This window comes from Arthrobacter livingstonensis, assembly GCF_003219815.1.
Classification (GTDB): domain Bacteria; phylum Actinomycetota; class Actinomycetes; order Actinomycetales; family Micrococcaceae; genus Specibacter; species Specibacter livingstonensis.
In genome coordinates this window covers 77245-192587 of sequence record NZ_QJVD01000002.1, presented here as the reverse complement: position 1 = coordinate 192587, position 115343 = coordinate 77245, and the positions used below count along the sequence as shown (strand labels likewise).

At 66.9% G+C, this 115343-nt stretch carries 102 protein-coding genes, 2 tRNA genes and 1 riboswitch (2 of these 105 only partly in view); of the genes, 61 read left to right on the top strand and 43 right to left on the bottom strand.

The genetic code is table 11. From position 1 onward, the window contains the following. A protein-coding gene (locus tag CVV68_RS02885) for an NAD-dependent epimerase/dehydratase family protein (protein WP_110499500.1) crosses the window boundary here: on the bottom strand, positions 1 to 220 show its start. 710 nt of this gene lie to the left of the window's left edge; 220 of the gene's 930 nt are visible here — the first part of the coding sequence; its start codon is at positions 218 to 220; its stop codon lies beyond the left edge, outside the window. A gap of 143 nt (positions 221 to 363) precedes the next feature. Between CVV68_RS02885 and CVV68_RS02880 the strand changes: the two genes are divergently transcribed. Then, complete coding sequence (locus tag CVV68_RS02880; RefSeq protein ID WP_110499499.1) at positions 364 to 1065, top strand: TetR/AcrR family transcriptional regulator; 702 nt, start codon at positions 364 to 366, stop codon at positions 1063 to 1065. 77 nt (positions 1066 to 1142) lie between these two features. Here the strand turns inward: CVV68_RS02880 and thiE are convergent, their stop codons facing one another. Continuing rightward, complete coding sequence (thiE, locus tag CVV68_RS02875) at positions 1143 to 1823, bottom strand: thiamine phosphate synthase (protein ID WP_110499498.1); 681 nt, start codon at positions 1821 to 1823, stop codon at positions 1143 to 1145. A 14-nt stretch (positions 1824 to 1837) separates the two neighbouring features. Further along, positions 1838 to 1963: riboswitch (TPP riboswitch) on the top strand. Between thiE and thiO the strand changes: the two genes are divergently transcribed. The 4 genes from thiO (at position 1957) to CVV68_RS02855 (ending at position 5007) form a co-directional block, all read left to right on the top strand. Next, a complete protein-coding gene (gene thiO, locus CVV68_RS02870; protein WP_110499497.1) occupies positions 1957 to 3228 on the top strand; it encodes a glycine oxidase ThiO in 1272 nt (423 codons plus the stop codon). It overlaps the preceding riboswitch by 7 nt. Beyond that, positions 3225 to 3464: a sulfur carrier protein ThiS gene (gene thiS / locus CVV68_RS02865; protein WP_110499496.1), complete on the top strand. Its 240-nt coding sequence runs from the start codon at positions 3225 to 3227 to the stop codon at positions 3462 to 3464. Before thiO ends, thiS begins: the two co-directional genes overlap by 4 nt. A gap of 52 nt (positions 3465 to 3516) precedes the next feature. Further along, on the top strand, positions 3517 to 4326 hold the full coding sequence (locus CVV68_RS02860; RefSeq protein WP_110499495.1) for a thiazole synthase: 810 nt from the start codon (positions 3517 to 3519) through the stop codon (positions 4324 to 4326). 24 nt (positions 4327 to 4350) lie between these two features. Continuing rightward, the gene (locus CVV68_RS02855; protein WP_110499494.1) at positions 4351 to 5007 is read left to right on the top strand and encodes a VOC family protein; all 657 of its coding nucleotides are present in this window, start codon (positions 4351 to 4353) and stop codon (positions 5005 to 5007) included. Between the two features lie 165 nt (positions 5008 to 5172). On the opposite strand, the gene CVV68_RS02850 is transcribed toward CVV68_RS02855, so the two are convergent. From CVV68_RS02850 to CVV68_RS02840, 3 genes are read right to left on the bottom strand one after another with little or no spacing between them, the layout of a single operon-like run. Then, a complete protein-coding gene (locus CVV68_RS02850; protein ID WP_110499493.1) occupies positions 5173 to 5478 on the bottom strand; it encodes a hypothetical protein in 306 nt (101 codons plus the stop codon). Between the two features lie 45 nt (positions 5479 to 5523). Beyond that, the gene (locus CVV68_RS02845) at positions 5524 to 5748 is read right to left on the bottom strand and encodes a DUF3107 domain-containing protein (protein WP_110499492.1); all 225 of its coding nucleotides are present in this window, start codon (positions 5746 to 5748) and stop codon (positions 5524 to 5526) included. 46 nt (positions 5749 to 5794) lie between these two features. Continuing rightward, positions 5795 to 6448, bottom strand: coding sequence for a TetR/AcrR family transcriptional regulator (locus CVV68_RS02840; protein ID WP_110499491.1), 654 nt, complete (start codon positions 6446 to 6448; stop codon positions 5795 to 5797). 111 nt (positions 6449 to 6559) lie between these two features. On the opposite strand from CVV68_RS02840, the gene moeB reads away from it, so the two are divergent. The 3 genes from moeB to CVV68_RS02825 are packed head-to-tail and all read left to right on the top strand — an operon-like array spanning position 6560 to position 9372. After that, positions 6560 to 7753 (top strand): molybdopterin-synthase adenylyltransferase MoeB, encoded by a 1194-nt coding sequence (gene moeB / locus CVV68_RS02835; protein ID WP_110499490.1) that lies wholly within the window; start codon positions 6560 to 6562, stop codon positions 7751 to 7753. Then, positions 7722 to 8342, top strand: a complete 621-nt coding sequence (locus tag CVV68_RS02830; RefSeq protein WP_245933296.1) for a GNAT family N-acetyltransferase — start codon at positions 7722 to 7724, stop codon at positions 8340 to 8342. Before moeB ends, CVV68_RS02830 begins: the two co-directional genes overlap by 32 nt. Before the next feature lie 43 nt (positions 8343 to 8385). Next, positions 8386 to 9372: an SDR family NAD(P)-dependent oxidoreductase gene (locus CVV68_RS02825; RefSeq protein ID WP_110499488.1), complete on the top strand. Its 987-nt coding sequence runs from the start codon at positions 8386 to 8388 to the stop codon at positions 9370 to 9372. Positions 9373 to 9453: 81 nt separating this feature from the next. On the opposite strand, the gene CVV68_RS02820 is transcribed toward CVV68_RS02825, so the two are convergent. Next, positions 9454 to 10779 carry a glutamyl-tRNA reductase gene (locus CVV68_RS02820; protein WP_110499487.1) on the bottom strand — a complete coding sequence of 442 codons (1326 nt, stop codon included), beginning with the start codon at positions 10777 to 10779 and terminating at the stop codon, positions 9454 to 9456. Positions 10780 to 10942: 163 nt separating this feature from the next. Between CVV68_RS02820 and hemE the strand changes: the two genes are divergently transcribed. From hemE to CVV68_RS02770, 10 genes are all read left to right on the top strand, one after another. Beyond that, positions 10943 to 12004 carry a uroporphyrinogen decarboxylase gene (gene hemE, locus CVV68_RS02815; protein ID WP_110499486.1) on the top strand — a complete coding sequence of 354 codons (1062 nt, stop codon included), beginning with the start codon at positions 10943 to 10945 and terminating at the stop codon, positions 12002 to 12004. 19 nt (positions 12005 to 12023) lie between these two features. Then, a complete protein-coding gene (gene hemG, locus CVV68_RS02810; RefSeq protein ID WP_110499485.1) occupies positions 12024 to 13574 on the top strand; it encodes a protoporphyrinogen oxidase in 1551 nt (516 codons plus the stop codon). A gap of 74 nt (positions 13575 to 13648) precedes the next feature. Further along, complete coding sequence (gene hemQ / locus CVV68_RS02805) at positions 13649 to 14359, top strand: hydrogen peroxide-dependent heme synthase (protein ID WP_110499484.1); 711 nt, start codon at positions 13649 to 13651, stop codon at positions 14357 to 14359. Then, positions 14356 to 15537, top strand: a complete 1182-nt coding sequence (locus CVV68_RS02800) for a ferrochelatase (protein ID WP_110499483.1) — start codon at positions 14356 to 14358, stop codon at positions 15535 to 15537. The genes hemQ and CVV68_RS02800 overlap by 4 nt, the downstream gene beginning before the upstream one ends. Positions 15538 to 15548: 11 nt before the next feature. Beyond that, entirely contained in the window at positions 15549 to 16532 is a 984-nt protein-coding gene (hemC, locus tag CVV68_RS02795) for a hydroxymethylbilane synthase (RefSeq protein WP_110499636.1), read from the top strand. Continuing rightward, positions 16529 to 17626: a uroporphyrinogen-III synthase gene (locus CVV68_RS02790; RefSeq protein ID WP_245933295.1), complete on the top strand. Its 1098-nt coding sequence runs from the start codon at positions 16529 to 16531 to the stop codon at positions 17624 to 17626. The genes hemC and CVV68_RS02790 overlap by 4 nt, the downstream gene beginning before the upstream one ends. Continuing rightward, positions 17623 to 18630 carry a porphobilinogen synthase gene (hemB, locus tag CVV68_RS02785; protein ID WP_110499482.1) on the top strand — a complete coding sequence of 336 codons (1008 nt, stop codon included), beginning with the start codon at positions 17623 to 17625 and terminating at the stop codon, positions 18628 to 18630. Before CVV68_RS02790 ends, hemB begins: the two co-directional genes overlap by 4 nt. Before the next feature lie 38 nt (positions 18631 to 18668). Beyond that, positions 18669 to 19988 (top strand): glutamate-1-semialdehyde 2,1-aminomutase, encoded by a 1320-nt coding sequence (gene hemL, locus CVV68_RS02780; protein WP_110499481.1) that lies wholly within the window; start codon positions 18669 to 18671, stop codon positions 19986 to 19988. 119 nt (positions 19989 to 20107) lie between these two features. Beyond that, positions 20108 to 21310 carry a glycoside hydrolase family 3 N-terminal domain-containing protein gene (locus CVV68_RS02775; RefSeq protein WP_245933294.1) on the top strand — a complete coding sequence of 401 codons (1203 nt, stop codon included), beginning with the start codon at positions 20108 to 20110 and terminating at the stop codon, positions 21308 to 21310. A gap of 98 nt (positions 21311 to 21408) precedes the next feature. Next, positions 21409 to 21957, top strand: coding sequence for an MOSC domain-containing protein (locus CVV68_RS02770; RefSeq protein WP_110499480.1), 549 nt, complete (start codon positions 21409 to 21411; stop codon positions 21955 to 21957). A gap of 83 nt (positions 21958 to 22040) precedes the next feature. On the opposite strand, the gene CVV68_RS02765 is transcribed toward CVV68_RS02770, so the two are convergent. The 4 genes from CVV68_RS02765 to CVV68_RS02750 form a co-directional block, all read right to left on the bottom strand. Continuing rightward, positions 22041 to 22778, bottom strand: coding sequence for an amino acid ABC transporter ATP-binding protein (locus CVV68_RS02765; protein ID WP_110499479.1), 738 nt, complete (start codon positions 22776 to 22778; stop codon positions 22041 to 22043). Continuing rightward, positions 22775 to 23539, bottom strand: a complete 765-nt coding sequence (locus tag CVV68_RS02760) for an amino acid ABC transporter permease (protein WP_110499478.1) — start codon at positions 23537 to 23539, stop codon at positions 22775 to 22777. Before CVV68_RS02760 ends, CVV68_RS02765 begins: the two co-directional genes overlap by 4 nt. A 3-nt stretch (positions 23540 to 23542) precedes the next feature. Then, the gene (locus tag CVV68_RS02755; RefSeq protein WP_110499477.1) at positions 23543 to 24481 is read right to left on the bottom strand and encodes a substrate-binding periplasmic protein; all 939 of its coding nucleotides are present in this window, start codon (positions 24479 to 24481) and stop codon (positions 23543 to 23545) included. A 377-nt stretch (positions 24482 to 24858) separates the two neighbouring features. Next, on the bottom strand, positions 24859 to 25545 hold the full coding sequence (locus CVV68_RS02750) for a 3'-5' exonuclease (protein ID WP_110499476.1): 687 nt from the start codon (positions 25543 to 25545) through the stop codon (positions 24859 to 24861). 84 nt (positions 25546 to 25629) lie between these two features. Here CVV68_RS02750 and CVV68_RS02745 point away from each other — a divergent pair, with 84 nt between their 5' ends. Genes CVV68_RS02745 through CVV68_RS02735 form a run of 3 tightly spaced genes read left to right on the top strand, consistent with a single transcriptional unit; the run spans position 25630 to position 32962 of the window. Beyond that, a complete protein-coding gene (locus CVV68_RS02745) occupies positions 25630 to 26070 on the top strand; it encodes an MGMT family protein (RefSeq protein ID WP_110499475.1) in 441 nt (146 codons plus the stop codon). Beyond that, on the top strand, positions 26067 to 29468 hold the full coding sequence (locus CVV68_RS02740) for an ATP-dependent helicase (RefSeq protein WP_110499474.1): 3402 nt from the start codon (positions 26067 to 26069) through the stop codon (positions 29466 to 29468). Before CVV68_RS02745 ends, CVV68_RS02740 begins: the two co-directional genes overlap by 4 nt. Next, complete coding sequence (locus CVV68_RS02735) at positions 29465 to 32962, top strand: ATP-dependent helicase (protein WP_110499473.1); 3498 nt, start codon at positions 29465 to 29467, stop codon at positions 32960 to 32962. The genes CVV68_RS02740 and CVV68_RS02735 overlap by 4 nt, the downstream gene beginning before the upstream one ends. 50 nt (positions 32963 to 33012) lie before the next feature. Here CVV68_RS02735 and CVV68_RS23080 read toward each other — a convergent pair whose 3' ends face one another. Then, complete coding sequence (locus tag CVV68_RS23080) at positions 33013 to 33501, bottom strand: hypothetical protein (protein WP_146238811.1); 489 nt, start codon at positions 33499 to 33501, stop codon at positions 33013 to 33015. 94 nt (positions 33502 to 33595) lie between these two features. Further along, entirely contained in the window at positions 33596 to 35029 is a 1434-nt protein-coding gene (locus tag CVV68_RS02725) for a phosphotransferase (protein ID WP_110499471.1), read from the bottom strand. 156 nt (positions 35030 to 35185) lie between these two features. Here CVV68_RS02725 and nudC point away from each other — a divergent pair, with 156 nt between their 5' ends. Both nudC and CVV68_RS02715 read left to right on the top strand, forming a co-directional pair. Next, positions 35186 to 36205, top strand: a complete 1020-nt coding sequence (gene nudC / locus CVV68_RS02720; RefSeq protein WP_110499470.1) for an NAD(+) diphosphatase — start codon at positions 35186 to 35188, stop codon at positions 36203 to 36205. After that, on the top strand, positions 36202 to 38349 hold the full coding sequence (locus CVV68_RS02715) for an ATP-dependent DNA helicase UvrD2 (protein ID WP_245933293.1): 2148 nt from the start codon (positions 36202 to 36204) through the stop codon (positions 38347 to 38349). The genes nudC and CVV68_RS02715 overlap by 4 nt, the downstream gene beginning before the upstream one ends. Here CVV68_RS02715 and CVV68_RS02710 read toward each other — a convergent pair. Beyond that, the gene (locus CVV68_RS02710) at positions 38310 to 39404 is read right to left on the bottom strand and encodes a TOMM precursor leader peptide-binding protein (RefSeq protein ID WP_170133065.1); all 1095 of its coding nucleotides are present in this window, start codon (positions 39402 to 39404) and stop codon (positions 38310 to 38312) included. The two genes, CVV68_RS02715 and CVV68_RS02710, sit on opposite strands and share 40 nt — an antisense overlap. A gap of 169 nt (positions 39405 to 39573) precedes the next feature. Between CVV68_RS02710 and CVV68_RS02705 the strand changes: the two genes are divergently transcribed. Then, positions 39574 to 40428 (top strand): M48 metallopeptidase family protein, encoded by an 855-nt coding sequence (locus CVV68_RS02705; RefSeq protein WP_245933292.1) that lies wholly within the window; start codon positions 39574 to 39576, stop codon positions 40426 to 40428. Between the two features lie 137 nt (positions 40429 to 40565). On the opposite strand, the gene CVV68_RS02700 is transcribed toward CVV68_RS02705, so the two are convergent. Further along, positions 40566 to 42059 carry a zinc-dependent metalloprotease gene (locus CVV68_RS02700; protein ID WP_110499467.1) on the bottom strand — a complete coding sequence of 498 codons (1494 nt, stop codon included), beginning with the start codon at positions 42057 to 42059 and terminating at the stop codon, positions 40566 to 40568. Between the two features lie 261 nt (positions 42060 to 42320). Here CVV68_RS02700 and CVV68_RS02695 point away from each other — a divergent pair, with 261 nt between their 5' ends. The 3 genes from CVV68_RS02695 to CVV68_RS02685 all read left to right on the top strand — a co-directional run bounded on the left by CVV68_RS02695 (position 42321) and on the right by CVV68_RS02685 (position 46984). Then, complete coding sequence (locus CVV68_RS02695) at positions 42321 to 43427, top strand: YlbL family protein (protein WP_245933291.1); 1107 nt, start codon at positions 42321 to 42323, stop codon at positions 43425 to 43427. Positions 43428 to 43551: 124 nt separating this feature from the next. Then, positions 43552 to 46560 carry a UPF0182 family membrane protein gene (locus CVV68_RS02690; RefSeq protein WP_110499465.1) on the top strand — a complete coding sequence of 1003 codons (3009 nt, stop codon included), beginning with the start codon at positions 43552 to 43554 and terminating at the stop codon, positions 46558 to 46560. Positions 46561 to 46907: 347 nt separating this feature from the next. Then, positions 46908 to 46984, top strand: a tRNA-Met gene (locus CVV68_RS02685). 56 nt (positions 46985 to 47040) lie between these two features. Here CVV68_RS02685 and CVV68_RS02680 read toward each other — a convergent pair. Continuing rightward, a complete protein-coding gene (locus tag CVV68_RS02680) occupies positions 47041 to 47886 on the bottom strand; it encodes an SLC13 family permease (protein WP_110499464.1) in 846 nt (281 codons plus the stop codon). A 316-nt stretch (positions 47887 to 48202) separates the two neighbouring features. Here CVV68_RS02680 and CVV68_RS02675 point away from each other — a divergent pair, with 316 nt between their 5' ends. Continuing rightward, entirely contained in the window at positions 48203 to 48580 is a 378-nt protein-coding gene (locus tag CVV68_RS02675) for a PLDc N-terminal domain-containing protein (protein ID WP_110499463.1), read from the top strand. A gap of 54 nt (positions 48581 to 48634) precedes the next feature. After that, entirely contained in the window at positions 48635 to 50089 is a 1455-nt protein-coding gene (cls, locus tag CVV68_RS02670; protein WP_110499462.1) for a cardiolipin synthase, read from the top strand. Between the two features lie 147 nt (positions 50090 to 50236). Here the strand turns inward: cls and CVV68_RS02665 are convergent, their stop codons facing one another. Further along, positions 50237 to 51250, bottom strand: a complete 1014-nt coding sequence (locus CVV68_RS02665) for an AI-2E family transporter (protein WP_211320700.1) — start codon at positions 51248 to 51250, stop codon at positions 50237 to 50239. Positions 51251 to 51502: 252 nt separating this feature from the next. On the opposite strand from CVV68_RS02665, the gene CVV68_RS02660 reads away from it, so the two are divergent. Further along, a complete protein-coding gene (locus CVV68_RS02660) occupies positions 51503 to 52360 on the top strand; it encodes an SDR family oxidoreductase (protein WP_245933290.1) in 858 nt (285 codons plus the stop codon). Here the strand turns inward: CVV68_RS02660 and CVV68_RS02655 are convergent. Both CVV68_RS02655 and CVV68_RS02650 read right to left on the bottom strand, forming a co-directional pair. Continuing rightward, positions 52332 to 53066: a TetR/AcrR family transcriptional regulator gene (locus CVV68_RS02655; RefSeq protein WP_211320699.1), complete on the bottom strand. Its 735-nt coding sequence runs from the start codon at positions 53064 to 53066 to the stop codon at positions 52332 to 52334. The genes CVV68_RS02660 and CVV68_RS02655 overlap by 29 nt on opposite strands. Further along, a complete protein-coding gene (locus CVV68_RS02650) occupies positions 53030 to 53896 on the bottom strand; it encodes an enoyl-CoA hydratase-related protein (RefSeq protein ID WP_110499630.1) in 867 nt (288 codons plus the stop codon). Before CVV68_RS02650 ends, CVV68_RS02655 begins: the two co-directional genes overlap by 37 nt. Positions 53897 to 53966: 70 nt before the next feature. On the opposite strand from CVV68_RS02650, the gene CVV68_RS02645 reads away from it, so the two are divergent. From CVV68_RS02645 to CVV68_RS02615, 8 genes are all read left to right on the top strand, one after another. Further along, complete coding sequence (locus CVV68_RS02645; protein WP_110499460.1) at positions 53967 to 55124, top strand: acyl-CoA dehydrogenase family protein; 1158 nt, start codon at positions 53967 to 53969, stop codon at positions 55122 to 55124. A gap of 144 nt (positions 55125 to 55268) precedes the next feature. Continuing rightward, on the top strand, positions 55269 to 56492 hold the full coding sequence (locus CVV68_RS02640) for an acetyl-CoA C-acetyltransferase (protein WP_110499459.1): 1224 nt from the start codon (positions 55269 to 55271) through the stop codon (positions 56490 to 56492). Between the two features lie 2 nt (positions 56493 to 56494). After that, a complete protein-coding gene (locus CVV68_RS02635; protein WP_211320698.1) occupies positions 56495 to 58654 on the top strand; it encodes a 3-hydroxyacyl-CoA dehydrogenase NAD-binding domain-containing protein in 2160 nt (719 codons plus the stop codon). Next, a complete protein-coding gene (locus tag CVV68_RS02630; RefSeq protein ID WP_110499457.1) occupies positions 58654 to 59643 on the top strand; it encodes a crotonase/enoyl-CoA hydratase family protein in 990 nt (329 codons plus the stop codon). The genes CVV68_RS02635 and CVV68_RS02630 overlap by 1 nt, the downstream gene beginning before the upstream one ends. 76 nt (positions 59644 to 59719) lie before the next feature. Further along, positions 59720 to 60406 (top strand): AMP-binding protein, encoded by a 687-nt coding sequence (locus CVV68_RS24555; RefSeq protein WP_211320697.1) that lies wholly within the window; start codon positions 59720 to 59722, stop codon positions 60404 to 60406. Then, on the top strand, positions 60343 to 61251 hold the full coding sequence (locus CVV68_RS24550) for an AMP-binding protein (RefSeq protein WP_211320696.1): 909 nt from the start codon (positions 60343 to 60345) through the stop codon (positions 61249 to 61251). The genes CVV68_RS24555 and CVV68_RS24550 overlap by 64 nt, the downstream gene beginning before the upstream one ends. A gap of 60 nt (positions 61252 to 61311) precedes the next feature. Further along, a complete protein-coding gene (locus CVV68_RS02620) occupies positions 61312 to 62430 on the top strand; it encodes a CaiB/BaiF CoA transferase family protein (protein ID WP_170133063.1) in 1119 nt (372 codons plus the stop codon). Further along, positions 62427 to 63455, top strand: a complete 1029-nt coding sequence (locus CVV68_RS02615; protein WP_110499456.1) for an MBL fold metallo-hydrolase — start codon at positions 62427 to 62429, stop codon at positions 63453 to 63455. Before CVV68_RS02620 ends, CVV68_RS02615 begins: the two co-directional genes overlap by 4 nt. 327 nt (positions 63456 to 63782) lie before the next feature. Here CVV68_RS02615 and CVV68_RS02610 read toward each other — a convergent pair whose 3' ends face one another. After that, positions 63783 to 64319 (bottom strand): MarR family winged helix-turn-helix transcriptional regulator, encoded by a 537-nt coding sequence (locus tag CVV68_RS02610; protein ID WP_110499455.1) that lies wholly within the window; start codon positions 64317 to 64319, stop codon positions 63783 to 63785. Positions 64320 to 64461: 142 nt separating this feature from the next. Between CVV68_RS02610 and CVV68_RS02605 the strand changes: the two genes are divergently transcribed. The 8 genes from CVV68_RS02605 to CVV68_RS02570 all read left to right on the top strand — a co-directional run bounded on the left by CVV68_RS02605 (position 64462) and on the right by CVV68_RS02570 (position 71842). Continuing rightward, complete coding sequence (locus CVV68_RS02605) at positions 64462 to 65229, top strand: electron transfer flavoprotein subunit beta/FixA family protein (RefSeq protein ID WP_110499454.1); 768 nt, start codon at positions 64462 to 64464, stop codon at positions 65227 to 65229. Positions 65230 to 65241: 12 nt separating this feature from the next. Continuing rightward, complete coding sequence (locus CVV68_RS02600; protein WP_110499453.1) at positions 65242 to 66207, top strand: electron transfer flavoprotein subunit alpha/FixB family protein; 966 nt, start codon at positions 65242 to 65244, stop codon at positions 66205 to 66207. Positions 66208 to 66341: 134 nt separating this feature from the next. Continuing rightward, the gene (locus tag CVV68_RS02595; protein WP_110499452.1) at positions 66342 to 67268 is read left to right on the top strand and encodes a cytochrome b/b6 domain-containing protein; all 927 of its coding nucleotides are present in this window, start codon (positions 66342 to 66344) and stop codon (positions 67266 to 67268) included. 74 nt (positions 67269 to 67342) lie between these two features. Then, positions 67343 to 68479: an acyl-CoA dehydrogenase family protein gene (locus tag CVV68_RS02590; RefSeq protein WP_110499451.1), complete on the top strand. Its 1137-nt coding sequence runs from the start codon at positions 67343 to 67345 to the stop codon at positions 68477 to 68479. Between the two features lie 33 nt (positions 68480 to 68512). Continuing rightward, positions 68513 to 69580 (top strand): enoyl-CoA hydratase/isomerase family protein, encoded by a 1068-nt coding sequence (locus CVV68_RS02585; RefSeq protein ID WP_245933289.1) that lies wholly within the window; start codon positions 68513 to 68515, stop codon positions 69578 to 69580. Then, positions 69577 to 70569 carry a 3-hydroxyisobutyrate dehydrogenase gene (gene mmsB, locus CVV68_RS02580; RefSeq protein WP_281268262.1) on the top strand — a complete coding sequence of 331 codons (993 nt, stop codon included), beginning with the start codon at positions 69577 to 69579 and terminating at the stop codon, positions 70567 to 70569. Before CVV68_RS02585 ends, mmsB begins: the two co-directional genes overlap by 4 nt. Positions 70570 to 70624: 55 nt before the next feature. Continuing rightward, positions 70625 to 71401, top strand: coding sequence for an enoyl-CoA hydratase (locus tag CVV68_RS02575; protein ID WP_110499449.1), 777 nt, complete (start codon positions 70625 to 70627; stop codon positions 71399 to 71401). A 364-nt stretch (positions 71402 to 71765) separates the two neighbouring features. After that, a tRNA-Met gene (locus tag CVV68_RS02570) sits at positions 71766 to 71842 on the top strand. Between the two features lie 130 nt (positions 71843 to 71972). Here CVV68_RS02570 and CVV68_RS02565 read toward each other — a convergent pair. The 7 genes from CVV68_RS02565 to CVV68_RS02535 form a co-directional block, all read right to left on the bottom strand. Beyond that, positions 71973 to 73124, bottom strand: coding sequence for a sulfate/molybdate ABC transporter ATP-binding protein (locus CVV68_RS02565; protein ID WP_110499448.1), 1152 nt, complete (start codon positions 73122 to 73124; stop codon positions 71973 to 71975). Beyond that, on the bottom strand, positions 73121 to 73969 hold the full coding sequence (locus CVV68_RS02560; RefSeq protein WP_110499447.1) for an ABC transporter permease: 849 nt from the start codon (positions 73967 to 73969) through the stop codon (positions 73121 to 73123). The genes CVV68_RS02565 and CVV68_RS02560 overlap by 4 nt, the downstream gene beginning before the upstream one ends. After that, positions 73947 to 74750 (bottom strand): molybdate ABC transporter substrate-binding protein, encoded by an 804-nt coding sequence (gene modA, locus CVV68_RS02555; RefSeq protein WP_110499446.1) that lies wholly within the window; start codon positions 74748 to 74750, stop codon positions 73947 to 73949. Before modA ends, CVV68_RS02560 begins: the two co-directional genes overlap by 23 nt. Further along, positions 74747 to 75154 carry a TOBE domain-containing protein gene (locus CVV68_RS02550; RefSeq protein WP_110499445.1) on the bottom strand — a complete coding sequence of 136 codons (408 nt, stop codon included), beginning with the start codon at positions 75152 to 75154 and terminating at the stop codon, positions 74747 to 74749. The genes modA and CVV68_RS02550 overlap by 4 nt, the downstream gene beginning before the upstream one ends. Positions 75155 to 75439: 285 nt before the next feature. Next, complete coding sequence (locus CVV68_RS02545; RefSeq protein ID WP_110499627.1) at positions 75440 to 76423, bottom strand: NAD-dependent epimerase/dehydratase family protein; 984 nt, start codon at positions 76421 to 76423, stop codon at positions 75440 to 75442. Positions 76424 to 76491: 68 nt separating this feature from the next. Then, positions 76492 to 77463: an aldo/keto reductase gene (locus CVV68_RS02540; protein ID WP_110499444.1), complete on the bottom strand. Its 972-nt coding sequence runs from the start codon at positions 77461 to 77463 to the stop codon at positions 76492 to 76494. A 2-nt stretch (positions 77464 to 77465) separates the two neighbouring features. Next, positions 77466 to 78341, bottom strand: coding sequence for a helix-turn-helix transcriptional regulator (locus tag CVV68_RS02535; protein ID WP_110499443.1), 876 nt, complete (start codon positions 78339 to 78341; stop codon positions 77466 to 77468). Positions 78342 to 78505: 164 nt separating this feature from the next. Between CVV68_RS02535 and CVV68_RS02530 the strand changes: the two genes are divergently transcribed. Beyond that, on the top strand, positions 78506 to 79363 hold the full coding sequence (locus tag CVV68_RS02530; RefSeq protein WP_110499442.1) for an aldo/keto reductase: 858 nt from the start codon (positions 78506 to 78508) through the stop codon (positions 79361 to 79363). Between the two features lie 147 nt (positions 79364 to 79510). On the opposite strand, the gene CVV68_RS02525 is transcribed toward CVV68_RS02530, so the two are convergent. After that, on the bottom strand, positions 79511 to 80290 hold the full coding sequence (locus CVV68_RS02525; protein ID WP_110499441.1) for a PspA/IM30 family protein: 780 nt from the start codon (positions 80288 to 80290) through the stop codon (positions 79511 to 79513). Positions 80291 to 80439: 149 nt separating this feature from the next. Next, complete coding sequence (locus CVV68_RS02520; RefSeq protein ID WP_110499440.1) at positions 80440 to 82521, bottom strand: TPM domain-containing protein; 2082 nt, start codon at positions 82519 to 82521, stop codon at positions 80440 to 80442. Between the two features lie 293 nt (positions 82522 to 82814). Here CVV68_RS02520 and CVV68_RS02515 point away from each other — a divergent pair, with 293 nt between their 5' ends. Beyond that, entirely contained in the window at positions 82815 to 84707 is a 1893-nt protein-coding gene (locus CVV68_RS02515; RefSeq protein WP_245933288.1) for a S1C family serine protease, read from the top strand. Positions 84708 to 84887: 180 nt separating this feature from the next. On the opposite strand, the gene CVV68_RS02510 is transcribed toward CVV68_RS02515, so the two are convergent. Both CVV68_RS02510 and CVV68_RS02505 read right to left on the bottom strand, forming a co-directional pair. Continuing rightward, the gene (locus CVV68_RS02510; protein WP_110499625.1) at positions 84888 to 86243 is read right to left on the bottom strand and encodes an FtsX-like permease family protein; all 1356 of its coding nucleotides are present in this window, start codon (positions 86241 to 86243) and stop codon (positions 84888 to 84890) included. Between the two features lie 5 nt (positions 86244 to 86248). Beyond that, entirely contained in the window at positions 86249 to 86989 is a 741-nt protein-coding gene (locus CVV68_RS02505) for an ABC transporter ATP-binding protein (protein ID WP_110499439.1), read from the bottom strand. A 246-nt stretch (positions 86990 to 87235) separates the two neighbouring features. Between CVV68_RS02505 and CVV68_RS02500 the strand changes: the two genes are divergently transcribed. Further along, positions 87236 to 88042 carry an electron transfer flavoprotein subunit beta/FixA family protein gene (locus CVV68_RS02500; protein ID WP_438502606.1) on the top strand — a complete coding sequence of 269 codons (807 nt, stop codon included), beginning with the start codon at positions 87236 to 87238 and terminating at the stop codon, positions 88040 to 88042. A gap of 9 nt (positions 88043 to 88051) precedes the next feature. Continuing rightward, a complete protein-coding gene (locus CVV68_RS02495; protein ID WP_110499437.1) occupies positions 88052 to 89020 on the top strand; it encodes an electron transfer flavoprotein subunit alpha/FixB family protein in 969 nt (322 codons plus the stop codon). 26 nt (positions 89021 to 89046) lie between these two features. Here CVV68_RS02495 and CVV68_RS02490 read toward each other — a convergent pair whose 3' ends face one another. From CVV68_RS02490 to CVV68_RS02480, 3 genes are read right to left on the bottom strand one after another with little or no spacing between them, the layout of a single operon-like run. Further along, the gene (locus tag CVV68_RS02490) at positions 89047 to 89850 is read right to left on the bottom strand and encodes a class I SAM-dependent methyltransferase (RefSeq protein WP_110499436.1); all 804 of its coding nucleotides are present in this window, start codon (positions 89848 to 89850) and stop codon (positions 89047 to 89049) included. 52 nt (positions 89851 to 89902) lie between these two features. Continuing rightward, positions 89903 to 90376 (bottom strand): tRNA (cytidine(34)-2'-O)-methyltransferase, encoded by a 474-nt coding sequence (locus CVV68_RS02485; protein ID WP_110499435.1) that lies wholly within the window; start codon positions 90374 to 90376, stop codon positions 89903 to 89905. Between the two features lie 17 nt (positions 90377 to 90393). Continuing rightward, positions 90394 to 91404: a J domain-containing protein gene (locus CVV68_RS02480; protein WP_110499434.1), complete on the bottom strand. Its 1011-nt coding sequence runs from the start codon at positions 91402 to 91404 to the stop codon at positions 90394 to 90396. Between the two features lie 119 nt (positions 91405 to 91523). On the opposite strand from CVV68_RS02480, the gene CVV68_RS02475 reads away from it, so the two are divergent. Then, positions 91524 to 92255, top strand: coding sequence for a hypothetical protein (locus CVV68_RS02475; RefSeq protein ID WP_146238810.1), 732 nt, complete (start codon positions 91524 to 91526; stop codon positions 92253 to 92255). 10 nt (positions 92256 to 92265) lie between these two features. Here the strand turns inward: CVV68_RS02475 and CVV68_RS02470 are convergent, their stop codons facing one another. The 4 genes from CVV68_RS02470 to folE are packed head-to-tail and all read right to left on the bottom strand — an operon-like array spanning position 92266 to position 95967. Then, the gene (locus tag CVV68_RS02470) at positions 92266 to 93033 is read right to left on the bottom strand and encodes a pyrimidine reductase family protein (RefSeq protein WP_110499432.1); all 768 of its coding nucleotides are present in this window, start codon (positions 93031 to 93033) and stop codon (positions 92266 to 92268) included. A 44-nt stretch (positions 93034 to 93077) separates the two neighbouring features. After that, positions 93078 to 94043, bottom strand: a complete 966-nt coding sequence (gene folP / locus CVV68_RS02465; protein WP_245933287.1) for a dihydropteroate synthase — start codon at positions 94041 to 94043, stop codon at positions 93078 to 93080. Positions 94044 to 94051: 8 nt separating this feature from the next. Beyond that, a complete protein-coding gene (locus tag CVV68_RS02460) occupies positions 94052 to 95305 on the bottom strand; it encodes an NAD(P)/FAD-dependent oxidoreductase (RefSeq protein ID WP_245933286.1) in 1254 nt (417 codons plus the stop codon). Between the two features lie 56 nt (positions 95306 to 95361). Then, positions 95362 to 95967 (bottom strand): GTP cyclohydrolase I, encoded by a 606-nt coding sequence (folE, locus tag CVV68_RS02455; protein WP_110499429.1) that lies wholly within the window; start codon positions 95965 to 95967, stop codon positions 95362 to 95364. 113 nt (positions 95968 to 96080) lie between these two features. Between folE and CVV68_RS02450 the strand changes: the two genes are divergently transcribed. Then, positions 96081 to 96767: a helix-turn-helix transcriptional regulator gene (locus CVV68_RS02450; protein ID WP_110499428.1), complete on the top strand. Its 687-nt coding sequence runs from the start codon at positions 96081 to 96083 to the stop codon at positions 96765 to 96767. A gap of 240 nt (positions 96768 to 97007) precedes the next feature. On the opposite strand, the gene CVV68_RS02445 is transcribed toward CVV68_RS02450, so the two are convergent. Next, on the bottom strand, positions 97008 to 98504 hold the full coding sequence (locus CVV68_RS02445; RefSeq protein ID WP_110499427.1) for a S8 family peptidase: 1497 nt from the start codon (positions 98502 to 98504) through the stop codon (positions 97008 to 97010). A gap of 156 nt (positions 98505 to 98660) precedes the next feature. On the opposite strand from CVV68_RS02445, the gene CVV68_RS02440 reads away from it, so the two are divergent. From CVV68_RS02440 to CVV68_RS02400, 9 genes are all read left to right on the top strand, one after another. Next, positions 98661 to 99881, top strand: coding sequence for a cysteine desulfurase family protein (locus CVV68_RS02440; protein ID WP_110499426.1), 1221 nt, complete (start codon positions 98661 to 98663; stop codon positions 99879 to 99881). Between the two features lie 232 nt (positions 99882 to 100113). Next, complete coding sequence (gene mnmA / locus CVV68_RS02435) at positions 100114 to 101253, top strand: tRNA 2-thiouridine(34) synthase MnmA (protein ID WP_110499425.1); 1140 nt, start codon at positions 100114 to 100116, stop codon at positions 101251 to 101253. 298 nt (positions 101254 to 101551) lie between these two features. Continuing rightward, a complete protein-coding gene (locus tag CVV68_RS02430; RefSeq protein ID WP_110499424.1) occupies positions 101552 to 102169 on the top strand; it encodes a TIGR03086 family metal-binding protein in 618 nt (205 codons plus the stop codon). Between the two features lie 136 nt (positions 102170 to 102305). Further along, the gene (locus tag CVV68_RS02425; RefSeq protein WP_110499423.1) at positions 102306 to 103949 is read left to right on the top strand and encodes an ABC transporter substrate-binding protein; all 1644 of its coding nucleotides are present in this window, start codon (positions 102306 to 102308) and stop codon (positions 103947 to 103949) included. Between the two features lie 123 nt (positions 103950 to 104072). Further along, positions 104073 to 105155, top strand: a complete 1083-nt coding sequence (locus tag CVV68_RS02420; protein WP_245933309.1) for an ABC transporter permease — start codon at positions 104073 to 104075, stop codon at positions 105153 to 105155. Between the two features lie 3 nt (positions 105156 to 105158). Beyond that, the gene (locus CVV68_RS02415) at positions 105159 to 106115 is read left to right on the top strand and encodes an ABC transporter permease (protein WP_110499421.1); all 957 of its coding nucleotides are present in this window, start codon (positions 105159 to 105161) and stop codon (positions 106113 to 106115) included. After that, positions 106112 to 107821 carry a dipeptide ABC transporter ATP-binding protein gene (locus tag CVV68_RS02410; RefSeq protein WP_110499420.1) on the top strand — a complete coding sequence of 570 codons (1710 nt, stop codon included), beginning with the start codon at positions 106112 to 106114 and terminating at the stop codon, positions 107819 to 107821. Before CVV68_RS02415 ends, CVV68_RS02410 begins: the two co-directional genes overlap by 4 nt. 82 nt (positions 107822 to 107903) lie before the next feature. Beyond that, the gene (locus CVV68_RS02405; RefSeq protein WP_110499419.1) at positions 107904 to 108380 is read left to right on the top strand and encodes a chorismate mutase; all 477 of its coding nucleotides are present in this window, start codon (positions 107904 to 107906) and stop codon (positions 108378 to 108380) included. A gap of 41 nt (positions 108381 to 108421) precedes the next feature. Beyond that, entirely contained in the window at positions 108422 to 109513 is a 1092-nt protein-coding gene (locus CVV68_RS02400) for a uroporphyrinogen decarboxylase/cobalamine-independent methonine synthase family protein (RefSeq protein ID WP_245933285.1), read from the top strand. A 453-nt stretch (positions 109514 to 109966) separates the two neighbouring features. On the opposite strand, the gene CVV68_RS02395 is transcribed toward CVV68_RS02400, so the two are convergent. The 5 genes in view from CVV68_RS02395 to CVV68_RS02375 are tightly spaced (at most 16 nt apart) and all read right to left on the bottom strand, a layout consistent with a single transcriptional unit that may run on beyond the window. Beyond that, positions 109967 to 111259, bottom strand: a complete 1293-nt coding sequence (locus tag CVV68_RS02395; protein ID WP_110499418.1) for a DUF58 domain-containing protein — start codon at positions 111257 to 111259, stop codon at positions 109967 to 109969. A gap of 16 nt (positions 111260 to 111275) precedes the next feature. After that, positions 111276 to 112322, bottom strand: coding sequence for an AAA family ATPase (locus CVV68_RS02390; protein ID WP_110499417.1), 1047 nt, complete (start codon positions 112320 to 112322; stop codon positions 111276 to 111278). After that, positions 112319 to 113575, bottom strand: coding sequence for a DUF4350 domain-containing protein (locus CVV68_RS02385; RefSeq protein ID WP_110499416.1), 1257 nt, complete (start codon positions 113573 to 113575; stop codon positions 112319 to 112321). Before CVV68_RS02385 ends, CVV68_RS02390 begins: the two co-directional genes overlap by 4 nt. After that, complete coding sequence (locus CVV68_RS02380) at positions 113572 to 114273, bottom strand: DUF4129 domain-containing protein (protein ID WP_110499415.1); 702 nt, start codon at positions 114271 to 114273, stop codon at positions 113572 to 113574. The genes CVV68_RS02385 and CVV68_RS02380 overlap by 4 nt, the downstream gene beginning before the upstream one ends. 15 nt (positions 114274 to 114288) lie before the next feature. Next, on the bottom strand, positions 114289 to 115343 hold the 3' portion of the coding sequence (locus CVV68_RS02375; protein ID WP_170133062.1) for a DUF7847 domain-containing protein. Its footprint extends 271 nt past the window's final position; 1055 of the gene's 1326 nt are visible here — the last part of the coding sequence; its start codon lies off the right edge, out of view; it ends in the stop codon at positions 114289 to 114291.

Below are 115343 nucleotides of genomic sequence, written 5' to 3'. Positions count from 1 at the left end.
TGGAACCGTGAATGCAGTGGAACACGGCATCGGCGTCCGCCATGGCCGCCCGAAAAGCCTCCGGCTGGCTGGCGTCCACGCGGCGGCATTCGATCAGTTCATGCTCTGGGCCGGATCCCGATCGGGTGAGGATCCTGACCCGGTGCCCGGCGTCGGCAAGCTGGGTGGCAACCGTCCAGCCCACCGGCCCCGCGCCGGTGACGATTTTGACGTTGTTCATGGTGATTTCCGTTCCTTGTGACAATGACCAGGCCAATTTGAGAGCAATGCTCTCTGCGTCAAGTGTGGAACTGTGGGGTGCTTAAGTCAAGAGCAGTGCTCACTAAAGTTGACGTCGCTCTCGGATTGCCCGAGACTCAAGGAATGACGCAAACACCCAGGGAGCGCGCCAGGGCGCAAACCATGCAGGAGATCATCCGCATTGGGCGCGGCCACCTGGCCGTTCATGGGGCCGCGGGGTTGTCGCTGCGAGCAGTCGCGCGGGACTTGGGCGTGGTCTCCTCGGCCGTCTACCGGTACGTGAAAAACCGCGATGAACTGCTGACCTTGTTGGTGGTGGATGGCTATAACGCGCTGGGGGATGCCGTGGACCGGGCCGTGGAGGCGGTTCCCGTGGACGACTTACCCGCGCAATTCCGGGCTCTGGGCCGGGCTGTGCGGACCTGGGCGCTGGCTGAGCCCGCCCGCTATGGCCTGCTTTTTGGCTCACCTGTGCCGGGGTATCAGGCGCCGGCGGAACAGACCACGGGACCCGGAACCAGGATGATCGGCCAGCTGGTGGGGATCTTTGCAGCTGCGCGCAAGGCTGGGACCCTGAAGGAGGATGGGATGGGCAGCGTCCCCGCAGGCTCGGGGTTGTCGGCGGACTTCGAGTCCATCCGCAACGAAATGGACCTGACGTTGCCTGACGGCGTCCTGGCCCGCGGCGTCCTGGTCTGGGCGGCGCTGTTTGGTGCCGTGAATTTCGAGGTGTTTGGGCAGTACGGCGCCTCAACGTTCAGCGACGCGGGCGCCCTTTTCGAGGTGCAGCTGGACGTCCTTGCAGGGGTTGCCGGACTGGCCTAAGCCGGCGGCGTGCCAGGCCGGCGGCGGCGTGTGAAATTTCATACGCCCCCGTCAGCCTGGCAAGCCGTCGCCCGCCGCTACCCCAGCGAGGGAAGGCGGGAGAGCAATTCCCGGGCGGCCGCCGTCGGATCTTCGGCATCGGTGACGGCCCGTACCACCACAATCCGGGACGCTCCTGCGGCCACCACCGCATCCACATTGGACAAATCCACCCCGCCGATGGCGAACCACGGCGTGGTTGTTCCCAGCGAGGCGGCATGTTCCACGAGTTCAAGCCCGACGGCGGCTCGGCCCGGTTTGGTGGGCGTTGCCCAGAGCGGCCCAACGCAAAAGTAATCGGCCAAGGGATCCGCAGCGGCCGCCGCAGCCTGCGCCGGGTCGTGGCTGGAGAGCCCGAGGGCCACGGACGGCCCCACCAGGGACCGCGCGGCCGGCAGCGGCAGGTCCTTTTGGCCTACGTGAAACACGGGCGCGCCGCTCAGCTGGGCGATGTCCGCGCGGTCGTTCACGGCCCACAGCTTGCCGAATTCCTCCGCCACGTTCCGCAGCACGGCCAGCAGAATAAGTTCCTCCGCGGCTTCCAGCGATTTGTCGCGCAGCTGGATGATGTCCACCCCGCCGGCGTACGCAGCCCGCAAAAAATCGGCAAAATCGCCGCGTTCCCTGCGGGCATCGGTGCACACGTACAGCCGCGCATCGCCAATGGACGGGGCGGGTGCAATGGTCGTGGCGTCATGGGTGACGGAAGGCAGGCTCATGTCTCATAGACTAGTTCAGTACCGCGGGAGCCAGACAAGCTGGCTGAGAGGGCGCACGCATGTGCCGACCGAAAGGCGCCCCACCGGGCGTGGAACCTGATCCGGCTCATACCGGCGTAGGGAAGGAGACACAATGGCACGCACCGTGCCCACATCAAACACCGTGCCCACTTCAAATACTGTGCCGGAAACCATCACCACCGACGTGGCCGTCATCGGCGGCGGGATCGTGGGCCTGGGCATCGCCTGGGAGGCCCAGTGCAGCGGCCGCGACGTCACCGTCATCGATCCCGCGCCGGCCACCGGCGCCACCTTTGCAGCGGCCGGCATGCTGGCCCCGGTCAGTGAACTCCACTACCAGGAAGAGGACCTCCTGGAGCTGACGCTGGCCTCCGCGGCGCGCTGGCCGGAATTCGTCGCCCCGCTCATTGCGGCCGGCCATGCCGACACCGGATTCCGAACGACGCCGACCCTCGTGCTGGGTGCCGACGCCGCGGACCGCGCGGCGCTGGCCGATCTCCGGGAAGTCCAGCTCAGGCATGGGCTCGACGTGGAGCAGCTCACCATCCGCCAGGCCCGCGCCGCCGAGCCGCTGGTGGGCCCGTACATTTCCTGCGCCTACCGCATTGCCCAGGACCACCAGGTGGACCCGCGCGGCGTCGCAACCGCCATCCGCGTCCAGCTCAACTTAGTGTCGGCGGAGCGGGGGCGGCTGCGCGAGGAGCAGACGTCCATCCGCCGCAACGCCGTCCGCCTGCTTCACGCGGACCCGGGCAACACGCACTCCCGGGTGACCGGCGTCGTCCTGGCGGACGGGCGGGAAGTGCACGCCCGCGAGGTGGTGGTGGCCAACGGACTCGGTGCCCCGCAGCTGGCCGGGCTGCCTGAAGGACTGGTGCTGCCTGTCCGCCCAGTCTTCGGCGACATCCTGCGCCTGCGCGTCCCCGGCCATTTGCAGCCGCTGGCCACCGCCACCCTCCGCGGCCTGGTGCGTGGGGTGCCCGTCTACATCGTGCCCCGCAACGACAACACCGTGGTCATCGGCGCCACCAGCCGCGAGGATGGTTCCGGTGGCGTCAGCGCCGGGGGAGTGCACCAGCTGCTGCGCGACGCCCAGGTGCTGGTACCCGCCGTCGCCGAACTTGAGCTGATTGAAACAACGGCCCGCGCGCGCCCCGGCACCCCGGACAACGCCCCGCTGCTGGGCCGGGTTGCGGACGGCGCCGGGCGCGACATTCCCGGACTCATCATCGCCACCGGCTTCTTCCGCCACGGCGTGCTGCTGACCGCCATCGCCGCCCACACCACCCGCCAATTGCTCGGCGACATCACGGACCTGGCCTGGGAACGCTTCCGGCCGGACAGGTTTTCACCGGCACTCAACCCCCGCAAGGAGACACCATGAGCACCATCCGACTCAACGGCGCCGCCGCGCCCCTGGCAGCCGGCACCACCGTCGCCGATCTTGTCACGGCCGTGACCGGGCGCGCCATCCTCGCCACGGGACAGCCCGCGGACGGCGGCCGCATCGGCGTAGCCGTGGCCCGCAATGCGGACATCGTGCCGCGCAGCCAGTGGTCGCTGACCGCGGTTGAAACCGACGACGACGTCGAGATCGTCACCGCTGTCCAGGGCGGATAGGCCCCGTCCGCGTCAACCACAACCCCAAGATTCCTGCAGAGAGTGAAACACCATGACTGAAACCATTACCACCACCGATGCTCTGGTCATTGACGGCGTGGCCCTCGGCTCCCGGCTGATCATGGGCACCGGCGGGGCACCCAGCCTGGACGGACTCGGGGCTGCCCTGGTGGCCTCAGGCACCGAGCTGACCACCGTGGCCATGCGCAGATACGCCGCGGGCAATGGTGGCGGCGGCGGAGACGCCGGCACCAGCCTTTTTGGACTCCTGCTGGAGAACAACATCCGCGTCCTGCCCAACACGGCCGGCTGCTTCACCGCCCGCGAGGCCGTCATGACTGCGGAACTGGCCCGGGAAGCACTGGAAACCGACTGGGTGAAGCTGGAAGTCATCGCCGACGAACACACCCTGTTGCCGGACGCCGTCGAACTCGTTGAGGCCACCGAACAGCTGGTAAACCGCGGCTTCAAGGTGTTCGCCTACACCAACGACGACCCGGTCCTGGCGCTGCGCCTGGAGCAGCTGGGCGCCGCCGCCGTCATGCCGCTGGGCGCCCCGATCGGCACCGGGCTGGGCATCCTGAACCCGCACAACATCGAACTGATCGTCTCCCGGGCGGGTGTCCCCGTGGTGCTCGACGCCGGGATCGGCACCGCCTCCGACGCCGCCCTGGCCATGGAGCTGGGCTGCGACGCCGTGCTGCTGGCCACCGCCGTTACGCGCGCACAGGATCCGGTGCGCATGGCGGAGGCCTTCAAACACGCCGTGATCGGTGGCAGACTGGCAGCACAAGCGGGACGCATTCCCAAGCGGGCGCATGCCTTGGCTTCGTCGGCCATGGAGGGGCGCCCGGACCTGTAAACCGGCAACTCGAAGGAGCCTTCCATGGCTGCGAAAGATGTTTTGACCAGGGACCAAATCAACGCGGAACTGGCGGCGCTGCCGGACTGGAGGTTCCGTCTGGGCGGGCTGGCGGCGGCACTGAAGTGCCCGACGTCGGCCGCGGCCCTGGATTTGTTTGCCGCCATTGGGGCGCTGGCGCAGGAAGCCAACCACCATCCCGACGTGGACTGGCGCTACGACACCTTGTTCGTGACGCTGACCTCGCACGACGCCGGCTCCAAGGTGACGGCGCGGGACGCGGCCCTGGCGAAAGCCATCTCCACGGCGGCACGGGAGGTCGGGGCCGTGGCACATCCGGAGCTGCTGCGGTCTGTTGAAATTGCCCTGGATTCCGCCGATTTTGCGGCCGTGGCGCCCGTCTGGGCGGCAGCGCTGGGGTACAAGGCGGGGGAGTCGGATGATTTGCGGGACCCCTCGGGCCGGCTGCCGACGCTGTGGTTCCAGCAAACGGAGACTCCCAACGCCAACCGCTTCCACTTTGACATCCATGTCCCCGCCAGCGAGGCGCAGGGCGTGCTCGCGGAACTGGCAGCCGCCGGGGCGACGCTGGACCGCTCGAGCGAACCGGCATTTGTGATCGCCACCGACCCGCAGGGCAACAAGCTGTGCATCTGCACCGAGGAAGGGCGGGATGCCTAAAACCCGTTGCGCCTGCGCTGGACCCGCCACGGGTTTGGCGCAGGAGCAACCGGGCGCAGAATTGGCCACCGGTCCTGCGCATGGTTAAAGTCCAGCGGTGCGCCACTTCGTCAAGTGGCGCACCGCTGAGGGCCAACCGTGCGCAGGCGCGGACAGGAATCCGGACTAATGCATGGCCAGAATCTGATTAGTCCGCTCAATCTGGCGGGCGTGCCGGGTGCGGCCGACGAAACCGGCCACCGCCCAGGCCACCGCGCCGCCCACCGCCATGGACAGGATCCACGGGATCCACGCCGTGGCGGGAGAGTTGTTCAGGCCGACAGCCATCGTGACCATCCAAACCACCAGGGACGCGGCCACGGCAGCGCCGGCGGGAAGAAGCGCCCCGAAGGTTGACCGGTACTTGTCCACGCCCCACGCAATGGCGCCAAAGCCACCGGCCGTCAACGCGACAATGACCAATGCGACCATGAAATTTCCTCTCCCCGTGCTGTCCGAATGGTTCGTGCCTGCTCCTTAGAGCGCGCCGAACCCCACCCGGCGGGCTTCTTCGGCGCCCAGTTCAACGTATCCCAGGGCACTGCCGGGAACAATGATGATGCGGCCCTTCTCATCCTTGAGCCGCAGCTCGGTTCCCTTGGCCAGTGCCTCGGAAACCTGCGTGGCGATGTCGTCCGCAGCCTGGTCCGTCTCAAGGACGATTTCGCGGGCGATGTTCTGGATGCCGATCTTGATTTCCACAGGTGTCTCCTCGGTGCAAAAGTCCAAAATACAAGTACAAGCAACTCTATGCGGCGGGGCCGTGTGATTCCTTGGGAAAACGGCTAATTCCGCGCCAAGCTAAACGGTACACAAGATCGCTGGCCACCTCGAGGTCCAGATCGCCGTTCGCCTCCAGCCAGTAGCGGGCACTGACCTGGGCCATGCCGGCCAGTGCCCGTCCCAGCAGGGTGGCCTCCAACTGGCCCAGCATGGTGTCTTCGGCAATGACGGCACCCAGGGCGTCGGCAAACTCCGAGTTGAACTTCTCCAGGCGCAGGGCCACGTCGTGGTCGTTGACCAGGTCGGATTCAAAAACGAGCCGGTACGCCTGGTCGTCGTTGGCCACAAACTGGAAGTACGCCTTCATGGTGGCCTGCACGCGCAGCTTGTTGTCCGTGGTGGAGTTCAGGGCGGCCAGCAGCATTTGTGTCAGTTTGGCCAGGTGGCTGTCCAGCAGGGCAACGTACAGTTCCCGCTTGCTCGGAAAATGCTGGTACAGCACGGGCTTGCTGACCTTGGCGGCTTCGGCGATTTCATCCATCGCGGCACCGTGGTAACCGTTGGTCACGAACACTTCAAGGGCGGAGACCAGCAACTGGGCCCGGCGCTCGTCGCGTGGCAGGCGGGCCAGAGGGGCACGGCGTGGGGATCCTTCCCCGGTACGGGATTCCGAAGTCATGGTGCGTGCCTTTCACTCAAGTCCGGCCATTGTTGCCTCACGGCCGTGGCTAGTGTCATTGTACCCGGCGGTAATAACCCAAACGCCGCAGGCCGGGCTAGATTGTTAACCATGGTTTCCCTGATCGCGCCCCTGGCCACTCAACGCCCGCAGCAGCTGCCTGCCCTGGTGGAGCCGGGACCGCCCATGGGCGCCGAGGAGCTGGAGCGGTATTCCCGCCACGCGCTGATCCCCGAGATCGGGCTGGAGGGACAGCGGCGGCTGCGCAACGCCAAGGTCCTGGTCATTGGTGCCGGCGGCCTGGGCTCCCCGGCGCTGTTGTATTTGGCCGCCGCCGGTGTGGGCACGCTGGGCATCATCGACGACGACACAGTGGAACTGAGCAACCTCCAGCGCCAGGTGATCCACGGGGTGGCGGACATCGGCCGCACCAAGCTGGAGTCCGCCCGGGATTCCATCGTGGCCATCAATCCGGGCGTCAAGGTCGTGTTGCACCAGCTCCGGCTGGACTCCTCCAACGCGCTGGAGCTGTTCAGCGGCTACGACGTCATCCTGGACGGCGCTGACAACTTTTCGACCCGCTACCTGGTCAATGACGCGGCCGCCATGTTGGGAAAGCCGTACGTGTGGGGTTCCATCCTCCGCTTTGACGGACAGGTCAGCGTGTTCTGGGACAAGTTTGGCCCCAACTACCGCGACCTCTACCCGGAACCGCCAGCCCCCGGCACCGTACCGTCCTGTGCCGAGGGCGGAGTTTTTGGCATGCTGTGTGCGTCCATTGGCGCCATGATGGTCACCGAGGCGGTCAAGCTCATCACCGGAATCGGCCAGACGCTGCTGGGAAGGCTGTTGATCTTCGATGCCCTGTCCTCCCGCTGGCGCGAAATCCGCATCGCCAGGGACCCGGAGGCGGCGCCCATCACCGAGCTGATCGACTATGACTTTTTCTGCGGCATCGTCCCGCCCGCTGATCCCGCGCACGACGCCGGTCTCATCACCGTGCCCCAACTCGCCACCCGGCTGGTGAACCGGGAGCGCGGGGCGGAGGACTTTGTGCTGGTGGACGTGCGCGAACCGGTGGAATTTGAGATCTCCCGGATCCCCGGTTCCGTGCTCATTCCGCTCGCCGGCATCAAGGACGGCTCGGCCCTGGCGCAGATTCCCCGGGACGTGCCGCTGGTGCTGCACTGCAAGTCCGGTGGCCGCTCGGCCCAGGCGCTGGCGAGCCTGCAGGCGGCAGGCTATGCCGACGTCGTCCATCTGGAGGGCGGGATTGACGCCTGGAACAGGCTGGACGGCCGCTAGCGCCGCCATGTTTGCCCGGAAGCCAACACTGCAAGGGACCCGCTGTGTCCTGCGGCCGTTCAGCCCCGAGGACCTCCCCGCCCTGGGTGGCATTCTTGCCGATCCCGAGGTGCTCCGGCTGACGGGAAGCGTGCACAGCAGTGCCGCGGCCGCCGCTGCATCCCCGGTGCTGGACGCGGCCACCCGGGAGTGGTACTTGAGCCGGAACGCCCGGACGGACCGGTTGGACCTGGCGATCGTTGATGCTGCGGGCGGCGAATGCGTGGGCGAGGTGGTGCTGAACGAACTCCGTGGCGACGACTCCTGCAACTTCCGCATCCTGGTGGGGCCGCGCGGGCGCGGGCGGGGCATCGGCAGCGAAGCGACCCGGATGATGCTCGATTACGCCTTCTCCGCCACCACTCTCAACCGGATTGAGCTGGAGGTCTTCGGCTTCAACCCGCGGGCGCGCCACGTGTATGGGAAGGCCGGGTTCGTCCTGGAAGGGTGGAAGCGGGCCGCGTTGAAATTTGATGGAAGGTACGTGGACTCCGCCATGATGGCGGTCCTGCGCGGGGATTGGGACGCCATTCACGGCCCGCAGGTGTAAATTTCCTCTAAGGGAACAACCACCCACCATCGAGGGATGCATCATGGCCCGCCAGGCACAGCAACACACACCGCAGCAGCCCATCACATCCGGGTTCGGGCACGGCACCACCGCCGCGCAGGTCCTTGAGGGCGCGGACCTGTCCGGCTGCGAGGCCATCGTCACCGGCGGCTATTCCGGCCTGGGCCTGGAAACCGTGCGGGCGCTGGTCGGGGCCGGAGTGCGGGTGACCGTTCCGGCACGCCGGCCCGACCATGCCGGGGAAGTCCTGGCGGCGGCCGGGCTCGGCGCGGTGAACGTCCAGGCGATGGACCTGGGCGAGCTCGGCAGTGTCCGGGCCTTTGCCCGGGCCTACCTCGAGTCAGGGCGGGGGCTGGACATTCTCATCAACAACGCTGCCATCATGGCCTGCCCGGAAACCAGGGTCGGTCCCGGCTGGGAGGCCCAGTTCGCCACAAACCACCTGGGCCATTTCACGCTGGCCAACGAGCTCTGGCCCGTCCTGGCCGACGGCGGTGCCCGCGTGGTTGCACTCTCATCCACCGGGCACAAGCTCTCCGGCATCCACTTCGAGGACCTCCAGTTCACCGCCGGCTACGACAAATGGCAGGCCTACGGCCAGGCCAAAACAGCCGACAGCCTCTTCGCCGTCGAACTCGACCGGCGGGGCCGGGACCACGGGGTGCGTGCCTTCGCTGTCCATCCCGGCGGCATCATGACCGAGCTGCAAAGGCACCTGCCGCGTGAGGAAATGGTCGCCGCCGGCTGGATGGATGGCTCCGGCACGGTTCGTGAAGGCTTCAAGACGCCGGAACAGGGAGCGGCAACCTCGGTGTGGGCGGCAACATCCCCGCAGCTGGACGGCATGGGTGGCGTGTACTGCGAGGACTGCGACATCGCCCTGCCCACCGACGCGTCGTCGCCACTGGCCCGCTTTGCCGGCGTGGATGCGCATGCGGTCGATCCAGAAAGTGCCGCCAGGCTGTGGGATGTCTCCGCCGAGCTGACGGGGGCCAACGCCTTCGCCTAGGCTGGCCGGCGCGGGCTGGCGGGTCTTGCGACGTGGGCGCTCGGTTGAGGCTGCGCGGCCGTCAGGGGACCGGCGGTTGGCTTAAGCGGTGGCTTCCCGGCCGCCGGCTGCATCTGCGCCCAGCTTCGATTCGGCAACGGCACCCAGCGCGGCCGGTTCCACCTTGAGTCCGTAGAGGGCATCGAGTGCGGCCAGGTAGCTCCCGGCGTCGCCCGCGGCAGCCAGTTCCTTGGCACGGACAGTGGGCACGTGCAGCAGCTGCTTGACCATGCGCCGCATGGCAAACTCCACCTCGGCGGTGGCCGCCGTGCAGCCGTGCTGCTGGCGGATCTTGGCAATCTCGTCATCGAGCACCGCCATGGTGTGCCGTCGCAGGGCGACGATGGCGTGGTCCAGGGAGCGGGCGTTCTGGGCCTGCTCAAAGTTCAGTGCGGCGTCGGCCACCAGCGTTGCGGCCTCCACGAGAGTGGCGGACTGCTCAGCGGGCGCCGCCTGGCGCACCGTTTCCAGCGTCAGCAGGTCCACGCCCGGGAGGTCGGCAATGTCGGGGGCAAAGTCGTGGGTCAGTGCCAGGTCAATGACCGTCAGCTGGCCGGAGCCGGCGTGGCGCAGCTGTGCAATGTCCGCTGCGGCGACCTGGCGGTCCGTCCCGCTGCAGCCCACCAGAAGCTGTGCGCGGGCCAGCGCCTGCGGCAGGCTCTCCCCGCTCAGCGCCGTCCCGCCGCGGGAGGCAACGAAGGTCTCTGCGCGGCCGGAGGAGGAGTACACGCTGATGTCCGTGCAGCCGCGCTGGGCCAGCTGCGCCATGGCGGCGCCGGCATAGGCGCCCGTGCCAAACAGCACTGCCGTCTTTCCGGCCAGGGAGGGAACGTCCTGCAGTTCGGCTGCCAGGTCCAGCGCCACGGACACAATGGACATGCCCCGGCGTCCCAGTGCGGTCTGAGCACCAACATACTTGGCGGTTTTGGAGGCGGCCTGGAACAAGCGGACCAGGGCAGGTGTGCTGACTCCGGCTTCCTGGGCCGAGCTCAGGGCGCGGCGCACCTGTCCGGCAATTTCACGTTCCCCCACCACCGCCGATTCCAGCCCGGTGCTGACGGCGAAAAGGTGGCGGGGAACCGCCGGGCCCTGCTGGGTTGCCAGGGCGTTGGAGACCTGGGGTTCGGTGAGCCCGGTGCGGGCGCTGACGGCGGCAACAATGCTGCTGCGGGCGGATTCAACTTCCTCCGCGGTGCGTGCCTGGGCATAAAGCTCGTAGCGGTTGCAGGTGGCCAAGGTGACCATGCCCACCACGTCATTGTCGCCGGCCACGACGTCGGCACTGACCTCGGCCGCGCCGGCGCTGAGGCGGGCCACGGTTTCGAGGTCAAGGTTTGAGTGCGAGGCAACTAAGGAAAAGAGAACCACAATTCCTCAATGGTAGACCTTTAACAACGGGACTTAGGGACATGTTGGCCCCATTCGTCAGCAAAGCCCTGTGATGCTCCTTACCGCCGCTTTCCTTTCCGCCCCCTATACGGCGACAAGTTGTGCACGAAGGACTCACGGATTCCCTCTGTAGGGTGGTGCCATGACACTGAGCCCAAGCCACCCCCTGATGGATGGCCGCACCGCCAATTCCCCGCTGATCACCGCCTATCGCGGCGGCAAGCCTGGCCGCCGGCCCGTCTGGTTCATGCGCCAGGCCGGACGCTCCCTGCCCGAATACCGCGAACTGCGCGTGGGCACCACCATGCTTGAGTCCTGCCTCAAGCCGGCCATGGCAGCCGAAATCACCCTGCAGCCCGTGCGCCGCCACGACGTGGACGCCGCCATCTTTTTCTCCGACATCGTCATCCCGCTGAAGCTGGCCGGCGTCGGCGTGGACATTGTCCCCGGAGTCGGCCCCGTGCTGGACCACCCCGTCCGCACCGCCGAGGACGTGGCCAACCTTCCGGAGCTGACGGACGAGTCCCTTGACCCCATCCGCGAGGCCGTTGCATTGACGGTGCAGGAGCTGGGCAGCACCCCGCTCATCGGCTTCGCCGGCGCACCGTTCACCGTGGCCGCCTACATGGTGGAGGGCCGCCCTTCCCGTGACCACCTGGGCCCGCGCACCATGATGCACGCCGACCCCGACGTCTGGGCCGCCCTCATGAACTGGGCTGCGGACGCCTCCGGCAGGTTCCTGCGCGCCCAGGTCGAGGCCGGCGCCAGCGCCGCCCAGCTGTTCGATTCCTGGGCAGGGTCGCTGGGACTGGACGACTACACCGAACACGTGGCCCCGGCATCGTCCCGTGCGCTGGACCACGTCCGGGACCTGGGCGTGCCGCTGATCCACTTCGGCACCGGCACCTCGGAGCTGCTCGGCGCCATGCTGAATGTGGGCGTGGACGTCATGGGGGTGGACTACCGGCTGCCGCTGGACGAGGCGAACCGCCGGCTCGGCGGGCGCGTGCCGCTGCAGGGCAACATCGACCCCGCACTGCTGAGCGCCCCGTGGTCCGTGCTGGAGGCACACGTCAGGGACGTCATTGCCGCCGGCGCCTCGGCCCCCGCGCACGTGCTGAACCTGGGCCACGGCGTGCCCCCGGACACCGACCCGGCCGTGCTGACCCGCGTGGTTGAATTGATTCACTCGATCGAACCGTAAGGTTACGGCAAGGAGAGCCATGGACCAGAACAAGCACTCCCCGCGGGCCCACCGTACGCCCACGGTCCCCGCCGCCAAGCGCGCCGCGGTGGTGGGTGGCGGAATTTCCGGACTACTCGCGGCCATGGACCTCCAGGCTGCCGGCTGGCAGGTGGGCGTGTACGACGCCGCTGCCTCCTGGGGCGGCTGCGTGGGCGTTCATGAGGTGGCCGGGGTGGTGCTGGACAGCGGGGCTGAATCGTTCGCCACGCGAAGCACCGCAGTGGCGGACCTTGCCGCGGAACTGGGCTTGGGGGAGCGGATAGTGGCCCCGGACCCCGCCGGTGCCTGGGTCTGGCTGCCGGAAGGGCCCGTGCCGCTGCCGAGGACAGGCATTCTGGGCATCCCCTCGGACCTGCACGCCCCGGAGGTGCGCGAGGCGCTGGGCGCCTCCGGCGTCCTGCGCGCCGCCCTCGATGCAAAAATGCCCGTGTCAGTGGGCACCACCGAGGCGCAATGCAGCCTGGCCGAGCTGGTCCGCGCCCGCATGGGCAGACGTGTCCTGGAACGGCTGGTGGCGCCCGTGGTGGCCGGTGTGCACTCCGCGGACCCGGAGGTCCTGGACGTGGACATGGTGGCGCCCGGGCTGCGGGCCGGCATCCGCGAACACGGGTCCCTGGCCGCCGCGGTGGCCGCGCAGCGCTCCGCCAAGGGGCAGTCCGGCAGCAAGCCGGGATCCGCCGTGGGCGGGCTGTCCGGCGGCATGCATACCCTGGCCGCCGCCCTCGTGGCACGCCTGCGGGAGACGGGCGCGGCGCTGCACGCGGGGCACGCCGTCACCGCCATCCATCGCACGCCTGTTGCTGCGCGGGGCGGCGGCCGGGACGACGCCGGAGCACCCTCCCGCTGGACCGTCGACTGGGTGGCCGGTGCGGACTCCGGCAGCGAAAGCGTGGACCTGCTGGTGGTGGCCACCGACGGCCCCACCGCCGTGAAACTCCTGACCCCGGAATTGCCCGAACTGCTGCCCTTTGCCCCGGCGCCCGGACCGGACATCCGCCTGGTGACGCTGGTGGTCGACGTGCCCGAACTTGATTCCAAGCCGCGCGGCACGGGCGTTCTGGTGGCCCCGCAGGTCGAGGGCATCACGGCCAAGGCACTTACCCACGCCACGGCCAAATGGGAGTGGCTGGCCGATTCCACCGGGCCCGGCACCCACGTCCTTCGGCTTTCCTACGGCCGCGCCGGCGTTGCCGCGGCGGACGCCGTCCGCCTGACCCCCCGGCCCGTGAAGGATGAGGACCTGGTGGCCACGGCGCTTGCCGACGCCACAAAACTGCTGGGCGTGGCCGTCACGGAGGCCGACGTCCTGGGTGCAGACATTGTCCGATGGAAGGGCGCACTGCCGTTTGCCGCCGTCGGGCACCAGGCCAAGATGGCGCATATCCATGCCCTGGCCCAAAAGCACCACGGGCTGGTGCTGACGGGCGGCTGGATGTCCGGCAACGGGTTGGCCGCAGTGGTGGCCGGCACCCGCCGGCAGCTCCGCGCCGTCGTGGATGCGGCGGCGGACGGCCTGCCGCAAAGGTGACGTTGCCCACTTTCTACGCCGTGTAGAGAACTTGGGTTTCATCTTTCCGCGCCCTTGGGTGCAAACTTGAACCCATGAGCCACACTTTCGCGGAATCTGTCACTAAAACTTCCGAGCCGGCCGACGCCGAGGCCACACCGTTCACACTGTGGACCGTGTTCAAGCGCACCGGGTCCTTTGCCGGCGGCGCCGAAGCGGTTGCCGCCTTTGAGGAGCTGACGGCCTCACTTGCCGCCGAGAACATCACGCTGCGCGGGGCCTACGACGTCTCCGCCATGCGCAACGACGCCGACATCATGGTCTGGCTGGTGGGCGCCAAGCCCGAAGGCCTGCAGCAGGCCGTGCGCAGCATCCGCCGGCTGGAGCTCTTTGCGGCCAGCGAGATCTCCTGGTCCGCCATGGGCGTGCACCGCGAGGCCGAATTCGCCAAGAGCCACGCGCCGTCCTACATGGGACCCAACGCCCCCAAGGGCTGGGTCTGCGTCTACCCATTCGTCCGGTCCTACGACTGGTACATCCTGCCGGCCGAGGACCGCTCCCGCATGCTCCGCGACCACGGCATGCTCGGCCGCGATTTCCCCGGTGTCCTCGCCAACACGGTATCGGCTTTCGCGCTCGGCGACTGGGAGTGGCTGCTGGGCCTGGAAGCCGACGACCTCACCGACCTGGTCGACATGATGCGCCACCTGCGCTCCACCGACGCGCGCCTCCACGTGCGTGAGGAAATTCCGTTCTACACAGGGCGCCGGATCAGCGCCGCCGAGGTTGCAGAGGTTCTCCGATGAGCGCCATTTTCGGCGCACCCACAGCCGAACCGCAGCACTACGACGCAATCCTGCTTGCCTCCTTCGGCGGTCCTGAAGGCCAGGAAGACGTCATCCCGTTCCTGCGCAATGTCACCCGCGGCCGCGGCATCCCGGACGAGCGTCTGGAGGAAGTCAGCCACCATTACCGCGCCAACGGCGGCATCAGCCCTATCAACGCCCAAAACCGGGCGCTGAAGGCGGCTCTGGAGGTGGAACTTGCCGCGCGCAACATCAATCTTCCCGTGCTGTGGGGCAACCGCAACTGGAACCCTTACATCCCCGAAGTCCTCCAATCCGCCTACGACGCCGGCCACCGCCGCCTGCTCATGCTCACCACCAGTGCCTACTCCTGTTACTCAAGCTGCCGCCAGTACCGCGAGGACATCGGCATGGCCCTGACGGAAACGGGCCTGGACGGCAAGCTGGCTGTGGATAAGATCCGCCAGTACTTCGACCACCCCGGCTTTGTGGAGCCGTTCATCGAAGGTACTGCCGCGTCCCTGGCCCAGGTCCGCGCCGACCTTGCCGCAGCAGGCACCCCGGATGCCCCCGTTCACATCCTCTTCGCCACTCATTCCATCCCGATGCGAGACGCCGAGGCAGCCGGCAGCTCGGAATACGAGCTGCGGGAATTCGCCGAAGGGTCCGCCTACGTGGCCCAGCACCTGGCCAATGCGGAGGCCATCATGGCGAGGGTCGATCCCGGGCAGGACTGGTCGCTGGTCTACCAGTCGCGCTCCGGCGCCCCTCACGTGCCCTGGCTGGAACCGGACATCAACGACGCGATCAACGAGCTGGCCGCGAACGGCACCAAGGGCGTTGTGGTGGTCCCGCTGGGGTTCGTCAGCGACCACATGGAAGTCCTATGGGACCTGGACACCGAGGCCAGGGAAACCTCCCGGGAACTGGGCCTGGCCTTTGACCGTGCGCCCACCCCGTCAACACACCGCAAGTTCGTCACCGGGCTGGTGGATCTGATCTGCGAACGGACCGTTGAAAACAACGTGGCCGAACGGCCCGCCATGACGAAGCTGGGTCCCTGGTACGACGTCTGCAACACCGGCTGCTGCGCCAACTTCCGCGGCGAGAAGCCTGCCATCGCCGAGGTGGGGCGCACCGTGGGAGTGGTGTCCGCAGGAAGTGGCTCCCGACCTTGATGGCTGAAACGATGGTTACAGTGAAAATTGGCACCCGCGGCAGCAAGCTGGCCCTGAGCCAGACCGGACAGATTACCGGCGTCCTCACCGGCGTCGGCGGATTTGAGGCGGAGATTATTCGCGTCAAGACCGACGGGGACGTCCTCACCGGCCCGCTGTCCCAGATGGGCGGCACCGGCGTATTTGCAGCAGCGCTGCGCGCGGCCGTGCTGGACGGCCGCGTGGACGTGGCCGTCCATTCGCTCAAGGACCTGCCCACGGCCGCCGTCCCGGGCCTGTCCCTGGCCGCAGTGCCGGTTCGGGCCGACTCCCGCGACGCACTGTGCTCGCGCGACTCGCTGTTACTGGCGCAGCTGCCTGAAGGCGCGTCCGTGGGAACCGGCTCGCCGCGCCGCGCCGCGCAGCTTCTGGCCGCGCGGCCCGACCTGTCCATCGTGGACATCCGCGGCAATGTCGACACCCGGCTCGGCCGCGTGGCAGGACTGCCCGGCAACGCTGCGGCCGATGTGGTGCCCGGCAGGACGGGCGACCTGGACGCCGTCGTCCTGGCCGCGGCCGGTCTGTCCCGCATTGGCCGCCTGGACACAGTCACCGAGTACCTGGAAGCGGACGTCATGCTCCCGGCACCCGGCCAGGGCGCCCTCGCGCTGGAATGCCGCACGGCGGACGCCGGACCCACGGGGGTCCTGGGCCAGGCGCTCGCCGCCGTGGACGACGCCGACACCCGTCTTTCCATCACCGCCGAACGGGCACTGCTGGCCCGTCTGGAAGCCGGTTGCAGCGCGCCGGTCGGTGCGTTCGCGTTCCGCAAGGGTTCCCTGCTGTATCTGGAAGCCGTGGTCTGCTCGCTCGACGGCGTCCGCTCGCTCCGCCTGAAGAAGGCCACCGACGGGCTGACCTCCGTTGGTGCCACCCTGCTGGGCATCGAACTGGCCGAGGAACTGCTCGCCGGCGGAGCCGCAGACCTGGCAGATCTCTCCGGCTCGGCGAAGTGACATCTGCGGGCGGGCCGCGCCAGTCGGGCAGCGGCCGGCGAAGGGTCCGGCATTCCCTCGGCGACTTTCCGACGGTCGGCCGCGGGCGGCTTCCCGTCTCCCTGACGTCGCCTACGGAAACACCGGACCCGCCGCCGGTCGAGCGCGCCGACGAGCCGACCTCGGGAATTTCGAAGAGCTCGACCACCGGCGCCGACCTGCTCGCAGGGCTTCGCGTGGCCGTTACCCGGAGTGTGGACCGGGCCGGCGCCTTGCTTTCCGCTCTGGCAGCCGACGGGGCGGAGCCGGTGCTGGTGCCCGTCATCGACTTTGAGGTTGCAGATAATGACGCCTTGGGCGCCTCCCTCCGCCGCCTCGCCGCGGGGAACTACCGCTGGCTCGTGATCAGCTCCATCACCACGGTCCGCGCGCTCAAGCAATGGTGCGGGTCCGCCGGGATTTCGCTGGCCGCACTCATTCCCGCGGCTACGAAAGTCGCCACGATTGGCCCCACATCCGTCGCCGTTCTGGAAGCCGAAGGCGTCCGCGTGGACCTGGCCCCCGCCGACGCGCAGTCGGCGGCCGGCCTTGTCGGGCTGTGGCCTTCCTTCACGGCGGACGACGGCGGCAACGCGCGCGTCCTGTTGCCGCAATCGAACCTGGCCGAACCCACGCTGGCCCGCGGACTGGAGGAAAAGGGCTGGGACACGGAAGCCGTCACCGCCTACCAAACCGTCGACTACCCGGCGGAACCGGCCAGGCGCCTGACCGCCATGCTGGCCCATGCAACTCCCGAGCCGCTCCCACTGCCCGATCACCAAGGCAGCTACCCCCTGCTGACGCCGGCCCAGGCGGCGGGGGAGGTACGGACTGGGGCGATCAACGCCGTCGTGCTTGCCTCGGGGAGCGCGGCACGCAGGGTGGCCGAAACCATGGGGCCGCTGCCGGAATCCTGCCTGGTCATTGCGATCGGGCAACCCACGCGGGCTGAGGCCGAACGGCTGGGCCTGCGCGTCGCCGCAACCGCGGCGCACCCCACGCCTGACGGGATTGTGGCAGCCCTGGCCGGAGCCGTGCAAACATCCAAACCAAGTAACACAGGAGACAAAAAGTGAGCTTCCCCCAGCACCGCCCCCGCCGGCTGCGCACCACCACCGCAATGCGGCGGATGGTTGCCGAGCACCGGGTGGCGCCGGCGGACCTGATCCTGCCCGTGTTCATCCGCGAGGACCTCAGCGAGCCCAGGCCCATCACGTCCATGCCGGGTGTGGTGCAGCATACGACGGCGTCCCTGGTCGCCGCCGCGCGCGAGGCCGTGGAGCTCGGGCTGGGCGGCATCATGCTGTTCGGCATCCCTGCCGTGCGCGACGCCGTGGGGTCCGCCGGGCTGGACCCCTTTGGGGTGCTGAACAAGGCCATCCGCGACGTGCGGGCCAATGTGGGCGACGAGCTGGTGGTGATGAGCGACCTCTGCCTGGACGAGTTCACTGACCACGGCCACTGCGGTGTGCTGGACGCCCACGGCCAGGTGGACAATGATGCAACGCTGGCCGTTTACGCCAAGATGGCGGTGGCACAGGCCGCCGCCGGAACGCACGTGGTGGCTCCGTCGGGCATGATGGACGGCCAGGTGGCCGTGATCCGCGAGGCCCTGGACGCCGCCGGATTCGCCGACGTGTCAGTGCTGGCCTATGCCGCCAAGTACGCGTCCGCGTTCTACGGCCCGTTCCGCGAAGCCGTGGATTCACAGCTCGACGGCGACCGCCGCACGTACCAAATGGATCCGGGCAACCGCCGCGAGGCCCTGCACGAGGTGGAACTGGACCTGGCCGAAGGCGCCGACATCGTCATGGTCAAGCCAGCCATGAGCTACCTGGACATCCTCGCCGACGTGGCCGCGATGTCCCCCGTACCCGTGGCCGCCTACCAAATCTCCGGAGAATACGCCATGATTGAGGCCGCCGCCGCGAACGGCTGGATCAACCGCCGTGCCGCCATCGAGGAGTCCGTGCTCAGCATCAAGCGGGCCGGCGCCACCATGATTTTGACGTACTGGGCGGCCGAGCTGGCCGGCTGGATCCGCGATAACCAGGTAGCTCCCTCTGTCAGGCCGCATTAGCCCGTCCGGTCCGGCACCACTTACCCGAAGGAATTTCCATGACGAGTTCGCAGGAACTTTTTGACCGCGCCAAGACCCTCATGCCGGGCGGGGTGAACTCGCCCGTGCGCGCCTTTGGCTCCGTGGGCGGCACCCCCCGTTTCATGGTGAACGCCAAGGGCGCCTACCTGAGCGATGCCGACGGCCGCGACTATGTGGACCTCGTCTGCTCCTGGGGGCCTGCACTGCTGGGCCACGCACACCCCGACGTGCTCGCGGCCGTGCACGCCGCCGTCGACCACGGCCTGAGCTTTGGCGCCTCCACCCCGGCCGAAAGCGAACTGGCCGCCCTCGTGCAGGGGCGCGTGTCCGGCGTCGAACGCCTGCGCATGGTCTCCACCGGCACGGAGGCGACCATGACGGCGGTGCGCCTGGCCCGCGGATTCACCGGGCGGGATCTGATCATCAAGTTCGCCGGCTGTTACCACGGCCACCTCGATTCCCTGCTGGCCGCCGCCGGATCCGGCCTGGCCACCCTGGCCCTGCCCGGTTCCGCCGGCGTCACGGCTGCCACGGCAGCCGAGACCCTGGTGCTGCCGTACAACGACCTTGCCGCCGTCGAGGCCGCCTTTGCCGCCCACGGGGACAGGATTGCCGCCGTCATCACGGAGGCCGCGCCCGCCAACATGGGTGTTGTCACCCCCGGCGACGGCTTCAACGCGGGCCTGTCCCGCATCACTTCGGAGCACGGCGCGCTGCTGATCCTGGACGAGGTCCTCACCGGCTTCCGGGTTGGGGCGGCTGGTTACTGGGGCCTGACCGGCGGCTCGGCTGTCGGAACTGAGCGCTGGACCCCGGACCTGTTCACCTTCGGCAAGGTCATCGGAGGGGGACTGCCGACGGCGGCACTTGGCGGCCGTGCGGAAGTCATGGACTATTTGGCACCCCTTGGGCCCGTGTACCAGGCTGGAACCTTGTCCGGAAACCCGGTGGCCATGGCCGCGGGCGTGGCCACCCTGACCGCGGCGACCGCTTCCGTGTATGCCGCCGTGGACGCCCGTTCGCTGGAACTGTCCACCGCCCTGACCGGCGCTCTGTCTGCCGAGGGCGTGGACCACTCCGTCCAGCGCGCCGGGAGCTTGTTCTCCGTGGCGTTTGGCACCTCCGCGCACGGTGTCCAAAACTACGACGACGCCCAGGCGCAGGAAGTGTTCCGCTACGCCCCGTTCTTCCACTCCATGCTGGACTCCGGCGTGTACCTGCCCCCGAGCGTGTTCGAGGCATGGTTCCTCTCCGCCGCGCACGACGACGCCGCCATGAACCGCATCTTTGACGCGCTGCCCGCGGCCGCCAAGGCGGCGGCTTCCGCCACGGCCTAGCACCGCGCCAAGAGTGTGTTGCAGTCGTTGGACCAAACCATGCCGAAAATGCCACTTTTGGTCCAACAACTGCAACACAGATTTTTATGGTAGTAAATCAGGGCGCAGGAGTAGAATTTTTGGCTATACATTCCCTGAGCAAAGCCGCGTGGGCCATGCGCCAGCACTTGCATATCCGCCACTTGAAGTCCATTGCCATGCTCGCCGCGCTTCTGGCCGCGGCACCCCTGATAGGTGCCGCCCCGGCGTCAGCACCGGCGTCAGTGCCGGCGGCGCTGGGGTGGTCCACGCCGGCGCAGCACCTGGCCCACATGACGCTCCAGCAGCGGGTGGGGCAGCTGTTCATGGCCGCCGCGGGGGCCACCGGTGCGGGCACGGCGACAATGAACGTCCTGCACTGGGACCATGTCGGCAACGTTTATTTGGCGGGGCGCAGCTCTGCCGGGATCAACGCCACGGCCGCGGTCGTGCGGCAAATGACCAATACGGTCTCCGCGGCCACCACCGACAACGAATACCTCTCGGTGGCGACGGACCAGGAAGGCGGTTACGTTCAGGTGCTGAGCGGACCGGGTTTCTCCACGATTCCCACGGGATTGTCACAGGGGACGCAGACGGCAGCCACCTTGACGGCTAACGCCAAGAACTGGGGGAACCAGCTGCGCTGGGCCGGAATCAAAGTGGACCTGGCCCCCGTGCTTGACACCGTGACGCAAGCATTTGCTCCATACAATGCACCGATCGGCTACTACCAACGCGAGTACGGGTACACGCCGGCCGCCGTCTCAGCGAAGGGCAACGCGTTTCTGGCCGGCATCAAGGCGGGCTACGTCATGCCGACGGCCAAGCACTTCCCCGGTCTGGGGAGGGTCACGGGAAACACCGACGTGACATCGAATGTCCATGACACGCAAACCACCATCAACGACCCCAACCTGCTGCCGTTCCGAACGGCGATCGACAACGGGGCCAGGTGGGTCATGGTCTCCAGCGCCTACTATGACAGGATCGACGCGCGGCCCGGCAAGCTGGGAGCATTCTCCAATGTCGTCATGGGCACCATGCTCCGAAGCAATGCGCATTTCACCGGCATCATCATCTCCGACGATCTGTGCAACGCCGCGCAGCTGTCACAGTGGAGCTGGGCGGTCCGGGCCGAAAACTTTGTCAACGCCGGCGGTACCATGGTCTTGTGTGGCAATGCCAATGCGATCCCGTACATGTACAACGGCATCCTGCAACTTGCCCAGCAGCGCCCCGACTTCCTGGCGAAGGTCAACGCCGCCGTGCTGACCATACTCACCGTCAAGCATGGCCAGTAGGGGGGTCCGGCCGCGGCGCCCCGGATTCCGTCCGCCGGCGACCCGCCTGGGACCCGCCTGGGACCCGCCAAGGGTGCGGAACTGCTTAGACTGGAACAATGACCAACAAGGCGGCCGTAGTGGCGGTGCACCGGGAATCGGACCACCGCTTCAGCAAGGGTACGGCAGATTCCATTGAACTGCTCCAAGGCCTCGGCGTTTCCGGAGACGCCCATCTGGGGGCCACCGTGCAGCACCGTTCCCGGGTGCGTGCCGATCCCACCCAGGCAAACCTGCGCCAGGTCCACCTGATGCACCAGGAGCTCTTTGACGCCCTGGCGGCCAAGGGGTTCACCGTGGCTCCGGGGTCATTGGGAGAGAACGTGACCACAGTAGGGCTTGACCTGCTGGCGCTGCCGCGCGGCACCCGCCTGCACCTTGGCCGGGACGCCGTGGTGGAGGTGACGGGATTGCGCAATCCCTGCAGCCAGATTGAGGATTTCCAGCGCGGCTTGCTCAAGGAGATGGTGGGCTATGACGACGCCGGCACCCTGGTTCGGCGGGCAGGCGTCATGGGCGTGGTCCACCGGGGCGGCACCATCCGCCCCGGTGACCGCATCGACGTCGTGCTCCCAGAAGAGCCTCACGAGCCGCTGGACAAGGTTTAAGCTACGACTGTGTTGCACTTGTTGGACGAAATCGCGCTCAGCAAGCGCTTTCCGGTCCAACAAGTGCAACACAGTTGAGAGGGCTAGAGGACGTCGGAGAGGAAGCCCTTCAGCCGGTCCGTCTTCGGGGCGCTGAAGAGTTCATCCGGTGATCCGGTTTCCACCACCACGCCACCGTCCATGAACGTGACGGTGTCCGAGACGTTGCGTGAGAAGCCCATCTCGTGGGTCACCACCACCATGGTCATGCCGCCCTTGGACAGGTCCGTCATGAGCGACAGGACGCCCTTGACGAGCTCCGGGTCCAGGGCCGAGGTGGCCTCGTCAAAGAACATGACCTCCGGCTCCATGGCCAGCGCCCGGGCGATCGCCACGCGCTGCTGCTGTCCGCCGGAAAGGTTGCCCGGGCGGGCGTCGGCCTTCTGCTTCAGGCCCACCATGTCCAGCTGCTCCAGGGCCTTGGCACGGGCCTGGTCCTTGGGCATCTTGCGCAGCTTGTTCAGCGACAGCGACACATTGTCCACCACGGACTTGTGAGGGAACAGGTTGAACTGCTGAAACACCATGCCAATGCGACGCCGGAGCTCGTCCGGGTTGTCCGCCAGGACCGAGCGGCCGTCCAGCAGGATGTCGCCCTGGTCGGGTTCGATCAGCCGGTTCATGACGCGCAGCAGCGTTGACTTGCCCGAGCCCGAGGGGCCAATCACGGAGGCCGTGGTGCCCTGCGGGACGTGCAGGTCGATGCCACGCAGCACCTTGTTGGAGCCGAAGGCCAGGTGGATGTTCTTGGCGGTCAGGGAACCTGACTTGAATTCACTCATGTCTGGGCGCCCTTTCCAACGACACCGGCTACGTCATCGGGTTCAATCCTGGCCCGCTTTCCTTCACGCATGCGCTTGTCCATGAAGTTCACCACGTGGGTTAGCGGGATGGTCAGGATCAGGTACAAAACTCCGGCAGCGACCAGAGGCGACAGGTTGCCGGTGTTGGCCGCCGCATCGTTGCCAATGCGGAAGATCTCGCGCTGGCTGGAGAGCAGTCCCAGCAGGTAGATCAGGGACGAATCCTTGATCAGTGCAATCAACTGGTTCACCAGGGCCGGCAGCACGCGCCGGATGCCCTGCGGGATGACTACCAGGACCATGGAGGACGTGTAGCTGAATCCCAGTGCCCGGGAAGCCTCCAGCTGCCCCTTGTCAACGCTTTGAATGCCGGAGCGGAAGATCTCGCCAATGTAGGCCCCGGCCATCAAGGTCAGCGCCGCGATCCCCAGGGGGAACGGGTTGGTGCTGCCGGTCAGGAGTCTGATGACCGGGCCAAAACCGAGGCCAATCAACAGGATGGTCAGGATGGCCGGCAGGCCACGGAAGACGTCCGTGTAAATGCGGGCAATCCACCGGGGGACAGCGTTCCGTGAGATCCCCATGACGGCAAGGACCAGTCCGAGGATGCAGCCAAGGATGCCTGAGGAAACGGCCAGGATCAGGGTGTTCGGCAAACCGACTGTGAGCATCTGGGGGATGACTTCCCCCATGGCCTGCCAGTCGAAAAACGTTTTAAGGAGCTGCTGGAGTACGTCCATAGGTTAGCCCTTCGGAACCTTGACGGCCTTGGATCCCGGCGACCAGGTCGCGGGGGTCTTGCGGTCCGGGTACCACTGCTTGGTCAGCTTGGACCAGGTGCCGTCGGCGATCACGGCGTCAAGGGCGGAGTTCAACGCATCGGTCAGCGGCTTGTTGCTGGAGTTCACGGCATAGGCCGTGAAGTTCTGCGTGTTGACCACGGACTCGACGATGGCGGTGCCGTCCCCCGGCTTGACCTGGCCGGTGGCCTGCTGGGACGGGGCAACCCAGGCGTCAACCTGGCCGTTCTTCAGATTGGCGTAGGCGGTGTTGTAGTCCGCGAAGCGGACCGGTTCCATCTTCAGGGTGTTGGTGACGTAGTCATCCTGCACGGTGCCCTGGACGACGGCGATGCGTGTGCCGGCCTTCAGGTCCTTGAAGCCCTTGATGGCCGAATCGGTCTTGGCCACGACAGCCATGTAGCCAAAGTCATAACCGTTGGTGAAGCCGACCGTCTTGCGGCGGGCGTCCGTCGTGGAGATCGAGGAGGAGCCGACGTCGAACTGCTTGTTGGCAACCTGGGACAGCAGGGCGGCGAAGTCGGTGGACTTGAACACAACCTTCAGGCCCAGCTTTGCACCCATGGCGCGCAGCAGCTCGTTGTCATACCCGGTGAACTTGCCGGTCTTGTCAATGAAGATGTTCGGCGGGGCGTCGGAAAGCGTGCCAACCGTGATGGTGCCGGGGGTGATCAGGCCCAGTGCCGACTTGTCGATCTTGTCAAGGGCGGTGACGTCCTTGGTGGTGTACTTGTCCAGTGACTGCTGGTCGCTGCCGGCCAGTGCGTCGGTGGACTTTCCGGAGCTGGTGGCGCCGGTGCCGCCGCCGCAGGCGGCCAGCGAGAACGCCAGCGCAACCGCTACGGGCACTGTGGTAAGCCACTTCAGGGCTGTTTTCTTCATCAGGCGTTCACTTTCATGTCAGGTGCCCAGCAGCGAAGAGGATGACGGCTGGGTTTCACGGGCGCGGGGAACCCTGGGTGGACTCACAAGCGTGGCCTAGCAGAGTTCAACCCGCGGAACTAAATTATGTCATCCGCGCCGGAGATGTGGCGGGTACGAACAAATGCTTCACAAATGTGCAATTCATGGAAGAAATGATGGATCATGACGGCTGGCAGCCGGGCGCAGCCCCTTTGGAACCGGTCCCACCCCGCAGGACCGGCGCAGCCGGACGCCCGGCAAGGCCGGTAATTCCCTGTGTGATTTGGCCCATGCCGGGGTGGCGCATGCTGGACTTCCCCATGCTGGACTTCCCGTGCGGGGGTGGCCGTGCCTCCCTATGGCAGCACGGGCCAGTCACCCTCAATGACGGCGACGGGGTCCTTCACGCGGCGCAGGTATTGCTGAAAGTCCGCAGCCTGCTCGCGGGCCCACCCCACCTGGGCTGCGTGGAGTTCGGCCAGGTCCAGCCGCAGGGCGCTGTATTTGGCGGCCAGGGCGTCGGCCAGCCGCAGCGTCGCCTCGGCATCGGCCGCGGAGGTGTGGGCGTCGTCGAGCGAGATGCCGTACTCCTCGCAGAGGGCCACCAGTGTGCGGCTGCCCTTGCGGAACCTGTCCACATGCTTGTTGCAGATGAAGGGATCGATGACCGGGGCGGGCGTGATCGCGTCCAAGCTGTAACGGCGGGCCTCGTTGGCCAGGACGGTGAAGTCGTAGCTGGCGTTGAAGGCGATGACGGGGATGTTGTTCCGGAAGAGCGTGGCAAGGACTGCGCCGATCTCCGCTGTGACTTCATCAACCGGCCGGCCGTTTGCGCGGGCGTGGGCCGTGCTGATGCCGTGGATGGCCGCTGCTTCCTCGGGGATCTCGACGCCGGGGTCCGCCAGCCACTCATGGGTGTCCGCCACGGCGCCGGTCTCGTCAACCATGACGATGGACGCCGTCACGATCCGCGCCTCCCGCGGGTCCTTGCCGGTGGTTTCCAAGTCAAACGCGGCCCTGGGGTGCATGTTCCAGCTAGTCATGCCCCAACGCTACCTTCTGCCACCGACACTTCGGTGCCGGCCGGCCGGGCTGCGGGGCAGGCTGTGGAGAACTACGCTTGGACCATGCGTGCTGAGTATGTGGAAGCGGTCCTGGACGTGGTGGAGCTCATTCCGGCGGGACGGGTCCTCTCCTATGGCGACATTGCCGCCCTGCTGGAGAGCGGCGGCCCCCGGCAGGTGGGTGCCGTCATGTCCCACCACGGCTCGGCCGTAACGTGGTGGCGGGTGATCCGCGCCGGCGGCCAGCCCCCGCTGTGCCATGACGCCGGCGCCCTGGTGCATTACCGCGAGGAGGAAACCGGGCTCCGCGGCGAGACGGGCGGGGAGCACCCCTCGTGGCGGGTCGACATGGCCGCGGCCCGCTGGAACCCGACCGAGGCCGATTTTGACCTCGTCGACGCGATTGCCGCGCGGCTGCACACCGCGGAGGAGCCGCCGTCGGACACTGCGGCCGACGTGCCTGCCCATGAAATGTCGGAGCCCCATGGTGGACTGGGGGCATGAGTTCACCCGCCCAGTTCCACCTGCCCCGCCTGACCCTGGTGGCGCCCACGGCGTCGCTGCAGCCGGCACCCGTCCTAAGCCCGGACCAGCAGCCGGTGGTTGGCCTCGCCCCAGGTTCGGGCCCAGTATTGGTTTGGGGGGCACCGGGCACGGGCAAGTCGACCGTCTTGGTGGAGGCGGCTGTCAAACGGATGGAGCACGACGCCGTTGATCCGGCAGGTGCCCTCCTTCTGGCCCCGTCGCGGCTGGCTGCGGCGCGGCTTCGCAATGCCTTTAGCGCCCGGCTCACCCGAAGCCTGAGCACGTCCCCGGCCCGGACCTGGTCCTCCTACGCGTTTGACCTGCTGCGCCGGGCCAAGGTCGAGGGGCGCATGCCGCACATTGACGGCCCTCCGCGCCTGATGAGCGGACCCGAGCAGGACCTGATCATTAAGGAACTGCTGGCGGGGCACCGGATGGGGCTGGGCACGGCGCCGCAGTGGCCGGCCGAACTGGCTGATGCCCTGGACACGCGTGGCTTCCGGCAGGAAATCCGCCAGCTCTTCGACCGGGTCATTGAATACGACGTTGCCCCGGAGGAGCTGGAAGGGCTGGGCCGCGAGAACGGCAGGCCGGACTGGATTGCCGCCGCGTCCCTCTACGCCGAATACCGGGACGTGGTGGACTGGGGCAAGTCCGGTTCCTTTGACCCGGCAGGGATCATCACGGCGGCGGCCACGCTGCTACGCAAGGACGCGGAGTTCCTGGCCCGGGAACGGGCCCGGCTGCAGGTGATCCTCGTCGACGACATCCAGGAAGCAAACCGTTCCGTCCACGACCTCCTGGCACTGGTGGGGCGCGGCAAGGACATTGTGGTCACGGCCTCCCCGGACACCGTGGTGCAGGGTTTCCGCGGTGCCCGGCCGGATTTGGTGGGAACCCTGCGGGACTCGCTGGGCAGCGACAACGCGCCGGTGACGGAATTCACGCTGTCCACCTCGCACCGGATGACGCCGGAACTCGCCGGGGCGTGGTCCGCCGTGGCGGAACGGATCTCCCAGGCCCGCGGCGGCCAGCGGGCACGCGTGCTGGCCTGGCCCGAAGCCGCGGGTGTCCCCGGAGCTGCCGGAACACCCGGGGTGCCCGGAGCCCCCGGGGCGCCGGGCAGGGAAGTACAAGAGGCCACGGGCACTCGCGCGCCCGAAGCCCCCGGCAACGTGGAGCCCAAGGCACCGGCCGGCAGACCGGCCGGCGGACCGGCGTCGGACTCCAGGGCTGGGGGCGGGGTCAGCGTGCACGTGGTGGCGTCCGAGGTCCACGAGCTCCGGCTGGTGGCCGAGCGAATCCTGCACCTGCAGCACCTGGCCGGGTACGGTCTGGGCGAGATCGCCGTGATTGTGCGGACGGGCTCTGCGCTGGCCGGTCTGCAGCGGTACCTGAGCGGGCTGGGCATTCCCGTCAAGGTGCCCGTGGCGGAAAATCCCGTCCGCGACGAGCCGGCCGTGCGGCCGCTGCTGGAGGCGTTCCGTGTGGCGCTTGACCCTGACGTGCTCGATGCGGAGCTGGCGGTGTCCCTGCTGACGTCGCGCCTGGGCCGGTCCACGGCGCTGCACCTGCGCCGGCTCCGTCAGGCGCTGCGCCAGCAGGAGCTTGGCGCAGGCGGCGGGCGCGCCAGCGACGAGCTGCTGGTCGAGGCGCTCGCGAACCCCGAAATGCTGGCACCGCTGGGCTGGGAGGCGCAGAACGCTGGCCGGATCGCGGCCATGCTGGCAGCTGGAAAGGCAGCAGTGGCGGAACAAGGCGCCAATGCCGAGACCGTGTTGTGGGCGCTGTGGGAGGCCTCGGACTGCTCGGGCACCTGGGAAACCCAGGCACTGCGCGGCGGGCCCACGGGCATCCGGGCGGATCGCGACCTGGACGCCGTCATGGCCCTGTTCCAGACCGCCGAGAGGTACGTGGACCAGCTGCCCGGCTCCACCCCGCGGCAGTTCCTGGAGTACCTGCTCAGCCAGGAGCTGCCCATGGACACGCTGGCGGCACGGGCGCAGCGTGCCGACGCCGTGGAGATCCTGACGCCGGCCAGCGCGGCAGGACGGGAGTGGCCAGTGGTGATTGTGGCCGGGCTGCAGGAAGGCGTGTGGCCCAATACCCGCCTGCGCGGAGAACTGCTGGGCAGCCAGTTCCTGGTGGACGTGCTGGAGCGCGGTTCGCTGGCGGCCCGGCAGATTGACCCGGCCACGCGTCTGCGCGACGTCCGCTACGACGAACTCCGCAGCTTTGCCGCGGCCATCTCCCGGGCCGGCCGGCAGCTGATCCTCACCGGCGCGTCCGGCCATGACCTGCAGCCGTCGCAGTTTCTGGACCTGGCGGCGCCTTATGTTCCGGTGACCGATTCCGGCGGCGAATCGCAGTACCCCGTCCGCCCCGTGGAACAGGTTCCCCGGCCCATGACGCTGCGCTCGCTCGTGGCGGAGCTGCGCCAGGAATCGGAGATGCATGCCGATCCCGAGGCGGCACGGATGCTGGCCGTGCTGGCCTCCGAGTCGGTTCCCGGCGCCGCACCGACCGAATGGTGGGGACTGCTGCCGCTGAGCACCGACGCGCCCATTGTGGCCGACGGCGAACCCGTAACGGTCTCGCCGTCGAAGGTGGAGGCCGTGCTGAAGTCGCCGCTGAACTGGTTTGTGAAGGCCGCCGGGGGAGAGGCCACCACGGACTTTGCCCGCAGCCTGGGCACGCTCATCCACTCCATCGCCGAGCACATCCCGGACGGTGCGGGGCACGAATACCTTGAGCAGCTGGAACGGCGCTGGCCCTCGCTGGGCATGGGCGAGAGCTGGGAGGCGGAAAAGGATTACGAACGCGCCCAGGAGATGTTGCGAAAGATGGCCCAGTACGTTGTTGACGCACGCCAGCAGGGCCGGACCCTGCTCGGCGTCGAACTGGATTTTGACGTGGAAATCCCGGCCGGGGACCGCGTGGCGCGGCTTCGCGGCCAGGTGGACCGGCTGGAGGCGGATGCCCACGGCAACCTGGTGGTGGTGGACCTGAAAACCGGCCGGGTCAAGCCCAGCAAGGCAGAAATTGCCACGCACCTCCAGCTGGGCGCCTACCAGGCGGCCGTGCTGGCCGGCGCCTTCCGGGACGAAGCTGCCGCGGCAGGAATCCCCCAACCGCTGCCCGGCGGCGCCGCGCTGCTGCCGCTCGGTGACGCCACCAAGTCGGTCAAGACCCAGGACCAGCCCGCCCTTGTGGCGGGAGCCGAAGACTGGGCCACGCCCGAAGTCCTCCGCGCGGCCCACCTCATGGCGCAGGCCGCGTTCCCGGCCCGCCACGGCGCCGACTGGACCGAACGCAGCGGCTGCCCGCTGCCCACCATCTGCCCGCTGTGCCGTGAAGGAAAGCAGGTCACCGAATGAGCGCGCCCACCACCACCTTGGACACCTTGCTGAGCCCCCATGAACTGGCGGAACTCCTGGGCCAGTTCCCGCCCACGGACGAACAAGCCGCCATCATCTGCTCCCCGCTGGAGCCCCTGCTCGTCATTGCCGGCGCCGGCTCGGGCAAGACCACCACCATGGCGGACCGCGTGGTGTGGCTGGTGGCCAACGGGCTGGTCCGGCCGGAGGAGATCCTGGGCGTTACCTTTACCCGCAAGGCCGCCGGCGAGCTGGCCTCCCGCATCCGGGGCCAGCTGGCCAAGCTCGGCACCCTGGCCCGCTCCGGCGAGGTGCAGCTGGCCCCGGCCGCGGCGGCCCGGGACGCGCTGGACCCCAAGGTCTCCACCTACCATTCCTACGCCAGCGGCATAGTCACCGACTACGGCCTGCGCCTGGGCATTGAACGGGACGCCGTGGTGCTAGGCGCCGCAGAGGCCTGGCAGCTGGCCAGCGCCGTGGTCGAGGCGCACGACGGCGGCCACCAGCACTTCACGGCAGCAAAGTCCACGCTCATCCAGTCCGTCATGGACCTGGCTGGCGAATGCGCCGAACACCTGCAGGACCCGTTGCACGTGCGCGCCGAACTGGATGCCTGGGTGGCCGGCTTTGAGGACCTGCCGTACCTTGCCGAGACCGCGAAGCCGCGCACCTTGGCTGCCGAGAAGCTGCTGGACGTGCTGCGCACCCGCGGCACCGTGGTGGACCTGGTCCAGCGCTACGCCGGGGCCAAGCGCCGCCGCAACGCACTGGACTACGGCGACCTGGTGGCGCTCGCGGCCCGAATTGCACAGGAGGTCCCGCACGCCGGGGAGATGGAGCGCCAGCGCTTCAAGGTGGTGCTGCTGGACGAGTTTCAGGACACCTCCCACGCCCAGCTGCAGCTCTTCGCCAAACTCTTTGGCGGCGGCCATCCCGTCACGGCCGTGGGCGACCCCCACCAGTCCATCTATGGCTTCCGCGGCGCCTCCGCCGGCCAGCTGTTCCGTTTCCCCGAGATTTTCCCCAAGCACGACGGCCGTTGGGCCTCGACAGCCGAACTCACCATTGCGTGGCGCAACTCCGCGCACATCCTGCAGGCAGCCAACGTCATGTCCGCCGAGCTCACGGCGGCGCAGGAGCGTAAGGCCAACGCGAAGCTGGCGGCCGGGCTGAGCGCTGCAGAGCGGGCGGAGGCCGGCCCGCGCGTGGTGGTGTCGCCGCTGCGGGAAAAGCCCAACGCGCCGGACGGGGAGGTGGTGCTGGCCCGCTTTGACACGGAACTCGAAGAGGCCGAGGCGATTGCGGCGGAAATTCTGGACCGAAAGGGCGATTTCACGTCCCGCCGTGGCGTGCAGGGCGCCATGACGGTGTCCGTGCTCTGCCGCCGTCGTGCACAGTTTGGCACCTTCCAATCGGTCTTTGACGCCCACGGCATCCCATACGAGATCGTCGGCCTGGGCGGGCTGCTGTCCACGCCGGAGATCGTGGACCTGGTGGCCACCCTGCGGGTGATCGCCGACCCCGGGCGCTCGGATGCACTCATGCGGCTGCTGACCGGCGCCCGGTGGCGGATTGGGCCGGCCGACCTGATGGCCTTTGCCGACTGGTCCCGTTACCTGGCCAGGCGCAGGGAATGGGCGGCGAAGAACCGGGTTGCTTTTGATGATGCAGTGCTTGGCGCCGACGGGCCGTCGGATGGCGGCCCGGCGGGTGGTTTGGCGGCCGGGGACGCGCCGGCGCCGGAGGACGAGCGAGTGGTGACCTCCGACGTCGTCGATTCCGCGTCCCTGGTGGAGGCGCTGGACTACCTGGGCCCGGAGTTCTGGCCCGAGGGCGCCCGGCCGTTGACGGACACGGCCCGCCTGCGGCTGCTGGCCCTGCGCGACGAGCTGCGCGTGCTGCGGACCTTTGTAGGCGACGACCTCAGCAACCTGATCGGCGTGGTGGAGCGGACCATGCTGCTGGACATCGAGCTGGCCGCGAAGCCAGGTTCGAGCATCCACCACGCACGGCGCAACCTCGACGCCTTCGCCGATGCTGCCGCCACCTTCATGCAGGCCGCCGAACGTGTGGACCTGACGGCGTTTTTGGCGTGGCTGGAGACGGCGGAGTCGGAAGAGGGCGGCCTGGAAATAGCCGCCGTGGAGGCCAACCCCGACGCCGTCCAGCTGCTCACCGTCCACGCGTCCAAGGGGCTGGAATGGGACGTGGTGTTCGTGCCCGGAATGAACACCGGGGCGTTCCCCAGCGCCAAGGCAGACCGGTGGACCACGGGCGCCAAGTCGCTGCCCTGGCCGCTGCGCGGCGACCGCGAGGACCTCCCGGTGTGGGACACGAACGTACCTGATGTGAAGACGCTGCTGGACCACGAGAAACTGTTCGCCGATGACGTGAAGCTCCACGCCGAGGAGGAGGAACGCAGGCTGGCCTATGTCGCGTTCACCCGGGCCCGCGACTTTTTGATGTGCAGTTCCACGGTGTGGGGGAGTGCCAAGGCACCGCTGGAACCGTCGCTGTTCCTTTCCGAACTTCTGCCGCTCTCCTCCGGGGTCACCCAAAGTGCACGCCAGGGGCCGTGGTCCGAAAACCCTGGGGACGGGGCCGAGAACCCCGTCAACGCCGGGGAGGAAACGGCGGATTGGCCCTACGATCCGCTCAACGGGCCCGTCATCGTCGGCCGCACCGGGGTTGCCGCCCGGGCGGGCCGGCGTGAGCACGTGGAGTCGTCCGCCTCCGCCGTCCTCGCCGCCGCCGTTGAGGGGGCAGAGCGACGCGCCACGGGTGCCGCGGTGCCGGGGACGCCGGAGTTCCTGGCGGTCAATCCCCGCTGGGGCACGGAAACCGCAGTGCTGCTCGCGCAGGAAAAAGTGGAGTCGGACCAGCTGCGGGTGGAGCTGCCGCCGCACATTTCCGCCTCCCGCCTCGTGGCGCTGGGCGAGGACGCCGAGAAGGTCACCCGCGCCATGCGTCGTCCCGTGCCGACCAAGCCGGGCATGGCTGCCCGCAAGGGCACCGCGTTCCACGCCTGGATCGAGGAGTTCTTTGGCAGCACCGGCCAACTGGACCTGGACGAGGTTCCCGGCGCCGACGCCTATGTTGACGAGGCCTACGGGCTGGCGGACATGCAGGAGACGTTCAAGAACTCGACCTGGGCCAACCGGACCCCGGCGGAACTGGAGGTGCCCATCGAAACCCGGGTGGCCGACGTCGTGGTCCGCGGGCGAATAGACGCGATCTTCCGCGACGAGGATGGCGGCTGGGACCTGATCGATTGGAAGACCGGCAAGGTCCCGTCCAAGGCGCAGCTGGCGGTGCGCGGCGTGCAGCTGGCCGTGTACCGGCTGGCCTGGTCCCGGCTCAAGGATGTCCCGCTGGAGCAGGTGCGGGCAGCGTTTTACTACGTAGGCCAGGACAAGTTGATCCGTCCCGTGGACCTGGCCGGCAGGGAGGAACTTGAAGCGATCGTCACTGGAGCGTACACGCGCGCTGATTGAGCGCGGCGACTGAGCCGTTTCCCGGTGATCGAGCCTGGCGATCAAGCACGCTACTTCGTAGAGTAGACAGTCGCCCAGAGCGTGGCGTTGGCGGCGACATCAACTTTGACCGTGCTGTCCTTGGCAGAGTTGGCCACCGGGTAGGCGATTGAACTCCCACCGGACAGGGAGCAGCCGCTGCTGCCCCAGCCCGGCGTTCCGTCTTGGACGATGTTGACCTTCCAATCACCCGTCCCGCTGCAGAGCACTGTGGTGCCCAGCTTTTTATGGCCCTTGGGGAGGGGGCCAATGGAAATTGTTGCCGGTCCTGTGCCGCTGTACTGCTTCAGTACCGTTCCACGGGTGGGGGAGCCCTCCACCGAAGCCTTTTGGACTTCGAAAATGATGGCCTCATTCGGGGCCGCCCCGCCCGAGGGTGAGATTTCAGCCGTACGCGGGGCCTGGCTGGGCGCAGGCGCGGGGCTTGTGCAGCCAGCAAGTGTTAGGGCGGCAATAAGGATCGTGCCGATGATGGCCGGTGCGCGTCGAGTTATCCCCATGGTGCCCACTCTACGCAGGCACGGTCGTGAAACCGGGCATCCACGGTTGCTGTTTCGCCCCGGAAATCCGGCGCGAAACAGCAACTGTTGATACCTAGTTTTTAGGCTTCGCCTTCAGCGGAATGACTTTCATGGCCGTCGTATCGACGTCCTCGCCGGAGCCGGCCGCGTCGTCATCGGACTCCGCTTCGGCGGCACCCTCCGCTTCGACGGCGGACGGGGCACCGGCGTCGTCCGCCTTTGTCCCGGAGGTCGCGGCAGGCCCGGCCCCCCTCCCCAGCTGGTCCTTCACCGCTGTGGGCCCGGGCTTGGCCGCCAGCGCCGGCTCGACCACCGAAACGGGCTTGGACACAGGAGCGGGTCCGACCACCTGAATGGTCCCCGTGGCGGCCGTGTCAGGACCGTCCGCCGGGGGCACTATCTTGGTCTCGCCGCCCAGCGGCTCCCGCTGCTCGCGATCTCCCAGCGGGTCCCTCGCCGCTTCGGGCCCGGGATTGGCCGCCGGAGCGGGCCCGACCACCGGAATGGTTCCCGTGGCGGCGGCATCTGGCCCGGCCGCCGAAGAATTCTCGGCCGCGGGCTCGGCTGGCGGCGCGGGCTCGGTGCTGATGGGCTGGCCGCCGTGGGCATCGATGTCCGCCTTCAAGGTGGCCAGCATGCCTTCGGCATCGGAGACCATGCGGGCGGAATCCGCGGCGAAGCCCTTGACGAGCCACTGGGCCAGCGCAAATTCGGCGCTCAGGGCCGCACGGCGCAGCAGGTGCGGGTCCGGGGTCTCGTGGCGCGCAGCAGCGTAGGCCTGCATGACGGTGTCCACGAACTTGGGGTCGTTGATGGCCACCAGCCAGGCAAAGTCGTCGGCCGGGTCGCCCACCCGCAGGTCGGTCCAGCCCATGACGGCAGTAACCCGGGGGCCGTCCAGCAGAATGTTGTCCTCGTGCAAGTCGCCGTGGACCACCGAGGCATTGAAGCGCCACAGGGCCACATCCTCCATGGCATGCTCCCAGCGGCGCAGCAGCGACGGCGGAATTTTTCCCGTGGTGGCGGCCTGGTCCAGTTCGTTGAGCTTGCGCTGGCGGAACTCGTTGGCGGTGTAGCTGGGCAGGTCGGCGTTGGTGACCAGTTCCTGTGGCAGATCGTGGATGGCGGCAATTGCGGCCCCGATTTCCAGGGCCAGGGCCGCGCCCCCCGCGGACAGCTCCTCCACGGATTCTGCCTTGCCGGCAATGTGCGAATAAACAAAGGTGATCAACTCGCCCTGCCGCACGGTCCCGGCCACGGTGGGCAGCAGGAACGGCAACTCGGCCCGGATGCCGGGGGCGAAGGCGCGCAGGACCTCGCGCTCGGTCTCCAGCCGGGCACTGGCCTCAACGTGCTTGGGGGAGCGCACCCGCCACCGCCGGTTTTCCGAGTCCACCAGCAGCGCGGAGCTAAAATCGGCTGCATCGTCGGGTTCGGGCCCAAACGCGGTGACGTTGAGTCCGGGCACGGCGGCGCTGGCAATGGCGGCCAGTTCGATTGCAGTCATTCGTCTCACACCTCCACCGTAGAGCGCCAAGCTGGCAAGTGTCTGCGCCTGCGGCGGCGAGTCGCGAGATGTCGCATGCGTTGCGCGCGTCACGCACTGTCCACAGATCCACCCGGTGGAATGTAAAAACCGTGCAGGACTGCGTACGGTAGAACCATGATTCAAGCTTTGCCGTCCCCCGCAGCCGTGCTCGACCGAGACTGTGAACAACGCAGTGAAAACGGGTTCCTGGACAATGTGCAGGGCAGCCCGGGTCACCGCATCGTGCTTTTCCGGGGCGGCCGTGCGCTGGTTCGCGACGGCGGCCTGGCCTTCCTTGACCCCGCGGAGGCCGCCGGCCACCTGCCTCCCGGTACGGTGACCGTGTACCTTGGCAAGACAATTGGTGTAATCCACTCCACGCTTCCCGCCGGCACCGACATTGTCCTAAAGGTGTTGGCGGACGATGCCGGCGACCTACCCTGGGTGCCCGGCGGCACCTTTTTCTCCGGGTTCCGGGACGTGGGGGAGGCGTTGGCTGACGCCGACACGGCAATTTTCGTCGAGGCTCAGGCAGTCGCGAATTGGCACATGAGCCACCGCTTCTGCCCCCGCTGCGGTGCCCCCACCATCCCGGAACATGCCGGTTGGATGCGCCGCTGCACCGCCGACGGTTCCGAACACTTCCCGCGCACCGACCCCGCCGCGATCGTCGCCGTCGTCGGGGCGGACGACAGGATTCTGCTGGCCAGTAATTTCGCCTGGGAAGCCAACAGGTACTCCACCGTGGCTGGATTTGTCGAGGCCGGCGAAAGCGCCGAGCAAGGCGCCGTGCGCGAAATCGCCGAGGAGGTGGGTGTCCACCTGCACACCACGCACTACCTCGGTTCGCAGGCCTGGCCGTTCCCGCGGTCGTTCATGCTCGGCTTTGTTGCCTACACCGACGACATTGCGGCAGTCCCTGACGGGACCGAGGTCCGCGAGGCGCGCTGGTTCAGCCGCAACGAGCTGCAGGCCGCCGTGCTCAGCGGCGAAGCCATCATCTCGAGCCGCGTTTCCATTGCCCGGGCTCTCATTGAACACTGGTACGGCGGAACCATCCTGGAGCCTGGCGACGTTGCGGACAAAAGCATCACTGACCCTGCCGGGACCGGCGCCGCCCCCTCCGGCCATGCCACCTCGGGCGGCAGGGAATGAGCTACGATCCCAGCCAGGTGGGTCTGCCCGTGATGGATGAGCGCACTGCCGAGGAACGCATCCTGGCCGGCCTCGACGAGGAACAGCGCACCGTGGCCACCACGCTGGCCGGACCGCTGTGTGTCCTGGCCGGCGCCGGCACCGGCAAGACCCGGGCCATTACGCACCGGATTGCGTACGGCGTGCACACCGGTGTCTACAATCCCAACCGCCTGCTGGCCGTGACGTTCACGGCCCGGGCAGCTGCGGAAATGCGCACCCGGCTGCGCGACCTGGGCGTCGGAACGGTGCAGGCCCGCACCTTCCACGCCGCCGCATTGCGCCAGCTGCAGTATTTCTGGCCGCACGCCGTCGGCGGCCAGCTTCCGGGCCTGCTCGACCACAAGGCCCAAATCATTGCGGAGGCCGCCCGCAGGCTGCGCCTGCCCACGGACCGGGCCGCCATCCGCGACCTGGCAGCGGAAGTTGAATGGGCGAAGGTGTCCATGCTGACGCCGGAAACCTACCTGACCCAGGCCCAGGACCGCGGCGAGCCGGGAGGGCTGGACAAGCTCGCCGTCGGCCGTCTCTTCCAGGCCTACGAGGACGTCAAGGCAGACAGGAACCTCATCGACTTTGAGGACGTCCTGTTGATCACCGTGGGCATTTTGCAGGAGGACCCGCGCGTGGCCGCCACCGTCCGGGACCAGTACCGACACTTTGTGGTGGATGAGTATCAGGACGTCTCCCCGCTCCAGCAGCGCATGCTCGACCTTTGGCTGGGCGGCCGTGACGACCTGTGCGTGGTGGGCGACGCCAGCCAGACCATTTACTCCTTTACCGGCGCGACGCCGCGGCACCTGCTGGACTTCCCGGCCCGCTACCCTGGGGCCAATGTGGTGAAGCTGGTGCGCGACTACCGGTCCACGCCACAGGTGGTGGGCCTGGCCAATTCGCTGCTCAAGAGCCGGCGCAGCGGCGGCCTCGCGGCCGACGCCCTCTGGTCGACGCCCTTGGAGCTGGTGGCCCAGCGACCTGGTGGTCCTTCTCCGGAATTCCTGGAATGCAGCGACGACGAGGCCGAGGCCGGCGCGGTGGCCGCGCGCATCAAGACCCTCATTGAGCACGGCACCCCGGCCAGCGAAATTGCTGTCCTGTTCCGCACCAATGGACAGTCCGAGGCCTATGAGCAGGCGCTGTCGGGGGCTGGCGTGGGATACCAGCTGCGCGGCGGGGAGCGGTTTTTTGCCCGCAAGGAAGTCCGCGACGGCATCCTGCAGCTGCGGGCAGGATCCCGTGCGGCCGAGGACGAGCCGCTGGGCCAGCTGGTCCGCGACATCCTGGGTAACCTGGGCTGGCAGGCGGAAGCGCCCACCACCGGCGGTGCCGTGCGCGAGCGGTGGGAGTCGCTGTCCGCACTGGTGGCGTTGGCGGATGACCTCGTCGTTTCCCGCAGCACGCCCGAGCACGTGTTCTCGCTGGTGGACTTCGTCGCGGAACTGACCGAGCGTGCCTCCGCCCAGCACGCACCTACCGTGCAGGGCGTGACGCTGGCGTCCCTGCACTCCGCCAAGGGCTTGGAGTGGGACGCGGTGTTCCTGGTGGGCCTGAGCGAGGGCCTCATGCCCATCTCCTTCGCCGACACCCCGGAAACCGTGGACGAGGAACGCCGGCTGCTGTACGTGGGGATCACCCGTGCCCGGGAATTCCTGAACTTTTCCTGGTCCACGGCGCGCACGCCCGGCGGGCGGGCCAACCGCAGGCCGTCGCGTTTCCTTGACGGTCTGCGGCCCAGCTCTGTGGGTGGCGCACCGACCGGCCCACGCCAGCCCGCTGTCCGCAAGCCCCGCAAAACGGCCTCCCCGTCGGTGTGCCGCGTGTGCGGCAAGGTTCTCACGACCGGGGCAGAGCGGAAGATCGGCCGTTGTTCCACCTGCCCCGCAGGGTATGACGAGGCCGTCTTTGAGGAATTGCGGGCCTGGCGGTTGAAGGAGGCCACCACGGCGGAAGTGCCCGCGTTCGTGGTCTTCACCGACGCCACACTCATGGCCATCGCCGAGGCCGCGCCCCAGGACCTGCAGGCACTGTCAGCGCTGCCCGGCGTCGGCCCTTCGAAGCTGGAACGCTACGGCGAGGCCGTGCTGGAGATCGTCTCCAGCGCCTGACGTTGCAGCTGGCAGCCGCAGTCCGGGTGGGCCGCGAACTCTTCCCGGCTCCAGCGGGCGTTGTCGCGGTGGAATGTAAGGACCGAGGACCATGTGCTGGGCTGGTTGACGGCGTCGAGGAAGAGCAGCGCCTGGGCTGCCGCAGTGCCGGCCAGTGCCGTGGACAGGGCCGCGTCTTCCAGTAGTTGAGGCGGCGGACGGCGCTCCCGGTCCGGTCCGCCTTCTGCCGCCAGTTGCTCGCACACCTGCAGCCATTGGGGATCGTGGGCGCTGCGGTGCCGTTCAACGCACTCCGCACACGCGGTTTCACCTGGCAGGACGAGGGGTCCCACAGTGCCGTCCTGCTCGCGCACCAGCACAAACAGGTGCGGCCTGTCGGTACTCATGAAGCGGGCGGCCGTTCCGGCGCCGACGGCGTCGTGCGCCACCACGATGGCCAGGTCCAGGCACCGCGTGTCCGGCCCGCCCGTGCCCCCATCGTGCAGCACATGTGCGTGGCATCGGGGATCCAGGGCCAGCAAATGCCTCCGCACGGCCGCCGAGCGGGGCAGCCCGATGTCGGCGAGCCTGAACGATCCCGGGCTGACATCGACGGCGGTCACGGATCTGTCGTCCTCCAGCAGGAGGGTGCCCACGCCAGCGCTGGCCAGCACCAGTGCAAGCGCAGCACCCGTGCGTCCGAGCCCCGTGACATGCACCACGCTGCGTTCCCGCCTTTCCATGTAGCCCTGGCATGGCGCCCGGTGCAGGCCCAGGAGGGCGGAACGCTCCGGCAGGAGCCGCTCCGCACGGAAACCTTGGGTGCGCAGTTCGCCGTCGCTGAAAAGCAGCCCCTCGAGGTTGGCGCAAATTTCCCGGACGCGCGTCTCCGGCAGCCCGAGGGCACGGCCCGCGGCCATGACCTCCACGTCCGGAATGCCACTGCGAAGGGCATCGATGAAGCGCAGGTCGTCCGGCTGGAGACCGTCGATGATGGTGCCGCCCGGACCCACGCCGATTTGGATGCTTCTTGCGCCCCTGCTGACCAGGCGAAGCCCGGGGTTGATGGTTGTCATTGCCGCCTCCCAAGGGGGCAGGGGGCGGTGTCCGTCCCGCTGCGGCCGTCCCTTTCTGATCTTGGCACAACTGCCCGATGCCCGCTTGAAGTTATCCACATGCTGTGGTTGTCCACAGATTGACCTGGCCGGCTCGATTTCTGATGCCGCCCCGTTATACCGTCGAAGCATGTCAGAAAAGCTTGCACCGGCACACCCGGACCCCCGGCGGGCCCCGATTGGGCGCGGCACGCCCGGGCCCATGGGGGACTCCGTCTCCGGGCACCGCGCCTCCAACGGTGCCGCGGTGGTGGTTCGGCGCACCCGCCGCCGCAAGAACGGCATTGCCGCCTTTTGGGAGGAAGGCCGCGCCGTGATCGCCGTGCCTGCGCGCATGAGCATCGAGGATGAACAATACTGGGTGCCGCACATGGTTTCACGCCTGGAAGGGGACATGCGGGACAGGGCCGCCGGCGGGCGACGGCGGGTGCCCGACAGCGACGACGCCCTCCTGCGGCGGTGCCTAGACTTGTCGGCGAGGTACCTCGGGTCGCGGGCGGTGCCGGCGTCCGTGCGCTGGGTGACGAACCAAAACGGACGCTGGGGTTCGTGCACCCACGTGCGTAAGACCATCCGGATTTCACACCACGTAAAGGGCATGCCGGAATGGGTGCTGGACTACGTCCTGCTCCATGAACTGGCCCACCTGATCCACCCCAACCACGGCGCTGGATTCTGGGCGGAACTTGACGGCTATGCGCAGCAGGACCGCGCCAAGGCGTTTTTGGAGGGTGCCTCGTTCGCGTCGGCCCGCAACATCCGGGGCATGGGCGCCGACATGGACGATGACGGTCAGGACGTTGATCCACAGGACGGTGACGTGGACGACGACGGTCAGGGCGGCGACGGCCAGGGCCCTGATCCACAGGACGTCGGCAGCCTGGGCGGCGGCGACATGGACGACGACGGCCAGTGTGGCGGCGGTGGCCTCATCTCCGCGGCTCCGGAAAACGTGGGCGCGTCGCCTCCCGGGAAACTGTTCTGATGGCGGCCGCCCGGCTGCCCTGAGTCCGGGAAACGCCGGGATGTAGATACGGTCTGGGGCCCCTGAATTATCAGGGGCCCCAGACCATATCGACATCTTCAGCGGGAAACTATCAGGCTCAGTGGGAAACTGTCCGGTTATTTTTCCGGTCCGGTGCCCTCGCCGGCTCCGCCGTCGGAAGTGTCGGTGCCGGACCCGCCCTCGCTGGCTCCGCCGTCGGGAGTGTCGGTGCCGGACGTGTCCTTGTCAGCGGCACCGTCGGGAGTGTCGCCGCTGTCCGCCGGCGGGAGGTCGTCGAACCCGCCGTCGAGCAGCTTGGCAAGGGCGGCGTCAACGTCCGAGTCGGACGCATCGGCTGCAGAGCGGCGGGCACCAAAGCCGGCTGCGTCGTCGAGGTCGGCGGAGGTGGGCAGCAGGTCGGGGTGGGCCCAGATGGCGTCGCGGCCGGCGATGCCGCGCTGCTCCTTCAGGGAGGCCCACAGAGCCGCGGCCTCGCGCAGGCGGCGCGGGCGCAGCTCCAGGCCCACCAGGGAACCAAAGGCGTGCTCGGCCGGGCCACCCGTGGCGCGGCGGCGGCGGATGGTTTCACGGATGGCCGCAGCGGACGGCAGGTTGGCCGCCGCCGCAAAGGTGATCTCGTCGACCCACCCTTCGACCAGGGCCAGCGCCGTCTCGAGCTTGGCCAGGGCCGCGTCCTGTTCGGGCGTGCGGGCGGGCATGAAGACACCTTCGGACAGGGCAGCCTGCATGGCCTCCGGATTGCTCGGGTCCAGGTTGTGCGCCAGGTCCTCAATGCGGGACATGTCGATGTGGATGCCGCGGGCGTAGGACTCGATGGCGCCCAAAAGGTGGCCGCGCAGCCAGGGCACCTGCACAAACAGGCGGGCATGGGCGGCCTCGCGCAGCGCCAGGAACAGCCGAATTTCCTGCTCGGGAACTTCCAGTCCCTCGCCAAAGGCCTTGATGTTGGCCGGAAGCAGGGCCATCTGAAGGTCTGCCAACGGGATGCCGATGTCCGTGGACCCCACCACTTCCTTGGCGAGCGCCCCCACGGCCGCACCCAACTGCAGCCCAAACAATGCGCCGCCCATGTTCTGCATCATGGACGCCGCACCACCCATTGCGGACTTCATTTCCTCGGGCAGCTGCTCATTCATGGCGGTGGAGATGGCGAACGCGATGCTGTTGGCCACCGGCTCGGTGAGCCGCTTCCAGGTGCCGAGGGTTTCCTCAACCCATTCCGCCCGGGACCACGCCTTGCCGATGATCGCGGTGGCCGCAAGATCGGTGAACGGGTCCAGCCACATCTCGGCCAGCCGGAGCGCCTCATCCACTTCGCGCGACTGTGCCGGAGTGACGGAGGGATCGTCCCCTGCCGCGGACTTGCGGGCCGCGTCATGGGCCAGCTCCCAGTTCACCGGGGTGTCCGAGGAACTGCTCATCATGGCCTGCACCTGGGAGAACATTTGCGCCAGGACGTTGGGGTCGTCCGGCAGGCCGGCTGCCTTGGCCAGCGCCGCCGGGTCAAAACCTTCCATGCCCTGGCCGCCCAACAGGTTCGCCAGCATTTCAGACAGCGGATCCTTGGGAGTGTCGTCGTCGTCGTCGTTGTTCGCTGGTGTGGAAGACATGGTGACCCGATCGTTGCAGGAAGATGTAAAGCGAGTATCTTCACGTTACCGCCGCCGAGAACGGTTGTCGCCCCATGGGACTCCCCTGTTCGCTACCGGCAAAGGCAGCAGCAAATGGCCTGATTTGGGCAGCGTTGGGATCCTGCGGACATTCACAGCATGAACCCGGACGGACACAGTAGGGTGGAGCGTGGTGAACGCACGCAGGCTGCCCGGCACCCGCGACGCGCAGCCCGACGGAACCTTGGAAAGGTTAAGGTATTGAGCCAGGAGAACCACGACGTGGCCCCGCAGCCAGTTAAAGCGAAGGCGGCGGTCCGCGACGGGCGGGTGTCCCTCATGGTGGTTTCCGGTGTCATCGCCGCGGTGCTGGCGGTTGCCGCCCTGGCCATCCCCGTCCCGTACGTGGTTGAATCCCCGGGCCCGGCCATCAACACCATCGGCAAGGTCAACGGCCAGCCCGTCATCAGCGTCACGGGCCACGACAGCTTCCCCGCTACGTCCGGCGCACTGGACCTGACAACAGTCCACATGACCGGCGGCCTGCCCGACAGCCAAATCAACATCTTTGAAGCATTGCGCGCATGGCTCACGCCCTCAGACACCATTTATCCGGCCGAGCTCATTTATGCGCCGGGCACCAGCCAGGATGCCGTCAACAGTGAAAATTCCGCGGCTATGACCGGGTCCCAGGAAAATGCGACGGCGGCCGCCTTCAAGGCCCTGGGCATTGACTACAAGACCGTGCTCGCCGTCGCCTCGGTGCCCACCGACGGTGCCTCCGCAGGCATTCTCAAGCCCGACGACGTCCTTCTCGCCATTGGCGGCAAGGACATTACGGGTCTGCCGGCGATCGAGGCGGTGCTGGCAGCAGGGAAGGGCGCGCCGGTCGAAGTGAAGGTCCAACGTGGCGGTGCGGACAAGACCGTCACCGTCACCCCGCGCGCAAACAAGGACGGCAAATATCTCCTGGGCATCGCCCTGCAAAACAAGTTCACCTTCCCCTTCACGGTGGACATCACCCTGAGCAACATTGGCGGCCCCAGTGCCGGCACGATGTTTGCGCTGGGCATCATGGACACCCTGACCAAGGGCGGGCTGACGGGCGGGAAGCACTTTGCCGGCACGGGAACCATCGACCCGGACGGCAACGTGGGCGCGATCGGCGGCATCGCCCAGAAGATGGTTGGGGCCCGCAACAACGGCGCCGACTACTTCCTGGCGCCGGCCGCAAACTGCGGTGACGTCGTCGGGCACGTCCCCAACGGGCTTCACGTCGTTAAAGTCGCTACTCTGAAGGAGGCGTACGCCGCAGTGACGGCCATTGGCTCAGGTGCGGACGGTTCCACACTGCCGGCGTGTAAGTAACGATTGCGCATCATGGGGAACTTCGCCCCGCGGCCATTCGTGGCAGCAGTAAGACCCTGGCAGCAGTGCCAGGCGCAGCACTGGCACCACCCGAGTCCCAGCAAAATAGCAAATAGAGGTACGAGTGACATCCCGCCCAGCCCCTTCGCCGCAAAACTCCGCCAGGCCCAGGCGCCGCAGCGCCCTGCTGCCGACCATCATTGTGGTGGTCGCCCTGGTCATTGTCCTGGTGATTTTTGCCGGCGTGTACACGGACATGCTTTGGTTCAACCAGCTTGGCTACTCCACGGTCTTCTGGCGGGAAAAGCTGGCGAAACTAGTGATCTTCGCCGTGGGCTTCCTGGTCATGGGCGCCGGCGTGTACTTCTCCATCCGGGTCGCCTACCGTGCCCGGCCCATCTACGCGCCGGACAACGCCCGTGATGACAACCTCAACCGCTACCAGGCACAGCTGGAACCCATACGCCGTGTGGTGATGGTGGGCGTGCCCGTGGTGTTCGGGCTGTTTGCCGGCACGGCTGCCATGGCGCAGTGGGACAAGGTCATGCTGTTCCTGTACCGGGTGCCGTTTGGCAAGACCGACCCACAATTTGGGTTGGACATCAGCTTCTACACAAACACGCTGCCGTTTCTGGGCTTTGTGACGGGCCTGTTGATCAGCATCACCGTGATCGCGTTCATCGCCGGCCTGCTCACCAACTACCTTTACGGTGCTGTGCGCCTGGCCGAGCGCGGCATCTTCGCATCCCGCAGCGCGCAGATCCACATGGCTGTGCTGGCCGCCGTGTTCCTGGTCCTGTTGGGCATCAACTTCTGGCTCGACCGCTACAGTACGCTGCAGAACAACGGCGGCTACCGGGCCGGCGCCATGTTCACCGACGTCAACGCCGTCATCCCCACCAAGGCCATCCTGGCAGTCGCCGCCATCATCGTGGCCATCCTGTTCGTCGTGGCTGCCTTCCTGGGCAAGTGGAAGCTGCCCCTTATCGGCACCGGCATGCTCGTGATTACGGGGATCGTGGCCGGGGGCATTTACCCGTGGGCCGTCCAGGGCCTGCAGGTCAAGCCTTCGGAAGGCACCGTCGAGGCGCCCTACATTTCGCGCAACATTGACTTCACCCGGCAGGCCTACGGACTCTCCGGCATGGATGTCACCCCCTACAACGCCACGACGACGGCGACCCCCGGAGCCTTGCGCCAGGACGCTTCCACAGTGGCCAGCATTCGCCTGTTGGACCCCAACCTGATCTCCTCCACGTTTGCGCAGCTCGAACAGTACCGTCCGTACTATGAGTTCCCCAAGACCCTCAACGTTGACCGCTACACCATTGACGGCAAGGTCCAGGATGCCGTGATTGCGGTGCGTGAGCTGAACCCGAACGGCATTAACCCCGGCCAGCAGAGCTGGTACAACCAGCACCTGGTGTACACGCACGGCTACGGCGTGGTGGCAGCCTACGGAAACAAGACCACCGCCGACGGCAAGCCGGTGTTCATGCAGTCCGGCGTCCCGTCGACGGGCGTATTGGGCACCGACACCAGCTACCAGCCGCGCATCTACTTTGGCCAGTCCATGACTGACTACTCCATTGTCGGGGGCGCCAAGGGCGCCACCCCCGTGGAGTTGGACCGGCCGCAGGGTTCCACACCCGCGTCGAAGGACAGTGCGGACACGAGCGGCGAATCCATGACCACGTTTACGGGAAGCGGCGGCCCGTCACTTGGCAACTGGTTCAACCGGCTGATGTATGCCATGAAGTTCCAGTCATCGGACTTGCTGCTGACCAACGGTGTCAACAACGACTCACAGATCCTTTACGACCGAACCCCGGCCGAACGCGTCGCCAAAGTGGCGCCGTACCTGACCCTGGACGGGAATCCGTACCCCACCGTCGTCGACGGCAGGGTCAAGTGGATCGTGGACGGCTACACCACCAGCTCCAGCTACCCGTATTCCCAGCAGCAGCAGCTGCAGGAGGCCACCACGGACTCCCTCACCGCGACTGGAGGCGTTGCAGCGTTGCCGAACGCATCCGTGAACTACATCCGCAACTCGGTCAAGGCCACCGTGGATGCCTACGACGGCTCCGTCCAGCTCTATGCCTGGGACACGCAGGACCCGATCCTGAAGTCCTGGGAAAAGGTCTTCCCCGCCACCATCAAGCCGTTCACGGAAATGTCCGGGGACGTCATGTCCCACGTGCGCTACCCGGAGGACCTGTTCAAGGTCCAGCGCGAACTGCTGGGCCGCTACCACGTGACCGACGCCGGTAAGTTTTACGCGAACCAGGAAGCCTGGAGCGTCCCCGACGACCCCACCACCGCAGCCGTTGACAAGCAGCCGCCGTACTACCTGTCGCTGCAAATGCCGGGCGAGGACAAGACAGCGTTTTCGCTGACCACCGACTTCATTCCCCAGGAAGTCCAGGGCACCGATTCGCGCAACATTCTGTACGGCTTCATGGCCGCCAACGGCGACGCCGGCAATGTCAAGGGTGTGAAGAGCCCGGACTATGGCAAACTGCGATTGCTGGAGCTGCCTGTGGACACCCAGGTGCCCGGCCCCGGCCAGGTGCAAAACACCTTCCAGTCCGATCCCACGGTGTCCGAGCAGCTGAACGTGTTGAAGCTCGGCCAGTCCGACGTCATCAACGGCAACCTGCTGACGCTGCCCATGGGTGGCGGCCTGCTTTACGTGCAGCCCGTTTACGTCAAGTCCACAGGTTCGACGTCGTACCCCACACTGCAGCGCGTCCTTGTCGCCTTTGGCAACAAGATTGGTTACGCGGCGACGCTAAATGACGCACTGGACCAGCTCTTTGGCGGCAACTCCGGGGCATCGGCCGGCGACGCCAACGTCCAGAAGGAACCCGGAGCGGCCGGCAGTTCCACCGGCGGCGCCACGGGCAGCGCCAGCACCAATCCGGCGCTCGCGAAGGCGCTCAATGATGCCAAGGCGGCCATTGCGGATGGCCAGGCGGCCCTGGCCAAGGGCGACTTTGCCGCCTACGGCACGTCGCAGAAGGCGCTCAATGCGGCGATCACGGCGGCCATCGCGGCTGAAGGAGCCGGCGCCAAGGCGACCGCAAAGCCCAGCGCCACGGCGACACCTTCACCCAGCGCGAAGCCGTAGCCAAGCTGGGGATCGATCCAGGTGATCGATCCCCAGCCGCTCCCTGCCACTCGCAGGCTCGTGGCGGGGCCCTCGTGCCCGTGGCGGGGCCCTCGTGCCCGTGGCGGGGCCCTCGTGCCCGTGGCGGGGCCCTCGTGCCCGTGGGCCCATCCAGCCGCTCCCTGCCACTCGCAGGCTCGTGGCGGGGCCCTCGTGCCCGTGGGCCCATCCAGCCGCTCCCTGCCACTCGCAGGGGCCCAGCCCGTTGCCACGGGACGCCGCAGGAATGGCCTGCGGCAACGGGAGACAAACGTCACGCGCCTTGGATTGGCGGCCAGGCAGCCCGCGGGGTAAAGTAAAGAACACGACGCGGGGTGGAGCAGTTCGGTAGCTCGCCGGGCTCATAACCCGGAGGTCACAGGTTCAAATCCTGTCCCCGCAACCAGATGAGGAAAACTCCCGGCCAGTCGGTCGGGGGTTTTCCGCTTTAACCGCCGTCGCTCAGTGGAACGGCCAGATGACGGGGACCAGGAACACGGCAACGGCCAGGTAGAGGGCCATGAGCACCTCACCCAGCTTCCAGTAGTCGCCGAACCAGTAACCTGCAGGACGCATGATCATCAGGTTGGCCGGAGTTGCAATCGGTGTCAGCAGGGCCGCTGACGAAGCCACGCTGATGCGCACGAGCACGGTCAAGGGCGAGAAGCCGGCAGCCAGGGACACGGACAGCGAAATCGGGATGATGATCAACGCCGTGGCCGTGTTGCTGATCAGCTGGCCGAGCGCAGCAGTGATGACGAAGATGCAAAGGACCAACAGGTATGGGCTGCCGCCTTCAGTGAGGCGGATGAGGCCGCCGGCAAGGAGCTTGGCGGTCCCGGTCTTCGTGATGGCTTCCGACAACGGGATCATGGCGGCTACCAGGATCAGCGTTTGCCACGCCATTGAACGGTGGGCCTGGCCCACCGTTACGGCTCGGGTCAGCACCATCGCCATGGCGGCCAGCAGTGCTGCAACGGGGGCGGGGACAAGATTGGTCGTCATCAGCACGACCATTGCCGCCAGAATCACGAGCGCCGGCACGGTCCCGGGGCCAAGCCGCACTGCCTGGCGTCGGATGGAGTCAGGGGAGTCCACCAGCAACACGGCCTGGTCGCGCGTGTGCCTGTCCAAGTCGGCCCAGCTGCCCTGCAGCAGCAGGCTGTCCCCGGCCATGACCGCAACGGGGTATGAGCTCGCTTTCGCCCCAGCCCGCCGGTGGGCCAAGACGACAAGGGAGCCGCTTTCGGTGACCATTCCCGGGTACGCTTCGGTGCCGACAAGGCCGGAGCGGGGGGACACAATCACTTCGGCGACGCCAAAGGTGGCGGATGACTCCTGAATATGTTGAAGGTGACATTGGAATTGACGGTTTTTGGTCGATTCGGGCCGTTTCCTGCTCAGCCTAAGAGTGCACCAAGTCAATTACAAGGAGGTCCGGACAATCCCAAGAAATGAATTCGTGGGCCCGAAACGGGTTTGTGAATTCTTCCCACAAGACCCGCCACAGTGACAGCACGGGCTGTTAGAATGGCGCGACCGGGCCCACAGGGGGCCTCGCAAAATCAGCGTACTGAGCATGGTTTGGGCTTGCGCATGTGACAAGAGAATATTTGGGGTTGCAATGAGCTTTCTTGAGACCTTTTGGTCCATCATTATTTTTTGCCTGTTCCTGTCCTACCTGATACTGCTGTTTCAGATCCTTATTGACATCCTCCGTGATTCATCCATCTCCGGCTGGACAAAGGCGGTATGGATCTTCTTCCTGCTCGCGGCCCCGGTCATCACTGCGCTGGTGTACATCATCGTGCGCGGCGGCAGCATGTCCGAGCGCGGCGTGCGGACCGCCAACACCGCCCAGCAGGAAACGGAGCAGTACCTGCGCCGTGTGGCCGGCATGCAGAGCCCAGCCGGCCAGATTGCCTCCGCCAAGGCTCTCCTTGACGCCGGGACCGTCACCGATGCGGAGTACGCCCAGCTCAAGGCCAAGGCCCTGGCATAGTGCGTCCAAGGCCACGCCGGCCACAGGCCCACGCGCACCAGCGGGGTTTACCCATTGGCTGATGTCGACATCGTCGCATGGTTGCTATTGGCGCTCCACGTGGTCCTGGGCGCGGTCGCCGTGGCCTTCATCTCGGCCCGGCACCGGCCAGCCACGGCCATCGCGTGGATGCTCACCATCATCTTCATCCCCTACATTGGGTTGCTGGGGTACCTGGCCGTCGGGTTTAACCGCCTGCCAAGATCCCGGCGGGAAAAGCAGCGCCACGTCAACACCTTGATCATGGAACGGACCCAGGGCCTCGACCAGCCCGGCCACCGCGAGGACTGGCCCGAGGGCCTGGCCTCGCTGGTCACCCTCAACACGACACTGGGTGCGCTGCCCATGGTCGGAGGCAACGCCGTCGAACTCCTGCCGGACTACCGGGGTTCCCTGGCTGCCATGTCCGCCGCGATCGACACGGCCACCGATTATGTGCACGTGGAGTTCTACATCCTTGTGCACGACGAGGCCACCAAGCCGTTCTTTGACGCCTTGGAGCGTGCCTGCCTGCGCGGCGTAAGGGTCCGTGTGCTCAGCGACCATTTGGCCTCGGTCATGAACCCCGGCCGCAAGGAAACACTGGACCGGTTGGCGGGGATGGGCGCCGACTACCGGGCCATGCTGCCCTTGCGGCCGTGGCGCGGGCAGTGGCAGCGCATTGACCTGCGCAACCACCGCAAGCTGCTGGTGGTCGACGGGCGTGTCGGGTTCACGGGCTCGCAAAACCTGGTGCACGAGAATTACAACAAGAAGAAGAACATTGCGCGCGGGCTGCGCTGGCACGAGCTGATGATCTGCATCCAGGGCCCCGCCGTCCGCGAGCTGGACGCGGTCTTTGTCACCGACTGGTACAGCGAGACCGATGTGTTGCTGGACGTGGACACCTCCCCTGTGGTCCTTGACCCGGCCCCGCACCTGGTGGATGCACAGGTGGTGCCGAGCGGGCCGAGTTTTGACAACGACAATAACCTGAAGCTTTTTGTGGCAATGATCCACCGGGCCAATGAGCGCATCAGCATCACGAGCCCGTACTTTGTGCCGGAGGACTCGGTGCTGCTGGCCATCGTCACGGCTGCGGCAAGGGGCGTGGATGTGGAGCTGTTCGTCTCCGAAATCGGCGACCAGGCCATGGTCTACCACGCCCAGCGTTCCTATTACGAAGCGCTGCTGAGGGCGGGGGTGAAGGTTTTCCTCTACAAGGCGCCGGAAGTGCTGCACTCCAAGCACTTCAGCATTGACCGCGACATGGCCGTCATCGGCTCGTCCAACATGGATGTGCGCTCGTTCTCGCTCAACATGGAAATCTCCGTGCTCATCCACAGTGCCGACTTCGTGGCGCAGATGCACCTCGTGGAGGACGGCTACCGGGAGAACAGCCGCCAGCTTGAGCTTGCGGACTGGGTCGCACGCCCCGCGAGGGAGAAGTTCCGGGACAGTGCGGCCCGGCTGACGTCCAATCTGCAATAGGCGCGCCCGGTGAGGCAGGGCCCACGCGTTGCTCCCGGCGCAGGGCCCACGCGTTGCTCCCGGCGTGGGGCCCACGCGTTGCTCCCGGCGTGGGGCCCACGCGTTGCTCCCGGCGTGGCGGCACCCCGCGCCGGAGGATCCCCGCCCCTATGCCGTGGGTGCCGTCCCTTGCCGCTTGGACGCAGGCTTGGTCTTGACCTGGGCCTCGACCATGGCCTTGGCTGCGGAGACATCGCCAAGGAGTGGTTTTAGCCAGGCGGACTGCGGGTGGGCGTCCACCAGGACCGCCCGGGCAAACAGCGTCAGCGGAATCGCCATGAGCGCTCCCAACGGGCCCAGGAGAGCAGACCAGAAAATAACGGAAATGAAGGTCAACGTCATGTTCAGGTTCACCGTGCCCGCCACAAACCTGGGCTGGATGACGGACTGGATGAGTGAGTTGATCACGCCGTAGAAGGCCAGCACGGCGACGAAGGACGGAATCCCGCCGGCCAGCAGCGCCATGATGGCAGCCGGGACCAGGCTGATCCAGAAGCCGACGAACGGGATAAAGCCGCACACAAACGCCAGCATGGCCCACAGCCCTGCACCGGGTACACCGAGAATGAGCAACAGTGCCAGGTTTAGGGCGGCAACAATGGCGCCAAAGATGGTGGTCATGACCATGAACGACCGGGACAGCCGGGCAAAGTTGGCCAAGGCGTCCACCAGGGCGGCGCGCTCCTTCCTGACCACCTTGAAAATGGCCGGGAGGTGGCCGGCATCAATGCACATGAACATGACCAGCAGCAGGAGGAAGACCGTGCCGGAACCCACGTTCATGGCGCTGCCGAGCAAGTTGTAGCCGGCATCCAGCAGCACTCGGAGGTCGATGGAATTCACGACCGCGCGGATCTGGTTGTCGCCCAGTCCAAGTGTGTCGTGGAGGAACGCCCGTGCGTCATCGCGCAGGCCGGCAATCTGCGGCGCAAACTGCGGCAGCAGCCTGGTAAATTGCACGGTGGAAGCCCACAGGGCGGCAATGAGCGCGGCAACCATTGCGTAGACGGCGAGAATGGCGGACACCGTGGCCAACGCCGTCGGCACGCGCCGCGCAATGAGCCTGGCCTTGATGGGATAAACGCAGATGGCCAGAACCAGCGCCAAAAAGAACGGGCCCACAATGGAGGAAATGCGGCCAGGCGATGAGGACTATGACGGCAGCAGCAAGTCCAATCAAAATTCTGGAACCTGTCGTATTGCTGCCGCCCGCCCCGGATTCCGGTCCGTCGGTTTCGCCGATGATGTCCTATTTCATTTCCGTCGCCCAATGCCACGATGGCATTGGGAACATCCTATTAGGGCGCAGCCCGTTGCGGCAGGGACCCCCGGAGTACAGTGGGCGGACACGTCAATTGTGGAGGGAATGCCAAGATGCCGCCTGTTGAAACGTCCATGGATATGTCCGGCAGCCTTGCCGGAAAAACCATTCTCATGTCCGGCGGTTCCCGCGGCATCGGCCTGGCCATTGCCGTGCGGGCCGCCCGCGACGGCGCCAACGTGGTGCTCATTGCCAAGACGGACAAGCCCGATCCCCGTTTGGAAGGCACCATCCACACGGCGGCGGCGGCCATCGAGGCCGCCGGCGGCCGGGTGCTTGCCATTGTGGGCGACGTGCGCTCCGACGAGACCGTCTCCCACGCGGTGGAAGCCGCGGTGACAGCGTTCGGGGGCATCGACGTCGTGCTTAACAATGCCAGCGTGCTCTCACTCGCAGGGACGCTGGAGGTGACGCCCAAGCGCTACGACCTCATGCAGGACGTCAACGTGCGCGGCAGCTACATGCTGACCCGGGCCGCCCTGCCGCATCTGCTCACCGCGGAAAATCCGCACATTTTGACGCTCAGTCCGCCGCTGAACCTGGACCCGAAATGGCTGGGCGCCCACCCCGCCTACACCCTGGCCAAATACGGGATGACCCTGTGTGCGCTCTCATTCGCGGCTGAATTTGCGCAGCAGGGTGTGGCGTCCAATGCACTGTGGCCGAGGACCACCATCGCCACGGCCGCGGTGGCGAACATCCTGGGCGGGGAGGAAATGGTGCGCCGTTCGCGCAGGCCGGAGATCATGGCCGACGCCGCGCATGCCATCCTGACCACGCCCAGCCGCCGGCTGACCGGACAGGTCATCATTGACGAGGAACTGCTGCGCTCCCGCGGCACCACTGATTTTGCCCGGTACGCGGTGGATCCGTCCGCCGAACTCATGCCGGACCTCTATGTGGACCCGTAGCGGGAGTGAGGGCGGGGACGGCGTCGCGGACTATGCCCAGCAGTGTGCCGGACAGCAGGGTGTGCACCTGGCGCCGGCTGAGGGTTTTCCGCAGCAGCCACTCCCGTGCGCCGCTGCGGGCCAGCTGGGCGTATACACGCATCATGGCGCGGACCTGCTCCTGGCCTTCGCCGCGCCCCGCCAGCCCCATCGCCTCCATGAGCCGTTCAACGGAATCGTTTTCCGCCTCGACCAGGATGCGTTCGAGGTCCGGATCGCGCCCCATGCCCCCTGATCCGAGTGCCAGCCACGTCCCGCCGGTGTGTTCGAGCGTATCCAGGAACCAGGTGACGGACGCGTCGATGCGCTCCTGGAGGGTGCCGTCCGGCAGCGTTGCCACCGCGACCTCGGACACCGTTGAATTCAGCCGGACAACCTCAAGGTACAGCCCGCGCTTGTTGCCGAAATAGTGGTTGACCAGCCCGCGGGCCACCCCGGCCGCCGCGGCGATGTCGGTGGCGGAAACCTCCTCATACGGGCGCAGGGCAAACAACTTTTGGGCGCAGGCGAAGATCTGTTCGCGGCGCTCGTCCGGGCTCAGCCGCTGCCTGCGCTGTTCGGCAGGCACGACGCCGGACCCCTCCTTGGGAGCGGACCGGGGGCTCGTGTCCGTGGCCGCCTTGGTGGACGTCATGGCGTGCCGTTGGGAGCCAGCCACGGCAGCCACGCGGGGATGTCCTCAGGCGCCGCCAAGGGGAAGGTGGGCGGCCGCTTCTCCAGGAACGAAGCCACGCCCTCCGCGGCGTCGGGGCTGCCGGCAAGGCCTGCAATCAGCCGCGAGTCGAGGGCGTGGGCGGGATAGGGGGAGTCCAGGCCGCTGAGCCGGTTCAGCATTTGCTTGATGACGGCGGTGGACACCTCGGAAGTGTTGGCGATGATGTCACGGGCCAACGCATAGGCGGCGTCAAGCACCTCGTCGGGGCCGTGCACGGAGGTCACGAGTCCGGCGTCGAGCGCTTCCTGGGCACCAAACAGCCGGCCGGTCAGCATCCAGTCCGTGGCCCGGGACATGCCCACCAGGCGGGGCAGGTACCAGACGGAGGCGCCCTCGGGGAAGATGCCTCGGCGGCTGAACGGGAAGGAAAAGCGGGAGTCAGTTGACGCCAGCCGGAAGTCGCAGGAGAGCGTGATGGTGATGCCGCCGCCCACGGCCACCCCGCGCAGGGCGGCAATGACCGGCTTGTTCATGGCAAAAATGGTCTTGGAGCAGCGCCCGGCCGGTTCCTGCCAATTTTCCGGGTCCGCGTTTTCGGGGTTCAGGTCAAAGCCGCCTCCGCTGAGGTCCGCACCCACGGAAAAGTCCCGTCCCACGGAGGTGAACACCACCACCCGAACCGTGGGATCGTGCTCAGCCACGCCAAAAGCGTGGGCGAGTTCATCGGCCATGGCCATGGTGTAGCCGTTGCGGGCCCCCGGCCGGTTGAGGGAAACGGTGGCGATGCCGGCCTCGGCCGCATAGCTGATGGCGGTGTACTCGGTGGCGCGGGGCTCGATCATCTGCATCGCTTTCGCCGGAAACCCTGACGGTCTATTGACATGATGTCAATAATTCTGAATTATTGGCGGTATGTCAACAAGTCTAATTTCCGCGAGCTGGATCGACGAAGATCTGGCCGACGTCGCCCACTTGCTGCAGGACTTCTTCGTCAAGGAGGTGGCGCCGCGGGAGGAGAAGTTCCGCGCGCAGGGCTTCCCCGACAGGGACCTGTATGAACGTGCCGGCGAGCTGGGCCTGTCCGGCATGAGCATCCCGGAGGAATATGGCGGGGGCGGCGGCAATTTTGCCAATCTGGCCCTGCTGCTGCAGGAACAAACCGCCGCCGGCGCCGGCAGCCTCGGCTTTGCCGTCAGCGAGGGCATTGTGGCCCACTACCTGCTGGCTTACGCCACGCAGGAGCAAAAAATGCGTTGGCTGCCCAAGCTGTGCAGCGGCGAATGGGTTGGCTCCATCGCCATGACCGAGCCCGGCACCGGCTCCGACCTGCAGGCCATCACCACCCGCGCCCGCCGCGACGGGGACCACTATGTGGTCAACGGCTCGAAGATCTTCATCTCCAACGGCCAGCTGTGCGACTTGGTCGTGATCGCCGTCAAGACCGACTCCGCCGAGGGCGCCAAGGGGATCTCCCTGCTGGTGGCCGAGGTTGGCGATGGCACTCCGGGCTTTACCCGCGGCAGGAACTTGGACAAGATCGGACTGAAGGGCCAGGACACCTCCGAATTATTCTTCGAGGACCTTCGCATTCCGGCGGAAAACGTCCTCGGCGGCACGGAAGGGCAGGGCTTTTACCAGCTCATGAACCAGCTGCCGCAGGAGCGTCTCATCACGGCCATCCTGGCACAGTCCATCAGCGAGGCGGCTGTCACGGCGGCGCTGGAGTACACGAAGAGCCGCGAGGCGTTTGGCAAGCCGCTGTTTGAGCTGCAAAACACCCGCTTTGAACTGGCCGAATGCGCCACCATCACCCGCGTCAACAGGGTGTTCCTGGACGACTGCATCGTCAAGCACGTCAACGGGGAACTGGACACCGCCACCGCCTCCATGGCCAAGTACTGGATCACCGACAGGACCGGGGAAGTGGTGGACAGGTGCCAACAGCTCTTTGGCGGCTACGGCTACTGCCTGGAATACCCCATTGCCGGCATGTACGCGGACAACAGGGTGCTGCGCGTCCTGGCCGGCGCCAACGAGGTCATGAAGGAACTTATCGCCCGCTCCCTGTAAACGCTCCCTCACCAACGGGGGCCCAAACCACGACCCTCCCTCAGCAATCGGGGTTTAGACCATTACGCTCCCGCACCAAGTCCTCAACCCGTCAACTGTCCGGCCCGCGCTGAAGCGTCCTGGACGACCTTGGAAGGAAATCACGTGCACGAACAAGCTGCACCCGAAGCATTTGTCTACGACGCCATCAGGACTCCGCGCGGACGCGGCAAAAAGGGCGCCCTGCACGGGACCAAGCCCATCGACCTGGTGGTGGGCCTGATCAACGCCCTCCGTGAACGGAACCCCGGCCTGGACGAGAACCTGATAGATGACTTCATCCTGGGCGTGGTATCCCCCGTGGGTGACCAGGGTGCCGTAATTGCCCGCACCGCGGTGCTGGCTGCCGGGCTGCCGGACACTGTGGGCGGTGTGCAGCTCAATAGATTTTGCGCGTCGGGACTGGAGGCGGTGAACATGGCCGCCCAAAAGGTGCGCTCCGGCTGGGACCAGCTGATCATTGCCGGGGGCGTGGAGTCCATGTCCCGGGTGCCGATCGGTTCCGACGGGGGCGCCTGGGCCATGGACCCGGCCACCAATTACGACACATACTTTGTGCCCCAGGGCATCGGCGCGGACCTGATCGCCACGCTCGAGGGCTTCAGCCGTGAGGACGTGGACGCCTACGCCGTGCGCTCGCAGCAACTGGCAGCCCGGGCTTGGGCCGAGGGCCGCTTCGCCAACTCCGTGATCCCTGTCCGGGATCAAAACGGGCTGGTGGTGCTGGACCGTGACGAGCACATGCGCCCGGAATCCACCCCGGAGTCCCAGGCCGGGCTGCGGCCTGCCTTTGCCGCCATGGGCGACGCCGGCGGCTTCGACGCCGTGGCGCTGCAAAAGTTCCACCAGGTGGAGCGGATCAACCACGTCCACACTGCCGCCAACTCCTCCGGAATTGTCGACGGCGCCGCCTTGGTTTTGGTGGGCAGCGCCGAGATGGGCGAACAGCTGGGCCTGACGCCCCGGGCGCGGATCGTGGCCACCGCCACTTCCGGGGCCGACCCCACCATCATGCTCACCGGCCCCACGCCAGCCACCCGGAAACTGCTGAAGACTGCCGGCCTGAGCGTGGACGACATTGACCTGTTCGAGATCAACGAGGCCTTCGCCTCCGTGGTGCTGAAATACCAAAAGGACTTGGAGATACCCGATGACAAGCTCAATGTGAACGGAGGGGCCATCGCCATGGGCCATCCGCTGGGCGCCACGGGAGCGATGATCCTTGGCACCGTGCTGGATGAACTGGAACGCAGGGACGCCCGCCGGGCCGTCATCACGCTGTGCATTGGCGGCGGCATGGGCCTGGCTACGTTGATTGAGAGGGTTTGAGCATGAGGAACACCATTCGCTGGGACCAGGACGCAGACGGCGTCGTCATTTTGACCATGGATGACCCGGACCAGTCCGCCAACACCATGAATGACGCCTACGCGTCCTCAATGCAGCAGGCCGTGGAACGGCTGGTGGCGGAAAGGGACAGCGTCACCGGCGTCATCCTCACCTCCGCCAAGAAGACGTTTTTCGCCGGCGGTGACCTCAACGACCTTGTGGCCGCCGGACCGCAGGACGCGCAAAGGATCCTTGACCTGGGGCGGACGATCAAGACCCCGCTGCGCACCCTGGAAACACTGGGGCTGCCCGTCGTGGCCGCCATCAACGGTGCGGCCCTGGGCGGCGGGCTGGAAATTGCGCTGGCCACCCACCACCGGATCGCCGCCGACACCCGGGGTTCCGTGATCGGGCTGCCCGAGGTCACCCTGGGCCTGCTGCCCGGCGGTGGCGGCATTGTCCGCACCGTCCGCCTGCTGGGCGTGGCCGACGCCCTCATGAACGTGCTCCTGCAGGGCCAGCGCTACAAGCCGCGCGAGGCCATGGAGGTGGGCCTGGTCCACGAGGTGGTGGGCACCGTCGCCGAGCTCATCCCGGCCGCCAAGGCATGGATCAAGGCCAACCCGGACGCCGCCCAGCCGTATGACACGCCCAAATACAGGATCCCCGGCGGCACACCCAACACGTCTTCGTTTGCGGCCATCCTGCCCTCCTTCCCGGCCAACCTCCGCAAGCAGCTCAAGGGCGCCAACTACCCCGCCCCACGCGCCATCCTGGCCGCCGCCGTCGAAAGCATGCAGGTTGACATTGACACGGCCCTGGACGTTGAATCACGCTACTTTGTCGAAGTGGTGACGGGGCAGGTCTCCACCAACATGATCAAGGCCTTCTTCTTTGACATGGCCCACATCAATGCCGGCGGCAGCCGCCCCCAGGGATACGAAAAGTACACAGCGAAAAAGGTGGCCGTGTTGGGTGCCGGCATGATGGGCGCAGGGATTGCCTACGTGTGCGCCCGCGGCGGCATGGACGTCATGCTCAAGGACGTGTCGCCGGAAGCGGCGGCGCACGGCAAGGCGTATTCCAAATCGCTCACCGACAAGGCAGTGGCCCGTGGAAAATCCACCCGGGAACAGGCCGAGGCGCTGCTGGCAAAAATCACCCCCACCACGGACTCCGCGGACCTGGCAGGCGCGGACCTGGTGATCGAGGCCGTCTTTGAAAACGTGGAGGTCAAGCAGGCGGCGTTCGCGGAGATTGAGGGGCTGGTGGCCGCCGGAGCCGTGCTGGGCTCCAACACCTCCTCGCTGCCCATCACGCAGTTGGCCGAGGGCGTTAGGGACCAGCCGAACTTCATCGGCCTGCACTTTTTCTCGCCCGTGGACAAGATGCCGCTGCTGGAAATCATCGCCGGAGCAAACACCTCGGACGAAACCCTGGCCCGGGCCTTCGACATTGCCCGGCAGATCCGCAAGACCCCCATTGTGGTCAACGATTCCCGCGGTTTCTTCACCAGCCGCGTCATCGGCACGTTCCTGAACGAGGCCATCGCCATGGTGGGCGAGGGCATCAATCCCGTGGCCATCGAGCAGGCCGGCGCGCAGGCCGGCTATCCGGCCCCGCCGCTGCAGCTCGCCGACGAACTGAACCTGAAACTGATGGCCAAGATCCAAAAGGAGACCAAGGCGGGGCTGGAGCACGACGCCGGCCCCCAAAAGTACCAGCACCACGCCGCCAACGACCTCCTGGACCGGATGATCGAAGGGTTCGGGCGCACCGGCAAGCTGGGCGGTGCCGGCTTCTACAACTACGCCGACGGCCACCGCACCGGCCTCTGGGAGGGCCTGGCCGAACACTGGGGCGGCACGGCGGGAATCCCTTTCGCGGACATGGCGGAGCGCATGCTCTTTGCCGAGTCCCTCGAAACCGTGAAGTGCCTCGACGAGGGGGTGCTGCGCAGCGTGGAGGACGCCAACATCGGCTCCATCCTGGGGATCGGCTTCCCCGGCTGGACTGGCGGCGTGGTCCAGTACATCAACGGCTACGACGGCGGCGTGGCAGGCTTTGTGGCCAGATCCAGGGAGCTGGCGGACCGGTACGGGGACCGGTTCCTGCCGCCCGCCTCGCTGGTGGCCAAGGCCGAGAACGGGGAGAAGTACTGATGGCCCCGACGGAAAACGCCCCGTCAGGGACCGCTGGACCGGAAAACACGCGGCCGGACAGTGCCGGACCGGAAGATCTAGGCCCGGGCAGTGCCGGAGTGGTAAACAGCAGGCGGGGCGACCGCTGGAAGGCGTTCACGGTGGAGCCGGAAGCCGCGCCAGGCGTGACGGTGGTGCGCCTGGCCGGGCCAGGCCGGGGCAACATGATGGGCCTGGACTTCTGGTCGGAACTGCCACGGCTGTTCCGCGAACTCGACGCCGACGACTCCGTCCGCGCCGTGGTGCTCACCGGCGCCGGGAACCACTTCAGCGTGGGCCTTGACGTCCAGGAGGTGCTGGGGCCGTGGCTGGCGAAGCTCAGCCCCGGAACCGGTTCCGGGCATGCCGCAACGGCGTCCGGCGCGGCTACCACCGCCACCGCAGCCGCCCGCGGTGAGCTGCTGCGCTTGATCGGCCAGCTCCAGGACGGCGTCACTGCGGTGGCGGCGTGCCGCAAGCCCGTCATCGCCGCCGTCTCCGGCTGGTGCATCGGCGGTGGCGTGGACCTCATCAGCGCCGCGGACGTCCGGCTGGCCTCCGCCGATGCCAGGTTCAGTGTCCGGGAAGCGCGGCTGGCGATAGTGGCCGACGTCGGCAGCCTGCAACGGCTGCGCGGCATCGTGGGGGAGGGACACCTGCGGGAGCTGACGCTGACCGGCAAGGACATTACGGCGGAGCGGGCGGAGAGGATCGGCCTGGTCAACGACGTCTACCCGGACGCCGAATCGCTGCTGGCTGCGGCCCTGGGCATGGCCGCGGAGATGGCGGCGAACTCGCCGCTGGCCGTGGCCGGCACCAAGGCTGTACTGAACGAGGACCGCGAGGAACGCATCGCCCGCGGGCTGCGCCACGTCGCCCTGTGGAATTCCGCGTTCCTGCACAGCGAGGACCTGATGGAAGCCGTGGCGGCCCTCGGGGAACGCAGACCGGCCGAATTCCACGGCTGGTGAGAGCCGGCGTCGTGCATTATGACAGTACCAAAACTGTTCTTTTAATTGTCACCGTCGACAAGGATGAGGAGTCACCGTGTATCTGACCCAAGGGCTGCACCGTTCGCTGCAGGCCACACCGAACGCCATCGCCACCATCTACAAGGACCGGCAGCGGAGCTACGTCGAACATGCGGACCGGGTGGCCCGCCTTGCCGGCGCCCTGCAAATGCTCGGCGTGGCCGCCGGGGACAGGGTGGGGATCGTCTCGCTCAACTCTGACCGTTTTGCCGAGTACCTGATCGCCGTGCCGTGGGCCGGCGGCGCCGTCACCCCGATCAACATCCGCTTGAGCCCCACGGAAGTCGCTTATGCCATGAACGATTCCGGCACCAGGGTGCTGCTGCTGGACGACGCTTTCGCACCCATGGCGGCGGCGCTGCGGGAAAAGGCGCCGGGCGTGGAAACGTACATCCACTGCGGCGATGGCCCCACTCCCGAAGGCGTGCTTTCCTACGAGGAGCTCGTGGCCGGGACCGAACCGGTGGAGGACGCGTACCGCAGCGGCGACGACCTCGCCGGAATCTATTACACCGGCGGGACCACCGGCTTCCCCAAGGGCGTCATGCTCAGCCACACGAACTTCGTTACCTCGGGCCTGGGCACGGTGGCCTCCGGCGGACTGCTGCGGCCGGGGCCACGCTGCTGCACGCAGCCCCGATGTTCCACCTGGCGGACCTGGCCGCCTGGTCCGGGCAGACGATCCTGGGCGGCACGCACCTGATGGTGCCGTTCTTTGAACCCGTGTCCGCGATGGCGGCCATCCAGGAGCACAAGCCGACCGACGTTTTGCTGGTGCCAACCATGATCCAGATCCTGGTGGACCACCCGGCCGCCGCCAACTACGACCTGTCCTCCCTCAAGCGCATGCTGTACGGCGGCTCCTCCATTTCAGAAGGCGTGCTCAAGCGGACCATGGAGCGCCTGCCGGGACTGCGACTGGTGCAGGCGTACGGGCAGACGGAGGCCTCGCCCGTCATCACCTTGCTGCTGCCCGATGAGCACCACGGCGACTTGCTGCGTTCCGGAGGCCGCGCCGCCCCGCACAGCCAGGTTGCCATTCTCGACCCCGACGGCAACGAGACGGCCGTTGGCGGGGTGGGCGAGATCTGCTGCAAGGGCGCGCACGTCATGCAGGGCTACTGGAACAATCCGGAACAAAGCGCCGAGGCCCTGCGGGGCGGCTGGCTGCACACCGGCGACCTGGGCTACCTGGATGCCGCCGGATTTGTCTACGTGGTGGACCGGCTCAAGGACATGATCATCACGGGCGGGGAAAACGTGTATTCCGCGGAGGTGGAAAACGCGCTCAGCAAGCACCCGGCCGTGGCGTCGTCGGCCGTCATCGGTGTCCCGGATGACAAGTACGGCGAGCTCGTGCACGCCGTGGTGGTGCTCGCGACGGATGCGAAGGCCACGGCCGCGGAGCTGCAGGCGTTCTGCCGGGAGCAGATTGCCGGATACAAGGTGCCGCGCAGCTTCGAGTTTGCACAGGCGCTGCCGATGTCCGGCGCTGGCAAGGTCCTCAAGCGCGAGCTGCGCGAAAGTCACGCCGCGGCACAGAAATAGCTGCGGGAAGAACGCCGGCCGGCGCAGGCATAGCCGAAACAGCAGAATCAGGAGTCTTTTGTGAGTGGTCCGTTGCAGGGAATCAAGGTGGTGGAACTTTCCGCCATGGGCCCGGCACCCCACGCCGCCATGATGCTCGCGGACCTGGGTGCCGACGTGGTGCGGGTGGTGGGGCCGGTCCCGCCGGTGGGCGGGTACGACGTCGACACCCACCTTCAGCGGTCCCGCACCACCGTCCGGGCGAACCTTAAGGACCCGGCGGACCTCGCCGGCGTGCGTGGACTGGTGGCGGCAGCGGACGTTTTTCTGGAGGGCTTCAGGCCTGGCACCACCGAACGGCTGGGCCTGGGCCCCGAGGAGTGCCTGGCCGCCAATCCGCGGCTGGTCTACGCCCGCATGACGGGCTGGGGGCAGTCCGGGCCGCTGGCGCAGCGGGCCGGGCACGATATTAACTACATTGCGCTCACCGGCGCCCTCCACGCCATGGGACCGGCCGCGCAGCCCGTGCCGCCGCTGAACCTGGTGGGCGACTTTGGCGGCGGCTCCCTGTTTGTGGTGACCGGCATCCTCGCGGCGCTGCTTGAACGGGGCCGTTCAGGGCGCGGACAGGTGGTGGACGCCGCCATGGTGGACGGCGTCAGCGTGCTTTCGCAAATCATCCTGGAGTTGCGCTCGGTTGGGATGTGGAACGACAACCGCGGTGCCAACCTGCTGGACGGGGCTGCCCCGTTCTACCGCACGTATGAGTGTGCCGGCGGGGGATTCGTAGCCGTGGGGGCCATTGAGCCGCAATTTTATGCGGCGCTGCTGGACAGCCTGTGGCTCGACGGTTCCGCGGAGGAGAAACTGCCGGACCGGGACGATCCCGCGCAGTGGCCCGCACTCGCCGAGGTCCTGGCACGGGCATTTGCGGCACGGAGCCGGGATGAGTGGGCCCAGGTATTCGACGGCGTCGACGCCTGCGTTACGCCGGTCCTGACGTATGCCGAGGCAGCCGGGCACCCGCACCTGGCCGCCCGTGGAACGCTGTCCGGCTCCGGCAGTCAGGTGGTGGCCGCACCCGCCCCCCGCTTCTCCCGCTCGGTCACGACCAGTCCGGCCGTGACGCCGGCCGCCGCCCGCGACCCGCGTGGCAGCGTCGGCATCGAGTCGATCATTAACGCCTGGAGCACCCCATGATGACCGTTACCGGACACGAACAGTTCGCCGCGTGGGAAAACAAGGTGATGCCGCCGGTGGAGGAAGTGCGCCCCGGGGTGTGGTCCATCCCCGTGCCGTTCCCCAACAACCCCATGCGCTACACAATCGCCTATCTCCTGGCCGGCCGCGGGGAAGCCGCCCTCGTGGACCCGGGCTGGGACTCGGACGGGGGATGGCAGGCGCTCAAGGCGGGAATGGCAGCTGCGGGGGCGGCGCCGTCGGACATCACAGGGGTGGTGGTGACGCACTACCACCCGGACCACCTCGGCATGGCGGCGCGGCTGCGGGCCACGGGTAAAACGTGGATGGCGCTGGGTGAAAATGAGCCGCTGCCATCGCAGTGGTCCCAGGACATGGAGTCGTTCGTGGCGGGGGACCTGGCGCAGTTCACCGCGTGGGGCGTGCCGGCCGGGCTGCTGCATGAGGTCACGTTCCGGGACGGGCAATGGGATCAGCTGCGCGCCATCGCCGGGCCGGAGATCCGGCTCCCTTCTGGCGCCCTGCTGCCCGTCGCCGGCCTGACCGTAAGGGCGTTGGCGACTCCGGGCCACACGCCGGGGCACATTTGCCTGGTTGACGAGAGGAACCAGCTGATCCTGACCGGCGACCACGTCCTGCCGCGCATCACCCCGCATATCTCCCTGGAGGCCCACGGGCAGGACAATCCCGTGGCCGACTACCTGCACTCCCTGGGCATGATGGCGGCCGCGGACGGCATGGAGGTCCTGCCCGCCCACGAATACCGCTTCACGGGCCTGGCCGGCAGGGCGGCCGAGCTGAAGGCGCACACGCTGGAACGCTCGGGCGAAGTCCGGTCCGTGCTGGCCGGGGGAAGCGCTCGGACAGTGTGGGACGTGGCGCGCGAACTGACGTGGTCGCGCGGCTTTGGCTCGCTGCGCAGCTTCACGCTGCGGCTGGCGCTCGCCGAAACCGCCAGCCATTTGGTCTACCTGCGTTCGCAGGGGGTTCCGGTGGACATCGAGGTGCCCCGCGGCCTCAAGTGACGCTGTATCACCGTTGGTCCGGTTTTGCGTGACGCAGTATCACCGTTGTATTCAGATACGGCGTCACGGGGAACAGCAACCGACGGTGATACGGCGTCACGGGGAACAGCAACCGACGGTGATACGGCGTCACGGGGAACAGCAACCGACGGTGATACGGCGTCACGGGGAACAGCAACCGACGGTGATACGGCGTCACGGGGAACAGCAACCGACGGTGATACGGCGTCACGGGGAACAGCAACCGACGGTGATACGGCGTCACGGGGAACAGCAACCAACGGTGATACGGCGTCCGAGAAAATGTCGTAAAAGGTGATACGGCGTCTACAGGGGCTCGGGGTGCGGCGCGGGGTCGGTGAAGTCGCCCGAGGCGCGGCGGAAGCGGGCCAGGATCCCCGTCATGCTGCGCAGTTCATCCGGCGGGATTCCCGGCTGTGCAAACACCTGTTCGTTGAGCGCGGCCGTGGCTGCTTCAACCAGCGTGCGGCCGGCCGGGGTCAGCACCACCAGTGTGGCGCGTCCGTCGGTGGGGTGGGCTTCGCGTCGCAGAAAGCCGTCCCTTTCCAGCCGGTCCACCACATTGGTGACGCTGGTCGGATGCACCTGCAGGCGGGCGCTGGCGCTGGCCATTGGCAGGGCGCCGCCGCGGGTGAAGGACAGCAGCCGCAGCAATTCCAGCCGGGCGTAGGAGAGCCCCAGCGGCTTGAGGACGGCGTCGACGCGGCTGTACATGAGCTGGTGGGTGCGCATGACGGAGGAGAAGGCGGCCATGCCGTCGGCGGCGTCCGCCCAGCCGTGCGCTATCCATTGCCGTTTGGCTTCCGCAATGGGATCCATGGGCAGCGGGGATGCGGGGGCCATGGCATGTCCTTTCCTGCGGCAGCGCTTCGAAAACATCGAGAGCAATGAGCGGTTCAAGAACAATTTACTCTGGATACCTAGTAAATACTAGCAGTTCCTAGTAATCTGGCCGAAGAACACTTTCCACGCAAAGGGGCTGTCCATGAAGATCGTTGTACTGATCAAGCAAGTGCCGGACACAGCGGACGAACGCACGCTCGACGCAGCCACCGGGTGGCTCAACCGCGACGCGGGAGACAACATCGTCGACGAGATCAACGAGCGCGCCCTGGAGGTTGCCCTCCGCGTAAAGGACGGGGACAAGTCCACCGAGGTCGTGGTGCTGGCCATGGGTCCGGATGAGGCAGCCAAGGCCATCCGCAAGGCGCTGTCCATGGGCGCTGACTCGGGCATCCACATCCTTGACGACGCCCTGGCCGGCGCCGACGCCACCCGCACGGCCGCGGTGCTGGCCGCCGCACTCAGGGACACCGGGGCGGATGTCATCGTGGCCGGCAACGAATCCACCGACGGCCGCGGCGGCGTGGTGCCGGCCATGGTGGCCGAACACCTGAATCTGCCGCTCGTGGGATCCCTCACCACACTGGAGCTCGCCCCCGGAAAGGTCTCCGGCGAGCGCCAGGGCGAATCCGGGACGCTGTCCATCAGCGCGGGCCTGCCTGCCGTGGTGACGGTGACCGAGCGCACCGCCGAGGCCCGGTTCCCCAACTTCAAGGGCATCCTGACCGCCAAGCGCAAGCCCGTCACCACGCTGTCCCTTGCGGAATTGGAGGTACCGGCCACGCCCGCACACGCCGTGATTGTGTCCCACAACGAGCGTCCACCGCGGGTTGCCGGGACAAAGATCGTGGATGAAGGCAATGCCGGCACACTGCTGGCCGAGTACCTCGTTGAAAACCGTTTGGTCTAGGAAGGGCTGGGCATGGCGAACATAGTGACTTTTATTGAATTGACCCACCAGGGTGCCGTGGCCGCGTCGGCCCGGGGGCTGCTGGCTGCCGCGGCGTCGCTGGGTACGCCCGTGGCCGTGGTGGCGTCGCCCGCCCAGCTGACGGACGACGTCGTCTCCCACCTGGGGGAGCTGGGTGCGGCTGTTGTGTATCAGGGTGTTGGCCCGGATGCCGCAGCCGTGCTCGGCACGCCCGCCGTGGACGTGCTTGCGCAGGCCGTCTCGGCGCTGGCACCTGCCGCGGTGCTGGCGGCCAACTCGGTGGATGGACGCGAAATCGCTGCCCGGCTGGCCGTGCGGACCGGTGGGGCCCTGCTGGTGGACGCCGTGTCCGTCAGGGCCGACGGCGGCCGGATGGTGGCCGAACACTCCGTCTTTGGCGGCTCTTACGTGGTGGAATCGGCGGTGGAGGGCGGGCTGCCCGTGATCACTGTCCGCCAGGGCGCCATCGACGGCTCTGCCCCGGCGGCCACCCCTGAGGTGACCACGGTTGAACTGGCTTCCGCCACGGGCGCGCGGATCGACGCTGTGAATGACGCGCCCGCCACCGCGGGACGGCCGGAACTGCGCGGTGCCAAAACCGTGGTCTCCGGCGGGCGCGGGCTCGGGTCAAAGGAAAACTTTGTGCTGGTGGGACAACTTGCGGACGCGCTCGGCGCGGCGGTCGGGGCCTCGCGGGCCGCCGTCGACGCCGGCTTTGTGGAGCAGACGGCCCAAGTGGGCCAGACCGGCGTCAGCGTCTCGCCGCAGCTGTACATTGCGCTGGGCATCTCGGGGGCCATCCAGCACCGGGCCGGCATGCAAACCGCCAAGACGATCGTCGCCATCAACAAGGACGGCGACTGCCCCATCTTTGATGTGGCCGACTTTGGCATAGTGGGCGACGTGTTCAAGGTGGTCCCACAATTGATTGATGCGCTGGCAGCCCGACCACACTAATGCCGACGGCCCGTGACGGCCGATGGCTGCATGCGCCCCCGCAACTGCTACAAATAGACGTTGAAGGCCACACGTGCTTGCAGGTTAATGTGGCAGCGGCAGCAGGAACGTTCTTGAAAGAGGTAATTGAATCCATGTCGACCCCCACTAAGAAGCACGCCGGGAACAAGTGGGCCAAACCGGCCCTCGTCGCCGGTGCCATCGTGGTTGGCCTGCTGGTCCTGGTGCTGGCCGCCCGCTGGTTCACCGGCCTCGACGGCGTGAAGTCCTGGATGGGCAGCTACCCGGGGCAGTCGGAGCTGCCGGCCACCGCACCCGTCGGTTTCCCGGCGTGGCTGGGCTGGCAGCACTTTTTGAACATGTTCTTCATTGTGCTGATCATTCGCTCCGGCTGGCAGGTGCGCACCTCCAAGCGTCCCCCGGCCCACTGGATCAGGAACAACAAGGGCCTGATCAAAACGCGGAACGCGCCCACCAAGATCAGTCTGGACCTGTGGTTCCACCTGACACTCGACGCGCTGTGGGTGCTCAACGGGCTCATTTTCATCATCGTCATTTTCGCCACCGGGCAGTGGCTGCGCATCGTGCCCACCACCTGGGACGTGTTTCCCAACGCCATTTCCGCCGGGCTGCAATACCTGTCCCTGAACTGGCCCACGGAAAACGGCTGGGTGAACTACAACTCCCTGCAGCTGCTGACCTACTTCATTACGGTGTTCATCGCGGCCCCGCTGGCCATCATCACCGGCATCCGCATGTCCGGGGCGTGGCCCAAGAACGCCCGCGCGTTGAACAAGTTCTATCCCATCGAGGCGGCCCGCAGGGTGCACTTTCCAGTGATGATCTACTTTGTGCTGTTCATCATTGTGCACGTGACGCTGGTACTGGCCACCGGGGCCCTGCGCAACCTCAACCACATGTACGGCTCCAGCGACGCCGTCAACTGGTGGGGCTTTGGCATCTTTGCCCTGTCCCTGCTGGTCACCGCGGGTGCCTGGTTCGCCGCCCAGCCCCTGTTCCTTCGGCCGATCGCCTCACTGACAGGCAAGGTCACCAAGTAGGCCTTCCGTCCGGCGCCCAATGCCGCGAGACCCAAGAATCGAAAAACAGCTCCGGGACGAAAAGAGGAGACACAATGGAAAATCTCACCGAAGAGCAGCAGGCCGTTGTGGAGATGGTGCGTGACTTTGCCGCCACGGCGCTGGCCCCGCACGCCGTCCAATGGGATGAGGACAAGTACTTCCCCATGGATGTCCTGGCGGAAGCAGGCGCATTGGGGATGGGCGGCATCTATGTGGGGGAGGAGCACGGTGGTTCCGGGTTGAGCCGCACCGACGCCGTGCTGATCTTTGAGGAACTGGCCGCCGCGGATCCGTCCATCGCCGCCTACATCTCCATCCACAACATGGTGGCCTGGATGGTGGACGCGTTTGGCACCGACACCCAGCGCGCCGCCTGGCTGCCCGGGCTGACCGCCATGACGGAACTGGGCAGCTACTGCCTGACCGAACCCGGAGTGGGCTCCGACGCTGGCGCACTGTCCACCCGTGCCGTGCGCGACGGCGACCACTACGTCATCAACGGCACCAAGCAGTTCATCTCCGGGGCCGGCTCCTCCGCCTGGTACATCGTCATGGCCCGCACCCAGGATACCGGCAGCCACGGCATCACGGCCATCATGGTCCCGGACGGCACGCCCGGGCTGTCCTTCGGCGCCGAGGAGAAGAAAATGGGCTGGCGCTCCCAACCCACCCGCCAGGTGGTCCTCGAGGACGTCCGCGTGCCCGCCACGAACCGGCTGGGCGGGGAGGGCGACGGTTTCATGATCGCCATGAAGGGCCTCAACGGTGGCCGGGTCAACATTGGCGCCTGCTCACTGGGCGGCGGCCGGACGGCGTTTCAGAAGTCGGTCGCATACCTGAAGGAGCGGCAGGCGTTTGGCGGCCCGCTCATCAAACAACAGCATCTGCTCTTCGAACTGGCGGACATGGACACCGAGCTGGAAACGGCCCGGACCATGCTGCTGCGCGCGGCCGACGCCCTGGAAAATGGCGCCCCGGACACCGTGAAGCTGTGCGCCATGGCCAAGCGCGTGGCCACGGACGCCGGCTTCCACGTGGCCAACCAGGCCCTGCAGCTCCACGGCGGCTACGGCTACCTCGCCGAATACGGGCTGGAAAAGATTGTGCGGGACCTGCGCGTCCACCAGATCCTGGAGGGCAGCAACGAGATCATGCGCCTGATCGTGGGACGGCTGGCGGTCGAAGACTAGGTGATTGCGAACACAATGCAGGAGGATGGCTACATGGAGAACACCGATGTTCTGGTTCAGCGCAGGGGGCATTTGGGCCACCTGGTGCTGAACCGGCCCCAGGCCATGAATGCGCTCAACCACGCCATGGTCCTGGCCGTGGCCGCCGCGCTGGATGCTTGGGAAACCGACGACGCCGTTGCCACCGTCTTGATCTCTGGCGCCGGCGGGCGGGGCTTGTGTGCCGGCGGTGACATCGTTTCGATCTACCACGACGCGCGCACCGGCGGGAACCAAAGCGAGCAGTTCTGGCGCGATGAATACCACCTCAACGCCCGCCTCAAGCGCTACCCGAAACCCGTCGTGGCCTTCATGGACGGCGTGGTGCTCGGCGGCGGCGTCGGCATCTCCGCGCACGCATCCCACCGTGTCGTCACTGAACGTTCCCGGATCGGCATGCCGGAGACGGGCATCGGCTTCGTCCCGGACGTGGGCGGGACGTACCTGCTTTCCCGCGCCCCGGGCGAACTGGGCACGCACGCCGCGCTCACCGGGACCATGGTCAGCGGCGCGGACGCCATCGCCATGGGCCTGGCGGATCATTTCGTGGATTCCTCGCTGCTGGACACCCTCGCGGGCGAGCTCACCGAACGCAACGCAAGTTCCGCCGTCGCACGCCATGGGCAGGAACCGCCGGAATCCTCGCTTCTCGCGGCGCGCCCCTGGATCGACGAGGCCTATTCCGCGGACGACGCCGGCACCATCGTCAAGCGGCTGGCGGACCTTGGCCACCCGGAGGCCGACAAGGCGGCGGCCACGATTTTGGCCAAGTCGCCCACCGCCGTGACCGTCACGCTGGAGGCCTTGCGGCGGGCCCGCGGGCTCGGATCGCTGGAAGAGGTGCTGGACCAGGAGCTGCGCGTCTCGCTGCGGGCCCTTCGCTGGCCCGACTTTGCCGAAGGGATCAGGGCGCAGCTGGTGGACAAGGACCGCAACCCGGCCTGGCAGCCGGCCGCGCTTGCCGACGTGCCGGCCGATCTGGTGGCGCGCACGTTCGAAGGCCTGGGCCCGGATGAATTGGGACTGGGAAACTCACGGAATGGATCGGTGGAGTTGAAGTGAACAGCGAAGCAGCACGCAGGACAATCGCTTTTATCGGCCTGGGCCACATGGGCGGGCCCATGGCGGCCAACTTGGTGAAGGCGGGGTATTCGGTGACGGGGTTCGACGTCGTCCCGGCAGCCCTGGAGGCAGCCCAGGCAGCGGGCGTGGTGGTGGCCCCCTCCTCGGCGGCGGCGGCATCCGGTGCCGATGTGGTGATCACCATGCTTCCCGCGGGAAAGCACGTCTTTGCCGCCTATGATGGCGAGGGGCCCGGCGGAGGGCTGCTGGCCGCGGCCAAACCGGGGTCCCTGTTTCTGGAGTGTTCCACGATTGCCGTCGAGGACGCCCGCACGGCCCACGAGCTGGCGCTGGCCGCCGGCCACCACAGCCTGGACGCCCCGGTTTCCGGCGGAGTCATGGGCGCCGAGGCCGGCACGCTGACGTTCATGGTGGGTGGCTCCGGGGAGGACTTTACCGACGCCGCCGACATTTTTGAGGTCATGGGCCGGCGGATTGTCCACTGTGGCGGACCAGGTGCGGGCCAGGCGGCCAAGGTGTGCAACAACATGATCCTGGGGGTGTCCATGATCGCCGTCAGCGAGGCGTTTGTGCTGGGCGAAAAGCTCGGACTGACCCACCAGGCGCTGTACGACGTGGCCGCCAACGCGTCCGGCCAGTGCTGGGCGCTGACCACCAACTGCCCCGTCCCCGGGCCGGTGCCCGCCAGCCCCGCCAACCGCGACTACCAGCCTGGCTTCGCCGGCGCGCTCATGGCCAAGGACCTGGGCCTGGCCGTGGAGGCACTGAACGCCACGGGCACTGCGGCCTCAATGGGCCGGGCTGCCGAGGAAATCTACCGCCACTTCGCCCTCGACGGCGGCGCCGGGACCGACTTCTCCGGGATCATCAACACCATCAGGGACGCGTCGGAGGGGCTTGCAACCTTGGACGCTGCGCAGGAGAACACTGCGCAGGATAACACTTCGCCGGAAAATTCTGGCGGCTGACAACGCCGGCCCCCGTCCCACTCACCGACCTTGAACTGAACGGAAAACCTTGACCATGACGGCATACTCCTTGATCCTGGCCGAACAACGCGGGCGGGTCGGCCTGATCACGCTTAACCGGCCCGATGCCCTGAACGCCCTCAGTGACGCCATGGGCCGGGAGATTCTCGCCGCCGCCCGTGCGTTCGACGTCGACCCCGGCGTGGGTGCCATTGTCATCACCGGCTCCACCCGGGCATTTGCTGCGGGTGCTGACATCAAGGAAATGGCGCAGAAGTCGTCGGTGGAGATGTACCAGCTCGATTGGTTCTCCGTGTGGGATTCGCTGGCCAAGGTCCGCACGCCGATGATCGCCGCCGTCGCCGGGCACGCCTTGGGCGGCGGCTGCGAGCTCGCAATGATTGCCGACTTCATCATCGCCGCGGACAACGCGAAGTTCGGACAGCCGGAAATCAAGCTCGGCGTCATCCCGGGCATGGGCGGCTCGCAGCGGCTGACCCGCGCCATCGGCAAGGCCAAGGCCATGGAGATGGTGCTGACCGGGCGGGTCATGGGGGCCGCGGAAGCCGAGCAGGCAGGGCTGGTGGCCCGTGTGGTGCCCGTCGAGTCCCTGCTGGAGGATGCAATGGCCACGGCCGCCGTGATTGCGGGCATGTCCAAGCCGGTAGCCATGACCGCCAAGGAGGCCGTCAACGCCGCCTACGAGTCCACGCTCACCGAGGGCGTCCGCCTGGAACGCCGACTGATCTTTTCCTGCTTCGCCACCGAAGACCAGAAGGAAGGCATGGCCGCGTTCACCGAAAAGCGTGCCGCGGAGTTTAAGCACCGGTAGCGTGCGGTGTTTCCGGTGGTCGAGCCTGTCGAGGCCCCGTCATGGCGGTGGAATCGGCATTTGCTCGGCCGCTTTCCGACCGCCGGCCGCGGGCGGCCTTGCGGTCTCCCTGACGCGGCCTGCGAAGACACCGAATCCGCCGCCTCATCGTCGAGCCTGTCTCGGATCCAGCGCCCGTTGTACAGCTCTGGCGGGTCGTCAAGCTGGCCACCCGCCGGAACTGTACTACGGGCGGAATTCGGTACGCTCAACCGAGCGCCCACCCGCCGGAACTGTACTACGGGCGGGTTTAGGAGGATTCAACCGGGGTCCCACCGCCTCGAGTTGGTGATCCGCCCAATGGCATGTACTGTTGAGGACGCAACGCGGGGTGGAGCAGTTCGGTAGCTCGCCGGGCTCATAACCCGGAGGTCACAGGTTCAAATCCTGTCCCCGCAACCATGATGAGGAAAGTCCCCGGCCAGTTGGCCGGGGACTTTCCGTTTGGCGGGCCCGCCACCCGGCCTGAATTGGCTGGTGCCGATTCCGGAAATAGGCGCAGTTTTCGAGTTCAAGGTGGGCGGAGCCCGGTTTACGCCGGGTAGATGTCGACCTCGGCCGCCTTGACCACAAAGAACACGCGCGAGCCCGGTGTCAGCTGCAGTTCGGCGGTCGCGGCGGGGGAGATATCTGCTGCCAGCCGGCCGGCGCGGACCCGGATGTGGTCCCCGTGAGGCTCCAGCTCGGACACGGTCACCGGGAAACAGTTGCGCGGGCTGCCCTGCGGGGGCGCCAGGAACACGGACACGGCCGACGGCGGAAAGGCCGCCATTCCTTCCGGCCCGCCCTTTGCCGGGCTGCTTCCCGCGGAACCGCTTGGCGCCGGCGCGGATGCGGACACGGCATCCGACCGGGCCGCCACGTCTGCCGGCCTGTCACCTTCCGCATCGGCGGCAAGGCCCCCGGTCAGGCGACCGGCGACCAGTCCGGCGTCGGGCGTCTGAACCCCTGCACCGGAAAGGGACCCGGTGAGGACGTTCAGCCCGGCCAGCGACGCCGCGAACGGGCTGCGCGGGTGGGACAGGACCGCCGCGGTGGGGCCTTCCTCCACGATGCGGCCGCCGTCCATGACGATGATCCGGTCCGCGAGCATGAGCGCGTCCAGGACATGGTGGGTGACGATGACGGCGCGCCGGCCGGCCAGCACGCGCTTGAGCAGGCTGCGCAGGAACGGGGCGCTGTTGATGTCCAGGGCGGCCATCGGTTCGTCGAGCAGGAGAAGTTCGGGGTCGGTGGCCAGCGCCCGGGCCAGGGCAACGCGCTGGGCCTGCCCCCCGGAGAGCTGCCCCGGCTTGCGCGAGGCAAGTTCGACGGCGTCGACCTCGCTGAGCCAGTGCCGTGCGGCAGCGGCGGCCTCCGAACGGCTCCGCCCCTGGCTGCGCGGGCCAAAGGCCACGTTCTCCAGCACGCTCAAGTGCGGGAACAGCAGGGGGTCCTGGGCCAGCAATCCGATCCCGCGGGTGTGCGGCGGCAGCCACAGCCCGGGGTTCCCCATACGGAACAGGGGGCGCCCGCCCAGGGTGGCGTGGCCGGCGTCGGGCCTCAGGAGGCCGGCAAGGACCTGCACCACGGAGGATTTGCCGGCACCGTTGGGGCCCATCACCGCGACGGTCTCCTGAGGCCCCACCGTCAGCGAGACCTCGAGATTGCGGTCCCCGATTGTGGCGCTCAGCTCCAGCGTCATGCCGCGGCCGTTTCGGGCACGGCGTCCGCAGCCGGCCGGGGCAGTCGCGGCGTGCGGTACGTCAGGGCAACCACCACCACGGCGACGGCGATCAGCAGGAAAGAGAGGGCAACTGCGGCGTCGGGATCAGTTTCGCGCTGCAGGTAGATCTCCAGCGGCAGGGTGCGGGTGACCCCCTGCAGGCTGCCGGCGAACGTGAGTGTGGCCCCGAATTCGCCCAGGCTGCGGGCGAACGACAGCACCGCGCCGGAGACCAGGCCGGGCAGCACCAGGGGAATGGTGATCCGGCGCAGCACCGTGGAGGGGCGCGCCCCAAGCGTTGCAGCGACGGCCTCATACTTTTGCCCAGCCGTGCGCAACGTTCCCTCCAGGCTCAGGACGAGGAACGGCAGGGCGACAAAGGCCTGTGCCATGACCACCGCCGTGGTGGAAAAGGCAACGTCAATGCCCAGAACGGTCAGGGACTTACCCAGCAGCCCCTCACGGCCAAAGGTGTACAGCAGCGCCAAGCCGCCCACCACCGGCGGGACCACCAGCGGCAGCAGGATCAGCGCGCGCAGGATCCGCTGCCCAGCGAACTGCGCCCTGGCCAGCACCAGGGCCAGGGGAACACCAAAAACAATGCACAGCGCCGTGCTGGCGGCCGCCGTTTTCAAGCTCAGGAGCAGTGCGTCGAGCGATGACTCGGACGTGATGAGCGGGACGAACTGGGCCCAGTTGACCTTGGCCACCATGCCCAGCAGGGGCACCAGGATGAACAGTGCCCCTGCTGCGGCGACGACATAGACCCAGAGCGGAACGGCCCGATACTGCCATGCGCGGTTACGGGGTCCCAAACCCGGCATCCCCGAGGACTTTTTGGCCGCTGGGCCCGGTGACCAGGGCGATAAATGCCTTGGCTGGTTCCTGGTTCTTTGACGTGGACACCGCGGCGATCGGGTACTTGTTGACGGTGGGGTGCTCGAGCTTGAGCGGCACCGTCTTCACCTTGTCCCCGGCCGTGGTGGCGTCCGTGACATACACCAGGCCTGCGTCGGCCTCGCCCGAGGTGACCTTGCCCAGGACGCTGGTGACGTTGAGTTCCTCGCTCACAGGCTTGACGACGACGCCGGCACTCGCCTCGTCGCTCTTGGCCGCGGCCCCGCAGGGGACCTGGGCTGCGCAGACCACCACTTTCACGCCCGGCTTGGCCAAGTCGGCGAATGTGGTGATGTTCGCCGGGTTGTTCGGAGGAACGACGATGGTCAGAACGTTGGTGGCGAAGATGGCCGGGGATCCGGAAACGAGCTTGGCATCGCTGAGCTTGGTCATGTTGGCCTGGTCCGCCGAGGCAAAAACGTCGGCCGGGGCGCCCTGCGTGATTTGGCTGACGAGGGTGGAGGAGCCGTCAAAGTTGAGCGAAACCTTGACCGCCGGGTTTTCCTTTTCAAAGGTGGCGGCCAGCTCGGTGAACGTCGGCTTCAGCGACGCCGCAGCGAAAACGGTAAGGGTTCCGGAGAGTGCAGGGGTGCTGCCCGGCGCAGCCGATATCCCAGTGCTGCCGGCGCTCCCGCCACAGGCCGCCAGGGACACTGCGACAAGGATGGCGGCTGCAGCGGCGGCAGGCTTGCGGAACATTTTTCTCATGGTTTGGCCCCTTGTGGAATTTCAATGATCACATTGGTGGACTTGATGACGGCGGTGGCCACCGCTCCCGGTTCGAGCTTTAGGTCCCTGACGGCCTCGCTGCTCATGAGCGATACGACGCGGAACGGGCCGCACTGCAACTCGACCTGGGCCATCACCGTATCCATGACCACGTTGGTGACCAGGCCGACGAACCTGTTGCGGGCGGAACTGCCAACGCCCGTGGGGTCCTGCGGCAGTTGGGACTGGGACTGGGCTACGGCGGCCAGTTCCACGCCATCGATGACCAGGCGTCCCTGCCTGTCCTTTTGCCCGTGGAGGGTGCCGTTGTCCAGCCAGCGCCGGACGGTGTCGTCACTGACGCCAAGAAACCGGGCGGCTTCGGAAACTCGGATAAGTGCCATTTGCCGAGTCTATATCCTCAAATACGGAAAATAAACGCCGACGGGACCGCATGTACGTCCAGCAGCAATCTGCCATCCCCGAAGAGGCGGAGGTGGTGGTTCTTCGTAGCCGACGTAAAGGAGACTGTAAGGCCGCCCGCGGCCGTCAGTCGGATAGTCCCTAAGCGTTCCCACTGCTCGCAATCCCCAGCTGCTCCCACTGCTCGCAATCCCCAGCCGAGAAGGCGCCTGCGCTTCCGCACCACCCGTGCCCGCCGCCTGGATCTCGGCAGGCTCGATCACCAGTTACAGGCCGGCGAGCTTGTCCGAGAGTGCCATGTATTCCGGGTTCACCACACGCGCCTCCGGGTGGTCGATGTGCCAGGCCATGATTTGCCGGGCGCCCGTGCTGTAGGGGATCCTCGCCCCAAAGTCCGGCACGTACCGCTTGATTTTGGAGTTGTCGAAAATCACCGAATGGGACTTGTCGCCCAGCAGGCCCGCCCCCAGCTCCGGCGCCAGCGAAGCGATCGTGTCGCTGGCCACATGGACCAGCTGCGGCTCCGGAACGTCGGCCGCAGCAGCCACGGCACGGTACACCGCGTCCCACGGCAGGGCCTCGTCGGAGGTGATGGTGAAGCTCTCGCCCACCGCCGCATCAAGGCCGAAGAGCCCCACGAAGCCGACGGCGAAGTCTGAGGTGTGCGTCAGCGTCCACAGCGAGGTCCCGTCCCCGTGGACCACCACCGGCAGCCCGGCACGCATGCGGTGCACGTCCGTCCAGCCAAAGAGCAGCGGCAGCCGGGTGGGGTCGTAGGTATGCGAGGGCCGCACCACGGTGACGGGAAAACCGTCCTCCCGGTAGGCGTCAACAAACACGTCCTCGCACGCGATCTTGTCCCTCGAATACTGCCAGAACGGGTTGCGCAACGGCGTCGATTCGGTGATCGGCAGCCGGGCGGGCGGCTTTTGGTAGGCGGACGCCGAACTGATGAAAACATACTGCCCGCACCTCCCGGAAAACAGTTCGACGCCGGCGCGCGCCTGCTCCGCGGTGAACGTCACGAAGTCGGCCACCACGTCAAAGGTCCGGCTGCCCAAAACCCTGCGGACGGCGGCGGGGTCGCGGACATCCGCCACCAGCTGTTCGACGCCGGCTGGCACCGGTCGCTCGGAACTCACTCCCCGGTTGAGTACGGTGACATTAAAACCCAGGGCCGCCGCCCGGGCAACGGACGCGGCACTGATGATGCCCGAACCGCCCAGGAACAGCACCCGGGGTCCGGCCAGTGGGGTGGTGAGGTATCCGGCGCCGGACGTGGACCCGCGCAAAAGCTTCAGGTCGTCGTTGAAGCCGCTCACCAGGCGTAGTCTTCGGGCGCAGTCTTGGGGCCGGGGAAGATTTCATCCAGGCGGGCCAGCGCGGCCTCATCCAGCGAAACCTCCAGCGCCCGCAGGCCGGCAGCCAGCTGTTCGGAGGTGCGTGGCCCGATGATCGGCGCCGTCACGGCCGGCTGGTGCAGCAGCCACGCCAAGGCGACGTCGCCGGGCGCGTGGCCCAACTCGGCCGCAAACGCCTCATACGCCTCGATCGCGTCGCGGTGTTCCTCAAGGGCCGAGGCGGCGCGGCCCTCGGTGCGTCGGACGCCGTCGTTCTGCTTTTGCAGGACACCGCCCAGCAGGCCGCCGTGCAGGGGCGACCACGGCAGGATGCCCAGGCCGTAGTGTTGTGCGGCCGGGATGGTTTCGCGCTCCACGCTGCGTTGCATCAGGTTGTAGATGGACTGTTCGCTGACCAGGCCGGTGACGGGCCGGCGGGCGGCGGCCTCCTGCGCTGCGGCAATGTGCCAGCCGGCGAAGTTGGAGCTGCCGGCGTAGAGGATCTTGCCCTGTGTGATGGCGGTGTCAACGGCCTGCCAGATCTCGTCCCACGGCGTGTCGCGGTCCACGTGGTGGAACTGGTACAAGTCGATGTGGTCGGTCTGCAGGCGCTTAAGGCTGGCATCCAGGGCCCTGCGGATGTTCAGCGCGGACAGCTTGGAATCGTTGGGCCAGTCCGTCATGTTCCCGTAAACCTTGGTGGCGAGCACTGTCCGTTCGCGCCGGCCCCCGCCCTGGCTGATCCAGCGGCCGACGATCTCCTCGGTCCAGCCGCGGTGTTCCGTGCCGCCGTAGACATTGGCGGTGTCAAAGAAGTTCAGCCCTGCCTCATGCGCCTGGTCCATGATCAGGTGGGCGTCGGCTTCCTCCGTGTGGGGCCCAAAGTTCATGGTGCCCAGGCAGAGCTTGGAGACGGACAGGCCGCTGCGGCCCAAATGTGTGTACTTCATTGTCAATTGCTTCCTTCGGATGAGTTGGAAACGTGGGCAAGGCCTGTTGTGGGAACCTGCGACCACGTCGAGAGCAGCTTGAGTGAATCGAGGGAGGGCGAGCCATTCTTGGCTGTGTAGATCCGCAGGCTTTGATCGGGGTCGTCGGGCAGGAGCAGATGCTCAAAGTCGAGCTCCAACTCGCCCACCAGCCCGTGGTGGAGCTTCAACGTCCCGGACGACTTCCGGGCCACCTGGTGCCGTGCCCACCACTGGCGGAAGTCCTCGCTGTTGACCGCCAGTTCGCCCACGAGTGCGGTGGTTGCCGGGTCGCCGGGATGCCGCCCCACGTCCGCCCGCAGCTGCGCCACCGAGTCGGCCGCCGCGCCATGCCAGTCGCGGAAGAGCACCCGCGCTGCCGGATCCAGCATGATCCAGCGGGTGTAGTTGCGCTGTTCGCGGGGCATCGCGGGGAAATCGACAAACAACAGACGCGCCATGCGGTTGGCGGCCAGCACGTCTGTCCGCCGGCCCAGCACGACGGCGGGCACGTCACCCACGCCTTCGAGCAGCTGCCGCATCGACGCGCGCACGCGTTGGGCGGCCGGAGGGTCGGTGGCCTGCCCGCCGCAGTTGTCCAGGAGGTCGAACATGTGCGCGGATTCGGCGTCGTTCAGTTGCAGGGCCCGCGCCACTGAAAAGAGCACGGAGCGGGACGGATGAATGTTCCGGCCCTGTTCCAGCCGGGTGTAGTAGTCGGTGGAGACGTCAGCGAGCCGGGCCACCTCCTCCCGACGCAGCCCGGGCACTCGACGGGTGCTGTAGGTGGTGCCCGGATCCGGCTGGAGCCGGGCACGCATGGCAGAAAGGAACTTACCGAATTCAACACTTTGACCCATGTCCCCATTCTGCCCCTGTGCAACGATTCAATCCAGCGTGTGGGTAGGTCTGTGAAACCTAGGATATGCCGCACCTGTTGCGCGGGATGCCTCAGCCGGCGCATGGGCCTAGGCTGGGTGAAACCGCCTTTTTGGCGGACAGCGTGAAAGGAAAAGAGTAGGTCATGACTGAATCAACCCGCAGTGAAGCCGCAGCGGCGGTACCGGTGCTGACGCTGAACAACGGCGTGGACATTCCGCAACTTGGATTTGGCGTTTTTCAGATCCCGCCGGAAGAAACCCGGGTGGTGGTGGGGGATGCGCTGGCCGCCGGCTACCGCCACATCGACACGGCCGCGGCGTACCGCAACGAGGCCGGCGTTGGTGCAGCCATTGCCGGCTCCGGCATTCCGCGCGAAGAGATCTTTGTGACCACCAAGCTGCGCAACGGCGAGCAGGACAGCCCCCGCGCCGCGTTTGAGGCCAGCCGCCAGGCACTCGGCGTGGACTGGATCGACCTGTACCTGATTCACTGGCCCGTGCCGTCGCAGGGGCTCTACACGCAGGCATGGAAGGAACTTGAATCGCTGTACGCGCAGGGCCTGATCCGCGCCATTGGCGTGTCAAACTTCCTGCCGGAACACCTGGATGAGCTGCTGGCCAACTCTACGGTGGTGCCCGCCGTCAACCAGATCGAGTCGCACCCAACGTTCCACCAGCCGGCCTTGGCGCAGAAGAGCCGCAGCCACGGCATCGCGGTGGAAGCCTACAGTCCGTTGGGCCAGGGCCGGGACCTGGACAGCGGCGTCGTGACTGAACTGGCGGCCAAACACGGTGCAACGCCGGCCCAAATTGTGCTCGCCTGGCACCTGGGGGTGGGGAACATTGTGATTCCCAAGTCGGTCACGCCGGAGCGGATCCGGGAAAATCTAGCCGCCGCCGCCATCACACTCAGCCCCGAAGAGCTGGCCGCCGTTTCGGCGCTGGAATCCGGCCAACGCATCGGAACGGACCCCGCGGTGGCGGCGTTTACGCAGATGTAGAATGTGGACTTGAACGGCTAGGTTGCGGATTTGACATTTTTCCGGCGGCTATCCGACACTTCGGCCGCGGGCGGCCTTAGCGTCTCCTTTACGCCGACTACAAAAAATGCCAAATCCGCAACCCCTGCCGTCGCTGCCCTGGCAGTGTTACAGCTTGTCGAAGTCGGCCTCGTCGACGGCGTCAGCCGCCGGTGAGATGGCAGGCTGCGCGGGGGTGCCTCCGGACTTCAGGGCGGCCAGCCGGGCGTCCACCTCGGTCTGCTCACCCAGGTCCTCCAGGCTGTTGAACTGGGCGTCCAGGCTGGAGGCGGCGAGCTCGTTTTGGCCACGCACCTTGGCCTCTTCGCGGCGGATCTTCTCTTCGAAGCGGCTGACCTCGCTGGTGGGGTCCATGATGTCGATGCTCTTCAGGGCATCGTGCACCTGGGTCTGGGCCTCGGCAGTCTTGGAACGGGCAATGAGTTCATTGCGCTTGCTGGCCAGCTCGCCCAGCTTGCCGTGCATCTGCTGCAGGCCGGTCTTGAGCTTTTCCACCACGTCCGTCTGGGCGGCAATGTTGGGAGCCGATGCCTTGGCCTCGTTTTCCGAGGAGATTTGGCGCTGCAGGGCAACCTTGGCGAGGTTGTCGAACTTCTGGGCGTCGGTGGGGTTCCCTGCCGCGCGGTATTCGTCCGCCTTGCGGCTGGCGGCGAGGGCCTTCGAGCCCCATTCCTGGGAAGCCTTGACGTCCTCGTTGTAGTCGTCCTCGAGCATGCGCAGGTTGCCGATGGTTTGGGCCACCGCGCCTTCAGCTTCGGTGATGTTCGCCTTGTAGTCGCGCACCATCTGGTCGAGCATCTTCTCCGGATCCTCGGCCTGGTCCAGCAGCGAGTTGATATTGGCCTTTGCCAACTGTGCAATCCGGCCGAAAATTGACTGCTTTGCCATTCTTTTCCCCTTATTTTTACTGTTGAACATCATCCGTGCTTGTCTGTTGGTGCCTGGTCCGTGGAACTGTGGGAATCTTCATTTTGAGTCTAGGTGACAGCCGCGCCCAGCGCACGGCCCGTGGGAATGGGACTTGCGAACCTGGGACATTAGAAGTTACCGCCTCCGCCGCCAAGACCGCCGCCACCGCCGCCGAAGCCACCACCACCGCCGCCAAACCCTCCGCCGCCAAATCCTCCGCCGCCGAAGCCGCCGCCACCGCCGCCGGAGAGCAGCCCGCCGATGATGCCACCCAAAATGGCTCCGCCCATCCCGCCGCCCATGCTCCCGCGTCCTCCGCCGTAACCGCCTCCGCCGGTGAAACGGTCCACGTCCTGCTGCGCGTAGTGGATGGCCTGCTGTGCCAGCTGCTGCGCCTGTTGCGCGTAGGCCAGTGCGTTGGTCGGATCCGAGTCGGCAATGGTCATGGCGTAGTCGAGGTTGCGCTGGGCCTCGGAAAGGCGCGTGCGGGCCTCGGTGCCGACGCCGCCCCGGCGGGCCGCGACAAAGTCCTGTGCAGCGGAAATCTGTGCCTGCGCGCCAGCGATGGTTTGCTGCAGGGCCGACTGTGCCCGCAGCGCCTGCTGCTGCTGGTCGCGGATGCCCGTGAGCAGTTCGTCGAGCTGGTTGTGTGCGCCCTGCACCGCGCCCAGCAGGGCCACGGGATCAGGCTTGCCGGCCGAGCCTTTCGCCTTGGCATCCTGCAAGACGGATTCGGCCCCGGCGACAGTGGGTGCGAAAGTGGCAAATTCCGGGGAAGCCACCATTGACTTGGCCCGCTCCAGGTCCGTCAGGGCTTCCGGCAGCGCCGTGCCCAGCGTCGTGGCGGCGTCGTTGATGGCCTGCTCCGTCTTTCCAATGGCCTCGAGCAGGACGTTGCACTGCAACAGGCTTTCCTCGGCGGCCTTGACGGACATGGCAGCCCCTGCCGTGTCGCCGGCGGCCAGCTTCGCGTCGGCGTCGGCGGCCGCGGTCTGGACAAACTCAAGCCGCGTCCCGGCTTCGCGCACGTTGTCGCGGACCGTGGCCAGGGCCGAGTCGGCGTACTTGCCGGCCAGCACGGACAGGGCTTGTTCGGCGGACGTCACCTTGCTTGCGGCACCCGTGGCCTCCGTGCGGACCGCGGCCAGCACCTGCGGGGCAGTGCGCTCGAGTTCACGCAGTTCGTCGAATGACTTCTTCTCCGCATCCAGGGCGGCATTGGCATCCTCGCTGCGCTTGATGATCTCGCCCAGCCATTGGCGCTGCTCGTCAAGGGTGTCCGGGATTTCATCATCGAGCTGCTGCTGGAGCTTGAAGGACTCACTCAGATGCGCCTTGGCACTCGCCAATGCGGACTGGTACGGCTTCACGGCCTCGTCGCCGTACGACGCCTGCGCAAAGCCGATGTCGTGTTCGCTGTTCTTGATGGCGTCGTCAGCGGCAATCAGCAGTGAACCGGCCCGGCTGCGCAGTTCCTCCACCGTCTTTCCGGCATTGACATCCACCGGCTGGCCGTCCGGCCCGTACCCCTTGGCAACAGCGTCGGCTGCCGCCTTCCTGCGCCGGCTGCGGATGGCAAGTGCCGTTCCTGCGCCGCCAAGCACGACGACGCCGCCCACTCCCAGCGCCACGAACCCTCCCGTGGGGTTGGGCACGTTGCCCGCGCCGCCCCCGGCCGCGTCGCCCAGGGCGGCGGCAGTGTCGATGGCGGCTTGTGCCCAGTCCTTTTTGGCCAGTGCGGGGATGACGGCATTTTTTTGGACATTGTCGTTCTTGGCTTGGCTGACCACCGACGTGTCGGCAAGCAGTGCATACTTCCTGGCTGTGACGGCCACCGCCAGGATGGCGTCGTTTTGGCCAAACTGCTTTTGGTTTGCCACATCCTTGGCCCAGGTGACGGGGTCAGTGCCGTCAAAGGAATCGACGTAGACCACAAACAACGTCATGCCGTGTTGTTGCTGCAGTTTGGTGATGGCAGCCTGCACGTCGGCCTTCCGGCCGCCAAGCACATTGGCGTTGTCCACAATGTAGCTGCCGGCCGGTATGGTCACTGGCGGCTCGACCCGGACTGGCCCCGCCTGTGCCACTCCGCCCTGTGCCACTCCGCCCTGTGCCACTCCCGCCTGTGCCATCCCCGCCGGAAAAACCATGAAGGCGGCGAATCCCAGCACAGCGAGGAGTTGGGACAACGGCTTAAACCTTGAGAACATCGCTCACCTTTATGTGCACCGGACCGGCAGGAACCTCATTTGTGCTTCCTCCTTGATTCTAGGGTGGAATTTTCCACAGCGTCCATGTTTCCGGCCGTTGCAGGCCCTGCCCGGGGATCACGCCGACAGTGACCTCCAACAGTGACCGGACCGGCGGGCCGGGACATAATGGAAGTTGGGAGTTCTTCACAGCTACCTTCCAGTGAACGTTCGTAAATGCATCAGCCCTGCGGGCCATGATGGATATCAAGCGAAGGTTCATCACAAGATTTGTTCTATGAAGGGAAAAGCTCATGAGCGAGAACACTGGCGGGGAAACCAGCCGCAACGAAGACGTCCCGGCGGAAACACCCCGGGAGGAGTCTCCCACGAGGCCTTTGTTCAACGCACCGGCACCGCAGGCGCAGGATGCATCGGCAACCGGGCAACAGGCATCGGTGTCCCCTGCGACTGAGAACGCACCGGACACGGCCGGGCGCAACTCCACTGAGCGCATTGCCCCGCCCGCAGCACCCGGCTACCAGGGACACAGCAACCCCACCATGCCGATCCACCAGCCGCAACAGGCCCAGCCCGACGCCGGCCAGCAGTGGCAGGCCCCGCAGTCCGGAGAGCAAAACACGGCACCGAACGCGGCACCAAACGCAACTCCTCAGCCGCCGGCGGCCGCGCCCCACCAGGAACCGGCCCGCCCCTACGGCTACGGCAGCCCGAACTACCCGCAGGCCCCCAACGCAGCGCCGGCTGCACAGGCAGCGGCGGAAGAACCGCCCGCTACTTCCACCTATGGCCGGCACTCCCCGCAGCCTGACCAGCAGCATGGCCAGCAGCATGGCCAGCAAGGCTTCGGCCAGGAACATGACCAGACGGAACAGCACCCGGGCATGGGCACCCACGCAGGAGCCGGGTACCCGGCGTCGAACGCCTATCCCCACACACTGTCCCCTGCCGTGAAAACCCAGTCCAAGCCCCGCAAAAAGGTGGGCATGGGCCTGTTCGCCGCCAGCGTCATTGCTGCGGCCCTCATTGGCGGCGGCGCTGCCGCGGGGACGTCTTTCCTGGTTGGCGGGCAGAACTCCGGTGTCGTGGCGTCCTCGAACCAGCAGGCCGCACCCCTGGTGGTCAACAACACCAACTCCGTCAACGCGGTGTCTGCGGCAGCGGCCAAGGCCATGCCGTCCGTGGTGACCATCTCCGCCACCAGCGGAAACTCCGGCGGCACCGGTTCCGGCATCATCTTGGACACGGCCGGGCACATCCTGACCAACACCCACGTGGTGACCCTGGACGGGGCTGCGGCGCATGCCACCATCCAGGTGCAGACCAGCGACGGCAAAGTTTACGCCGGCAAGGTGGTGGGCACCGACCCGATGTCCGACCTCGCCATCGTGAAGATTGACGCGCCGAACCTGGTCCCCGCAACGTTGGGGGACTCGAACAAGATCAATGTCGGCGACACCGTCATCGCCATCGGATCCCCGCTCGGCCTGAACGGCACCGTCACCGACGGCATCGTCTCCACGCTGAACCGGACCATCCAGGTGGCATCCTCCGCCGTCCCGTCCACGCCCAGCGACTCCTCCCAGGACCCGAACAGTTCCGGCGGCAACGGCTTCCAGTTCTCCCCTCCCGGGGGCGGACAAAGCCCCACCACGGCCACCGGAAGCGTGAACTTGAACGTGATCCAGACCGACGCGGCCATCAACCCAGGCAACTCCGGCGGCGCGCTGGTCAACACGCAGGGCCAGATTGTCGGCGTCAACGTGGCCATCGCCTCGGCCGGCAGTTCGTCCAGTTCCACCAGCCAAAGCGGCAACATCGGTGTGGGCTTCTCCATCCCCGTCGACAACGCCAAGCGCATTGCCAATGAGATCATCGCCAACGGCAAGGCCACGCACGGCCAGCTGGGCGTCTCCGTCAGCGGCACCTCCGCCCTGGGCCAGAACAGCCAGTTCTCCGCCGGGGCCACGGTGGCACAGGTGACCTCGGGCAGCGCCGCCGCGAAGGCGGGCCTGCAGAAGGGCGACGTCATCACCCAGCTGGGCGACCGCACCATCAGTGACGCCTCGTCCCTGACCGCGGCGGTTCGTGAACAAGCCGCCGGGGCCACCGTGAAGGTGACGTTCACCCGCAGCGGCAAGACCATGCAAAAGGACGTCACGCTGGACACCATGACGGCCAGCTAGGCGCGGCGAGGGGTTGGGCCTGCCGGTTCGTTGGGTCGGCAATCAACCACCAACACCGCAGCAACAAGGAGAGGACCGGTCACCGTCAGGGCCGGTCTTCTCCTTGTTGCGTGGGCAGCGCGGTGGCGTGGACGACGCGCTGCATCCGCGTCTGCCACTGACTGTTTTTATACGCGCTTGCTAGTCCGCCGCGGTCGAACCGCCGGCGAGGACCCTCCCCAGGACGGGCGCGGAAGCCGCAAGTCCGAGCCAGATCAGGCCAATCCCGCCCGCCAAAATGCCGGCGATGACCAGCAGGGACAGTGGCGAGAAGATCATGGCCAGTCCGGTGAGCGGGAACAGCAGCACGCCGGAGAGTACGGCTGACCCAACCGTGACAATGCGTACGGGCGACATGATGGCACGCTTCCGGGCCGCGTCCATCACGGTCCGCGGCATGCCCATCCGGTCCAGGCTGATGTACAGTTCGCGCCGGTCGAGGATGGCGGCAGCCTGGTTCACGCCGGCACTGCACGCCACCAGCAGAAATGAGGCCACGACGGTGATCATCACCCCGGTGCGCATGTCGTTGTAAAGGTTGGCCTCGGCCGTGCCAATGCCCGCCCCTGCGCCATTGAGCACAGCCAGCCCCGTCCCGGCCACCACGGCGATAAAGCTGGTCATGGCCAGCCCGCTCACCTGGCGCCATGCGGCCTTGGGCGATTCCAGGATGGTGCGCGCCGCCAACAGCCGGACCGCCGTCGCCGCACGGCGGACCTGCCGCCCGGCGAACCACTTGAGCACATACGGGCCCATCAGGTTCAGCAGCGCCAGCCCACCGGCGAACGCCGCCAGCAGGATGACGACGACGGCCGCGATCGAACCGCTGGCCGTGATGTTCGCCATGCCGAGGTAAAGGACGACGGCGGCCCCGGCCCCCAGTGCTGCCCTCACCCAGTGCACCGTGGGGGCCTTTTGCCGGGTGCGCACGCCCAAAGGCGTCAGGGCCACCTGGCGCATCCCCACCGCGGCGCTGATGGCGGCAAGAACGATGAGGGCGGCCGCCGTGGCGAGCACCACGAGCGGATCCAGCCACAAGCCGGCCAGGCCCAGCGCATGCCCCTGGAAATGGATCAGGGCAACGGCCGGAAGAGCCGCCGCATACAGCACGATGCCGGCGGCGATCCCCAGAACAGCCACGGCCGTGGCTTCCACGACGGCCATGAACCCCACCAGCGCGGGCGTGGCACCCAGCAGGCGAAGCGTGGACAGGCGCTCGTCCCGGCGGCGGGCCGAGAGCCGGGCGGCCGACCCGCCCAACGTCAGAAGGGGCAGAATGAGCAGGGCCAAGGCCACCAATGCCAGGTTTTGGTACGCGCCGGCCGTGCCAAAACCGTCGGCGGGGGCTGGATGGGTAAAAAAGCTCAGGGCACCGGCCAGCACGATCAGCAGCAGGGCCGTGACCAGGGCAAACGCGGTGGCCGGCAGTGCAACCACCGCCTTGTTGCCCGGTGCGGGGCGGGACATCATCCACAGGATGGGAATGGTGGTTTTCATGGAGGTCACCGCGGTCCGGCCAGATAGTTGCTGCCGCCGGCGCTTTCGCCCGCCGGCGCGGCACCCGGGCGGGCCGGCAGCGCGGGGGACAGGACGCCGTCGTGCATGTACAAGGTGCGGCTGCAGCGTGAGGCGACGGTGGAATCGTGCGTGACGAGGACCAGGGTGTGGCCGCGGCCGGCGGTGGCCTCGAGAAGCGCCGTCATGACGTCGGCCGAGGTGTGCGAGTCGAGGGCGCCGGTGGGCTCGTCGGCGAACACGATCCGGGCGCCGGTGACCTGCGCGCGGGCGATGGCTACGCGCTGGGCCTGCCCTCCGGAGAGCTCGCCGATCCGGCGCCCCTCCATGCCGGAGAGTCCCAGGTGCGCCAGCCAGCCGGCGGATTGTGCCTCGGCGTCGCGGCGGAGAACCCCGTTGAGCATCAGGGCCAGGGCAACGTTTTCAATGGCGGTGAGTTCGGGGATCAGCAGGCCCTGCTGAAAGACGAAGCCGAACGATTCGCGGCGCAGCTTGGAGCGCTGGGTTTCATTGAGGGCCGTAATGTCCGTGCCGGAGTAGCTGACCGTGCCGGCATCCGGGATGGTGATGCCGGCGAGGGTATGCAGGAGGGTGGTCTTGCCGGAACCGGAGGCGCCCATGACGGCGACGGACTCGCCGGCTTGGATGTCCAGGTCAACATTGTCCAGTGCGATGCCTGCGCCGTAGCGCTTGGAGAGCGAGCGTGCGCCCAAAATTACTGAAGTCATGCCTCCACCCTGCCGCGGGAAGGCGGCCGGGGCATCGCGCCGCAGGCGGAACCTTTTGCCGGGAAGTCAGACCACGGGGGGAGGTGGCGCACCAGTTGCGTGCCGGGTAAAGAACCGAGACGTGAAATTCCGGCACTGGGCCCCCACGAACTAAGCTGTTGGGAAAGGCAACAGGTCCGTCCCGCGGGACCGCCCCCAGCACTGGGGGCGGGCGGGCAACAAGCGTCCATGACACAAAGGACAGTAGTGGAAAACTCAGCACTAAGTATTGTGGTCTTGGTCAAATACGTGCCAGACACGCAATTTGACCGGCACCTCACCGGTGACAACCACCGCATTGACCGCAACGAGAGCATTCTCTCCGAACTTGACGAATACGCGTTGGAAGCGGCCCTGGCGATTACCGACGCCCGCGGCGGAGCGAAGGCCGGAAACAGGGTTACGGCCCTGACGCTTGGACCTGCCGCCGCAGCGGCAGCAGTCAAGAAGTCACTGCAGATCGGGGCCACCGAAGGGGTTCACATCACCGACGACGCGCTCGCAGGATCCGACGCCTCCGCGACCTCGCTGGCGCTGGCCGCCGCGATCAAGACCCTGGGCCCCGTGGACCTGGTCATCACCGGAATGGCGTCCACCGACGGCGAAACCTCCATCATCCCGGCGCAGCTTTCGGCCCGGTTGGGCCTGCCGCAGCTCACTTTCGCCTCCTCACTGGAGGTGGAGGGCAATATTGTTACTGTCCGCCGCGATGGCGACGACTTCTCGGAAGAAATCCAGGCTGATCTGCCTGCATTGGTCTCCGTGACCGACCAGGCGAACGAACCCCGTTACCCGAACTTCAAGGGCATCATCGCCGCCAAGAAGAAGAAGGTGGACACGCTGTCCCTGGCCGATCTTGGCCTGGCACCGGATGCCGTGGGCCATGAAGGTTCGCTGACACAGGTGGACGCCGCCGCTGAACGCCCTGCCCGCACGGCCGGCACCATCATCACCGACTCGGGTGAAGCCGGCATTGCACTCGTTGACTTCCTGGCCGCGCAGAAACTGATCTAAGGACCGCACATGAGAGCCATTGTTGTATTTATTGACCAGGTGGACGTGCCCGGCAAGCTCCACCCCACGTCCCATCAGCTGCTGACGCTGGCCCGCGCAGCCGGCGAGCCGGTGGCCGTGGTGGCCGGCCCCGTCAGCCCCGAACTGGCCGCCGACCTCGGCGCGTACGGCGTCACCCGCGTGCTCCATTCCGAACAGCCCGAGCTGGCCGATTACCTCGTGGCCCCCAAGGCGGACCTGGTGGCGCAGGCGGCGGCCGCTGTTTCCGCTGCCGCCGTTCTCGTGGACAACGGTCCGCAGGGCAAGGAAATCGCGGCCCGCGTGGGCGTGGCCCTGAACGCCGGCGTCATCACCGACGCTGTCGCAGTGGACTCCGACGCCGGCACGCTGGTGGTGCACAAGTCGGTCCTTGCGGGGTCCTACACGGTGGCGGCGCGCGCCAGCTCCGCCGTCGTGGTGATCAGTGTGAAATCGCACAGTGTGGAGGCAGCGCTTGCAGCCGAGGCCACCGCGCCCGCCGTCGAAAGCGTCGAAGTGGCCTTTGCTCCGTCGAGCCTGGGCGCCCGCGTCGTGCAGCGCACCCCGCGTGCCGCATCCGGCCGGCCAGAACTGGAGGACGCCCGCATCGTAGTGGCCGGCGGCCGCGGGGTGGACGGTGACTTCGGCCCGGTCGAGGAGCTGGCCGATGTCCTCGGCGCCGCCGTCGGGGCATCGCGTGCGGCCACGGACGCAGGCTGGATTGCGCACAACGCGCAGGTGGGCCAGACCGGCAAGAAGGTTGCCCCGCAGCTGTACATTTCCGTAGGCATCTCCGGCGCCATCCAGCAAAAGGCCGGCATGCAGACGTCCAAGGTCATTGTGGCCGTGAACAAGGACTCGGAATCGCCCATCTTTGAAATCGCCGACTTCGGCATTGTCGGAGACCTGTTCAAGGTGTTGCCGCAGGCCGTGGAGGAGATCAAGCGCCGGCGGGCATAGTCGGCCCGGCGCGTTGACTGGGCGTCTTAACCCGGGACGGAGCCGATTCCTATCAGGGCGTCCGAGTTCATTTCCACCTGCGGGCCCACGGACTGGATGAATTCGCGGCGCACCCGGGCGATGGCCTCGGGATCGCGGGGGAGCAGGGTGCGCCAGCCGCTGCCCATGACCAGGTTCCACGCCATGTCATCGTCCACTGACAGGGTGAGCGGGTGCGTGGAGACGGAGACGTCCTCCAGGCCGCGCGCCGTGAGCCACTCCGTGAGTCCATCCACCGACGCGATTTTAGCCATGTTCTGGTTCGGGAGCGGGACCACGCCGGCCAGGCGCGGGCGTTCCTTGATGGCCGCCTCCAGGATGCGGCCCGCAAACGGTTCCAACGCACCCTCCACCCACGTGCTCGTGACGAAGCGTCCGCCGGGGCGCAGCATGGAGGCCAAATGCTCCACGCCGGCTTCCATGTCGGCAAAGAAGAACATGCTGTAGGAACACAGCACGGCGTCAAAGGTGCGGTGGCCACGCCATTGGGTGACGTCGGCCTCGGTCAGCGTCGTGTTCAGGATGCCCCGTTCGGCCAGGTTGGCGGCGGCTATGCGCAGCAACCCGGTGGAGAGGTCGACGCCGTCGACGGTCCCCTTTGGTCCTACGGCCAGGGAGGCGGGAAGGGTGGCTGCACCTGTACCGCAGCAGGCGTCGAGCACCTTTTCACCAGGCTGGAGCACGGCTGCCCCGGCCACGTCGCGGCCCATGGGGTCCCAAAGCTTGTCCGCCCACAACTCAAATTGCAGGGCTCCATCGGTGAAAGCCAGGCCAGGGTCACGAGCGGACATGCATACCTCCAGTGGGTGAAACGATGGGTAAAAATCGGCCGCAGCCCGGACGTCAGGCCTGTATTTGTGCGCCGGAAAAACCGTTTTGGCGCCAGGCCTCATAGACCGCGATCGACGCCGAATTGGCCAGGTTCAGTGACCTCAGCGACGGCAGCATCGGGAGCCGGACGCGGCTCGTCACGTGGGCATCATGCTTGACCTCCGCGGGCAGGCCCACGGATTCGCGGCCAAACATGAGTACGTCCCCGGGCCGGTAGGCGATTTCCGTGTAGCTGGCCTCCCCGTCCGAGGTGAAGGCGAAGACGCGTTCCGGTGCGAGTGCCTCCCAGGCCGCGTCCAGGGTTTTGTGGACGGTGACCACGGCAAGGTCGTGGTAGTCCAGCCCGGCGCGGCGGAGCTTGGCGTCCGAAAAGTCGAAGCCCAGCGGCTCCACCAGGTGCAGCTCGGCCCCGGTGATGGCGGCCAGGCGGATGGCGTTGCCCGTGTTGCCGGGAATTTCGGGGGTGACAAATAGGATGCGAAACACTGTTTTATCCTACCGTGTCAGTACATTCCGCCCAGCAGGCGTCCCAGCACCTGCAGGTCCACCACATTGGGCAGCGGGCCGGAGGCCAGGAAGTGCTTGGCCTCGCGCACAAACCGGGCCGCGTTGGCCACGTTCACCACATTGGAGCCGTCGGGTTCGGTGCCACGGGCGTAGTCGATGACGGGTTCAAAGAGATTGCCCGTGCTGCTGTGGACGCAAACCCAGGCCGTCACATTGCACTCCGGGAACAGTTCCTGCATGCGGCGCGTGGCCGGAATCAGCTCCGGGGGAGCGGCCACCTTGCTGCCGTGCACCAGCATGGTGCCGTTCCAGCGGAAAGCGCCGTTTGGCACCAGCATCGAACCCACAATGGCGATCCGGTATCCGGAAACCAGCACGTGGTCCAAATAGCCGTTGTTGACTGGAGCCGTGAGGCCGTTGATGAGCCTGGCCGCAGGAATGCCCGGCAGTACCTGCTGCATGATCAGCTGTGCCGTGCGCGCCTCGCGTGCCAGTCGCGAGGAGGCGCCAAACACGCCGCGTTTCCGGGGTGCCCCGTGGACGGGCTGGGCGGCCGTGGCCCGGGGCAGGATGGGTACGGCGCCGTCGCCCAACGATTCATAGGACGGCACGTAGACGGCGGATTCGCCCGCCGTGTTCCGGGAGCCCTGCGCCCGGCGAGTGGTGAACGATCCGCTGAATCCAGCACCGGAATCCGCCTCGCCCGTTTCTGCTTCGGACGACGGGGCGCCGTTTGCGCGCCCCGTCGTGCCGTATCCGGCCGGCGTGCCCGGAGTGGAGCTCGTCCTGCCGGCCGGAGATCCGTAAGACCTGTCATAGCGCAGCCGTTGAGCGGGGTCTCCCAGCACCTCGTACGCTTCGCTGACCTTTCGGAAAATTGCCGGATCGCCGCCGTGGTCGGGGTGCGAAATCCGTGCGGCCTTGCGGTAGGCGATCTTGATTTCGCGTTCGGTCGCCGTGCTGGGGACGCCCAGAACTTGATAGTGCGTGAGGAACTTCTCGGTCACCGGTGGCCTTTCGCCTGCGGGATCAGATCAGCCCCAAGTCTAGTCCCCACGTCCTCCCCAGCCCGTGCCTCTCCGGGGCATTGGGCGTGAACGGGCCCGGACTCGGTAAAGTGGTGATCGTGAAAAATTTGGGGGAAGCCGGCCCATTCCGCGGACGCGCCATGGGCCTCGCCGCGGTCGCTGCCGCCAGCGCCCTGGCACTGGGCGGGTGCACCATTGCCGTGCCTGCGCCGAGGCCGACCGCCACCGTGCAGCCAACACCGACTGCCACCTTTGCGGTGCCGACCATACAGGCCGGGCATGACGCCGCCGCCGTTGCCGCCAAGAACATGACCTTCGACGCCGGCAGGACACTCTCACCCAACGTCCCGGTGGGTTTCAACGACGTCCTGGGCCAGAGCGCAGACTCAACGTCGGGCACCGCCCTGCCTCCGGAATGGAAGCTGCTGAAGAACAACGTGGCCGGGCAGACCCAGTACTCGGATGCCGCAGGCTGCAAGGTGGCGTACTGGGTGACGTCCAACCAGGGCCCGCTCATCAGCTCCGGCGACGACCTGACGTCCACCCAAAACCTGATGAAGTACCTGATCCCCTCCGTGGTCCCCGACGCACTCAAGGACGCCACGCTGCCGTGGGTGGCCGAGGCAGGCAAAAAGGGCCGCGGCATCTCGGTCCTGTCCTACACCACCAAGGGGTCCAAGGGTGGCATGGCCAGCCGCGTGTGGGGGCGCCTGCTCGGCACCTCCGGCACGGGACTGGTGGTGACGCTCGCCTGTCCCACCGATGCGTTCCTGGCCTCAACCACGCCGCGCGTCATGGCCAAGCTGTCTGTCGCTCCGCCCGCCAATTGACGCCCTGTCCTTACCGGCCTGCCGGGCGGAGGTAGCGCAGGAACAGCATGGAGCCGGACTTGAGGATGTGCGCGAGCTCCATGTCCTGCGGACCGGCGGGTGCGGTGCCGGGCCGCACGTCCGCGATCCGCTTGGACAAGCCGCCCACCAGCAGCGGCGACACCGTCACGGACAGCTCATCGACCCGCCGCGCGGTCTGGAAGGTGCCCAGCAGGGTGGGCCCGCCCTCGGAGTGGATCCGGTGCATGCCCCGGTGCGCAAGTTCCCCCACCAGGGCGTCCACGTCCAGCGTGTCCGCTCCAGCCAGTACGACGTCGGCCACCTCGCCGAGTGCCTCCCTGCGGTCCGCGGGTGCCGAGGCCAGGGTGAACACCAGGGGCCTGACGGGTGCGCCGGTGAAGACCTCGAGTGCCGGGTCCAGGTTCAGGGACCCGGAGACGATGGCCAGGGGCGGGTGGGCGGGCAGGCCATGGTCCTTGCGCCACTGCTGGGCCCCGGCGCTGAGGAGTTCGCCGCCGTAGCCTTCGGCACGGACGGTTTGTGCGCCCACCAGGATGACGTCCGCGGTGCGGCGCATCAATTGGAAGAGGTGCTGGTCGTCGGCATTGCCGAGCTTGCCGGAGCGTCCCTCCACCGTGGCCGCGCCGTCGATGCTGGAGACAAAGTTGAAGCTGACCCAAGTTCCCCCGGCCGGCCGGGAGAAATTTTCCCGAAGCAGTTCCTCGTCGAGGGCGGTACCGGAGAGTGCCGGTGCGGCCGGGAAAATCCGCTCAATCATGACGAGTCCTTCGTACGGTGCTTGGTCGGGGAAGCGTGGGATGGTCAGGGCATCTGTGGGCGGGCGGGCTCGTTGGCGTCGCCCATGTTGTGTTTCAAATAGGCCGGTTCACGCCAGCCCAGCACGGACTCGGTCATGTGGATGGCGGAGGCTGCCGAGGCCACATTGTGCATGCGCAAAATGCGGGCCCCGCCCAGGATGGAGATCACCGCCGTTGCCAGCGAGCCTTCGAGGCGGTCCGCCTTGTCCTGGTTGAGCGTTTCGCCGATGAAGTCCTTGTTGGACACGGCTGCGAGGGCCGGGAATCCCAGGGCGGCAATCTCATTGAACCGCCGCGTGATCTCCAGGGTGTGCAGGGTGTTCTTATTCAGGTCGTGGCCGGGATCGATGATGATCCTTTCCTCGGCGACTCCCAGCGACATGGCCAGCTCCACCTTCTCCAGCAGGAACGCCGACACCTCGGAGACCACATCCGCATAGCTGGGGTTGGGGTAGGCGGTGCGTGGTTTCGCCAGTGAATGCGTGATGATCAGGTGCGCGCCGGACCCGGCCACCACGGCGGCCAGCTCCGGGTTGGCCAGGCCGGTGGTGTCGTTGATGACGTGGGCGCCGGCGGCAATGCTGCGGGCCGCCACCTCCGGCAGGAATGTGTCCACGGAGATGATGACGTCGCTGGCCGCGGACACGGCCTCGATGACGGGGACCACGCGGTCGCCCTCCTCCTTGGCGCTCAGGGCCGGCCCCGGTGCAAAGGGGACGCCGCCAATGTCAACCCAGTCGGCGCCGTCGTCCGCGGCCGTGAGCGACGCGGCCACCGCAGCGTCCAGCGCAAAGGTGGCGCCGCCGTCGTAAAACGAATCCGGGGTCCGGTTCACGATGGCCATCAGCGCCACCTGGCGGCTGAAGTCCAGCGTCCGGGCACCAAAGCGGTGCACCGGGTGGAGCAGCGGCGGAGTGTAAAACGGCGCGGCGGATAAGGTGGCAGCGCTGGCGGGCTGAAGAGTTGTCATCCCCTCCATCAAATATCCCCGAGCGGTGTTTGCGGGTCAGCCAGCTTTGCCGTGTCGACGGTGCGCGCGGAGCTGATGAGGTCCTTGATGGCGTCCTGCACGTCCCAGATGTTGACGTTCATGCCGGCCACGACGCGGCCGTCGAGCACCCAGAAGGCGATGAATTCGCGCTTTTCCAGGCTGCCCCGGACCACCAGATCGGCGTCCTTGGTGAGCGCGCCGAAGCCGGAGTACTCCATGCCGAGGTCGAACTGGTCGGTGTAGAAGTACGGGATGTCATCGAGCACGGCGTCCTGGCCGAGCATGGACTTGGCGGCCACCTTGCCGCTGGCAATGGCGTTGGCCCAGTGCTCGGAGCGGGCGAAGGCGTTGGTCACGGGGTGCAGGGAGTTGGCGACGTCGCCGGCGGCAAAGATGTCCGGGTCGGAGGTCGCCAGGCTGCCCGTGACCTGGATGCCGTTCTCGATGGTGAGCCCGGCGTCCTTGGCCAGGGCGGTGTTGGGGACAACGCCGACGGCGACAATCACCACATCTGCGGGCAGCGTTTCGCCGGTGGTCGTCAGCACGGCCGTCACTTTGCCGGCGCTGCCCTGGATCTCCTTGGCGCTGGAAGGAAGCACGAACTTCACGCCGGCCTCCTGGTGGCGGTTGAGGAACACGCCGCCCAGCTCCCTGCCGATCGCGACGGACAGTGGCACCTCCTCCAGGCCCAGCAGCGTGACGTTGTTGCCGAGCTCGCGTGCCGTGGCGGCAATTTCCATCCCGATCCAGCCTGAGCCGATCATGACCAGGTTGTGCCCTCCGGCCGAGAGCAGCTCCTTCATCGCCATGGCGTCCGCCTTGGTGCGGAAGTAGTGCACGCCGTCCAGGTCAACGCCCGGGAACGGGATGACGCGGGGGGTGGCTCCGGTGGCGATGAGCAGCTTGGCGTAGGGCAGGGTGGATCCGTCAGTCAGTGTGACGGTGTGGGCGGAGGGGTCGATTTCGGTGGCCTCCGTCCCTTGGAGGACTGTCACGTTGTTCTCGGGGTACCAGCTGGCGGGGTAGGGCAGGAGCGCGTCGTCGCCTTCCTTGCCGGCCAAAAAACCCTTGGACAGCGGTGGTCGCTGGTACGGCGTCTCCGCCTCGTCGGCCACGACGGTCACCGGGCCGCTCCAGCCTTCCGTGCGCAACGTTTCCGCCGCCGTGGCGCCCGTGAGGCCGCCGCCAATGATGACCATGCCTGCTTCTTCAGCTGCGGGTGTGCTGCTTGATTCACTCATGATAAGAATCTCTTTCCGTGGAAGTGGATGCCTGCTGAATAAATGGTGGGAAAGGGTTACTGGAGGAACTGGTCGCGCAAGGGTCCGGCGTCGGCCAGTTTCCCGGTGAACACGGAGGTGCGCGTCAGGGAGCCTGACACCTGGACGCCGCGCAGGGACATGCACATGTGCTCGGCCTCCAGGACCACTCCGACGCCGCGGGGGGACAGCGTTTCTTCCAGCCAGTCTGCCACCTGTTGGGTCAGGCGTTCCTGGACCTGGAGGTCTCTGGCAAAAAGCTCCACGCCGCGGGCCAGCTTGGAGAGGCCGAACAGGCGATCGCCGGGCAGGTAGCCCACGTGCGCCACGCCGCGGAAGGGCAGCAGATGGTGCTGGCATAACGAGTGAAAGGGCACATCCTTGACGAGGACCAGGCCCGCGTAGCCTTCATCGTTGGGGAAGGTGGTCCAGTTGGTTTCCCGTGGCGTGAGCATTTCGGCATAAGCGGCGGCCACCCGGCGCGGAGTGTCCAACAGGTGCGGGTCGTTGACGTCACGGCCCAGTGCGCGGAGGAAATCGGCAATGGCCGCCTGTGCCGCCGGAAGGTCAATGGGCGCCCGAACCTCCAACGCAGGGTCCTCGAAGGCGAGAAGGTCGGGGAGGGTGGCACTGGAAATCGACATGTGCTCTTCCTTTCTAAATCTTGTATTCTTGACTTTAGAAGCGCAGACTCGAAGCGTCAAGTAAGAATGAAACAAAGCAACATCCTCCCCATCACCATCGAAGGCATGCAGTCATGAATCCAACCCAGCAGCAGGCGTCCCTGAGCGAGGCGGGGCGGCTCACGGCCGTCGCGTCCCTGGGCGATCCCGTGCGCAGGAAGCTGTTCGAACTGCTGCGCGAAAGCCCGCTCGCCCTCAGCCGGGACGACTGTGCGGAGGCGCTCGAGCTGCCCAAAAGCACCATCCGCGCGCACCTTGACCGGCTGGTGTCCGACGGCCTGCTGCTGGTGGAATTCCGCAAGGTGGGGGAGCGTACCGGTCCCGGGTCCGGGCGCCCCACCAAGCTGTACACCGTGGCCGTGGACGAGGTGGCGGCCTCCGTCCCTGCCCGCCACTACGACCTCGCCGCCGAACTGCTCGCCGCCGCCGTGCAGCTTTCCATCGACTCCTCCGTGGCGGTGGAAGATACCCTTGCCGACGTGGCGTTCGACGCCGGGAAGCGGTTGGGTGCCGAGGCCGGCACCATTCACAAGCTGCTCGAAAGTGCCGGCTACGATCCCCAGCCCGACGGGGCGGGCGGCACCATCATGGCGAACTGCCCGTTCCACAAGCTGTCGCAGGAACACGCCGGCGTTGTATGCTCCCTCAACGGCTCGTTGCTCAACGGCGCACTGCTCGGCTGCGGGGACTGCCGCCACACCATTGAACCGGACGCCGAGCTGTCGCACTGCTGCGCCCGGCTGGTGCCGAAAACAACTTAGAACGGGTTCGCGAAAACGGGGCATCGCCGCGCACCATGTCGCGAACACGGGGCCAACTCGCGAACGCACCGCACAAGTTACCCCGTCGTCGCGGGTTGCCCCCGTCCTCGGTGCGCGCGGGCGCCGGGTTAAACGGCGTCGGGCCTGCCGGGACCCTCCACGGATCCCGATAAGCCCGACGTCGCACGACCCTGACGGCCGCTGTGAACGGGGTGTACTGCGCTCCGCGCAGCAGCCTACCTAGAGGACTGCCTGCAGGGCGTCGGCGATGCCCTCGCCGTAGTAGCTGTTGTCGCGCAGGTTGCCCGCGCAGGCCGCACCAATCGGTGTCGCCGAGGCCATGCAGATATGGTCCTCAGCCTGCTTGCGCAGTTGCGAGACCAGCTGCTTCGGCTGCCAGCCGGGATGCTGGGACTTCATGAGTGCAAGCACGCCCGCGACATGGGGTGACGCCATTGACGTGCCGCTGAGAAGCCCGTAGGTGTTGTTCGGCAACGTGGACAGGATCCGCGAGCCCGGTGCCGCCACATCAATTGAATTCAGGCCACGGTTCGAGAATGATGACAGCTTGCCGGCCTGGTCCGTGGAAGAGACGGTGACCACGCCCTCCAGCTCCGTGGGCATGTCCTTGCACCCATTGTTGATGTGGCGCTCAATCGGCGTGCTGTCGTTCGGGCTGTCGGTGTCGGTCGTCTTGTTGGACAGGTCGTAGGAGGCGTTGCCGGCAGCTGCCGCGTGCACCACGCCTTTTTTCGTGGACCAATTGACGGCGCGCTCAACGGCAACGCGCACTGCCTTCTGGTCGGGCTGGTCGTCACACCAGAATTCCACCGGATCGATGAAGTAGCTGTTGTTGGTCACATCCATGCCCTTCAGGCCCGCCCACATGAAGCCGCAGATGGCGTATTCGGGATAGATCGAGCCGGCATCGTTGACCACTTTGACGGATGCCATGCGCACATTGGGCGCCACGCCCACGATGCCCACGCCGTTGCGGGCGGCGCCGATGATGCCCGCCACATGGGTGCCGTGGTACGACGTGGTGGGGTTCCAGCCCGTGGGAGAGGTATCCGGACGCCCGGCATTTGTGCAGTTGACGGAGTTTGCCACGTCAATGTTGGCCTTGAGGTCCGGGTGGTTCGGGTCAATGCCGCTGTCCAGGACACCGACCAGGACCTTCCGGGAACCATCGGTAACCTGGTGGGCCTGGTCCGCCTTGAGCTGCACCATGTCCCATTGCTCGGTTTCGCGTGGATCGGGGGCAACGCCGTCGAACGTGGCGTCACCGTACAGGAGGTCGGCCTTGGCCAGCTGCTTGCCGCGCTGCTGCGGAGCCGCCTGCCACGGAGTGGCGATGCCGTCCGGCGTGCCCTCTGCAACTTCAATGGTGCGGGTTGCACCCACCGATTCCACGGAGGCGTACCCGTACTTGAGGATATCGGCGCGGAAGCTGGCGCGGTCGGACTGGACGATGACCACGCCGATCTCGGGCCACTGCTGGACGGCGACGCCACCGGCGGCCGCCACGGCCTGCACGACCTGCTTGGTCTTGCCGGCGTTGGCGGCCTTCGCGTTGACGACATAGCTCATGAGCTCGCCGTCGGCTGCGGGAAAAGCGATGGGTGTGGACGGCGGACTGGCAGGCGCGGCCATGGCGCTGCCGCTGAGCAGGGTGGATGCGGCGACCGCGACTGCGCAACAGGCAGCCGCCGTACTCCGGCGGAAAATTGTCTTCATGGGTGGGATCCCTCCAAGGAATGGCGTGTGATGTGAGACACTCCGATCCTGCCATCAGGCGCGGTTATTGACAACCTTGACAAACGCCCGGTCATGTTGACGTCGAATGTATGAACCGTAGAGTGGGCCGCCGCGTGAATGCCGTAGAATTGAGCGGTGCCCGTGTATCTAGACCACGCGGCGACCACGCCAATTTCGGCCCCGGCCCTCGCCGCACTCACCAATGTCATCAGCCGCAGCGGCAACCCCTCGTCGCTGCACGGCGCGGGCCGACGCGCCCGCGCGACGGTGGAACAGGCCCGCGAAACCATTGCCAGGGCCGCCGGCGCCCACCCCACCGAAGTCATTTTTACCTCGGGCGGCACCGAGGCGGACAATTTGGCCGTCAAGGGCCTGTTCTGGTCCCGCCGGGATGCCGACCCGCGCCGCACCCGCATCCTGGTCTCCACTGTTGAACACGCCGCCGTGCAGGACACCGTGGAGTGGCTGGCAAAGCACGAGGGAGCAGAAGCCGTCTGGCTGCCGGTCGACGAAACGGGCACCGTGGACCTGGCGGCCCTGAAGCGTGAACTGGACGACGGCGGAGCCGGCTCCGTTGCGCTGGTCACCTGCATGTGGGCCAACAATGAGGTGGGGACCATCCAGCCCATCGAAGGCGTTGTTGCGCTCGCAGCACCGCACGGCATCCCCGTCCACTCCGACGCCGTGCAGGCGTTCGGTTCCGTGCCGCTGGATTTCAAGGCGTCCGGGCTGGCGGCCATGTCCATCAGCGGCCACAAGATCGGCGGACCCGTCGGTGTCGGCGCGCTGCTGCTGGGCCGCGCCGTCAAACTGACTCCCGTGCAGCACGGCGGGGGCCAGGAACGCAGCGTCCGCTCCGGCACCCTGGACACGGCCGGCATTGCGGCCTTTGCGGCCGCCGCGCAGGACGTTACGGACAACCTGGCCGCGGAAAGCGTGCGGATCACCGGGCTGCGCGACGCTCTTGTGGCTGCCGTCCGCGAGCTGGTTCCCGAGGCGGTGCTGCGCGGCGTGGACCCGGCACTCCATCCCGCCGGCAGGCTCCCCGGCAACGCCCACTTCACGTTCCCCGGCTGCGAGGGGGACTCCCTGCTGTTCCTGCTGGACATGGCAGGGATTGAGTCGTCCACCGGCTCCGCCTGCACGGCGGGCGTGCCGCGTCCCTCCCATGTGTTGCTGGCCATGGGACTGGACGAGGACACGGCACGTGGCGCACAACGCTTCAGCCTCGGGCATACATCCGGCCCCGCCGACGTTGACGCGTTTGTGGCCGCGTTGCCGCAGACTCACGCACGCGCGAAACAGGCTGGCATGGCCGGACATCAATCGTCCATTCAAACGGCGAGTACGCAATAGTTTCGGTCCGGGGGTGCCAGAGCCCCCGCCTGACAGGGATCCCCGCCCGCTTCGCGGGCGCCCGAAAGGGAGATGCTGCGGGGCCCCGGTCGAGCCTGCGAGAGTGGGGTAGGCAGCTCCCGTGCTCCCGGGACCCTGTCAGGCCTCCGGCTCTGGCGCCCCGCGGATCGGCGTCGCCTGTCGCGGTTGGCACCGCAAGATTTGATTTTTTGTTCCAAATGAAAGGTATGTAATGCGAGTATTGGCCGCCATGAGTGGCGGGGTTGACTCCGCCGTTGCCGCAGCACGGGCTGTGGATGCCGGGCACGACGTCGTCGGCGTCCACCTGGCGCTCTCCCGCATGCCCGGAACCCTGCGCACCGGCAGCCGGGGCTGTTGCACCGTGGAGGATTCCAACGACGCCTGGCGTGCCTGCGATCTCCTCGGCATCCCGTACTACGTCTGGGACTTCTCCGAACGCTTCAAGGAGGACGTGGTCCAGGACTTCATCGACGAATATGCCGCCGGCCGCACCCCGAACCCGTGCATGCGCTGCAACGAGCGGATCAAGTTCGCCGCACTGCTGGAAAAGGCCATCGCGCTCGGCTTCGACGCAGTCTGCACCGGCCACTACGCGAAGGTCATCACCGACGCCGACGGCAATCCGGAGCTGCACCGCGCCGCGGACTGGGCCAAGGACCAGAGCTATGTGCTGGGCGTGCTGACCCACGAGCAGCTCAAGCATTCCATGTTCCCGCTGGCCGACACCCCGTCCAAGGCCGAGGTCCGCGCCGAGGCCGAGGCCCGGGGCCTGTCCGTGGCCAAAAAGCCGGACAGCCATGACATCTGCTTCATCCCCGACGGCGACACCGCCGGCTGGCTGGCCGAGAAAATCAAGATGACGGACGGCGACATCGTAGATGAAACCGGCTCCAAGGTGGGGGACCACGGAGGCGCCAACCAGTTCACCGTCGGCCAGCGCCGCGGCCTGAAGCTGGGCACCCCCGCCGCGGATGGCAAGCCCCGTTTCGTGTTGGAAATCCGGCCCAAGGAAAACAAGGTCATCGTCGGCCCGCACGCCCTGCTGGCCATCGACGAGCTCAAGGGCATCAAGGTCTCCTGGGCCGGGCTGCCCATCGCCGAGGTTGCAACCGGCGTCGAGTTCGACTGCTACGCCCAGGTCCGCGCCCACGGCGACCCCGTGCCCGCGCGCGCTTTTGTCACCGACGTGACGGACGACGGCGTTTCCCGACAATCCTTGACGGTCACCCTGGGCGAGCCGCTGCGCGGCGTTGCCCCCGGACAGACCGTTGTCCTGTACCAGGGCACCCGTGTCCTGGGGCAGGCGACCATCGATTCGGCCCGCTCCCTGGCGCGCCCGGAATTGCCATAACCTCCGACAACGCCGTATCACCGTTGGTGCGGTTTCCACCATCGCGGTATCACCGTTGGTGCGGTTTCCACCAACGTCGTATCGGCTGCTGATACGGCGTTGTCGCTTTTCACACCAACGCTGCTACGGCGTTGTCGCTTTTCACACCAACGGTGATACGGCGTTGAGGGGAGGGGTTCGGGACGTCTTACCCGCGGCACTCATCTTGGCGCGCCCGGAACTGCCCTGACGGCCCACAAAACACCAAGCTGGCGTAAACTTCCGTACAAGGTGACTTTGATCACGGAAGGTTAGTGCCATGCCCCCGCATTTAATCCCGAATCCGCTACAACTACTGGAACGAGCCCTTGACCAATGCGGTGAGGTGATCCAGGCCATCTCCGCCAACCAGGCGGACTGGCCCACCCCGTGCTCCGAGTGGACCGTCCAGGATCTGCTGCACCATTTGGTGGTCCAGGACCTGCATAACTACACCGTGATGGCCCGGGGCAGCAATGTCGATCCGCTGGCTGCCCGCGCCACCGTGGGCGCGGACTGGTCCACCCGGTTTGCCGACGGGGCCACGATGCTGATGCGGGCCTGGGCGGTTGCCGAACTCAGCAGCCAGGTGGCGCTGCCAGGCGGTGGTGAGGCACCCCTGCGCAGCAGGATCGGCCTGCAAATTGCCGAATTCACCGTGCACTCCTGGGACCTGGCCAAGGCGACCGGCGTACCCATCCTGCTTGACCCGGCGCTGGCCGACCAGTCGCTGGCCTGGTCCCAACGTGTGATGAAAGCCGACTACCGCGGCTCCGACAAGGCTGTTGGCCACGAGGTGCGCGTGCCGCTGAACGCAGACACGTATGCGCGGCTGGCCGGCTGGTTTGGGCGCAATCCGCAGTTTGTTCCCGGCCCCAGAGTCGAAGCGCTTAAGTAACCTTCTGGTTGCAACTTTGCCTTCCGTGCGGGGTCAAAGCTCCAAGTCTGGTACAAAGTAAACATAAGGCAAGTGGGTCAGGTCACACAGCGTAGTGTGGCCTGTTTCATGAGTACACACAACAGAAAGTTTGCAGATGGCTAAGAATATGTTTGGACTGCGGTCGGTGATCGCCGTTGCAGGCGTCTCCCTGCTGGCATTGACAGCGTGCACCGGCCCGGCAGGCGGCGGCAACAGCACCGAGGGTGGCGGCGCCGCGGGCGGACCGATCGTGGTGGGAACCACGGACAAGGTCACGTTCCTGGATCCGGCAGGATCCTACGACAACGGTTCGTTCATGGTCATGAACCAGATCTACCCGTTCCTCCTCAACTCCGCCCCCGGCAGTGCCGACCCGAAGCCGGACATGGCCGTCTCGGCGTCGTTCACCTCACCCACCGAATACACGGTCAAGCTCAAGCCCGGCCTGAAGTGGGCCAACGGCACCGCGCTGGACTCCAAGGACGTGAAGTTTTCCTTCGACCGGATGTTAAAAATCAATGACGCCAACGGACCGGCGACGCTGTTGGGGAACCTGGCCAGCGTCAGCGCCCCGGACGCCACCACCGTGGTCTTCAAGCTCAAGCTCGGCAACGACCAGACATTCCCGCAGGTGCTGACCAGCCCCGCTGCCCCCATCGTCGATGACACGGTGTTCAGCCCCACCAAGGTCACCGATGATGGCACCATCATCAAGGGCAAGTCCTTCGCCGGGCAGTTTGACATCGACACGTACAAGAAGAACGAACTCATCGCGTTCAAGAAGAACCCGGACTACAAGGGCCTGCTCGGCCCGGCCAAGTCCGATGCCGTGACGATGAAGTATTATGCGGACTCCACCAACATGAAGCTGGACGTGCAGAAGGGCAATATCGACGTCGCCTGGCGCAGCCTCACGGCCACGGACATCGACAGCCTGAAATCCGACAAGAACGTCAAGGTGGATATTGGACCGGGCGGGGAAATCCGCTACATCGTCTTCAACTTCGACACCATGCCGTTCGGTGCGAAGACGGCCACCCCGGATGCAGCCAAGGCACTGGCCATCCGCCAGGCCATGGCCGACACGGTGGACCGCAAGGCCCTGGCCGACCAGGTCTACAAGGGCACCTACCTGCCCCTGTATTCCTTTGTTCCGGCCGGCTTCACCGGAGCCATTGAGCCGCTGAAAAAGGACTATGGCGACGGCAACGGGGCCCCGGACGTGGACAAGGCCAAGAAGGCCCTCTCCGATGCCGGTGTGACAACCCCCGTCACCCTTGACCTCCAGTACAACCCGGACCACTACGGTTCCTCCTCGGGCGACGAGTACGCGGCCATCAAGGCGCAGCTGGAGAAGACCGGCCTGTTCAAGGTCAACCTTCAGTCCACCGAATGGGTGTCGTACTCCAAGCAGCGGACCGAAAACGGTGGCGCTTACCCGCTGTACCAGCTGGGCTGGTTCCCGGACTACTCGGACGCCGACAACTACCTGACACCGTTCTTCAGCACGGACAACTTCCTGAAAAACCACTACAGCAACCCGGCCATCCAGAAGATGATCAGCCAACAGCTGGTCACCAATGACAAGGCCAAGCGCACCCAGCTGATCGAGGATATCCAGACGGCCGAAGCCAAGGACCTATCCACGCTGCCGCTGCTGCAGGGCGCGCAGGTTGCCGTGTCCAACGTCAAGGTCAACGGCACCAAGGACACCCTTGACGCATCGTTCAAGTTCCGCTTGGGCGTTCTGTCCAAGTAGGCCACGCGGTCTGCACAAAACACAGAAGCAAAGAAGGCGGGGCCTCCCTTGGGCGCCCCGCCTTCTTGCACGGGACCACCGCACCATACTTTTGCACCATAGAAACAGGCTCACATGACAGCAATGATTGACCTGCCGGAGGTTGAACCCGCCGCGCAGGCACCCCAACGGAAAAACAAGGCCGGAGGCAGCCTGGGCAAATATCTGCTCATCCGCTTCTTCTTGATTTTCCCGACGATCCTCATCCTCGTCACCATGGTTTTTTTCCTGATGCGCCTGACCGGCGACCCCATCACGGCGGCCCTGGGCGGGCGGCTCGGACCGGACCAGCTGGCGATACGCATCCACCAGGCCGGCTACGACCGTCCCATCTTTGTCCAGTACTTTGAATACCTGGGACAGATGGCCACCGGCAACTTTGGCCGCACCATTTCCGACGACCTTCCCATTGCCGGCATGTTGGCCTCGTACGGCACGGCCACCTTGGAACTGGCCATCAACTCCCTGATCGTGGCGCTGGCCATCGGCATCCCGTTCGGCATGCTTGCCGCCTCCAAGCGCGACAAATACCAAGACGCCATTCTGCGCGTGCTGGCCATCGCCTTTTACGCCACCCCGGTGTTCTTTGCCGGACTGCTGCTGAAGCTGGTGTTCTCCATCTGGCTGGGCTGGTTCCCCGTGGCCGGTCGGGCCAACACCGGCACCGAAATTGCCATGGCCGAGCTTTCCGCGCCCACCGGCATCTACTGGCTGGATGCGCTGCGCAGCGGCAACATGGACGCATTTTGGGACATCGCCCAACACTCCGTGCTGCCCGCCGTCGCGCTGGGACTGCTCACCGCCGGCATCTTTCTTCGCCTGGTACGCACCAATGTGATCGGCACGCTCAGCAAGGACTATGTGGAAGCCGGCCGTTCCCGCGGCGTGAGCGAATACCGCCTGCTCACCAAGCACGCCTATAAGCCGGCACTGATCCCCATCATCACCGTCATGGGACTGCAAATCGCCCTGCTCCTGGGAGGCGCCGTCCTGACGGAGACCACCTTTGAGTGGAAGGGCCTGGGCTTCCAACTGGCCCACTACCTCACGGCCCGCGACTTCGTGGCAGTCCAGGGCATCGTGGCCCTGCTCGCCGTGATCGTGGCCATCACCAACTTCATTGTGGACGTCATCGCCGCGCTGATCGATCCGAGGGTGAGGTATTAGGCCATGGAAACCAAAAAATCCCTGTTCGCTCGCCTGCCCATCATTTCCCAACTGAAGAAAAGTGTGGGCCTGCAACGCGGCATGCTCATTGCCGGCATCGTGTTGACAGCCGTTTTCCTGCTGACCGCTGCCCTGGCACCGCTGATTTCTCCCTACGGCCCCACCCAGCGCTTTAACGAAACCCAGGCTCCGCCGTCGTCGGCCCACATCTGGGGCACGACGGCGGGGGGGTACGATGTCTTTTCGCGCACCATTTGGGGCTCCCAGACCGCGTTCCTGGTGATTGTGGTGGCCGTGGCGCTGTCCATCTTCATCGGCGTGATCCTGGGCCTGCTCTCCGGCTACATCGGCGGCTGGCTCGACCGGATCCTGGTGGTGGTGGCCGACGCCATCTACGCGTTCCCCACCCTTCTGCTGGCCATGGTCATGTCCATCGCCATCAGCCAGGGACGTTCCAACATGTGGTCGGGCATCTTCTCCGCGGCCATCTCCATCACCGTGGTGTTCATCCCGCAGTACTTCCGCGTGATCCGGGCCGAGACCATCCGCCTGAAGGCCGAGCCGTTTGTGGAATCCGCCATCGTGGTGGGCGCCTCCAGCGTGCGCATCATGGCCCGGCACATCTACAAGAACGCCACCCGGACGCTGCCGCTGATCTTCACGCTCAACGCCTCCGAGGCCATACTGACGCTGGCCGGACTGGGCTTTTTGGGCTTCGGCATTGAACCGTCCTCCGCGGCCGAATGGGGCTACGACCTCAACCACGCCCAGACCGACGCGGCCTCCGGCATCTGGTGGACCGGTGTGTTCCCCGGTGCCGCCATCGTCATCACGGTGCTGGGCCTGACTTTGCTGGGGGAGTCCATGAACGACCTCAACGACCCGCGCCTGCGCGGACGCAAGCGTGCCGGCAGGAAAAAGAACGGACCTACCAAGACCGAGGAGTTGATGGACGCATGAGCCGCCCTGACAAGCAGGTACCCGTCGGGACGTCAGCCCTGCGGCCCGTCCTGGACATTGAAGACCTCAAGGTCACCTTTGCCACGGATTCCGGGGACGTCCATGCCGTCAAGGACGTGTCCTTTTCGGTCGCCCCCGGGGAGATCGTGGCCATTGTGGGCGAATCCGGTTCCGGCAAGACCGTCACCGCCAAGGCCATCCTGGGCCTGCTGCCGGAAACGGCGCAAAGCAGTGGCGCGGTGGTCATCAGCGGCAATGACATCATCAGCGTCAGCCCGCGCCAGCTGCGGCAGATCCGCGGCCGGGACGTGGCCATGGTGTTCCAGGAACCGTCCACGGCACTCAATCCGGTCTACACAGTGGGCTGGCAGATCGCCGAGGGCCTGCGTGCCCACCGGCCCGAGGGCAAACGGGTGGGCCGCAAGGAAGCCCGCCGGCTGGCCATCGACGCCCTGCGCAAGGTGGGCATCCCCGAACCGGAAAAGCGCGTCGACTACTACCCGCACCAGTTCTCCGGTGGCCAGAAGCAGCGGGTGGTCATCGCCGCCGCGCTGGCGCTGAACCCCGGCCTGATTGTGGCGGACGAGCCCACCACGGCCCTGGACGTCACGGTCCAGGCCGAGATCCTGGAACTGCTCCGGGAGCTGCGCGACCAATATGGCACCTCCATCGTGCTCATCACCCACAACATGGGCGTGGTGGCGGACCTGGCGGACCGCGTGGTGGTCATGTTCCAGGGCGACGTGGTGGAGGAGGCCACCTCCGAGGTGCTTTTTGCCGCGCCGCAAGAGGAGTACACGCAAAAGCTGCTGGCCGCGGTGCCGCACCTGGGCCGCAACTCCGCCTCCGAAGGTTTCACGGAGCGGGCGTTCCAGGACCAGGAAGTGCTGGTCCGCGCCACGGACCTGGAAATCGAGTACCCCGGTCGACTGGGAAGCCCGGCCTTCCGGGCCGTGGACAGGGTCTCGTTCACCATCAGCGCCGGCGAGGTGTTCGGCCTGGTGGGGGAGTCTGGCTCCGGCAAGACGACCATCGGGCGGGCCATCGCCGGGCTCAACCGAACCACGGGCGGCTCGCTGAAGGTGCTCGGCTACGAGATGCGCAACTACAGGGAGCGCACTTTCCGGCCTTATCGCAAGGACATCGGCTTTGTGTTCCAGGACCCGGCCGCGTCCTTCAACCCGCACCTGACCATCGGCGAGTGCGTGGCCGAGCCGCTGCTCATCCACACGGACATGTCCGGGCCGGCCGTCACCACGAAGGTGGAGGAACTCCTGGAGTCCGTCCAGCTGCCCCGGGCCTACGCCAAGCGCTTCCCGCACGAGCTCTCCGGCGGGCAGCGGCAGCGTGCGTCACTGGCCCGGGGCCTGGCGCTGAAGCCGAAGCTGCTCATTGCGGATGAGCCGACGTCGGCCCTGGATGTTTCCGTCCAGGCCAAGGTGCTGGAGCTGTTCCGGGAAATCCAGGTGGAGATGGGCTTTGCGGCCCTGTTTATCAGCCACGACCTTGCCGTGGTGGACATCCTGGCCGAGTGGGTCGGGGTGCTCTACAAGGGCAAGATGGTGGAACAGGGGATCGGGAACCAGATCATGGGCAACCCGCAGGAGGACTACACCAAGCGGCTGCTCGCGTCGCTCCCGGTGCCCAACCCGGCCGAGCAGGCCGAGCGCCGGGCCGTCCACCAGGCGCTGCTGGCGCAGCGGTAGTTTTCTTGGCGTTTGACCCTTGGGTGGTGTGCCGGCGTGGACATGTGTTTGGTCCTCCCGGTGCACCACCTAAACTGTTTTTATGACCGAACCGAGCCACGCAGAGCACCTGTCCGTTGAAGACTTTGACCCGGCGGCCAGTTCCCTCACGGGTGCCGTTGACCCGGCGGTCATGGCGGAGCTGCTGTCCATCCGCTCCAGCATCGACAACTTTGACGCGACCCTGGTGTATTTACTGGCCGAACGCTTCAAGGCCACACAGCGCGTCGGCATCCTGAAGGCCAAGCACCAGCTGCCCCCGGCCGATCCCAGCCGCGAAAAGGCCCAGATCCAGCGCCTGCGCGCGCTGGCGGAGTCCGCCCACCTGGACCCCGCCTTTGCCGAAAAATTTCTCAACTTCATCATCAGCGAGGTCATCCACCATCATCAGGCCATCTCCGAAAGCCACTCTGCCGTGGCAGCCACCGGGGTGGTTCCCGTGGTGAGCCGGGACGGCCAGGGATTTGTGGGCGCCCCCGATGTTTCACCCGAGACGGACGACGGCGGCACGACTCGTTGAGGGGGCAGACCACCGCCGAAGCCTCTGGCGACACGGGCTTGGTGGGCTCAGCCTCCAACGAAGTATCCGCCACGATGCTGGGATCCTGGCCCGGCACGGATCCGGTGGAGGCCGCGAAACTGTCCCTTGGCCTGTTCACGCCGCCGCACCTGCCGTCGCTGCCCGAGCTTCCGGCGCGCGGCATCGGCTCCGATGCCGTAGGCCGCACCGCCGGCATGCTGGTGGAACTTCCGGTGGACGTGCAGCCGTACGGCTGGCGGTTCGTGGACCGTCCCGGCGGCGACCACCGCCGCGCCGTGTCCGCGCTGTCCACGGACATCAACGTGCTGGCCGACGTCGCGGGTGGCTCGGACCATCAGCCTGCGGCGTATAAGGTCCAAATTGTCGGTCCGGTTACCCTGGCGGCCGCCATTCACCTGCACTACGGCGAGAGGGCCCTGCGCGATTACGGTGCCCGCCGCGACGTGGCCCAATCACTGTCCGCCGGGCTTGTCCTGCATGCTGAAAAGGTGCGCTCCGCCGCACCTGGGGCTGAACTGACCCTGCAGATTGACGAGCCCGAGGTGGCCAGTGCGCTGGCGGGCACCATCCCCACGGCCTCCGGCTACCGTACGCTGCGTTCCATCCCCGCGTCCGAGCTCCGCCAAACGTGGACAGCCTTCGTGGCCGCCGCGAAGGCTGCAGGTTTTGCCAAGGTTGCCATCAACCTTGGAACAGGAGTGGCAGGCAGCGCTTCCGCGGCCGAGCCGGCCGAGACCAACTCCGCCGAAATGGCCTCCTGGCGCAAGGGACTTGAGCTGGCGCTGGAATGCGGCATTGACGCAATCGCCGTTCCCTTGTCCGCGCTGGACACCGGCCATTGGGAACAGCTGGCCGGCGCCATCGAATCCGGCGTCGGCATGTGGGCCGGAACCGTGCCTGTCCGCGCAGGCCAGGTGCCGCCGTCGTACTCTGCCCTGGTCGAGCGGATCATGAGGCCGTGGCACGGGCTGGGCCTGCCCGCGAAGTCGCTGAGTCTGCTTCGCATCACGCCCGACAACGGTCTGGCCGCGGTCTCCCCGCAGGAAGCCCGGATCATTGTGAACCGGACGCTGGAAGTTGCAGCGGCCCTGACAGACCTCCGCAACTCCTGACCCTACTGACGCGACGCTCTCGCACTTTAGGGGCGTTTTCCCCGGATGCTCCTTCACCTTCGGGGCGTTTCCCACCGATCCTCCCTCGCATTCGGCGGGAGCGTCCCCGATTGTCGAACCCTGTCAGGTCCCCGGTGGGCCGGTAAGGTTGCGGAGACTCCGGCGCCTCTTGAATGTCATTGGCAGCTCTGTCTAATGGTGCAGATCCTGCGACGTTTTGCACCGGGGCAGCATTAGCTGCACCACCGAAACGGCAGAGCTCAAACATCTACACCTTCGATTTTGACAGCCGGCCGGGTGGTGACCTGGACCGGCACCTGGAACTCGAGCTGTTCTGGATCGGGCATGCCCGGCCACCGGGAGACGATCCCACAGCTGATGCACTGGCGTTCGGAATTCAACCCCCCGTACTGCGGGAGCGTCGGCCGGAAACGCCCCGAAGGTGAGGGAGGGTCAGAGGCGGCCGGCGGCCTTCAGACGGATGTACATGTCCGCGAGTTCGGGCGGGAGTTCATTCGGCGGCGCGTCCACCACTTCGGCGCCGAGCTGCTTGATGACGGCGGTAATGGCCGCCCGGCGGTTGAGCGCGTGTTCGGCGGCGGCCGCGCGGTAGACCAGGGCCGCCGTTGAGCGTTCCAGGCGGGCCTCGTCGAGGGCGGGGTCGCGCACGGAGGCGACCACCACGACGTGCCGGCGGGCCAGCTGGGCCACCAGGGGAATCAGGCCCTCTTCGGCAGCCCCGGCGTCGAGCGGGGTCACGAGCACCACGAGCGCCCGGTGCGCCGTCACGGCGCGGACCTGGCCGGGAATGCCCGCGGCGTCGAGCTCAATCAACTCCGGCTGCAGCGGCGCCAGGCCCTGCACCATGGCATTGAGCATGTTCCCCTTGCCGGAGGATGAAACACGGGTCCGCACCCTGCGGTCATAGGCGATCAGGCTCACGCGGTCGCCGCCTCGCTCGGCCAGCACTGCCAGCAGCAGGGAGGCCTCGATGCCGGTGTCCAACCGGGGTTCGTCGCCGATCCGCGCCGCGGACGTGCGGGAGGTGTCCAGCACAATCACCACGCGGCGGTCGCGCTCCGGGCGCCAGGTGCGCACCACCACGTCGCGGCGGCGGGCCGTGGCGCGCCAGTCGATGGAGCGGACGTCGTCGCCGCGCACGTAGTCGCGCAGGGAATCGAACTCGGTGCCGGCGCCCCTGATCTGCACGGCGGCCTTCCCATCGAGTTCCCGGAGCTTGCGCAGCTTTGAGGGCAGGTGCCGCTTGGAGTGGAACGGCGGGAGCACCCGCAGCGTGCCGGGGGCCTTGATGGTCTTTTGCCACGCGGCCATGCCCAACGGCCCGTAGGAGCGGAGCGTCACGTGGTCCGCGCGAAGGTCGCCCCGCCTGGCGGGCAGCAGCCGGACCCGGACGACGGCGCGTTCCCCAGCCGGGATGCGCAACGCCTGCAACGCGTTGGCCGCACCGGCCGACGGCTGCCAGCCGTCCCTCACCTGACCCCGCAGCAGGCGGCGCGATTCGTTCGCCAGCCGAAGCACCGCCGTCGTCCCTTCAGTTAAGCGCACGCCGTTGGGAATCTCGCGGCGGACGGCGATGCGGCGCGGGGAGGCCGCCAGCCCAAGGTCGACCGCCAGGACCAGCAACAGCGCGGCCAGCGCGAGCAGCCAGGAGGCGGAACGGGGCACGGCAATGATGGGCACCACGGCCAGCAGTGCAAGAAGGAAGAACCTGCCCGAAATTGCCATCGACTTTATGCCCGTCCTAGCGCGGGACCGGGACCGTGGCCAGGATGGAGAGCAGGATCCCGTCCACGGACACCCCGTCCATCTCGGCCTCGGGGCGCAGTGCCACGCGGTGGCGCAGGGCAGGCAGGGCAAGGGCCTTGACGTCGTCCGGGGTCACAAATCCGCGCCCGCACAGCCAGGCATAGGCGCGTGCACATTTAAGCAGGGCGGTGGCGCCGCGCGGGGAAACACCCAACTGGAACGACGGCGCGGTGCGCGTTGCACGGGCCAGGTCCACCACGTAGGCCAGGACTTCGGCCGAAACGCTGACCCGGGCCACCTCACCGCGGGCCCAAGCCAGGTCGTCGGCGCCCGCGACGGCACGGACGCCCGCGGCCCGGAGGTCTTGCGGGTCAAAGCCCAGGCTGTGCCGGCGGACCACCTCGATCTCCTCATCCCGCGCCGGCAGGTCCATGGTCAGCTTGAGCAGGAACCGGTCCAGCTGGGCCTCGGGCAGCGGATAAGTGCCCTCATATTCCACGGGGTTTTGCGTGGCGGCCACCATGAACGGTGCGGGCAGCTTTCGGGACACCCCGTCCACCGAGACCTGGTGTTCCTCCATGGCCTCCAGCAGGGACGCCTGGGTCTTGGGCGGGGTCCGGTTGATCTCATCGGCCAGCAGGATGTTGGTGAAGACGGGGCCCTTGCGGAACGTGAATTCCGAGGTGTGGGCGTCGTAGACCAGGGAGCCGGTGACGTCGCCGGGCATCAAGTCAGGGGTGAACTGCACCCGCTTGGTGTCCAGGCTGAGTGCGGCGGACAGTGCCCGCACCAGCAGGGTCTTGGCCACGCCGGGCACGCCTTCGAGCAGCACGTGCCCGCCGGCGAGCAGGGCAATGAGCAGGCCCGTGACGGTCGAGTCCTGCCCCACGACAGCCTTGGCGACTTCGGAGCGGACCTGCAGGAGGGACGCCGCTGGTGCGGATGGCCCAGACTGCGCGGGCGCGGCCGGCTGATCCGGCGGCTGCTGCGCCTGCGGGTACGGCGGGTCCGGGTGCTGGCCTTCCAGGTGCGGTGAACTCATCGTTGGGCGACTTCTTCCTCTAGGGCAGCCAATTCCGCGGCCATGGTTAGCATCTGCTTGTCGTTCAGGGGGACATCCGTGACCAGGAGCGCTTCGAGGTCCCGGCGTGTCCGTCCGGTGCGGGCTGCCGCCGCCTCCACCACGGCCGCCGGATCGGCCTGCGTCCCGAGCCGCAGGTGTTGGGCCAGCCTGGTCAGGGTGGCGTGCTGCAGGATGTGCACGGCCGTGTCCTGCGCGTTCGCGTCCTGGTACAGGCGGGCCCGGCCGGTCACGGTTTCCGATGCCTTGACAATCACCGGCAGCGGCTCCGTAACGAGCGGCCCGTGCCGCCGTCCGCGCCACAACATGCCGATCACGGCCGCCAGCAGCAGCCAGCCCGACGCCGGGAAAATCCACGCCGGCGTCAGTTCCGCCAGGGTCGGGGGATGGCTTGCGGCGGTTACGTCCTTCAGCGACGCCGTATACCAGACCAGGTGCGGCCGGCTGCCGAGCAGGCGGAACGTGAGCGCCGCGTTGCCCCGGCTGGCCAGGCGTTCATTGCTGACGATGCCGGGATTGCCCAACACTGTCACGTCGCCAGTGCTGTTGGCCGCCATGAATCCGGCAGTGCTTCCGGCGGGGGCGAAGCAGGTCACCGCACCGCGGTACACCTGCAGGGAAGGGCTGGCGCCCACGCCGAGTCCGTCAACGCCGGTGGCGTCGATGGTCCCGGCCGCCTGGGCGGCCGGGCTGGCGCAGTCCGCACTGGCCGGCATGTCTGTGTTGGACGCCGTCCCGGCGCTGGAGAGTTCCGGGTTGAGGTGCTTGGTGGCCAGTGGCCCCGGCGCCAGGGCAACCAGCTTGGCGCCGGCTTCTGCCGCCGAGCCGGCCAGCCTGGATGCCTGTCCCGGTTGCAGTAGGGCCAGCGGGTCGTAGACCAGCACGGTGCTTGCGCCCCGTCCGTTCGCCGCCAGCGCATGCAGCGTCGCCTCGAGCGAATCGGAGGACGTGACCTCCACGCCCCGTTCCCGCAGCACGGTGGCCACCGCCTGGCCGCCTTCTGGTGCGGGATTCGTCATGGACAGCGGTTCGCCGCTGCGCCCTCCAATGTTGCCCACCACCAGCCCCGCCACCGTTACTGCCACAAGCGCTGCGCCGGCAAGCAGCCAGAACTTGCTCCTCCTCCACCAGAAACCGGCACGTTCGGCACGGGTGCCGCCGTCCGCCCGGAACACGTGGACGTCAGCCTCCGAACGGACGGGGGCGGAGCTCATGGCGCCGCCTCACTGTTGGCAGGACCGTCACCATGGCTGCCAGCGAAGCCATCGGCATAGACCGGCCGGGCGGCGGACACAGCGTTGTCGGTGGCCACGAGCTCCTCAAACATGGCGCGTTCAGGATCCGCATGACCGTACCGCACGGCGTTGAACAGCTCCGCCGCCCGCAGCAGGGCCGGTCCGTGGGCGGGGAAGGCCCGCAGCAACTCGCCGGCCACCTCGGCCGCGGTCCGGCCGGGCGAGGGAGAAGTGGCACCGCGTTCCTCCCCGGCACGCACGACCGCCCGGAACTGCTCGGCAACCGCAGTGGCCAGGTCCCCGCGTTCGACGGCGGACCGGGCCAGGTCACGGTGTTGGCCGGCACTGAGGGTGGCCGGGCCGTCAAACACAGCCGGGTTCTGCGCCTGCCTGCGGTTGAGCCGTGGCCGGATCACGATGACGGCGGCAATGATTGCCAACACGACCACGCCAACCGCCACCAGCAGCCCGGTGCCGCCCCCCAGCGACCCCAGTCCGTTCAGGAAATCCGAAAGGGCATCCTTGAGCCACGTGAGAATCTGCGCGCCCAAGCCCGGTTTGGCGTCCTGATAGACCTTTTTTGCCAGTTCTTCCGCAGCCCAGCGGCGTGCCTCGTCCGCCCCGGGGGTGACGGGGACGTCGAACGGCAGGAAAGGGGGCGGGATCGAAGCGATCATTGAGGCGCCGGGTGCCTACTGGCCGGGGTACTGGGACGGGGGATTCGGTGCGGGAGGGTTCTGCCCCGGGTATTGGGTGGGCGGCTGTTGGCCCTGCGGGAACTGCCCCGTCGGGTAGTGGCCCACAGCGGCTGGTGCCGGGGCGCCGCGGCCGGGGATGCCGCCGTCGTCCTTTCCGGACTCCGATTCCTTGAGGAGGGTGACGTCGAAGCCGTCCCGGCGCATCCGCAGGTCAACGTAGATCAGTGCCATGACGCCGGTCTGGAATGCAACTGTTACGGCTCCAACCAAGGCGCCAATGAGTGAGGAAATGACGGTCGCCAGGGCCGTGGTGCCCATCAGCTGGTCCGGGTTGGGTGACATGACGGGCAGCAGCAGGCCCAGCAGCAGGGTCACCGGGGTGGTGATGATGCCGCCAATGACACTTGCGATGATGGCAGCCAGGGCCGCAATGCCGAACGTGCGCCACCAGTTTTGTCGTGTCAGCTGCCATGAACGCTTGATCGCGGCAAAGACGCCGATGTCCTCCACCACGATCGAGGCCGGGGCCAGCATCACCTTGACGCCGACCCAGATGCCGGCCGCCAGGAACGGCAGGCTCAGCAGCAGTCCGAAGCCCAGCGCTGCGAGTCCCCCGGAACTTGAGCCCATGCTGTTGGTGGCAACGAGCAGGCCGATGAGAATGCCGGCATATACGGCAATCGCGAGAAAAGTTGCAGCCGCATAGACCAGGGCCAGCAGGAGCAGGCTTCCAATGCGCGGCTTGACCAGCCGCCACATCTGCCCGAATTCAGTCTTCCGGTTCAAGGTGGCCCGCAGCACAGGGACCACCAGGGCGCCCTGCAACACCATCTCCATCAGCGCAGAGATGATGGAAACGACGCCGACGGCGATGAAGAGCTGAAGCATGGTTCCGGCAAGGCCGTTGAGCTGGGCTTCGGTGGGTGCCGTTTGGGAAAGCGAGTCAGCGAAAATATTGCTGCTGAACCGGCCCAGGGCGGAGAGCGTAATGGCCAGGGTGATGACGGCCGTGATGACCTGAAAGATCAGCGCCGAGCCGAACATGGCCT

Bases quoted from the DNA above. Each gene is read 5' to 3' on its own strand.
- CVV68_RS02880 (WP_110499499.1), top strand. From the start codon at position 364: ATGACGCAAACACCCAGGGAGCGCGCCAGGGCGCAAACCATGCAGGAG.
- thiE (WP_110499498.1), bottom strand. From the start codon at position 1,823: ATGAGCCTGCCTTCCGTCACCCATGACGCCACGACCATTGCACCCGCC.
- thiO (WP_110499497.1), top strand. From the start codon at position 1,957: ATGGCACGCACCGTGCCCACATCAAACACCGTGCCCACTTCAAATACT.
- thiS (WP_110499496.1), top strand. From the start codon at position 3,225: ATGAGCACCATCCGACTCAACGGCGCCGCCGCGCCCCTGGCAGCCGGC.
- CVV68_RS02860 (WP_110499495.1), top strand. From the start codon at position 3,517: ATGACTGAAACCATTACCACCACCGATGCTCTGGTCATTGACGGCGTG.
- CVV68_RS02855 (WP_110499494.1), top strand. From the start codon at position 4,351: ATGGCTGCGAAAGATGTTTTGACCAGGGACCAAATCAACGCGGAACTG.
- CVV68_RS02850 (WP_110499493.1), bottom strand. From the start codon at position 5,478: ATGGTCGCATTGGTCATTGTCGCGTTGACGGCCGGTGGCTTTGGCGCC.
- CVV68_RS02840 (WP_110499491.1), bottom strand. From the start codon at position 6,448: ATGACTTCGGAATCCCGTACCGGGGAAGGATCCCCACGCCGTGCCCCT.
- moeB (WP_110499490.1), top strand. From the start codon at position 6,560: ATGGTTTCCCTGATCGCGCCCCTGGCCACTCAACGCCCGCAGCAGCTG.
- CVV68_RS02825 (WP_110499488.1), top strand. From the start codon at position 8,386: ATGGCCCGCCAGGCACAGCAACACACACCGCAGCAGCCCATCACATCC.
- hemE (WP_110499486.1), top strand. From the start codon at position 10,943: ATGACACTGAGCCCAAGCCACCCCCTGATGGATGGCCGCACCGCCAAT.
- hemG (WP_110499485.1), top strand. From the start codon at position 12,024: ATGGACCAGAACAAGCACTCCCCGCGGGCCCACCGTACGCCCACGGTC.
- hemQ (WP_110499484.1), top strand. From the start codon at position 13,649: ATGAGCCACACTTTCGCGGAATCTGTCACTAAAACTTCCGAGCCGGCC.
- CVV68_RS02800 (WP_110499483.1), top strand. From the start codon at position 14,356: ATGAGCGCCATTTTCGGCGCACCCACAGCCGAACCGCAGCACTACGAC.
- hemC (WP_110499636.1), top strand. From the start codon at position 15,549: ATGGTTACAGTGAAAATTGGCACCCGCGGCAGCAAGCTGGCCCTGAGC.
- hemL (WP_110499481.1), top strand. From the start codon at position 18,669: ATGACGAGTTCGCAGGAACTTTTTGACCGCGCCAAGACCCTCATGCCG.
- CVV68_RS02770 (WP_110499480.1), top strand. From the start codon at position 21,409: ATGACCAACAAGGCGGCCGTAGTGGCGGTGCACCGGGAATCGGACCAC.
- CVV68_RS02765 (WP_110499479.1), bottom strand. From the start codon at position 22,778: ATGAGTGAATTCAAGTCAGGTTCCCTGACCGCCAAGAACATCCACCTG.
- CVV68_RS02760 (WP_110499478.1), bottom strand. From the start codon at position 23,539: ATGGACGTACTCCAGCAGCTCCTTAAAACGTTTTTCGACTGGCAGGCC.
- CVV68_RS02755 (WP_110499477.1), bottom strand. From the start codon at position 24,481: ATGAAGAAAACAGCCCTGAAGTGGCTTACCACAGTGCCCGTAGCGGTT.
- CVV68_RS02750 (WP_110499476.1), bottom strand. From the start codon at position 25,545: ATGACTAGCTGGAACATGCACCCCAGGGCCGCGTTTGACTTGGAAACC.
- CVV68_RS02745 (WP_110499475.1), top strand. From the start codon at position 25,630: ATGCGTGCTGAGTATGTGGAAGCGGTCCTGGACGTGGTGGAGCTCATT.
- CVV68_RS02740 (WP_110499474.1), top strand. From the start codon at position 26,067: ATGAGTTCACCCGCCCAGTTCCACCTGCCCCGCCTGACCCTGGTGGCG.
- CVV68_RS02735 (WP_110499473.1), top strand. From the start codon at position 29,465: ATGAGCGCGCCCACCACCACCTTGGACACCTTGCTGAGCCCCCATGAA.
- CVV68_RS23080 (WP_146238811.1), bottom strand. From the start codon at position 33,501: ATGGGGATAACTCGACGCGCACCGGCCATCATCGGCACGATCCTTATT.
- CVV68_RS02725 (WP_110499471.1), bottom strand. From the start codon at position 35,029: ATGACTGCAATCGAACTGGCCGCCATTGCCAGCGCCGCCGTGCCCGGA.
- nudC (WP_110499470.1), top strand. From the start codon at position 35,186: ATGATTCAAGCTTTGCCGTCCCCCGCAGCCGTGCTCGACCGAGACTGT.
- CVV68_RS02715 (WP_245933293.1), top strand. From the start codon at position 36,202: ATGAGCTACGATCCCAGCCAGGTGGGTCTGCCCGTGATGGATGAGCGC.
- CVV68_RS02710 (WP_170133065.1), bottom strand. From the start codon at position 39,404: ATGACAACCATCAACCCCGGGCTTCGCCTGGTCAGCAGGGGCGCAAGA.
- CVV68_RS02705 (WP_245933292.1), top strand. From the start codon at position 39,574: ATGTCAGAAAAGCTTGCACCGGCACACCCGGACCCCCGGCGGGCCCCG.
- CVV68_RS02700 (WP_110499467.1), bottom strand. From the start codon at position 42,059: ATGTCTTCCACACCAGCGAACAACGACGACGACGACGACACTCCCAAG.
- CVV68_RS02675 (WP_110499463.1), top strand. From the start codon at position 48,203: ATGAGCTTTCTTGAGACCTTTTGGTCCATCATTATTTTTTGCCTGTTC.
- CVV68_RS02660 (WP_245933290.1), top strand. From the start codon at position 51,503: ATGCCGCCTGTTGAAACGTCCATGGATATGTCCGGCAGCCTTGCCGGA.
- CVV68_RS02650 (WP_110499630.1), bottom strand. From the start codon at position 53,896: ATGATCGAGCCCCGCGCCACCGAGTACACCGCCATCAGCTATGCGGCC.
- CVV68_RS02645 (WP_110499460.1), top strand. From the start codon at position 53,967: ATGTCAACAAGTCTAATTTCCGCGAGCTGGATCGACGAAGATCTGGCC.
- CVV68_RS02635 (WP_211320698.1), top strand. From the start codon at position 56,495: ATGAGGAACACCATTCGCTGGGACCAGGACGCAGACGGCGTCGTCATT.
- CVV68_RS02630 (WP_110499457.1), top strand. From the start codon at position 58,654: ATGGCCCCGACGGAAAACGCCCCGTCAGGGACCGCTGGACCGGAAAAC.
- CVV68_RS24550 (WP_211320696.1), top strand. From the start codon at position 60,343: ATGTTCCACCTGGCGGACCTGGCCGCCTGGTCCGGGCAGACGATCCTG.
- CVV68_RS02615 (WP_110499456.1), top strand. From the start codon at position 62,427: ATGATGACCGTTACCGGACACGAACAGTTCGCCGCGTGGGAAAACAAG.
- CVV68_RS02610 (WP_110499455.1), bottom strand. From the start codon at position 64,319: ATGGCCCCCGCATCCCCGCTGCCCATGGATCCCATTGCGGAAGCCAAA.
- CVV68_RS02605 (WP_110499454.1), top strand. From the start codon at position 64,462: ATGAAGATCGTTGTACTGATCAAGCAAGTGCCGGACACAGCGGACGAA.
- CVV68_RS02600 (WP_110499453.1), top strand. From the start codon at position 65,242: ATGGCGAACATAGTGACTTTTATTGAATTGACCCACCAGGGTGCCGTG.
- CVV68_RS02595 (WP_110499452.1), top strand. From the start codon at position 66,342: ATGTCGACCCCCACTAAGAAGCACGCCGGGAACAAGTGGGCCAAACCG.
- CVV68_RS02590 (WP_110499451.1), top strand. From the start codon at position 67,343: ATGGAAAATCTCACCGAAGAGCAGCAGGCCGTTGTGGAGATGGTGCGT.
- CVV68_RS02585 (WP_245933289.1), top strand. From the start codon at position 68,513: ATGGAGAACACCGATGTTCTGGTTCAGCGCAGGGGGCATTTGGGCCAC.
- CVV68_RS02575 (WP_110499449.1), top strand. From the start codon at position 70,625: ATGACGGCATACTCCTTGATCCTGGCCGAACAACGCGGGCGGGTCGGC.
- CVV68_RS02565 (WP_110499448.1), bottom strand. From the start codon at position 73,124: ATGACGCTGGAGCTGAGCGCCACAATCGGGGACCGCAATCTCGAGGTC.
- CVV68_RS02560 (WP_110499447.1), bottom strand. From the start codon at position 73,969: ATGCCGGGTTTGGGACCCCGTAACCGCGCATGGCAGTATCGGGCCGTT.
- modA (WP_110499446.1), bottom strand. From the start codon at position 74,750: ATGAGAAAAATGTTCCGCAAGCCTGCCGCCGCTGCAGCCGCCATCCTT.
- CVV68_RS02550 (WP_110499445.1), bottom strand. From the start codon at position 75,154: ATGGCACTTATCCGAGTTTCCGAAGCCGCCCGGTTTCTTGGCGTCAGT.
- CVV68_RS02540 (WP_110499444.1), bottom strand. From the start codon at position 77,463: ATGAAGTACACACATTTGGGCCGCAGCGGCCTGTCCGTCTCCAAGCTC.
- CVV68_RS02535 (WP_110499443.1), bottom strand. From the start codon at position 78,341: ATGGGTCAAAGTGTTGAATTCGGTAAGTTCCTTTCTGCCATGCGTGCC.
- CVV68_RS02530 (WP_110499442.1), top strand. From the start codon at position 78,506: ATGACTGAATCAACCCGCAGTGAAGCCGCAGCGGCGGTACCGGTGCTG.
- CVV68_RS02525 (WP_110499441.1), bottom strand. From the start codon at position 80,290: ATGGCAAAGCAGTCAATTTTCGGCCGGATTGCACAGTTGGCAAAGGCC.
- CVV68_RS02520 (WP_110499440.1), bottom strand. From the start codon at position 82,521: ATGTTCTCAAGGTTTAAGCCGTTGTCCCAACTCCTCGCTGTGCTGGGA.
- CVV68_RS02515 (WP_245933288.1), top strand. From the start codon at position 82,815: ATGAGCGAGAACACTGGCGGGGAAACCAGCCGCAACGAAGACGTCCCG.
- CVV68_RS02510 (WP_110499625.1), bottom strand. From the start codon at position 86,243: ATGAAAACCACCATTCCCATCCTGTGGATGATGTCCCGCCCCGCACCG.
- CVV68_RS02505 (WP_110499439.1), bottom strand. From the start codon at position 86,989: ATGACTTCAGTAATTTTGGGCGCACGCTCGCTCTCCAAGCGCTACGGC.
- CVV68_RS02495 (WP_110499437.1), top strand. From the start codon at position 88,052: ATGAGAGCCATTGTTGTATTTATTGACCAGGTGGACGTGCCCGGCAAG.
- CVV68_RS02490 (WP_110499436.1), bottom strand. From the start codon at position 89,850: ATGTCCGCTCGTGACCCTGGCCTGGCTTTCACCGATGGAGCCCTGCAA.
- CVV68_RS02470 (WP_110499432.1), bottom strand. From the start codon at position 93,033: ATGATTGAGCGGATTTTCCCGGCCGCACCGGCACTCTCCGGTACCGCC.
- folP (WP_245933287.1), bottom strand. From the start codon at position 94,043: ATGACAACTCTTCAGCCCGCCAGCGCTGCCACCTTATCCGCCGCGCCG.
- CVV68_RS02460 (WP_245933286.1), bottom strand. From the start codon at position 95,305: ATGAGTGAATCAAGCAGCACACCCGCAGCTGAAGAAGCAGGCATGGTC.
- folE (WP_110499429.1), bottom strand. From the start codon at position 95,967: ATGTCGATTTCCAGTGCCACCCTCCCCGACCTTCTCGCCTTCGAGGAC.
- CVV68_RS02450 (WP_110499428.1), top strand. From the start codon at position 96,081: ATGAATCCAACCCAGCAGCAGGCGTCCCTGAGCGAGGCGGGGCGGCTC.
- CVV68_RS02445 (WP_110499427.1), bottom strand. From the start codon at position 98,504: ATGAAGACAATTTTCCGCCGGAGTACGGCGGCTGCCTGTTGCGCAGTC.
- mnmA (WP_110499425.1), top strand. From the start codon at position 100,114: ATGCGAGTATTGGCCGCCATGAGTGGCGGGGTTGACTCCGCCGTTGCC.
- CVV68_RS02430 (WP_110499424.1), top strand. From the start codon at position 101,552: ATGCCCCCGCATTTAATCCCGAATCCGCTACAACTACTGGAACGAGCC.
- CVV68_RS02425 (WP_110499423.1), top strand. From the start codon at position 102,306: ATGGCTAAGAATATGTTTGGACTGCGGTCGGTGATCGCCGTTGCAGGC.
- CVV68_RS02420 (WP_245933309.1), top strand. From the start codon at position 104,073: ATGATTGACCTGCCGGAGGTTGAACCCGCCGCGCAGGCACCCCAACGG.
- CVV68_RS02415 (WP_110499421.1), top strand. From the start codon at position 105,159: ATGGAAACCAAAAAATCCCTGTTCGCTCGCCTGCCCATCATTTCCCAA.
- CVV68_RS02410 (WP_110499420.1), top strand. From the start codon at position 106,112: ATGAGCCGCCCTGACAAGCAGGTACCCGTCGGGACGTCAGCCCTGCGG.
- CVV68_RS02405 (WP_110499419.1), top strand. From the start codon at position 107,904: ATGACCGAACCGAGCCACGCAGAGCACCTGTCCGTTGAAGACTTTGAC.
- CVV68_RS02395 (WP_110499418.1), bottom strand. From the start codon at position 111,259: ATGGCAATTTCGGGCAGGTTCTTCCTTCTTGCACTGCTGGCCGTGGTG.
- CVV68_RS02390 (WP_110499417.1), bottom strand. From the start codon at position 112,322: ATGAGTTCACCGCACCTGGAAGGCCAGCACCCGGACCCGCCGTACCCG.
- CVV68_RS02385 (WP_110499416.1), bottom strand. From the start codon at position 113,575: ATGAGCTCCGCCCCCGTCCGTTCGGAGGCTGACGTCCACGTGTTCCGG.
- CVV68_RS02380 (WP_110499415.1), bottom strand. From the start codon at position 114,273: ATGATCGCTTCGATCCCGCCCCCTTTCCTGCCGTTCGACGTCCCCGTC.